125 protein-coding genes and 4 pseudogenes (1 of these 129 running past the window's edge) are annotated in these 108,215 nt (G+C 62.7%); 54 read left to right on the top strand and 75 right to left on the bottom strand.

Annotated features, from left to right (window positions below):
* The 9 genes from HDG39_RS18005 to HDG39_RS17965 all read right to left on the bottom strand — a co-directional run.
* Window positions 1–1,007: the 5' portion of an ISL3 family transposase gene (locus HDG39_RS18005; RefSeq protein WP_184007297.1), read on the bottom strand. 319 nt of this gene lie to the left of the window's left edge; only the first 1,007 of its 1,326 coding nucleotides appear in the window; it begins with the start codon at window positions 1,005–1,007; its stop codon lies off the left edge, out of view.
* Between the two features lie 87 nt (window positions 1,008–1,094).
* A complete protein-coding gene (locus HDG39_RS18000) occupies window positions 1,095–1,484 on the bottom strand; it encodes a hypothetical protein (protein WP_184007295.1) in 390 nt (129 codons plus the stop codon).
* 91 nt (window positions 1,485–1,575) lie between these two features.
* Window positions 1,576–2,091, bottom strand: coding sequence for a hypothetical protein (locus HDG39_RS17995; RefSeq protein ID WP_184007293.1), 516 nt, complete (start codon window positions 2,089–2,091; stop codon window positions 1,576–1,578).
* A gap of 54 nt (window positions 2,092–2,145) precedes the next feature.
* On the bottom strand, window positions 2,146–2,784 hold the full coding sequence (locus tag HDG39_RS17990) for a glycoside hydrolase family 19 protein (protein WP_184007291.1): 639 nt from the start codon (window positions 2,782–2,784) through the stop codon (window positions 2,146–2,148).
* Between the two features lie 2 nt (window positions 2,785–2,786).
* The gene (locus tag HDG39_RS35120; RefSeq protein ID WP_260328038.1) at window positions 2,787–3,137 is read right to left on the bottom strand and encodes a hypothetical protein; all 351 of its coding nucleotides are present in this window, start codon (window positions 3,135–3,137) and stop codon (window positions 2,787–2,789) included.
* Between the two features lie 63 nt (window positions 3,138–3,200).
* The gene (locus tag HDG39_RS17980) at window positions 3,201–3,533 is read right to left on the bottom strand and encodes a hypothetical protein (RefSeq protein ID WP_184007289.1); all 333 of its coding nucleotides are present in this window, start codon (window positions 3,531–3,533) and stop codon (window positions 3,201–3,203) included.
* 2 nt (window positions 3,534–3,535) lie between these two features.
* Entirely contained in the window at window positions 3,536–4,318 is a 783-nt protein-coding gene (locus HDG39_RS17975; RefSeq protein ID WP_184007287.1) for a BRO-N domain-containing protein, read from the bottom strand.
* On the bottom strand, window positions 4,315–5,244 hold the full coding sequence (locus HDG39_RS17970) for an antA/AntB antirepressor family protein (protein WP_184007285.1): 930 nt from the start codon (window positions 5,242–5,244) through the stop codon (window positions 4,315–4,317). The genes HDG39_RS17975 and HDG39_RS17970 overlap by 4 nt, the downstream gene beginning before the upstream one ends.
* A gap of 20 nt (window positions 5,245–5,264) precedes the next feature.
* Window positions 5,265–5,450 carry an Arc family DNA-binding protein gene (locus tag HDG39_RS17965; RefSeq protein ID WP_184007283.1) on the bottom strand — a complete coding sequence of 62 codons (186 nt, stop codon included), beginning with the start codon at window positions 5,448–5,450 and terminating at the stop codon, window positions 5,265–5,267.
* A gap of 92 nt (window positions 5,451–5,542) precedes the next feature.
* Between HDG39_RS17965 and HDG39_RS17960 the strand changes: the two genes are divergently transcribed.
* The 4 genes from HDG39_RS17960 (at window position 5,543) to HDG39_RS17945 (ending at window position 8,297) form a co-directional block, all read left to right on the top strand.
* The gene (locus tag HDG39_RS17960) at window positions 5,543–5,947 is read left to right on the top strand and encodes an Arc family DNA-binding protein (protein WP_184007281.1); all 405 of its coding nucleotides are present in this window, start codon (window positions 5,543–5,545) and stop codon (window positions 5,945–5,947) included.
* Window positions 5,948–6,075: 128 nt separating this feature from the next.
* Window positions 6,076–6,387, top strand: coding sequence for an XRE family transcriptional regulator (locus HDG39_RS17955; RefSeq protein ID WP_184007279.1), 312 nt, complete (start codon window positions 6,076–6,078; stop codon window positions 6,385–6,387).
* 2 nt (window positions 6,388–6,389) lie between these two features.
* Window positions 6,390–7,049, top strand: coding sequence for a hypothetical protein (locus tag HDG39_RS17950; RefSeq protein WP_184007277.1), 660 nt, complete (start codon window positions 6,390–6,392; stop codon window positions 7,047–7,049).
* A 75-nt stretch (window positions 7,050–7,124) separates the two neighbouring features.
* Window positions 7,125–8,297, top strand: coding sequence for an acyltransferase family protein (locus HDG39_RS17945; protein ID WP_184007275.1), 1,173 nt, complete (start codon window positions 7,125–7,127; stop codon window positions 8,295–8,297).
* Window positions 8,298–8,318: 21 nt separating this feature from the next.
* Here HDG39_RS17945 and HDG39_RS17940 read toward each other — a convergent pair whose 3' ends face one another.
* From HDG39_RS17940 to HDG39_RS17750, 40 genes are all read right to left on the bottom strand, one after another.
* The gene (locus HDG39_RS17940; protein ID WP_184007273.1) at window positions 8,319–8,873 is read right to left on the bottom strand and encodes a DUF4376 domain-containing protein; all 555 of its coding nucleotides are present in this window, start codon (window positions 8,871–8,873) and stop codon (window positions 8,319–8,321) included.
* 3 nt (window positions 8,874–8,876) lie between these two features.
* Window positions 8,877–9,623, bottom strand: coding sequence for a gp53-like domain-containing protein (locus HDG39_RS17935; protein ID WP_260328055.1), 747 nt, complete (start codon window positions 9,621–9,623; stop codon window positions 8,877–8,879).
* Window positions 9,624–9,766: 143 nt separating this feature from the next.
* A complete protein-coding gene (locus HDG39_RS17930; RefSeq protein ID WP_184007269.1) occupies window positions 9,767–10,363 on the bottom strand; it encodes a YmfQ family protein in 597 nt (198 codons plus the stop codon).
* Window positions 10,364–10,369: 6 nt separating this feature from the next.
* Window positions 10,370–11,533, bottom strand: coding sequence for a baseplate J/gp47 family protein (locus HDG39_RS17925; RefSeq protein WP_184007267.1), 1,164 nt, complete (start codon window positions 11,531–11,533; stop codon window positions 10,370–10,372).
* A gap of 1 nt (window position 11,534) precedes the next feature.
* Complete coding sequence (locus HDG39_RS17920; RefSeq protein ID WP_184007265.1) at window positions 11,535–11,981, bottom strand: phage GP46 family protein; 447 nt, start codon at window positions 11,979–11,981, stop codon at window positions 11,535–11,537.
* A gap of 3 nt (window positions 11,982–11,984) precedes the next feature.
* Window positions 11,985–12,548 (bottom strand): phage baseplate assembly protein V, encoded by a 564-nt coding sequence (locus HDG39_RS17915; protein ID WP_311666629.1) that lies wholly within the window; start codon window positions 12,546–12,548, stop codon window positions 11,985–11,987.
* A complete protein-coding gene (locus HDG39_RS17910) occupies window positions 12,548–13,699 on the bottom strand; it encodes a phage baseplate assembly protein (RefSeq protein WP_184007263.1) in 1,152 nt (383 codons plus the stop codon). The genes HDG39_RS17915 and HDG39_RS17910 overlap by 1 nt, the downstream gene beginning before the upstream one ends.
* Entirely contained in the window at window positions 13,699–15,171 is a 1,473-nt protein-coding gene (locus HDG39_RS17905; RefSeq protein WP_260328037.1) for a phage tail tip lysozyme, read from the bottom strand. Before HDG39_RS17905 ends, HDG39_RS17910 begins: the two co-directional genes overlap by 1 nt.
* 100 nt (window positions 15,172–15,271) lie before the next feature.
* Window positions 15,272–16,696: a DNA circularization protein gene (locus HDG39_RS17900; protein WP_184007259.1), complete on the bottom strand. Its 1,425-nt coding sequence runs from the start codon at window positions 16,694–16,696 to the stop codon at window positions 15,272–15,274.
* Window positions 16,697–16,859: 163 nt separating this feature from the next.
* Window positions 16,860–17,399 (bottom strand): phage tail assembly protein, encoded by a 540-nt coding sequence (locus HDG39_RS17895; protein WP_311666626.1) that lies wholly within the window; start codon window positions 17,397–17,399, stop codon window positions 16,860–16,862.
* 24 nt (window positions 17,400–17,423) lie between these two features.
* Window positions 17,424–17,798, bottom strand: a complete 375-nt coding sequence (locus tag HDG39_RS17890) for a phage tail tube protein (protein ID WP_184007256.1) — start codon at window positions 17,796–17,798, stop codon at window positions 17,424–17,426.
* A gap of 63 nt (window positions 17,799–17,861) precedes the next feature.
* Window positions 17,862–19,352 carry a phage tail sheath subtilisin-like domain-containing protein gene (locus HDG39_RS17885; protein WP_184007254.1) on the bottom strand — a complete coding sequence of 497 codons (1,491 nt, stop codon included), beginning with the start codon at window positions 19,350–19,352 and terminating at the stop codon, window positions 17,862–17,864.
* Window positions 19,349–19,537, bottom strand: coding sequence for a DUF2635 domain-containing protein (locus HDG39_RS17880; RefSeq protein WP_184007252.1), 189 nt, complete (start codon window positions 19,535–19,537; stop codon window positions 19,349–19,351). The genes HDG39_RS17885 and HDG39_RS17880 overlap by 4 nt, the downstream gene beginning before the upstream one ends.
* Before the next feature lie 11 nt (window positions 19,538–19,548).
* The gene (locus tag HDG39_RS17875) at window positions 19,549–20,052 is read right to left on the bottom strand and encodes a hypothetical protein (protein ID WP_184007250.1); all 504 of its coding nucleotides are present in this window, start codon (window positions 20,050–20,052) and stop codon (window positions 19,549–19,551) included.
* A 91-nt stretch (window positions 20,053–20,143) separates the two neighbouring features.
* Window positions 20,144–20,482, bottom strand: coding sequence for a head-tail joining protein (locus tag HDG39_RS17870; RefSeq protein ID WP_184007248.1), 339 nt, complete (start codon window positions 20,480–20,482; stop codon window positions 20,144–20,146).
* Window positions 20,482–21,546, bottom strand: coding sequence for a major capsid protein (locus tag HDG39_RS17865; RefSeq protein WP_184007246.1), 1,065 nt, complete (start codon window positions 21,544–21,546; stop codon window positions 20,482–20,484). Before HDG39_RS17865 ends, HDG39_RS17870 begins: the two co-directional genes overlap by 1 nt.
* A 91-nt stretch (window positions 21,547–21,637) precedes the next feature.
* The gene (locus HDG39_RS17860) at window positions 21,638–22,570 is read right to left on the bottom strand and encodes a head decoration protein (RefSeq protein ID WP_184007244.1); all 933 of its coding nucleotides are present in this window, start codon (window positions 22,568–22,570) and stop codon (window positions 21,638–21,640) included.
* Between the two features lie 32 nt (window positions 22,571–22,602).
* A complete protein-coding gene (locus HDG39_RS17855; RefSeq protein ID WP_184007242.1) occupies window positions 22,603–23,145 on the bottom strand; it encodes a hypothetical protein in 543 nt (180 codons plus the stop codon).
* A gap of 91 nt (window positions 23,146–23,236) precedes the next feature.
* Window positions 23,237–24,040 carry a S49 family peptidase gene (locus HDG39_RS17850; RefSeq protein WP_184007240.1) on the bottom strand — a complete coding sequence of 268 codons (804 nt, stop codon included), beginning with the start codon at window positions 24,038–24,040 and terminating at the stop codon, window positions 23,237–23,239.
* A complete protein-coding gene (locus tag HDG39_RS17845) occupies window positions 24,009–24,875 on the bottom strand; it encodes a GIY-YIG nuclease family protein (protein ID WP_184007238.1) in 867 nt (288 codons plus the stop codon). Before HDG39_RS17845 ends, HDG39_RS17850 begins: the two co-directional genes overlap by 32 nt.
* 64 nt (window positions 24,876–24,939) lie before the next feature.
* A complete protein-coding gene (locus HDG39_RS17840; RefSeq protein ID WP_184007236.1) occupies window positions 24,940–26,616 on the bottom strand; it encodes a phage portal protein in 1,677 nt (558 codons plus the stop codon).
* On the bottom strand, window positions 26,616–26,765 hold the full coding sequence (locus tag HDG39_RS35115; protein ID WP_260328036.1) for a hypothetical protein: 150 nt from the start codon (window positions 26,763–26,765) through the stop codon (window positions 26,616–26,618). Before HDG39_RS35115 ends, HDG39_RS17840 begins: the two co-directional genes overlap by 1 nt.
* Before the next feature lie 103 nt (window positions 26,766–26,868).
* Window positions 26,869–28,941: a phage terminase large subunit family protein gene (locus tag HDG39_RS17835; RefSeq protein WP_311666619.1), complete on the bottom strand. Its 2,073-nt coding sequence runs from the start codon at window positions 28,939–28,941 to the stop codon at window positions 26,869–26,871.
* A gap of 16 nt (window positions 28,942–28,957) precedes the next feature.
* Window positions 28,958–29,551: a hypothetical protein gene (locus HDG39_RS17830; protein ID WP_184007233.1), complete on the bottom strand. Its 594-nt coding sequence runs from the start codon at window positions 29,549–29,551 to the stop codon at window positions 28,958–28,960.
* A 124-nt stretch (window positions 29,552–29,675) separates the two neighbouring features.
* A complete protein-coding gene (locus tag HDG39_RS17825; protein ID WP_311666617.1) occupies window positions 29,676–30,353 on the bottom strand; it encodes a hypothetical protein in 678 nt (225 codons plus the stop codon).
* A gap of 7 nt (window positions 30,354–30,360) precedes the next feature.
* Complete coding sequence (locus HDG39_RS17820; RefSeq protein WP_311666615.1) at window positions 30,361–30,594, bottom strand: hypothetical protein; 234 nt, start codon at window positions 30,592–30,594, stop codon at window positions 30,361–30,363.
* Between the two features lie 572 nt (window positions 30,595–31,166).
* Window positions 31,167–31,598, bottom strand: a complete 432-nt coding sequence (locus HDG39_RS17815; RefSeq protein WP_184007230.1) for a hypothetical protein — start codon at window positions 31,596–31,598, stop codon at window positions 31,167–31,169.
* Between the two features lie 190 nt (window positions 31,599–31,788).
* Window positions 31,789–32,055, bottom strand: a complete 267-nt coding sequence (locus HDG39_RS17810) for a hypothetical protein (RefSeq protein WP_184007228.1) — start codon at window positions 32,053–32,055, stop codon at window positions 31,789–31,791.
* A complete protein-coding gene (locus HDG39_RS17805) occupies window positions 32,052–32,306 on the bottom strand; it encodes a phage portal protein (protein WP_184007226.1) in 255 nt (84 codons plus the stop codon). The genes HDG39_RS17810 and HDG39_RS17805 overlap by 4 nt, the downstream gene beginning before the upstream one ends.
* Entirely contained in the window at window positions 32,303–32,632 is a 330-nt protein-coding gene (locus tag HDG39_RS17800) for a hypothetical protein (RefSeq protein ID WP_184007224.1), read from the bottom strand. The genes HDG39_RS17805 and HDG39_RS17800 overlap by 4 nt, the downstream gene beginning before the upstream one ends.
* Window positions 32,629–32,949, bottom strand: coding sequence for a hypothetical protein (locus HDG39_RS17795; protein ID WP_184007222.1), 321 nt, complete (start codon window positions 32,947–32,949; stop codon window positions 32,629–32,631). The genes HDG39_RS17800 and HDG39_RS17795 overlap by 4 nt, the downstream gene beginning before the upstream one ends.
* Window positions 32,949–33,392: a hypothetical protein gene (locus tag HDG39_RS17790; protein WP_184007220.1), complete on the bottom strand. Its 444-nt coding sequence runs from the start codon at window positions 33,390–33,392 to the stop codon at window positions 32,949–32,951. The genes HDG39_RS17795 and HDG39_RS17790 overlap by 1 nt, the downstream gene beginning before the upstream one ends.
* On the bottom strand, window positions 33,389–33,856 hold the full coding sequence (locus HDG39_RS17785) for a hypothetical protein (protein WP_184007218.1): 468 nt from the start codon (window positions 33,854–33,856) through the stop codon (window positions 33,389–33,391). Before HDG39_RS17785 ends, HDG39_RS17790 begins: the two co-directional genes overlap by 4 nt.
* Window positions 33,853–34,479, bottom strand: a complete 627-nt coding sequence (locus HDG39_RS17780; protein ID WP_184007216.1) for a hypothetical protein — start codon at window positions 34,477–34,479, stop codon at window positions 33,853–33,855. Before HDG39_RS17780 ends, HDG39_RS17785 begins: the two co-directional genes overlap by 4 nt.
* Window positions 34,479–35,006 carry a DUF1064 domain-containing protein gene (locus HDG39_RS17775; RefSeq protein ID WP_184007214.1) on the bottom strand — a complete coding sequence of 176 codons (528 nt, stop codon included), beginning with the start codon at window positions 35,004–35,006 and terminating at the stop codon, window positions 34,479–34,481. Before HDG39_RS17775 ends, HDG39_RS17780 begins: the two co-directional genes overlap by 1 nt.
* Window positions 35,003–36,175 carry a replication protein gene (locus HDG39_RS17770; RefSeq protein WP_184007212.1) on the bottom strand — a complete coding sequence of 391 codons (1,173 nt, stop codon included), beginning with the start codon at window positions 36,173–36,175 and terminating at the stop codon, window positions 35,003–35,005. The genes HDG39_RS17775 and HDG39_RS17770 overlap by 4 nt, the downstream gene beginning before the upstream one ends.
* 1 nt (window position 36,176) lies before the next feature.
* Window positions 36,177–36,434: a winged helix-turn-helix domain-containing protein gene (locus HDG39_RS17765; RefSeq protein ID WP_184007210.1), complete on the bottom strand. Its 258-nt coding sequence runs from the start codon at window positions 36,432–36,434 to the stop codon at window positions 36,177–36,179.
* Window positions 36,431–36,742, bottom strand: a complete 312-nt coding sequence (locus tag HDG39_RS17760; RefSeq protein WP_184007208.1) for a hypothetical protein — start codon at window positions 36,740–36,742, stop codon at window positions 36,431–36,433. Before HDG39_RS17760 ends, HDG39_RS17765 begins: the two co-directional genes overlap by 4 nt.
* Window positions 36,743–36,758: 16 nt before the next feature.
* Window positions 36,759–36,950, bottom strand: a complete 192-nt coding sequence (locus HDG39_RS17755; protein ID WP_184007206.1) for a hypothetical protein — start codon at window positions 36,948–36,950, stop codon at window positions 36,759–36,761.
* A 743-nt stretch (window positions 36,951–37,693) separates the two neighbouring features.
* The gene (locus HDG39_RS17750; RefSeq protein ID WP_184007204.1) at window positions 37,694–38,020 is read right to left on the bottom strand and encodes a transcriptional regulator; all 327 of its coding nucleotides are present in this window, start codon (window positions 38,018–38,020) and stop codon (window positions 37,694–37,696) included.
* A gap of 149 nt (window positions 38,021–38,169) precedes the next feature.
* Here HDG39_RS17750 and HDG39_RS17745 point away from each other — a divergent pair, with 149 nt between their 5' ends.
* The 25 genes from HDG39_RS17745 (at window position 38,170) to flhC (ending at window position 52,738) form a co-directional block, all read left to right on the top strand.
* A complete protein-coding gene (locus HDG39_RS17745; protein ID WP_184007202.1) occupies window positions 38,170–38,997 on the top strand; it encodes a S24 family peptidase in 828 nt (275 codons plus the stop codon).
* Between the two features lie 10 nt (window positions 38,998–39,007).
* The gene (locus HDG39_RS17740; RefSeq protein ID WP_184007200.1) at window positions 39,008–39,790 is read left to right on the top strand and encodes a hypothetical protein; all 783 of its coding nucleotides are present in this window, start codon (window positions 39,008–39,010) and stop codon (window positions 39,788–39,790) included.
* A 200-nt stretch (window positions 39,791–39,990) separates the two neighbouring features.
* Window positions 39,991–40,167, top strand: coding sequence for a hypothetical protein (locus tag HDG39_RS17735; protein WP_184007198.1), 177 nt, complete (start codon window positions 39,991–39,993; stop codon window positions 40,165–40,167).
* Between the two features lie 16 nt (window positions 40,168–40,183).
* Window positions 40,184–40,366, top strand: a complete 183-nt coding sequence (locus tag HDG39_RS17730; RefSeq protein WP_184007196.1) for a hypothetical protein — start codon at window positions 40,184–40,186, stop codon at window positions 40,364–40,366.
* A 25-nt stretch (window positions 40,367–40,391) separates the two neighbouring features.
* Entirely contained in the window at window positions 40,392–40,601 is a 210-nt protein-coding gene (locus HDG39_RS17725; RefSeq protein ID WP_184007194.1) for a hypothetical protein, read from the top strand.
* Window positions 40,601–40,729, top strand: coding sequence for a hypothetical protein (locus tag HDG39_RS35110; protein ID WP_260328031.1), 129 nt, complete (start codon window positions 40,601–40,603; stop codon window positions 40,727–40,729). The genes HDG39_RS17725 and HDG39_RS35110 overlap by 1 nt, the downstream gene beginning before the upstream one ends.
* 18 nt (window positions 40,730–40,747) lie before the next feature.
* Complete coding sequence (locus HDG39_RS17720; protein WP_184007193.1) at window positions 40,748–40,909, top strand: hypothetical protein; 162 nt, start codon at window positions 40,748–40,750, stop codon at window positions 40,907–40,909.
* Between the two features lie 73 nt (window positions 40,910–40,982).
* Entirely contained in the window at window positions 40,983–42,047 is a 1,065-nt protein-coding gene (locus HDG39_RS17715) for a UvrB/UvrC motif-containing protein (RefSeq protein WP_184007192.1), read from the top strand.
* 28 nt (window positions 42,048–42,075) lie between these two features.
* Entirely contained in the window at window positions 42,076–42,357 is a 282-nt protein-coding gene (locus tag HDG39_RS17710) for a hypothetical protein (RefSeq protein ID WP_184007191.1), read from the top strand.
* Window positions 42,358–42,463: 106 nt separating this feature from the next.
* Window positions 42,464–43,390 (top strand): hypothetical protein, encoded by a 927-nt coding sequence (locus tag HDG39_RS17705; RefSeq protein ID WP_311666606.1) that lies wholly within the window; start codon window positions 42,464–42,466, stop codon window positions 43,388–43,390.
* A 78-nt stretch (window positions 43,391–43,468) separates the two neighbouring features.
* Window positions 43,469–44,191: an HNH endonuclease gene (locus tag HDG39_RS17700; protein ID WP_184007189.1), complete on the top strand. Its 723-nt coding sequence runs from the start codon at window positions 43,469–43,471 to the stop codon at window positions 44,189–44,191.
* Window positions 44,188–44,475, top strand: coding sequence for a hypothetical protein (locus HDG39_RS17695; RefSeq protein ID WP_184007188.1), 288 nt, complete (start codon window positions 44,188–44,190; stop codon window positions 44,473–44,475). Before HDG39_RS17700 ends, HDG39_RS17695 begins: the two co-directional genes overlap by 4 nt.
* A gap of 8 nt (window positions 44,476–44,483) precedes the next feature.
* Window positions 44,484–45,341 (top strand): hypothetical protein, encoded by an 858-nt coding sequence (locus tag HDG39_RS17690; protein WP_184007187.1) that lies wholly within the window; start codon window positions 44,484–44,486, stop codon window positions 45,339–45,341.
* On the top strand, window positions 45,338–45,613 hold the full coding sequence (locus HDG39_RS17685) for a hypothetical protein (protein WP_184007186.1): 276 nt from the start codon (window positions 45,338–45,340) through the stop codon (window positions 45,611–45,613). Before HDG39_RS17690 ends, HDG39_RS17685 begins: the two co-directional genes overlap by 4 nt.
* Window positions 45,610–45,945, top strand: coding sequence for a hypothetical protein (locus tag HDG39_RS17680; protein ID WP_184007185.1), 336 nt, complete (start codon window positions 45,610–45,612; stop codon window positions 45,943–45,945). Before HDG39_RS17685 ends, HDG39_RS17680 begins: the two co-directional genes overlap by 4 nt.
* Complete coding sequence (locus tag HDG39_RS17675; protein WP_184007184.1) at window positions 45,929–46,981, top strand: hypothetical protein; 1,053 nt, start codon at window positions 45,929–45,931, stop codon at window positions 46,979–46,981. Before HDG39_RS17680 ends, HDG39_RS17675 begins: the two co-directional genes overlap by 17 nt.
* A complete protein-coding gene (locus HDG39_RS17670) occupies window positions 46,981–47,286 on the top strand; it encodes a hypothetical protein (RefSeq protein WP_184007183.1) in 306 nt (101 codons plus the stop codon). The genes HDG39_RS17675 and HDG39_RS17670 overlap by 1 nt, the downstream gene beginning before the upstream one ends.
* A 52-nt stretch (window positions 47,287–47,338) precedes the next feature.
* Window positions 47,339–47,560: an excisionase gene (locus HDG39_RS17665; RefSeq protein WP_260328029.1), complete on the top strand. Its 222-nt coding sequence runs from the start codon at window positions 47,339–47,341 to the stop codon at window positions 47,558–47,560.
* Window positions 47,550–48,665 carry a tyrosine-type recombinase/integrase gene (locus tag HDG39_RS17660; protein ID WP_184007182.1) on the top strand — a complete coding sequence of 372 codons (1,116 nt, stop codon included), beginning with the start codon at window positions 47,550–47,552 and terminating at the stop codon, window positions 48,663–48,665. The genes HDG39_RS17665 and HDG39_RS17660 overlap by 11 nt, the downstream gene beginning before the upstream one ends.
* Window positions 48,666–48,885: 220 nt before the next feature.
* Entirely contained in the window at window positions 48,886–49,275 is a 390-nt protein-coding gene (locus HDG39_RS17655) for a type II toxin-antitoxin system RelE/ParE family toxin (protein WP_221305780.1), read from the top strand.
* The gene (locus HDG39_RS17650) at window positions 49,272–49,574 is read left to right on the top strand and encodes an addiction module antidote protein (protein WP_018423436.1); all 303 of its coding nucleotides are present in this window, start codon (window positions 49,272–49,274) and stop codon (window positions 49,572–49,574) included. The genes HDG39_RS17655 and HDG39_RS17650 overlap by 4 nt, the downstream gene beginning before the upstream one ends.
* An 88-nt stretch (window positions 49,575–49,662) precedes the next feature.
* A complete protein-coding gene (locus HDG39_RS17645; protein WP_184007181.1) occupies window positions 49,663–50,511 on the top strand; it encodes a helix-turn-helix domain-containing protein in 849 nt (282 codons plus the stop codon).
* 41 nt (window positions 50,512–50,552) lie between these two features.
* Complete coding sequence (locus tag HDG39_RS17640) at window positions 50,553–51,089, top strand: GNAT family N-acetyltransferase (protein WP_184007180.1); 537 nt, start codon at window positions 50,553–50,555, stop codon at window positions 51,087–51,089.
* A gap of 744 nt (window positions 51,090–51,833) precedes the next feature.
* The gene (flhD, locus tag HDG39_RS17635) at window positions 51,834–52,154 is read left to right on the top strand and encodes a flagellar transcriptional regulator FlhD (RefSeq protein ID WP_184007179.1); all 321 of its coding nucleotides are present in this window, start codon (window positions 51,834–51,836) and stop codon (window positions 52,152–52,154) included.
* A gap of 14 nt (window positions 52,155–52,168) precedes the next feature.
* Window positions 52,169–52,738 carry a flagellar transcriptional regulator FlhC gene (gene flhC, locus HDG39_RS17630; protein WP_018423439.1) on the top strand — a complete coding sequence of 190 codons (570 nt, stop codon included), beginning with the start codon at window positions 52,169–52,171 and terminating at the stop codon, window positions 52,736–52,738.
* 127 nt (window positions 52,739–52,865) lie between these two features.
* Here flhC and HDG39_RS17625 read toward each other — a convergent pair.
* From HDG39_RS17625 to HDG39_RS17605, 5 genes and pseudogenes are all read right to left on the bottom strand, one after another.
* Window positions 52,866–53,374 (bottom strand): annotated as a pseudogene (locus HDG39_RS17625) (divalent metal cation transporter); the annotation flags it as partial.
* A gap of 8 nt (window positions 53,375–53,382) precedes the next feature.
* Window positions 53,383–55,050 (bottom strand): efflux transporter outer membrane subunit, encoded by a 1,668-nt coding sequence (locus tag HDG39_RS17620; RefSeq protein ID WP_184007178.1) that lies wholly within the window; start codon window positions 55,048–55,050, stop codon window positions 53,383–53,385.
* Window positions 55,051–55,063: 13 nt separating this feature from the next.
* Window positions 55,064–58,249 carry an efflux RND transporter permease subunit gene (locus tag HDG39_RS17615; RefSeq protein WP_184007177.1) on the bottom strand — a complete coding sequence of 1,062 codons (3,186 nt, stop codon included), beginning with the start codon at window positions 58,247–58,249 and terminating at the stop codon, window positions 55,064–55,066.
* A gap of 43 nt (window positions 58,250–58,292) precedes the next feature.
* A complete protein-coding gene (locus HDG39_RS17610) occupies window positions 58,293–59,513 on the bottom strand; it encodes an efflux RND transporter periplasmic adaptor subunit (RefSeq protein ID WP_026226339.1) in 1,221 nt (406 codons plus the stop codon).
* Window positions 59,514–59,547: 34 nt separating this feature from the next.
* Complete coding sequence (locus tag HDG39_RS17605) at window positions 59,548–60,414, bottom strand: alpha/beta hydrolase (RefSeq protein ID WP_018423443.1); 867 nt, start codon at window positions 60,412–60,414, stop codon at window positions 59,548–59,550.
* A 175-nt stretch (window positions 60,415–60,589) separates the two neighbouring features.
* On the opposite strand from HDG39_RS17605, the gene HDG39_RS17600 reads away from it, so the two are divergent.
* From HDG39_RS17600 to HDG39_RS17590, 3 genes are all read left to right on the top strand, one after another.
* The gene (locus HDG39_RS17600) at window positions 60,590–61,594 is read left to right on the top strand and encodes a LysR family transcriptional regulator (protein ID WP_018423444.1); all 1,005 of its coding nucleotides are present in this window, start codon (window positions 60,590–60,592) and stop codon (window positions 61,592–61,594) included.
* A 211-nt stretch (window positions 61,595–61,805) separates the two neighbouring features.
* Window positions 61,806–62,111, top strand: a complete 306-nt coding sequence (locus HDG39_RS17595) for a DUF4148 domain-containing protein (RefSeq protein WP_184007176.1) — start codon at window positions 61,806–61,808, stop codon at window positions 62,109–62,111.
* Window positions 62,112–62,444: 333 nt separating this feature from the next.
* Window positions 62,445–63,425 (top strand): aldo/keto reductase, encoded by a 981-nt coding sequence (locus HDG39_RS17590; RefSeq protein ID WP_184007175.1) that lies wholly within the window; start codon window positions 62,445–62,447, stop codon window positions 63,423–63,425.
* A 139-nt stretch (window positions 63,426–63,564) separates the two neighbouring features.
* On the opposite strand, the gene HDG39_RS17585 is transcribed toward HDG39_RS17590, so the two are convergent.
* From HDG39_RS17585 to HDG39_RS17570, 4 genes are all read right to left on the bottom strand, one after another.
* Complete coding sequence (locus tag HDG39_RS17585) at window positions 63,565–64,470, bottom strand: cation diffusion facilitator family transporter (protein WP_018423449.1); 906 nt, start codon at window positions 64,468–64,470, stop codon at window positions 63,565–63,567.
* Window positions 64,471–64,642: 172 nt separating this feature from the next.
* Entirely contained in the window at window positions 64,643–69,481 is a 4,839-nt protein-coding gene (locus HDG39_RS17580) for an NAD-glutamate dehydrogenase (protein ID WP_184007174.1), read from the bottom strand.
* Window positions 69,482–69,667: 186 nt separating this feature from the next.
* Window positions 69,668–70,528: an alpha/beta fold hydrolase gene (locus tag HDG39_RS17575; protein WP_184007173.1), complete on the bottom strand. Its 861-nt coding sequence runs from the start codon at window positions 70,526–70,528 to the stop codon at window positions 69,668–69,670.
* Entirely contained in the window at window positions 70,525–71,562 is a 1,038-nt protein-coding gene (locus HDG39_RS17570) for a M14 family zinc carboxypeptidase (RefSeq protein ID WP_184007172.1), read from the bottom strand. Before HDG39_RS17570 ends, HDG39_RS17575 begins: the two co-directional genes overlap by 4 nt.
* Window positions 71,563–71,874: 312 nt before the next feature.
* Here HDG39_RS17570 and phnC point away from each other — a divergent pair, with 312 nt between their 5' ends.
* The 4 genes and pseudogenes from phnC to HDG39_RS17550 form a co-directional block, all read left to right on the top strand.
* Window positions 71,875–72,792 carry a phosphonate ABC transporter ATP-binding protein gene (gene phnC / locus HDG39_RS17565; protein ID WP_184007171.1) on the top strand — a complete coding sequence of 306 codons (918 nt, stop codon included), beginning with the start codon at window positions 71,875–71,877 and terminating at the stop codon, window positions 72,790–72,792.
* A 59-nt stretch (window positions 72,793–72,851) separates the two neighbouring features.
* Complete coding sequence (phnD, locus tag HDG39_RS17560; protein ID WP_184007170.1) at window positions 72,852–73,829, top strand: phosphonate ABC transporter substrate-binding protein; 978 nt, start codon at window positions 72,852–72,854, stop codon at window positions 73,827–73,829.
* Window positions 73,826–74,656 (top strand): phosphonate ABC transporter, permease protein PhnE, encoded by an 831-nt coding sequence (phnE, locus tag HDG39_RS17555; protein WP_184007169.1) that lies wholly within the window; start codon window positions 73,826–73,828, stop codon window positions 74,654–74,656. The genes phnD and phnE overlap by 4 nt, the downstream gene beginning before the upstream one ends.
* A gap of 62 nt (window positions 74,657–74,718) precedes the next feature.
* A pseudogene (locus tag HDG39_RS17550) lies at window positions 74,719–74,973 on the top strand (EamA family transporter); the annotation flags it as partial.
* 199 nt (window positions 74,974–75,172) lie between these two features.
* On the opposite strand, the gene HDG39_RS17545 reads toward HDG39_RS17550, so the two are convergent.
* Window positions 75,173–75,517 (bottom strand): DUF4148 domain-containing protein, encoded by a 345-nt coding sequence (locus HDG39_RS17545; RefSeq protein ID WP_018423457.1) that lies wholly within the window; start codon window positions 75,515–75,517, stop codon window positions 75,173–75,175.
* A 255-nt stretch (window positions 75,518–75,772) separates the two neighbouring features.
* Between HDG39_RS17545 and HDG39_RS17540 the strand changes: the two genes are divergently transcribed.
* Both HDG39_RS17540 and HDG39_RS17535 read left to right on the top strand, forming a co-directional pair.
* Window positions 75,773–76,300 (top strand): thioesterase family protein, encoded by a 528-nt coding sequence (locus tag HDG39_RS17540; RefSeq protein WP_184007168.1) that lies wholly within the window; start codon window positions 75,773–75,775, stop codon window positions 76,298–76,300.
* A gap of 2 nt (window positions 76,301–76,302) precedes the next feature.
* On the top strand, window positions 76,303–77,319 hold the full coding sequence (locus HDG39_RS17535; protein WP_184007167.1) for an alpha/beta hydrolase: 1,017 nt from the start codon (window positions 76,303–76,305) through the stop codon (window positions 77,317–77,319).
* A 41-nt stretch (window positions 77,320–77,360) separates the two neighbouring features.
* On the opposite strand, the gene HDG39_RS17530 is transcribed toward HDG39_RS17535, so the two are convergent.
* A complete protein-coding gene (locus HDG39_RS17530; protein ID WP_184007166.1) occupies window positions 77,361–78,323 on the bottom strand; it encodes a response regulator in 963 nt (320 codons plus the stop codon).
* A 607-nt stretch (window positions 78,324–78,930) separates the two neighbouring features.
* On the opposite strand from HDG39_RS17530, the gene HDG39_RS17525 reads away from it, so the two are divergent.
* Window positions 78,931–79,725 (top strand): hypothetical protein, encoded by a 795-nt coding sequence (locus tag HDG39_RS17525; protein WP_184007165.1) that lies wholly within the window; start codon window positions 78,931–78,933, stop codon window positions 79,723–79,725.
* Window positions 79,726–79,737: 12 nt separating this feature from the next.
* Here the strand turns inward: HDG39_RS17525 and HDG39_RS17520 are convergent, their stop codons facing one another.
* A complete protein-coding gene (locus HDG39_RS17520; RefSeq protein ID WP_184007164.1) occupies window positions 79,738–80,412 on the bottom strand; it encodes an HAD family hydrolase in 675 nt (224 codons plus the stop codon).
* A gap of 108 nt (window positions 80,413–80,520) precedes the next feature.
* Between HDG39_RS17520 and HDG39_RS17515 the strand changes: the two are divergent.
* A pseudogene (locus HDG39_RS17515) lies at window positions 80,521–80,667 on the top strand (porin); the annotation flags it as partial.
* 25 nt (window positions 80,668–80,692) lie between these two features.
* On the opposite strand, the gene HDG39_RS17510 reads toward HDG39_RS17515, so the two are convergent.
* Window positions 80,693–81,397 carry a LysR substrate-binding domain-containing protein gene (locus tag HDG39_RS17510; protein WP_184007163.1) on the bottom strand — a complete coding sequence of 235 codons (705 nt, stop codon included), beginning with the start codon at window positions 81,395–81,397 and terminating at the stop codon, window positions 80,693–80,695.
* A 120-nt stretch (window positions 81,398–81,517) separates the two neighbouring features.
* Between HDG39_RS17510 and HDG39_RS17505 the strand changes: the two genes are divergently transcribed.
* Window positions 81,518–82,270 carry a TerC family protein gene (locus HDG39_RS17505; RefSeq protein WP_184007162.1) on the top strand — a complete coding sequence of 251 codons (753 nt, stop codon included), beginning with the start codon at window positions 81,518–81,520 and terminating at the stop codon, window positions 82,268–82,270.
* 7 nt (window positions 82,271–82,277) lie between these two features.
* Entirely contained in the window at window positions 82,278–82,538 is a 261-nt protein-coding gene (locus HDG39_RS17500) for a TFIIB-type zinc ribbon-containing protein (protein WP_184007161.1), read from the top strand.
* A gap of 47 nt (window positions 82,539–82,585) precedes the next feature.
* On the opposite strand, the gene HDG39_RS17495 is transcribed toward HDG39_RS17500, so the two are convergent.
* The 4 genes from HDG39_RS17495 to HDG39_RS17480 are packed head-to-tail and all read right to left on the bottom strand — an operon-like array spanning window position 82,586 to window position 87,131.
* Entirely contained in the window at window positions 82,586–83,218 is a 633-nt protein-coding gene (locus tag HDG39_RS17495) for a DUF2894 domain-containing protein (RefSeq protein WP_184007160.1), read from the bottom strand.
* Complete coding sequence (locus HDG39_RS17490; protein WP_090807091.1) at window positions 83,211–83,864, bottom strand: OmpA family protein; 654 nt, start codon at window positions 83,862–83,864, stop codon at window positions 83,211–83,213. The genes HDG39_RS17495 and HDG39_RS17490 overlap by 8 nt, the downstream gene beginning before the upstream one ends.
* Window positions 83,861–86,218 (bottom strand): DUF802 domain-containing protein, encoded by a 2,358-nt coding sequence (locus HDG39_RS17485; RefSeq protein ID WP_184007159.1) that lies wholly within the window; start codon window positions 86,216–86,218, stop codon window positions 83,861–83,863. Before HDG39_RS17485 ends, HDG39_RS17490 begins: the two co-directional genes overlap by 4 nt.
* A gap of 10 nt (window positions 86,219–86,228) precedes the next feature.
* Window positions 86,229–87,131 (bottom strand): DUF3348 domain-containing protein, encoded by a 903-nt coding sequence (locus HDG39_RS17480; protein ID WP_184007158.1) that lies wholly within the window; start codon window positions 87,129–87,131, stop codon window positions 86,229–86,231.
* 254 nt (window positions 87,132–87,385) lie between these two features.
* Between HDG39_RS17480 and HDG39_RS17475 the strand changes: the two genes are divergently transcribed.
* Entirely contained in the window at window positions 87,386–88,618 is a 1,233-nt protein-coding gene (locus tag HDG39_RS17475; protein ID WP_184007157.1) for an NAD(P)/FAD-dependent oxidoreductase, read from the top strand.
* A 174-nt stretch (window positions 88,619–88,792) separates the two neighbouring features.
* On the opposite strand, the gene mctP is transcribed toward HDG39_RS17475, so the two are convergent.
* Together mctP and HDG39_RS17465 are read right to left on the bottom strand one after the other, a co-directional pair.
* Window positions 88,793–90,274 carry a monocarboxylate uptake permease MctP gene (gene mctP, locus HDG39_RS17470; protein ID WP_184007156.1) on the bottom strand — a complete coding sequence of 494 codons (1,482 nt, stop codon included), beginning with the start codon at window positions 90,272–90,274 and terminating at the stop codon, window positions 88,793–88,795.
* On the bottom strand, window positions 90,271–90,468 hold the full coding sequence (locus HDG39_RS17465) for a DUF3311 domain-containing protein (protein ID WP_090807102.1): 198 nt from the start codon (window positions 90,466–90,468) through the stop codon (window positions 90,271–90,273). The genes mctP and HDG39_RS17465 overlap by 4 nt, the downstream gene beginning before the upstream one ends.
* Window positions 90,469–90,708: 240 nt before the next feature.
* Here HDG39_RS17465 and HDG39_RS17460 point away from each other — a divergent pair, with 240 nt between their 5' ends.
* The 7 genes from HDG39_RS17460 (at window position 90,709) to HDG39_RS17430 (ending at window position 98,327) form a co-directional block, all read left to right on the top strand.
* Window positions 90,709–92,124 carry a cache domain-containing protein gene (locus HDG39_RS17460; protein WP_184007155.1) on the top strand — a complete coding sequence of 472 codons (1,416 nt, stop codon included), beginning with the start codon at window positions 90,709–90,711 and terminating at the stop codon, window positions 92,122–92,124.
* Window positions 92,121–92,774, top strand: coding sequence for a response regulator (locus tag HDG39_RS17455; protein WP_184007154.1), 654 nt, complete (start codon window positions 92,121–92,123; stop codon window positions 92,772–92,774). The genes HDG39_RS17460 and HDG39_RS17455 overlap by 4 nt, the downstream gene beginning before the upstream one ends.
* A gap of 50 nt (window positions 92,775–92,824) precedes the next feature.
* Window positions 92,825–93,367 carry a hypothetical protein gene (locus HDG39_RS17450; RefSeq protein WP_184007153.1) on the top strand — a complete coding sequence of 181 codons (543 nt, stop codon included), beginning with the start codon at window positions 92,825–92,827 and terminating at the stop codon, window positions 93,365–93,367.
* Between the two features lie 143 nt (window positions 93,368–93,510).
* A complete protein-coding gene (locus HDG39_RS17445; protein ID WP_184007152.1) occupies window positions 93,511–95,493 on the top strand; it encodes an arylsulfatase in 1,983 nt (660 codons plus the stop codon).
* A 7-nt stretch (window positions 95,494–95,500) separates the two neighbouring features.
* Window positions 95,501–96,589, top strand: a complete 1,089-nt coding sequence (locus HDG39_RS17440; RefSeq protein WP_184007151.1) for a formylglycine-generating enzyme family protein — start codon at window positions 95,501–95,503, stop codon at window positions 96,587–96,589.
* On the top strand, window positions 96,586–97,380 hold the full coding sequence (locus HDG39_RS17435) for a MetQ/NlpA family lipoprotein (RefSeq protein WP_184007150.1): 795 nt from the start codon (window positions 96,586–96,588) through the stop codon (window positions 97,378–97,380). The genes HDG39_RS17440 and HDG39_RS17435 overlap by 4 nt, the downstream gene beginning before the upstream one ends.
* Window positions 97,374–98,327, top strand: coding sequence for a hypothetical protein (locus tag HDG39_RS17430; RefSeq protein ID WP_409259180.1), 954 nt, complete (start codon window positions 97,374–97,376; stop codon window positions 98,325–98,327). Before HDG39_RS17435 ends, HDG39_RS17430 begins: the two co-directional genes overlap by 7 nt.
* Before the next feature lie 33 nt (window positions 98,328–98,360).
* Here the strand turns inward: HDG39_RS17430 and cls are convergent, their stop codons facing one another.
* The 4 genes from cls to HDG39_RS17410 all read right to left on the bottom strand — a co-directional run bounded on the left by cls (window position 98,361) and on the right by HDG39_RS17410 (window position 101,697).
* On the bottom strand, window positions 98,361–99,635 hold the full coding sequence (gene cls, locus HDG39_RS17425) for a cardiolipin synthase (RefSeq protein WP_184007148.1): 1,275 nt from the start codon (window positions 99,633–99,635) through the stop codon (window positions 98,361–98,363).
* 152 nt (window positions 99,636–99,787) lie between these two features.
* The gene (locus HDG39_RS17420) at window positions 99,788–100,294 is read right to left on the bottom strand and encodes a hypothetical protein (RefSeq protein WP_184007147.1); all 507 of its coding nucleotides are present in this window, start codon (window positions 100,292–100,294) and stop codon (window positions 99,788–99,790) included.
* Window positions 100,295–100,316: 22 nt separating this feature from the next.
* Window positions 100,317–101,150, bottom strand: coding sequence for an H-NS family nucleoid-associated regulatory protein (locus HDG39_RS17415; RefSeq protein WP_184007146.1), 834 nt, complete (start codon window positions 101,148–101,150; stop codon window positions 100,317–100,319).
* Window positions 101,151–101,358: 208 nt separating this feature from the next.
* The gene (locus HDG39_RS17410) at window positions 101,359–101,697 is read right to left on the bottom strand and encodes a hypothetical protein (protein ID WP_184007470.1); all 339 of its coding nucleotides are present in this window, start codon (window positions 101,695–101,697) and stop codon (window positions 101,359–101,361) included.
* 413 nt (window positions 101,698–102,110) lie between these two features.
* Between HDG39_RS17410 and HDG39_RS17405 the strand changes: the two genes are divergently transcribed.
* Window positions 102,111–102,362 carry a hypothetical protein gene (locus HDG39_RS17405; RefSeq protein WP_184007145.1) on the top strand — a complete coding sequence of 84 codons (252 nt, stop codon included), beginning with the start codon at window positions 102,111–102,113 and terminating at the stop codon, window positions 102,360–102,362.
* Window positions 102,363–102,458: 96 nt separating this feature from the next.
* On the opposite strand, the gene HDG39_RS17400 is transcribed toward HDG39_RS17405, so the two are convergent.
* The 3 genes from HDG39_RS17400 to HDG39_RS17390 all read right to left on the bottom strand — a co-directional run bounded on the left by HDG39_RS17400 (window position 102,459) and on the right by HDG39_RS17390 (window position 104,723).
* Complete coding sequence (locus HDG39_RS17400) at window positions 102,459–103,532, bottom strand: DUF6765 family protein (protein ID WP_184007144.1); 1,074 nt, start codon at window positions 103,530–103,532, stop codon at window positions 102,459–102,461.
* Window positions 103,533–103,807: 275 nt separating this feature from the next.
* Window positions 103,808–104,269 (bottom strand): DUF488 domain-containing protein, encoded by a 462-nt coding sequence (locus HDG39_RS17395; protein WP_184007143.1) that lies wholly within the window; start codon window positions 104,267–104,269, stop codon window positions 103,808–103,810.
* A 103-nt stretch (window positions 104,270–104,372) separates the two neighbouring features.
* Window positions 104,373–104,723: an FKBP-type peptidyl-prolyl cis-trans isomerase gene (locus HDG39_RS17390; RefSeq protein WP_409259183.1), complete on the bottom strand. Its 351-nt coding sequence runs from the start codon at window positions 104,721–104,723 to the stop codon at window positions 104,373–104,375.
* Between the two features lie 190 nt (window positions 104,724–104,913).
* On the opposite strand from HDG39_RS17390, the pseudogene HDG39_RS17385 reads away from it, so the two are divergent.
* The 3 genes and pseudogenes from HDG39_RS17385 to HDG39_RS17375 all read left to right on the top strand — a co-directional run.
* Window positions 104,914–106,999, top strand: a pseudogene (locus tag HDG39_RS17385) (DEAD/DEAH box helicase); the annotation flags it as partial.
* A gap of 4 nt (window positions 107,000–107,003) precedes the next feature.
* The gene (gene pdeM / locus HDG39_RS17380; protein WP_184007141.1) at window positions 107,004–107,666 is read left to right on the top strand and encodes a ligase-associated DNA damage response endonuclease PdeM; all 663 of its coding nucleotides are present in this window, start codon (window positions 107,004–107,006) and stop codon (window positions 107,664–107,666) included.
* A 213-nt stretch (window positions 107,667–107,879) separates the two neighbouring features.
* The coding region (locus tag HDG39_RS17375; RefSeq protein ID WP_409259179.1) for a hypothetical protein at window positions 107,880–108,215 on the top strand (336 nt) is incomplete at its 3' end.

The following is a 108,215-nucleotide window of genomic DNA, read 5'->3' as shown; positions in this document are numbered from 1 at the left end:
GACTCGGTGAAGGCGTTCGTGTACTTGTGGTCGAAGACAGCCAGAATCTCGCTGCGCCAGTTCCGCATAGCCGTCAGCAACGGCTTGAACTCCGGTTTGACGGACGACTCGACCGAGGCAGCAAAGCCGTCGAAGGCCCGGATGGCTTCGTCCTTCGGCAGGTCGAACAGGCCGTAGAACGCTTCCTTGGCGCGATAGGCCGCCGCAATCTCGGGCTCGTTGTCCAGCCATATTTCCAGATTGAAGCGCTGCTTCTCGGTCAGGTTGTGCGGGCGCTTGTTGAGCATCACCTTGGAGCGGACCCAGTGCCGGCGCACTTCCGGCTGTTTGACCTTGGCCAGCCGAATGCGCACGCGGTCCATCGCCTCGCCAGCCATCCGCATGATGTGGAACTTGTCCACGACCACAACAGCGTTGGGCAGCAGCTCGGCGGCCAGCCGCTGATACGGGCGCCACATGTCGATTGTCACGACCTTGACGGCGTTGCGGTCCTTGAACTGCCACAACCATGCAGCCAGGGTGCCCTTGTCTCGAGCCGGAAGCATGTCCAGCAGACGACGGCCTTCCACGTCCGTGAGAACAAGCCGCAACTCGCCGGCAATCTTCGTCTCGTCGATGCCAAGTACCCTTGGAAGCCGTGGGCTGTGCTTGGCCTCCAACTCGCCCATGCGCTCTGCGGCCACCGCTCGAACCGTCTTCTCGTCGATGCCGACCTCGCGGGCCACATGGACGAAGGTGTGCTTCAGTGCCTGCCTGGCAATGAACTCTGCGCAGCGCACCGTCATGCGGCGCTCGTCCAGAACGCCGCCCAGAGGTTGCAGGAACGTCTCGCCGCAGTCCCGGCACCGGTAGCGGCGCACCGTCGCCTCCAGCTTGGCTGCAAAGCCTCGCAGAGGCGCATCCGCGTACGTCGTCTTCTTGGTGCCGTGCCGGTACAGCTTGAGGCCCCCGCACTTGGTGCAGGCGATAGGCTCGTGCACGTATTCCGCCGAGAAGGTCTCTACCAAACCCTCGGTCCTTTTGTCGGTCAGTGTCCAACCGTCCATATCCAGAATGTCTCTCATCCCCGGATTTTAGTGTGGAAATCCGTTTTGTCAGTCGGATTCCTTCTTTTCGACGAGCGTGTACTCGTCTGGCGGCCTGAATCCAAGGATGTCGGTCACAGCATCATCAAAGCGCCGACACCAATCTGCGGAATGAATCACACGCCCACCGGGGTATGCGCAGATGCGCCATGCGGCATCGATGTTTTCTTTCTGCTCTTTGGTCACTTCGAGGCGATGCACCCGCCGGCCATGGAACTGTCGGAAGCGTTCCGCACCTTCCTTCTCGTACAGCGCCTGCGCTTCAGGAGAAAGTTCCATGCCATCAGGGAGCGTCTTGGCATAGGCAAGCTCCGCTGCCGCATCAGCGGGGAACAACTCAAGATTGGTAGATTCAAGGCGAGCGTTCATGGTTTCCTTCCACACGAAATTCCGTTCCATGAGTATACTTCAGCATCATGGTTTCCACACGTTATTCCGATTACCCGTTAGGCCCGCGAGGTGTTGACGCACCAAGTGGGCCTCGCGCATCTTACTCCGAACGCTTTGTACCGCGCAGTCTATTGTCTTCGTTCTTAGCGTGCGCAATTGCTTTGGTGATCTCTACGCCCGGTTTCACAGATTTCAGCGCTAGCCATGTAGGCATCGTCAAATCGTGCACTCCAAGATCGACGCCACGGTGATGCCCTCCAGGCACCGGGACGCCACCGATTTCATGATGGCCGCATAGCACGAGCAGATTTCGGATGTCGTCCGGTGATTCGATCGGTTGTTCGCCCATTTTGTGGGTGTAGCCATATGGGTCGAACACATGAAGGGTATCCAGAACCTTCTCCGGATCGAGTGCCGGCCAGAGGCTCCATTCGTGTAAGTGGTGAACTTCCCGAGCGTCGCGCGACCCGCAAATCCAGCACGGCAGATCGAGTTGCTTCACGAGGATTCGCTTATTTTTGCGAAACTCGCTCGACTCGGTACGGGCTTCGTGACCGGGGAATTCCACGATCTCATGAAACGTGTGGGGCTCTTCGTGAACTTGTTCGATGGACATAACGTGGACGCAAAAAAGCCGCCCGAAGGCGGCTATTGGTGAGAGGGTTCGGGATCAGGCAATGCCGAGAGCCTTTTTCGCTGCTCCATAGAGCGCCAGACGTTGCGAGTAGCTTCCCGGCACGCCCGGCGCGCCCGCACTGCCGAGATTGATCGTCTTGCAGACCTGCAGGAACAGACCACCATCGGCGTACGTGTTGAGCTTGCGTGATGCCCAATACCACCCGGCCGCAAGCGCGGCATTGGCGGGTTCCTCCAGCAGTTCCGGGTGATTCACCAGATCGAGGCCGATGCCGAGCCCGCAGAGCTGATAGTTGCGGCGCCCGCTGACCTGCAGCAGCCCGCGACCCCGGAACGTCCAGCCATCGCCGCTCGCCTCGCCGCCGTTGCCATTTCGGTCTGCGTACGCGCGATTTGCTATGCGCGGCGGTTGATGCGCATAGGCCTGTGCTTCCGCCTCCGTGAAGTGACTTGGAAACGTCGCGAGCAATCCATCGGCGCTGTAGTTCAGGTTTTCCGCGACCGTGATCAAACGAGCCGACTCGACGCCGACGTTGGCGAAAAAAGCCGCTGCGCGCATGCCTGTATCAAGGGTGAATCGATCGCATGCAGCCTGAAGCGGCGTGACCCATTGCGAGGCGCGAAGGACGGTTGCACCGCAGCCGGCCGCGATGATCTGTGCGTTCAGGTTCATGGTCAGTCCAGAGTCGGCCACTTGCCGTGAGCAAGGGCCCAAAGAATTCCGCCAATAGTCAGAAACGGACCGAGATAGATCGCCGCGCTGCGAAGCAAACGCGCCATCCGCGCGAAGAACGTCGCGCTCTGCCCTGCCCGGTTGAATATCTCGACGAGTGCCTGCGTGTTCGTCTCGATGCGCCGTGACCTCTCGTCGGCCGCCTTCGTCAGCTCCGTGTTCTCGCTGATTGATTCGTGGACGCCAGCGAATCGCCGGTCGATCTGGGCCTGCATATCGATGAACTGCTGGTCGACCATGGCGAACCTTTCGTCGTTGGTGAGCTGTTGCTCTTCCTGAGTTGGATGGTTCAAATTGGCCCCGGAAATAAAAAAGCCGCCCGAAGGCGGCTTTGTTGGTCAAATCGTTTAGTGCTTCTAGGGTGCTACATAGACGCGAATCGTTCCGTCATCGACATCCGTATCTTCGAAGTCGAAGATGTATCGGCCACCGTTGGCTTCGGCAATGACACGCATCTCGGCAGAGTCCGCCAACCAGACCTCGCGAACTTTCCATGCCGCGCCTTCCCTCTTGAACTGAAAAACCCGGTCAACCGCGGGGAATTGATAGATGAACTCGTTCGGGCTTTCCCACGCGGCCGAAGAAATGTCGAACATGTCGTCCGGGGTCTTGAAGTGTCGGGCAACGTCTTCGAACCGAGCCGAGAGCAAATCGAATACGTTTCTCTTATCGGATTCCGTGAAGGTCATCGTCATTCTCCGTCGCGCCCGAGAGCGGGCAACACTTCTGCTGACCATTTGACCTGCTGGACCGGCACACCGCTGCCGTGACGCTTGCCGGTGTCATAGATCCGGGCGAAGTCCTTGCCGGCGTCAGTCACTTCCCAGTGCTCTCCTCGCTTCATTTGGAACCCGGCCTCGGCGAGTAAAAGATTCGTGCCGCGCGCAGATGTGTTGATCATCTTTCCAAGTTCAGTCGGCGTGTAGAACTTCGACTCCTGATTGTCGGCCTCTACATGAGTCTGCCCGAGGAGCGCAAGCAAGTTTTGCCCTGATACCTCTCTCACCGCTTGGTTCGCGCTGATCGCGGCCGCCTGCTTGTCGCACCCCATAAGTCGTGCGATTTTGAAGAATGGCGGAAACAGCTTTGCGGCTTGCATGGTGGCTTGCGCCGCCGACCTGTCATGCGCCGCGGCAATTGGCGCGACGTACGCACCGGTCTTCCGAATGCTCGGCAACACGTCGTGCGTGACCCAACGCTTGAACCGTTTTGCTTCTTCCTTCGTGCTTCCGAGAATCAGGGCGTATAGGCCCGACTCGTTGATATGGTTCGCGAGCTGCGTGCGACCAAGGCTGTCGATGACGTCCAATTTCTGGACGTCATCCTCGTCCACGTGTGACTCAACCGCTTGGCGCGGATTGCCAAAGCCCAGAACTTGGCAAATCGCGTTGGCCGGGAACCATGCATTGCCTTGCTCGTCGGTAACGACGCGCAGTTCGTGGCTCTCGAAATGAAACGGGACGATGTTGTTCATGCTCGCGCCTCCAATTGGGCTGTGAGGCCGCGGTATTCGCGGGGGATAGCGACAGCGAGCGCGGCGCGCGCAAGCAATTTCTTCGCGTTCCGCAAACTGACCCTACCAGGGCGATCTGTTGCAGCCACCAGACCAAACTGGAGCTTCGCCTCAGCAATTGACGTCATGGTGTGAACCAAAAGCTTCCGGGCGACCTCGACCTCGGTCCGCGACGGAACGCGGCCGCCGAGATACCAGTCGTGCATCATGTCTTCGAAGTGATCGAGTGTGTACATAGCCCGGTCGGTGTCGATGACTTGCCATTCGTCGCGGCGATCCGCGAGCCAGTCTCGCGCAACGTCGAGCTGGTCGACGGCAATCTCCGCGCAGGTCGCAACACCGAGTTTCTCGTGCAGCCCCTTGTAGAGCGAGTGGCATGCGCTACGATGCGTGCGCCCTTTCACCAGGCGCGCAATTTCGTGTATGTCGCGGCGCAGGTCGCCGAACTGCGAGCGGCTGATCACCTCCCGCATTGCCGCCGCCGGCTCGGCCGGGGCAATCTTCATGAGACGGCGCTCACATGCGATGAAGTAGCGGCGAGCGATCCTGCCCTGCTCCGTCCGCTCGACCATCGACAGTTCTTTGGCCATACCCAAGGTGAGGCTGTATTCCTTGCTGGGACGGCCTCCCAAGGGTTTTTCCCCGTTTTTGGAAAAACCTCCGGCAGGGGTTTTGCCCGAATTTGGGCAAAACCCCTTCTCACCTCGATTTTGCGCAACGAAGTAGTCTTCTCCCTCCACGAAGCCGTATTCGGCGATACGGCTAGTCACCCACGGCGCAAAATGCCGCCCGACTCCGAGAAAGGACCATAGCGCCCGCGCGTCGACGTACGCAGCGGTGCTCGACTCCCCTGTAAAAACAGGAATTGACGTGCTAATATGACTCATGATCTTCCTTTCCTAGTGGATCACTGCTGTACGAACGCCTGACCGGTTGCCGCCGGTTGGGCGTTTTCTTTTGCCTGAAGCATTTCAAGCCTCAGGACGATTTCCGCATTGATGCTGCGGCGGTTGCGGGCCGCATTATTCGTCAGCCAATCTTTTAGGGCCGGCGGAACTCGAATCTTCATCTGCGGCATTTCTCTTGCCAGCATGCTGCCTCCTCTTGGATCACCGTGATCCATACAAAAGATAAACCACGGTGGTCCCATTGTCAACACCACCGTGATCCATCATGATCCCGTCCATGAGCCGTGACGACCACCAAATGAAGATTAGGCTGCCTGCCGAGCTGAAAGACTCAATCGAAGGCGCAGCCGCAGCAAACAAGCGTTCGCTGAATGCCGAGATAGTCGCGCGCCTCGAGCAATCGTTCAGCGATCTACTGACCCATCTGTCAAATCGCCATCTCCAGCAGATCGAGCAGTACGCCACTGCGCGCAAAGTCACGTTTGACGATGCCCTTCACATGCTCATCAATGCCGGGCTGCATCCGGATGCCCCGCTCGTAGTCGCCCTCCATCTGGAGAATGGTACCGAGGTCAGCAAGCTTCACGAGGCCCTCGATGCAGTTATGGGTCGAGTGCCAAAGAAAGCAATCGTGAGCGTCGAGATGCCATCCAAGCGGAAGACCAAGAAAGATACCCCTTGACCACTAGGACCGATGGTCCTATTCTGATCGTACTGGCACCTCGCTTCCCGCGCGGTCCGACATCCCGATAGGAACGATCATGAAAGTCTGCTTTCGTGCGCCTTTTCGCGCACTTGGAATTCCCCGACATGCATTACAAGCCCCCTCGTCCAGAGGACATCGAGCACCTGAAGAAGGCTCTCGGTTTGAACGGCAATCAGATGGCAGAATTGTTTGGCGTCGCCGGAGACCGGGCGTTTCGCCGATACACGTCCAAATCCGTTGGCACCAAGAATGCGCGCGAGCTCGGCGCACACATGCTCTTCTTTGCCATGGCTCGGCTGGCCCTCAAGCCCAAGGACATCGAAGCCGTCCTCGCCAAGATGCGCGAAGCAGGAGCAGAAATCGACCTGAACGCGCCGTCAGACTTCCCGGCGCCCGATGGAGAGCCGCAGCCGTAGCGATGTCTCTCGGCTGCACTGCGGCAGCCGCGCACGCCGAGCAAAGTTGGTTCGCCTTCGAGGCCGGCATTGGCGGCTCGGCCTATGCCCAGGCAGCGGACGGACTCTGGTTGCAGGAAGGATTCCCCCATACCGTGAAACTCACCGCGCCAGCCATCGAGGCAGGCATCACGGGCGACCTGTATCAGACGTCGCACTGGGGCATTGCATACCACGTCGACTATGCATGGCTCGGCGCGATCCACAGCGATGGACACGCGACCAGCGATGCGAATTACAACCTGGCGACGAAGACAGAGCGCGTAGCGATGCCACTCGCGAACTTTTCCGGTTCAGGGCACGACATGGGCTTTCTGGCGACAATCGAACCGCATTACGACTATGCCGGATGGCGATTCGGTATCGAGGGTGGGCCGTACTTCCACAAGCCGACGTGGACCGTCGATGCCACGAATCAGGTCAACTACATCGGGCAGGCGCCCTACCACACCCACTTTGTCGATGATGAAGGCTGGCACTTGGGTTATGTACTCGGCGCCAGTGTTGCATACAAGCGGTTCAGTCTGCGCTATCAGTATTTCGCCAACGGGTCAAAGACCGGGAATCCGATACCGGTTATTTGGACTCACACGCACGTGGTCACTGCGAACTATGCGTTCTGAATAGCCTCCCGGAGAAGGGCGCATGCCACTGCGGTATCATTGCGCCCACAACAAACTCCAATAAGCCGGGCCGCCATGCAAACCAAAAACGATAACCGGATCCTCTTCCTGGACTACCTACGCGCGGTCGCGTGTTTGCTGGTGGTGTTCGGCCACATCTACATCATCGGTTTCAACTATTACGAAGGCATTCAGCCATGGGTGCCGAGCGTCAAGGGGCTGATATTCGGGCCCGACGCGTACCTGCGAAACATCTTCACGTGGCCGGTCATGAACTTCGCGGTGCTGACCGGCATCAATGTCGGCGCGCTGGGCGTCGGCATCTTCTTCCTGATCAGCGGCTTCGTGATCCTGCGCGCAGTCGAGCGCGAGTCGACACTCAGGTTCGTTGTGAGCCGCATCTTCAGGATCTATCCCGTCAGCCTCACCTGCGTGTTCATTGCGGGCGCCCTCACCGCAATCTACTGTGCGCATACTGGCACGACGTCACCGAATACGCTAACGAGCATATTGGCATCGGGCTTCATTCTGAACGGATTCCTCCATCACTTCGAGGCGACGCCAGTGCTATGGTCGCTCGAGGTGGAACTGATGTTCTATGCACTTATGGCCGCCATGTCGGCACGCGGGCATCTGTCAGAACGGTCGATCCTGACGGCGGCGGTGATCTGCGCCGGGTACACCTACGTCTCGCGGTCACCTTTCGCCGCCGCAGTGCTGCCGCATTCCCTGTTCATGATCGCCGTGCACCTGAGCTTCGATTCAGCGCACGTCGCTTTCCTGTTGGTCGGGTCGATGATCTATCGGACGGCGACCGCACGCGCCTGGAGTCGCCTCGCTTGGTGCGCGCTGGCGGTCGCAGTATCGTGCGTCGCGCGATGGGCATTCGAAGCTGAGAAGGTGTACGGATTGGGTGGCGTCGACTACGTCAATGGCTTTGCAGGCATTGGCATTTTCGCCGCGGCCATGTGGTCAGGCATGAACTGGAAGTGGATTATGCCGCTCAAGTGGGTGGCCGACATCAGCTACCCCCTGTACCTCGTGCACGTGCCGCTTGGGTGGATATGCCTTGCATGGCTCGCCTCTCTTGGATTGGGGATGCTCTCGGCGGGAGTTATCACCGGCGCTCTGATCCTATTGTCCGCATGGGCAGTTCATGTGCTTGTCGAGGAACCAGCCAGAATGCTTGGCAAGGGTCTTTCGTCGGCCCGAAACGCCGCGGCTACCGGCTCTGTCGCGAAGAGCTGACCGTGCGCCAAGGTCTCCCAGCTACCAGGTGATCGCCTGAACAGCAGCAACAGTCGTCGCAGCGGCGATCTCCGCTTTGAGCGTTGAGCGCTTCTGGAACGCTGCCCACCCTTGCGCAAGGATCGCCAGGTACAACCCCTGAAGGTCGGCTAGGGTGAACGGGACTTCCGTATTGTCTGCGGCCTTCCAGAAGAAACCTGGAGGGGTTGCGCCCGCGATCTGGTAGCCCTGCGTCGTCTGCATGACCAGAGTTTGACTGGCTGCGTCTGCCTCGAATGTTTCAGTGGCGCCTCCAGCCGTCTTGAAGCCCACGCTCTGCTGGATCGCGTTGTAGTAGGCACTATCGACCAGCGCGGACTGGCTAGCCTGTGCTGCGGCGAGCAATTGCGCGGGAGTCGGCGCGGCGGGCGGGACCAGCACGCCGTTGGCTACGGTATAGCCGCCGCCAATCGCCGCCTGCCATTGCGCCTCGCAGATCTCGATCGCGGTGACGCCGTCTGGAACCGGGCTGTCAACGGAATCGTAATAGCCGGTGATCGCGCCTTGCGCATTGTAGGTTGCGTATTTTTGACCCATGTTTTAGTACCCGATTGCGACGATGTAGAAGCCAAGGGCTGACGTGATGGCGCCCGACGAAGCTAGGTAGGTTGTGAGCGATGCGGCCGTCTTTGACAGGCCGTTGACCGACGCAATAGTGTTGCCGCCGGAGGTGATCGCTGCGGCGCCCAGACATGCGTTCGGGAATGCCAGCGGGAACGTGATCGTTAGATTTGGCGAGCCGGTGCCTGACGAGACCCCGCTCGACCATTGGAAGATCATGCCGTTTGGAAGTTTCGTGTAGCCTGAGGATCCAATCGAAGACCCGAATTGGCCGAGGTTCACCGCATGGTTGGACTGGGTGCCCGCGGTGACCTGCTGCGCACCGCCTGCGCATTCCATCAGCACACAAATCGGATTGCCACTGTTCACGCCGGCAATCGTCGCGTGCATCAGCACTGCTGTACCGCCGACGACGAGTTCGCCGCCCTGCAGAGGCTGAAGTCCGAGTCCGTAGATCGGAATAGCCGTCAGACCGTCAGGCGCATATGTTGATGCACCAGTGTTCGCATGCGCGATCTTCACCTGCTGCACGACGCCGTCGAGCCATGTCCCGGCGACGAGCGGCGTTGCATTGACAGCGCTGTATGCGTTCGCAGCGCCGGTGTCCGCGAGCACGACGGTGTTCTGCCCGAGACGCTTGATCGCCGACAACACCTGGGTGTACGTCGTCTTGCTTGGCGTGATGCCAGCCGCCACAACGATCGCGCGCAGCTCTTCCTGAATCATGTTCAACCACGATCCACGAACGTTCGTCGCGGGCGTGCCTGCCGTCGGATTGCCTTCGGTGAAGTAGCCTTCTGCGCCGGCCGCCTCAGGCGTGGGCAGCGCCGTTGCGGCGGTCGAGTCATCGATACGGAACATGTGGCCTCTTATGCGTATGCAAAAATTGGGATCGTGTGAGCGGGCATCGCTGCCTTGAATTCACACTCAAGAACGTCGTTTCCCCACGCTGCTAGCGGGTCGCCTGCAGCCATTGCGCCCGCCACAGCGCGCACGATCGTGCTCAGTGGGGCCGTGACCTTCCAGGCGAAATTCCAGTCATACCCGCAGCACGGGTCGCCAGCCCGCAGCATCCCGGCACGAGCCTGCGTGAACTGCGTGATCGTGACGTTGTAGCCGAGGTTTGCTGCGAAAGCCGTCAGGCTTGCGATCGACGGGCCGCCCACCCCAACAAATCGAGCAACAACCTGCGCCTGCCGTTGCGCGATGGTCGGCGCCGCGCCGGCGCAAGGATCAGGAAGGCCGAGCGTCGACTCCCACTCGGGAAGCAGCTCGTAGGTCGTCGCAGGGAATGAATCGACGAGCAGATAGTTTGCCCGGGCCGTCGCACGCTCATAGCTTGGCGCGAGGCCGGCGAGAACCTGCGTCTGGACCGCGTCCGCCGCGCGCGGCCAGATGCGGCCGCGCGGCATGAGACCCTGCATCGCCCTCAGAAAATCAGCAGCGACTAAACTCGGTGCGCGCATGGGACCTCAGACATAGTCCACCGCTGCGAGCACAGGCAACTGCCCGAACCCGCTGGTGATATTCCCCGGATATGTCGTCGTGGTCGTGCCGACGACGCCTTGAATAAGCGTGATCAGAAAGCCGCTCGTGCCGGATACAGATCGAATCGCCGCCGAAATGTCGTCGCGGTTGATCGTGCCCGCGCGCGGATCACCGTTACGGAACAGCACGTCGGCGATCGCTGACGAGATCACAGCCCGAGTCGCCGTCGTCGTCGAAGTCAGGCCGGACAGCGTGACCGTCAGATTGTTCTCGACCGGCGAGCACGAATAGACTAGCGCGGTAACCGGCTGCTTCGCGACGATGTAGTCGGCGACGACCAGTTGATCGCCGGTGGCGACGGTCGCGCGCGGCAGGCCGCCCGGACCTTTGTCATTCTGCGAGATGCCGTTGGTCCCCTGCGGAAAACCGCCGTGCGTCGATTCGGCGTTGTCCCACATCGTGTAGACAACGACTGTCCCAGCGCCAAAATTGTTGGGCGCACACCATGCGCGCGTGACCCCCGCCACTTCGAGCGCCCACTCGACGTAATCGTCGGTGTCCCCGCCCTGCGGCGTGCCCTGATAGGCATCGAGCATCCGGGTCCGCAGATCGTCATCGACTTCTATGTCCGCACCGGATTGCACGGTCGCCGCGACCGCACCGCCTTGCTGGATGCCATCGACTGCAACGCTCAGCGAAACAGCCGTTCCAGCATCGGCATTGCCCGCAGATCCCGCGACGTCGGCCACAATCGTGACGGACACGTTCCCGCTTCCGTCGACGGTACCCGTTGTCGACGTCGTGTATGTGACGCCGTCGCCGCGCGCGATGGCCGTGCCGGCGCTGAGCACCTTCCCCGTCGTTCCGGGGAACTGTGCCGTCAGTTGCGCCTGCGTCGCCGCCTTCCGGTAGACGTCCTTCAGCGCTGACCAACCCTCAAGATACTCGTCCTCCGCGGTGAACGGGACGGCCATTCGGGCAATCCAGTCCAGATAACCGAACTGGAGGTTGCACATTGCAGCCTGCACCTTGCCAATGATTTTGAGCACGGCAAAGCGCAACAGCGCATCAGCGCCCTGAAGCGCGGACGAAATGTCGGCCGCCACCTCAGCGAGCAAGATGGAGAGCGTCTTTCTTTGAAATGGCATGTCAGGAGAGCTGTTGCCAGGCCCACGCGTACGTCATCGAAATCTGCGAGCCCGTCGGTTGATAGAGCGTAATCTGCACGCCGAGGAATGTGTCGCGCACCCACTGCGTTTGCACATCGATACTCGCGACGACGCCATCATCCGCGAGCCACTGAAGCGCCTCGTTGATGTAGTCGCGCGCGTGGTTCAACACTTCCTGCGTTTGCTTCGATCGGTCGAGCAGCCAGAGCCGCGAACCGATCGATTTGTCTTCGCCGATGTCGCCCCACCAGCCGCGCGGATCACCCGTTCCATCCGGAATCGCGTCGTCGAGATTCGCCGCTCGGTCGGTGAAGATGCTGACAAGCACTGCGGTCTGGAGATCGTTTCCAGTGACGAGCACCGGTGCGATGAACTCCCAGTCGCCGCGGCTGTTGTCGACGTCCCAGATGACGGAGATGTCGGACATGCGTTACTCCTGTTGCGTCGGCGGCTGTGTATTGATCGTGCTGCTGCCCGTTTGGACGTTGTTGATCGGGTGCACGTGAGAATTCGCGACCTGGCGCATGCCAGCAACCGTCCGCGAGTTCGTCTCGTAGTTGTCCAGGATGTCGCCCTTGCACTTCAGTAGCGGCGTATCCGCGATGACTTCCGGCGCATTCGTGATCGTGACCGGGTTGCCGCCGCCATTGACGATTATTCCCGACGCCGAGAGATAGACCGATTGCCCGTTGTTGTCGTGAATCGCGACCTCGCCGGAGGCTAGCGCCGTCATTCGGTATTTCGCGTTCGACGTGGCAATCACGAAGCCGTCGTTGCGGTCGCCGTTCTTGAAGGCGATCAGCGCCTGCGATCCGGCCGGCGGATTCGACGTGAAACCGTATTCCGCGTAGCGCGGCACGTCGGGGATCAGCTCTAGCGGGTTCAGCCTAACCTGCAATGTCTGGACGCCCTTCGAGTCGTCGACAAGCGCGATCGTGCCGCGCGCCATCAATAACAGAATCCGGCGCGCAAGCCTGTTCAGTTGGTCAAGCACTATTGCTCCGCAGGTGTTTGCGTTGATTCGTCCATCGGCAGCACATCGAGTGCGATCGGCTCCGGCAGGAAGCCTTGACGCGGCCCGAAGACAAGCTCGGCGTGCGTGCCCTTCTCGCTCAGGATGAACGTCACCTCAGCAAGCAGAAGAATCGTGTTGTCCGGGACACCAGCCAAGGCGGCCGAGACCGGATAGTTGACGTTGACAAGCCAGGGCGAGCCGCTTGCGTCGCGCCAGTTATCCACCAGCGCGCGCACGCGCCGCGCGCGGCCGTATGCCCGCGAAGCCATCCAGTTGACGCGCTTCTCGATGAAACGCCGGTCTGTCGCGCTCTGTTCAGAGACGAAATATGTCGGCCGGGTTCGCCCTGAGTTGGCGGCTGTGCCCGTTGCCGCGACCGTAACGACCGGCAGGTTAGCTATGCTCTCATCGTCCGCGCCCATGCTATAGGCGCTCAGTACCGCGTTGTACGTGCTGAACGTTCCGAGCGTGCTCTTCGTACAGACGATCGCCTCGATGTTGCCGCCGAGCGCGACGCCCGATCCGCCAAGCTCGGTACCGGCCTGCGAAAGGGTCAGTTCGCCCTCTTCGCTCTCGTAGACCAGCAGCCCGCAGTACCGCGCGTATCTCTCGATGACTTCCCACGCTGTCTCGGTGATGCTGACAATCTGTCGAGGTAGCGCAGGCAATGCGTCGAGAACCGCCTGCGTACCATTCGGTGGCACGAAGACATCGATCGAATACGGGGTCGCGACGCTCGTGCACAGCGCCTTCAGTCCCGTGTTCGCGTTGATGCGATCTATCCGGCAGGAGCAGTCAACGAGGTCGGCGAGCTTGCCGCGGCCCGAAATCGTGATGTCGTGCGAGGTCGGCGTCAGGATCGTCTCGATGGTCTCGACATATCCAGCGAGCACGACGTCGCTGCCGATCGAAATCGTCACCGGCGCACCCTCGCGCGACACCAGCTTGAGTGTGTTCGCGTCAGCCGAGCACGTCAGCAGAAACGAAGATGTCGCGAACTCGATCGAGCGCGTGATCCGGACCGCCTTCCAGCCTGTCAGGAGCAATCCGTCCTGCGTCAGCAGCACGCGCACTTCATCGGCGCCGGGCGCAGCGCCAACAGCGTCGACAATGCGATCTGCATTCGGCATCAGAAATTACCAGGCGAGTAGGCGTATTGATCGCCAAGCGGGGCTTGCTGGCGGTCCGTTTTCAATTGCGTGTCGACGTTCGGAGACGACGTGACGTTCGTGCTCGTGCCCGGCGGCGGATTCTTGTGGACGATTTCCACCCGAACCTTCCCGGGCTCGCCCGTCGCCTGCCCGAGCTCCTCGTCCAATTGCCGTGCGATGCCGGCCCGGATGTTTGCCTCGCCAGGGTCTTTCGGCCGTTCATAAAGCGATGAAATCCGCGCGGCCGCCTCGTCCGAGCGGTTGGTATCGAACAATGCGCGCCCGGCCGCAGCCTCGTTGTTCTGGAGCTCCCAAAGCGAGTAGCCGAGTTGCTCTTCGTGGCTAGCAGATGCCAGCGGCCGTCCGAAGGTGCGCTGGTACAGGGCCTGCCTGTCCGGATGCCATTGAAAAAGCCCTACCGCATTCCCGTTGTCTCCGACGGCGCGCTCGTCAAGGTGACTCTCGCGGCTCGCGTTGGCCACCATGCCGATCGCACGCTCGCGCGAGAGGCCGTGGTTCACGTACCACTCAACATCGGACCGGGCCCGCTCGAGCTGCAGACCATTGCCGACAGACGTTTTCTGATTCAGTTGAGCCATCGTCGCGGGCCCGTTGCCGCGCAAGAGGTTCCCGAACTGCTCGAACCCGTCCCAGATCCTTTGTTCGGTGCTGTTCGCACCGTTCGGCTGTGGCTTCGGCCTGCCGCGGTTACTCGCCGCGTCGAAGAAGAACTGGATCCCACTCAACAACGAGTTCATCGCCGGCTCGACGCCAGTAAGGACCGACGTTTTCAGGCCGTCATACGTGATGCCCAGCTTCGCTGACGCATCGGCGTATTCCTTCGCACGCTGGATGTCCTGCTCGTCCGGGACGTACGCCTTCGCGTTTGCGAGATCGGCGGCAACCTGAGCCGAGCCTCGATCCAGAAAGTCGACCAGCGATCCCGCGCCTGCAGCGTTCAGGAAGTTCTGTGCACCGCCATACTTGCCTTGGCCGCGCAGCGTCTCCGCGTATGCCGCCAGCTTCGTCAGCACCGATTCGATCGACTCAAGCCGGTTCGGGTCAGTCGAGATGCCCGCCGCCTGAAAGCGCTTGAGCGCCTCGGGGTTGCGGTTGTTGATTGCGTCGCTGTACGTCTGCCTTACCTGCTCGATGCCAGCGTTTGCCTGCTCGGGCGCTAGCCCTGCGAGGCGCCCGGCGTACTGCACGCCGAATGCCGTCGTTGTCGCGAGGCCGCTACGCACCGCCAGATTGCTCATCGAGCGCACCGACGACGCCCACTGCGATTCGAGCTGGGCAATCTTGAACGTCAGCGCCGTGACGCCGCCAATGATCCCCGCCTTGCCGACGAAGCTCGCAATCTCAGAGATCGCGCCGCTGCTCGAGCTGAACCCTGCGGTGATCGAACGACCCAGGCCGCTCAATTTCCCGCTGCTCGCCTGCGCCTGCAACTTCGTCAGGCTGTTCGTCACCTGTGCGATCGGGCCTGACGCCTGATTCTTTGCGGTGATCGCGATGGAGATTTTGCTTGCCATTGAAGCCGCTCAAGGATCAGGTCGCCAACGCCTTGAAGGTCGTCGGCATGAATGCTGGATGCACAGGATTCGCTTGCGCGACGAGCTCGTCAGCGCGCGTCGGATCGCGATACAGCCGCGTCGCCAACGCAAGCGAGGGAAGCGTCGACGGCAGTGTGAACGTCTTGATCGCCGACAGTCCCGCGCCGCGTTTGTTCAGGTCGGCGACAACCGCTTCCCGCAGCGTCGAGAGCGCTTCATAGGTCTCGTCTTCACCCTGGTCGCCCGCGACCGTCATCTCGGTATCGATCAGGCCTGTCACGAGGTCGCGCACGCGCGCCGCGTCATCGCTCGACGTCGGCTGATACGTCGACGATGCCTGCGCGACGGAACCGATTGCAGTGCGCCTGAACAGATCGCCGCAGGCCGACTGCATATTGCCCATCGCCGTGCCGATGACTGACGTCGTCGTGCCGGCGTCGGCCACGAACGTCGAAAGCGTCGACAGCAGCCGGATCGAATCATCGGGATCGTTCGTCGCCGCCAGAACCGCTGACGCGACACCCTGCACTGACGACGTGAACGCATCGACCGATGAGGCATCGAACGACGCGGCGGCCGATGCCATCGTGGCGGCAGCAGTGCTTACCGATGCGCGCGCGGCCGTCGCGGCTTCGATCATCGATTCAGTCGTCTGGCTCGACTGCACCGACGAGCTGGGATACTTGCTGAAGGTCGGCACCGTCGCGCTGCCCGAGAACCGGCCGAAGTCGCCCGGCAGGTTGAACAGCAGCTGGAACAGGTTCCGCGCGTCGCCAACGATGTTCTTCGCGTAGGTGTACCAGCCGAGCGCCGTATTGACGACCGTGCCGAGCACGGCCGCGCCATACGAGATGGCGGTCAGTGCGGTCTTCGCGAAGTTCAGCGCGGCGGCAGCGTTCAGGCCTGTCACCGCGTTTAGGACCGACTGCGTCGTTGCGGTTTCAGCAGTCGGGTACGTGCGCTGGCCGGCTTCGATGAACTCGAACTGAAATTCGAAGTACCGACCGTGCTGCCAGTGCTCGATGCTGCGGAATCCGTCGAGATTGACGGACAACCGGCCGAGCGTCGGGTGGATCAACTCCCCATCGCCCGCTGTTTCGACCGCCGCAATCATCACGTCGCGCTGCGCGATGACGTCGTCGCCAATGACGAAGCCATGCATGCGAACCCGCCGCGCGCCGCGCCCCAGATCCTCGATCCACGGCGTGTCACGCTGCGGATACTGATGCATCTGGTTGCGCCGGCCGAATGCGGCCTCGCTGCCGAGCGAGACGAACGGCACGCCGCGGTACGACGCCGGCCGCAGCTGATCGAAATACGACTGCGCGGAACCGCCAAGCCGCGCGGCCAGTGAGCTGGCCAGATTTGCGATGCCTGAGGCGGTGCTGAGCACGGCGCCTGCGCCGCCACCGATGTTCATGCGCCAACTCCAATGCGTTTGCCCAGGCGACGTGCTCTTTCGAGCCAGCGCAGGGTCTCGGATTCTGTCATCTGCTCGACCACATCCGGAGTCCAACGCATCATGTGCGTCAGCTCGGCGAGACGGTCATCCCACCACTCCGGAATCGAGATCCGCGCGGCGATCAGTCGTCCGAGTCCGGTGATCGCCGAACCTGAAAACCGTTGAAATACGCCGCTGCAGCGAGGAAGTCGCGCGCGCACATCGCCCGCACCGAGCTTTTCGGCACTTTACCAATCAGGCTGATCAGCGCCACCATGCGCGCGAACGGGCCGCCCGCCGCTTCGGCTTTGCGCTTCTGCTGGTTGGTCGGCTCGCACAGCGTCAGCGACGCCAGATTTAGCGCGCTGTCTTCCTTCGTGAGTTGGACGGGAGTCATCAACTCAATGACGGTCTCGTCGGCGCTCCGCTCCGGATTTCTTGCGGCGTCGAGGCCGAACGAAGCAATGAACTCCTCCGCCTCGTCGATCTGGCTTCCGTACATCTGGTCGATGACGTCGATCGGCACTGCGCTGAGCAGCGCAATCAGTGCGATGGACGTGCCATACACGCCGGCCGACTGCTCGGCCTTCTCATAGTCGCCGGCGAGTGGCTCGCGGAGCGTGATTTCTGCGACCGTCTTCGCCGTATCGCCATTACCATGCGTCAACGGCTTGCGCAGCACGATCGTTTTTGTGTCGCTCATCGCTTATTGCTCCGTGACTGCGTTTTGCAGGCCTTCCCAGCGACAGGTGAATTTCGCTTCGGTCGTGTCGACCTCCTGCGCTTCCACCGTCCACATATTGCGGCCGATCACCGTTTTTCCGTTCGCCAGCTCGAGCACGAGTGTCACGTTGCTCATCGCGTTGAACGCGGCGAGACTCAAACCGCCCGAGTCGCGGATCGACGCGCTGATGTACGGCGCCTTCGGCATCTCGCTGAAGCCGTGCACGGTATCCTGCCCCGACTTCGTCTCGCGCGTCACGCTGCCGACGTCGTATTTCAGCTCACCCTCAAGCTGGTAGTTAACCCCGTCGGCGGTCAGGTACGCGGTACCGGCGATGAGGCCTGTGTTGTTCGCCATTTACGGCTCCCAGAAATGACAACGCCGCCCCGATCAGGGCGGCGCTATGCGTTGACGGACAGATCAGGACTGCGTGGTCGACAGACGGAACTGCGCCAGCAGCGCGAAGATGCGCAGCTGATTGATCAACGTGCCAGGCCATAGCACGTCCACGCGGTTCGGATTCGAGGCGTTCTGCTCGACCACGATCGACTGCGCGAAGATGTCGCTGCCTTGAACGTAGCCCTCGTACTCCATCGCGCGATATTCCGCGATCTGGTCGGCCTTGATGATCTTCGGCGTGACGATGCCCGAGCCCGGCGCGAAGCGCGTACCGTCGGCCGCGAGCTTCACGCGCGCGTACTTCGTCGTCACCATCGTGCGCAGCCGGCGCAGCACGTATGTCAGCAGGAACATCGTCTCGATTTCGAGATAGCTGTTGTCCGGCTGACCCGACGCGTTCGTCTGGTACGTCGTGATCAGGTTCTCGATCGCGACGGTGCCATCGTCCGCGACGGTGAACGTCGAGATGCCGTCGTACAGCAGCGTGTTGCGCTGGCTGAGGTTGAAGCGCGACTGCAGCGGCGGCGCCAGCACACCGGTCAGCGCGACCGTCTGCATCGGGATGCCCGGATCGGCGCGCACGCTCACCGCGGTGACAGCCGCGACCGACGCGGCCCACTGCCACGGTGGCGTCGGCGAGTCGTTGAAGCCCATCACCGTTTCGTGCTGGTTGTTCCGAGCGGTGCCGAACGTCGTGAGATTTGCCCACGTCGCGCGGTACGCATAGAACGCGTGACCGAACACTTGCTGCTCCCAACTCCAGCGGCCGGTCGAGTCGTTCAGGAACGCCTTGATCGCGTCCATCGACGTCGTGTCCGTGAACGCGCACGCGATGAAGTCGAACGGCATGTCGAGCAGATTGCCGAGCGCGGTGGTTAGCACCGGGTTCGTCGCGCCACCGGACATCGCCGTGATAGTCGCAGCGAAACCGGTCGGGAACACCTCGCCATTCGCCGCGCCTTGGTAGTTGAAGCGGAGGTCGATGTCGTTGCCGACGAGGCCTTTGTTGTCAGCCGTCAGCGTGACCGTGTTCGTCTCTGCGCTCGCCGTCACCGGCATGCCCGGAATCAGGTTGATAGCCGCAGCGAGAGCCGTGGCGACTTGCGCCGTCGTCTGACCGGAGGCCACCGCGATCGAAACGAGTTGGCCGGCGATATACAGCGCCAACGTGCCGTTCGCCGTCGGCGCCGAGGTGATCGCGATCGAGCCGGTCGCTGCGGTCGCACCGGCAGCGTCCGCCAGCGGCAGGCACCACAGCTCGCCGAACTGGTCGTTCTGGCGGTATGCAGCGGTCATCAGAGCGAGCACCGAGTTCGCGCCGAATTGCGTGTTCGCGTCGCCGGTGCCGGCCGACAGCAGCGGCGTGTTCGCGACCGCCGCGCCAGTCGTCATCGGGCCGATGAGCAGCCCGCGCTGATTCGCAACCGCCGTATTGGCGTGAGAATTGTCGATTTCAGCGAAGAACAGCGGGGTGCGCAGGTTCTGCGGAATTTGTTTGAACGGGACGGTCATTGCGCGTCACCCCCGGCCTTCTTCGTTGCGGTTGCGGACGGCGCGGATTCGATGACGACGTCACCGTCGTTCGCCGCGCGCGTCCAGAAAATGTCGCCTTCCGGCACTTCGATGCCTTCAGGTGGCAGAAACTGCTTCGTGACCGGATGCCGCACTTTGAGGCCCGGTGCAGGTTTGACGATCATTCGTCACTCCTTTAAGTGAATGTGGCCTTGACGAAGCCTTCAGCCCTGCCATCAGGCCCTTCGGTTCGCGGCGCCGGCGTTACTGCGTCAGGGAAAGGCGGATCCGGGTACGTGGTCGTGGGATCAAACACGTTGACGAGGTCCGCAGTCAGATCGATTTCTGTGAGCTGCGCGGTGACATCTGGATAGAACGTCTCGAACATCTGCACGCCGAGCGCGATGAGCATCCCGCCAACGTGCGCTTCGCCGTCGGCGCTCACGTCAGTCTGCGTCCGCATGAACGGGAAATCCTGCGCTAGCGCGCGCAGCGGCACGCTTTTGAAGATCGCCGCCTCAATGTCAGCCTGAAGACCTTCGAGCGCAAGCAGCACGGCAGGGCCGGATCGCTCCGACACTTCGACACGCAACTCAAAGACGCTCACAGTGTCGAAAGAGGTCTGACCGTTGTTGCCGCGCGACCGCTTCTCTTCGCCGCCGTATCGCACCTTGATCGCCGGCAGCTTCGCCGCCGTCACGTTCCAGTCGCCAGGCGAATACAGATTCACGCCCTGCACAGTGCCGAGAACGGACAGCAGCACAGCGCGGAATCCCGCGCGCGCGGTCGGATCAGACATCGGTTTGCCCCGGTACGTTGAGCATCAAGCGAGCGCCGCCCTTGCCATCGGAGTGCACCTCACGCACTTCCCATTGCTCACCCGTTCCGACGATCAGAAGCTGGTCGCCTTGCTGCGGGAGATAGTTCGACGGGAATTGCGACAGCTGCACGCCAAGCGTCGGCTGAGACGTCGAAACCAATGATCCGGTCTCGACGTTGACGGCGAAGAACGCCTTGTCGTAGACGCCGGCAATCTGGAATGGCAGCCCGGTGAGCGGCATGTATGTCACCGGTTCGCCGAAGACACCCATCAGAGGACCGATGACCTCGGCATTCCAGTTGATGGGCATTACGCCTCCGAACGACCGCCGACGAGGACTTCCGGACGCGTGCACATGTACAGCGGGTATGCGTATGTTTCCATCTTCCACCACATGCGACGATCACGATCGATGATCGGCAGCACGTACACAGGCGCGCCCGGCTGATTGACGAATTCTGCCGATTCGCCAGGGGCCATCACTTCCTGGAAGATGCCAGGTGCATCCGTGGGGAAGAACTTGACCTTGTCGTCCGGGATCTTGACGGTCGCGTTGTCGTCCGAGCCGCGGTAGTTGACCCACGTGATTCCAGCGAACTCGAAGAAGTTGAACGCGTCGCCGAACGCATCGTTGCGGATGTCCACAGCCCCTTCCCAGTTCAGGAACGTGCGGATCACATCCGGGTGGTTGCCGAACTGGTCGTAGAACGCGTCGCCGCATAGCGCCATGATCTTCGTCTTGTTCGTGAACGCGCCTTGCGCCTTACGAGCCATGTAACGCTTGATGCCGTTGATGATCGGGCGAAGGGTGTTCGCTGCAGCGGCGGGCAGATTGAATCCGACTTCAGTCGCCTGCGTGATCTGGAATTCGTCGAACCAGTTGTAGAGAACGCTCCCGTCCGCTGGGTTTAGGACCATGCCCTGAACTGCTGCCAGGCGGAGATACTCCTTCGTGTACTCGACGCTCGCCAGAAGACCGGTCGGGCCTGCGAGACGACGCGCGACTTCACGCTCGAGCTGCATCGGCACCGTGACGATTTGACCCGTCGGCCCCTCCGGAAACTCGCGGATGTTCTGGATTTCGTACGTGTAGATCGTGTCGTCGTGCATCAGACGCGGCACGTCGAAGTAGCGCATCTTGCGCTTTTCGGTCGTGCGCTGCGTGCCTTCTGCCCCGCGCTCGCTGAAGCCGATCAGCTTCAGCGTACCCGTGCGCTCTTCGACCGACACGGCCGTCGTGCGGATTGGATTCGGATCGAAAATGTTCAGTTGACCCAGCGCGCTCGGCTGGTAGGGGTTGCGTTGCACACCCTGCGTGAGGGTCAGCGCGCTGAATGCGTCGCCGTTGAAAATGTCGATGATTTCGCCAGCCATGGCTTATTCCTTAAAAGAAAAGCCGCCTTGGTGGCGGCCTCAATGCATTCATGAAAAGCCGCCCGAATGGCGGCGTCTGGTCAGGTGGCGATCAGCGCGGGATGATGGTCAGCGCCTTCAGCTGCGCGAGCGCGGCGGTGATCGCAGCGGCGCTCATGCCCGTCGGCCACACCAGTTCCGATGCGTTGACTTCGACGAGGCGAACGACCACGGCGCACGGCTTGTCCGCGCTCGTGACATCCTTCGTCGCGAACAGAATGGCGCTGGGGACCTGCGAGCCGTCCGTGTTGGCAGGGTCGAAGGGCTTGTACTTGCCCGAGCCGGCCGCCACCGTGACCGCGAAACTGTCGCCCGGCACGAACGCGGTGCCGCCTGCGGTGATCGTGAACGAGAGACCACCGGCCTTGAATGCAACGCCCGTGGTGCCGTGACCCACCTCAGCGCCCGTCGGATCGGAGACGACGAAGTGCGTTGCATCGTCGAATTCGACGGAGTAGACGCCAGCCTTGGCGGCATAACCAGCAGCAGTCAGCGAGCCAAGCGTACCGTTGCCGGTATTGGCGCCACCGGCAGCCGACGTGATACCCGGGTTGCCGGGCGCTGCAGTGGTCGTCACCGTGAACGTATCGCCGGCCACGAATGCGGTACCGCCGGCCGTGATAGTGAGGCCGACACCGAGAGCACTGAATGCGACGCCCGTCGAGCCGGTTGCGGTCTGCCCGTCCGGAGCGGTGACCGTGAAGGCCGTCGCGGAGGTGAACAGAATGTTGTAGACGCCGATCATCGTCGCCGGCGCCGCTTGCGCGGTGATCGCGCCGAACGTGCCGTTACCGGTGTTCGCGCCAAGCGCGGCAGCCGCCGCCGTCAGCGCGGATGTGATGATGCCGAGTACGGTGCCAGCCAGCACCTTGACGCCACCGGTCAGCGTGCCCTGTTCGATCGATTGATGGCCGTTCGCCTGCGAGACGAGAAAGCCACCGTTGTGCCAGTTTTCTTGAAACGGCGTATAGGTCGGGTTACCCATGATGGTTCAGTTCCTTTGGGGCAGAAGGTTGATTAGCGGCGGGAAGGGTTTGCGGCCTTCAAATTCGCGTCCCAGCGTGCCGCCAATGCCTGCTGAGGAGACTGCTTGGCACCAGCATCGACGCCAAGATTCGGATTCCGCGCAGCCCGACTCGCATGCGATGCCGATGACGGAGCGGGCGTGCCTTCCAGCGTCGCGAGCGCCTCCGCACGGCTCATGCGCGTTTTGAACGCGAGGTTCGCGGCAAGCATCGGGTTTCGTCCGGCGGCCGGTGAGGCGAAGATCGCGGCGCAGCGCGCCTGTTCGCGAAGACGTGCACGAGCTGCTGCGCTTTTGCCTCGCATTTCTTCATCGTCATCCTCGGCGTCCGGATCGGTATCGTCCTGCTCGCCGCGAGCGCGAGCTTCTTCCTCTTTTTTCTTCTCCTCTTCCGCTTTGCGCGCTTCTTCCTTTTTCTCTTCCTCGGCCTTGCGCGCCTCTTCGTCCTGCTTGTCTTTCTCTTCCATACGCTTCGCGTAGTCTTCGTCGGACTCGTCTTCGCGCTGCTTTTCTTCATCGTTTTCCGCGCGCGACATGCGCGAGGAGAGCCCGGCGAGATGGGCGAACGAAAGCCCGCGCGCCGCGAGGGAACGGATTGTCATAAAAACCTCTTAGGGTTTGGGTAGTTCAACCCAGCTCGGCGAGCAGGGATCGGAAAGCTTCGTCCGGCGCCATGACGGCATCGGCGAAGCCGATTTCGACGCCTGCGGCGCCGAGAAACGTGGATGCCTGAGTGCCGCGCACGGCCTCAATCGACATGTTGCGATTACGAGCGACCGTTGCGACAAACAATTCACCAAGCTCGTCGACGTCGGCCTGGAATCTATTGAAGGCCTCGTCCGTTAGCGGGATCTCGCTGTGACCGTCCACTTTGCGGTCGCCATAGTGGAAGAACGTCACAGCAATTCCGGCGTTGTCTAGCGCCTTCGATACGTCGACGTGTGCAGCCACAACGCCCACCGAGCCCGTTCCACCGGTTCGGGGAACGGTAATTTGCTCGCACGCACTGGCCAACGCGTATGCGGCTGAGTAGGCGACCTCTCCGCAGATAGCCAAGCTGGGTTTGATGCTTCTTGATTTGTATATGAGATCTGCGAGATCAAACAGTGCGGCGCAATCTCCGCCTCCGCTTTTAATCGAAAGCGCTATCGCCCTGGCTTTCGGGTCGGCAAGGGCAAGAAGGTAGTTAGCTCGGATACCGTCATAACCCGTGACGTCGCCCCAACTGTAGATCGTTCCCAACTCCTGAACCAGCGTGCCCAGGACTGGAATGACAGCAACGCCTTCGATGAGCTCATATCCCCTATCGAAGCTAGCTCCATCGTCAAAATCGCGTGCTTCAATACCCATAGCGGCCGGGAAATAGCCTGGGTGGATGGCGAGAGGCTTGCCGAGCAGATTACCCGCTAGTTTTGTCGGACTGACTATCATTCTTCGCTTTCCTTGCCTTGGCTTCTTTCAGTTGCTGACCTTTCGCAGCCCTTCGTTCCGGCGTCCACCACGCGATTCGTTTCGCCGCCGCCTCCGGAGACTGACAGGCGGTGCGAGCAGAAGCCAACCGATTCTTGGCCTCTTCAGAGGCGCAAATCTGCTTCAGCTTTTCTGAATGTGCAGCGCGACGCTCCGGATCTGCCCATTGGTTTAGAGCCCGTTGACGGCGAGAGTCGGACTCAGCCAGCTTTCGTTCTGGCGTCCATGATTTTTTTGCGGCCTCGCTTTTCTTCCTTCGCATTTCTGGAGTCGAACTGGCTTCCTTTTGAGCAGCGACGCGCATCATCCGCTGGGTCGGGTCGGCCCATAAGGCCCTTTGCTTGGCTGATTGCCGAGCTTTCCAATTCGGGTCCGACAGCGCTATCTTTACGAGATCCCCCGTTCGGCGGCGTTCCTCAACGCTCTCATAGCGGCTCTTGTGAACGACGGACAACTTCAACCGCGTCTCTTCGGATGGGACGAATCCCGGCGCCCCCTCGCCACCGTCCGTGTGGTTCGTTAAATTGTCGGTACCGTCCGCGGATCGATAGAAGGAGATCCAGTGCCGCTCACGCTCCTGCCAATCTTCATGCGCCACCTCAATGAGTTCGACGAGAGGGCGCATATCGATCGCTAGAAGAGAGGCGATCCACCGAGACACCCGTATCTTCTGTCTCCGGCTGTCGGAGATGTGTCCGCGCAAACGCGATTCGATCGACCGAACAGTTTTCCCGACATAGCGCACCTCGCTCGTGCGCGGATCACGCAGCAAGTAGATATTGGTTGGACGTTGCATGCACTTCCGATAGCCGAAATAAAAACGCGCCCCGCAGGGCGCGCTTCCGTTTATCGACAGCCTCTTATTGTGGCTGCGGTGTCTCTTGGGGTCTTGCCGCCTCTGCGGCAGCCACGGCTCCAGCCCACTCGGGCGGGGTGAGGCCTGCCTGCTTGAACGCAGCGACCTCAATCGCACGTTGAGCGATTACCTCCTCCCAATCCAACCCCTGCTCGGCGCACTCTTTCTTAAGAGTGGAAAGGCCACCGTCCATACGCATCACACTTCCAGCCGCCTCTTTCGTTGGATCCACCCATCCGCGCGCTACTCCAAGCCAGTCGCATCGCGAATACGCTGTGGCCGCATCGACGAAATCGGGCGCCCCCTTAGGCAACACGTCGTCGAGATCGCCTCTCTCCACGGCCTCTTGAAGCCATGAGGCATAGACGGGCGTCGCTGTTCCCACCTTGAACTCAGTGTTACGTCGAGTCAGCGTCTTCCAACTCTCCAGAAGCGCGGCGCGAGCGCTCGAGTAATTCGTCTTGCTCCAGTCCTGCGTGATCTGCTCGGCAGATACACCGAGCGCCGACGCAATCGATCGGAGCATTTCGTGGGCGAAGTCTTCGAACCCGACGTGTGGATGAGCGGCGTTGACCTGCTTGATTTCCTCGCCTGGAGCAAGGGTAGGAACGCGGACGCCGTTCAGCATCGCCGGGCGATCCTTGGCCCAATCGGCTCGGAGATCCTGATAAAAGCCCATCTCCTGGTCACCAGTTTCGGTGTCCATGGCCGCTTCGATCATCGCCGGGTCGTACGGGCTCGTCACGTACGTGCCGAAGATCGTCGCGACCGTCGCAGCCTGCAACTCGACACCGTAGTAACGCGCCAGCATCTTCGCGTGAGCCAGGACTGGCGTGAAAACGCCGATGCCACGATTTTGACCGGCGCGATCGCGCTCATAGTCGTGAATCACTCGGCGCCATCCATCGTCGTCTTCTCGCTCGACCCGTTCCCACTCCATCGACTCGACGGCGTTGTACCAGTCGTTTTGATGGGCTCTGCGGATGTGATAAGCGACCGGCACGCCGTCGTCATCGATCTCGACGCCACCACGCAGATACTTGGTGTCGAGCATCTGATATGGGTTCGACAGCCGATCGGGATCGACGAGCAGGAATGCTGTCGCATACTGCGCCGCGCCACGGCCGACGCGCTCGGGCTTCCAGTGCGCAACGAACAGACTGTCACCATCGATCAGCTTGTGACGCAGGGCAAGTCGCAACTGTTGCGACATCGTCAATTGTCGAGAGACGTCGTTGTAATGCCCTAGATCTTCCGAATAGGTGCGCCACAGAGCCTCGACGGCCTTTCGATATTCGTCGGCCCATACCGCATCAAACTTCTTGCCGAACCGCCGCAAGTACTGCCAGTCTGGATTCGCCGACAGGCGCATGTGAGCGCCGACGGTATTGTCGAGAATCCGTGTGATGCCGCCGCTAGCCCAGCCGTCGTTCCGTGCTAGGTCGCGCGACCGCGACACCATGATGTCGCGCGAGACGTTGATTTCCGAATCCGCCGAGCGGATCCACGGATACCAGTCGCCCATTTCCTGCGTCTGATAGCTCGCGGCGTCATACGGAAACAGGCTTGAATTCGACACCCGCGTGTGGCCCGGGACGATCGATCCAGTATCCGCGCGCGCACGACCGCCGGCCGGCAGATCCCCGAAGGGCTTGCCGGAAGAATCGACGAGAAGTGACATCAGAAAAGAACCCTTCGTGCGCGTGGATAGTGGCAGATGATCCCAAGTGCCTTTTGCAGCATCAGGATGCTTCGATAGATCTGCGTTATGTCGCTTTGCTGATACGTGACCGACTTCGTGCCGTCGCCCTGGTTATAGGTAGCCGTCACGATCTTCGAGCCAGACGACAGATCGAACTAAGCCGCTTGAAGCGCGGCCAGCCTCGACTGCAAGTCCGCAGTGCTCATGCCATCCGTGATAGCCATTTCTTTCCTATGCGAGTCGGCTCGTCAGCTTTTTCCTGACGGGTCTGACATCCGTTGTTGAGGGCGTTGGGGCTGGCGATTGCTCGGGTGCCGACTGTGGCACCCACGCCTGTTGTGACGCGTCGTAGTCGAGCGGCTGCGCAACGAGATCCGCACGGCGGTTCAGCTTCAATCCGAGGTGCGTCAATCCGCACAGCGCGGCATACGCGTACACGCGACAGTCGAGCGCTTCATTCGCGCGCCCTGGCGGCAGTTCCCACACCCGATATTTCTGGCCGCCCGACACCTTCACAACGGAGCGTTCCGACGTGAGCTGCTCGAAATAGCCTATGTCGCGATCGTTCGGGAAGTGCATATACCCCGGTCCCGGTCCTTCGACGTGCAGGCGGTTCCGAATGGTGTCTTTCGCCGCATTAACGCCGAGAATCACTGGCCGGAAAGATGCTTTCGTCTTTCGCGTCGGCCTCTTGATCGGCCAGACTGGATTACGCTTGCCGCTGACTGCCGACTCGCCCTTGATCGCCCAGACCTTCCGACCGAGACGCGCTTTCGAGAAGTCGTAGACCTTCTGCGTGTGGTGACCACCCGAGTCGATACAGACCGCCATAGCTTCGAACGGTCGCCCATCAGCGCGATGCCAGATGCGATTTAGCAGCGCATCAAGCCTCTCCCACGGCTCGGGCGTTTCCATATCGCCTTCGATCACCTCGTAGGCGATCGACCAGCTTTCTTCGTTGCGGCCCCAACCAACGACTTCGACTTCGAAGCGATAATCCTGCGTGTCGACGCCGATCGTGATCACAGCGACACCGTCCGGCACTTCCGCCGCCCAGCGTTCGCCGCGCGCGAGGAGCGCCTCGAGCCGCAGCACCTTGCCGGAGTTCGGCCGGTACGGCATGCCCGCCTGCGTGTTCCACCAGGTCTGCTTCTTCTCTTCGTCGCCCTCGGCCTTCAGCCACTTCGCGGCGATGTCGGACGGCTTATCCTTCTGCCATGGGCTGTAGAGCTTGCTCGCCTGGAAGCCAGCATGCTCGTTGTCGACCTTCCATTCGCCGCACTCGGGGCACTTGGCGCGATACACCGCGTGGCGATCGCTTTCCCACCAGTCCCACACGACATCGATCGCCGCGGCGGTCGTCGCCTCGCGTGAGTCTTCCGGCCCGCGCCACGCGGCCTCGTATGAATCCAGGGGGACGTGCCGTGCACCGCAGCACTCAAACGGGCGCGTCTGGTGCCACCGTGCGGTTTGCAGCGCACGCAGCCGATCGCCTTCCGACCAAATTTGGCCGCAGGCCTCGCACGAGATGCGAGCCGTCTTCGGGAAATGCTCAACAACGTTGCCGCTTTCGTCGCGACGCTTGTCCCAGTCGACATGCTTGAAGAAGTCCGGGAACATGCGATGCCCGCAGTGCGGGCACGCGATTGAAGCGCGGCGTTGATCCGATTCCTTGTAGCTGGCCTCGATCCGGCTCTCGTCCTCGACCGTCGGCGAGCACGCGCGAATCGACAGCCAGTTGACGCCGAACGTCGCGGTCCGCTCTTCGGCCAGCGCTATCGGCTCGCCTTCGCGGGTGACCGGATACTTATCGACCTCGTCCGCGAGAATCACGCGCACCGGGCGCCGCGCGAGGTTGTCAGGGCTACCCGCGCCGGCCAGCGCCAGGAAGCCGCCGGGGAACGCCTTGAACAGCAGCGTCTCGTCAGCGTTCCGGGTCTTGCTCGTGCCGACGATCTCGCGCAGCACCGGCGTCACACGGATCAGTGGGCTGATCCGTTCTTTACTGAACTGCTCGGCAGCGTCCTCTTTCGGTTGCAGCAGCAGGATCGGGCAAGGATCCAGGTGCGCGAAGTACCCGAAGACGTTCTCAAGCAGCGCGGTCTTCAGCAGCTGTGTGCTCACCATCGTGGTGACGACGTGCACGCCGGGCTCGGTCACCGCGAGCATCGGCCCGCGCGCGACCTCGACAGTCGAGGTTTCCCAGTTGCCCGAGGTGCTGCCGGCTTCCTTCGCAAGCTTGCGGAAGGTGTCGGCCCACGCCGGCACGCTGATGCGCGGCGGGGGGGTCCATGCACGGCGCACCGACGCACGGAGCTTGTCAGCCTTCTCGTTCCGAGAAATTGGCTTCCGGCTCGCCGAGTTGGGCAATCTGCTTGTGGACATGCGCGGTTAGGGTCTCGACAACTCGGTCGGCCTCGACGCCCAGGTCGGCTGCCAAGATCGGACCTACTCTGGTCGGCCAGTTAAGCCACGCATCGCGCTGCGCCCGGAACTCCTCGAAGAGGATTGCTGTTGCGGTATCCAGCTCGACGAGCGACCCGGACTTGCGTTCGTACTCGAGCTGAGCCATCAGCCCCAGGTAGTTCTCTTTGAGGCGACGCGCTTCGTCGAAACTGAGCAATTCAACGTTGCCCGACAGGATTCGACTGGCCACCTCGCCGGCACTCTCGCCGTGCTCGAGCGTTACCCCTTTCGCGGCCTGGGTAACAGACTGCCGCTTGTTACCTCGCGACGCTTTCGAGGCCGGTTCGGTAACAGCCGGAACGCCATCGCGCCGGTAGCGCTTCAGCAGTTTGTTCGACTCTTCGACGTTGACCTCATCGCCGGCAAACACAAGCCAGCCGCGTTCCTTCCACTTCGTGACCGTCTTGCGACTGACGCCGTGGAGTGCTGCGAACTCGCTCTGATTCATTGCGCGATCTGTTACCTGTTACCCAAATTTGAAAATTCAGCGCTGGTGAAAAACCGCGGTGCGCAGTGCCCACGCGTTCGGAAGGGCGCCGGAAGGACCCAACCGACCCCAAAACCGCAGGATTTCACAGTTTCGCGGTGGCGATCGCTTGGTTCAGCGCCGCTTCGAACTCTCGCTCGAAGGTTTCGTTGACGACCTCGAACGCCCTCTCCCCAAATTCGAGATGCTGGCGCACTGGGCGCGCGTCGCCGAACCGGACGAGCAATTTGAGATGCCCTCGCGGGCTTCCTTGCACGACTGAACCACGCTTGCCTCTTACCTTCCTCACGCGAGCCGATGGTGGACGGCGCCAAACGCCGCCGATCGTCTCGCCTGATGATGTCTTGATGCTGCCGATAAAGATGTCTGGACGAGCCTGCAATCGCTTAAGCGCCGTCTTGCCGAAGTTGCCGTACTGATTGAGCAGCGTCCCGTCTTTCGGATTAAGCCACGTCCTGCCCGCGCCGAGCAGTTTGTGATTGCCGCCGAACTCGAACGGCTCTAGATACGCCGCCGCGATGTCCTTGACGAACACTCGCGCCTCGAGATTGCTCTTGAGCGCCCCTTTCACGCCGATCGAATTAACGGTGAAAGGCGTCGGCCGGTCGAACACTTCCGGCATTGCGGCTTTCTCGGCAGCCTGTGCATTCTTTGCCACGGCAGTCAGCGCTTTGGCTGTCGCGAATGGAAGTTGCTGCTTCTCCAGACTGCTCAGCGACTTCGTCAGCCTTTTCAGGTCGTCCGAGACAGAGATCTGGAACACGCGAACCTCATCGTTTCAGCCATGCGGCTGGAAGCACATCGCCGTCAGGCGGACCGTCATATAGCGGAACATCGCGCATCAGACGCGATGGTGCACCAACGGGAAATGCAGTCATCGACACAAGCGCGATCACCTTCTCAGGCAACAGCGCTTGATCGGTTGTTGCGTCGGTGATGATCACAGCCACCGCCTTCTTGCCGTTCTGCCAGATGGCCGAGCGCATCAACGCGAGTTCGCCCACGAGGGCGTCAGCGTCGATTTTCTTGGGTGGACGTGCCATTCATGCACCGGAAATAAAAAAGCCCGGCAAGCGCCAGGCGAATCCATCGACGGGGGTCGCTGGAGGAGACAAATAGAGAGCATGCGCCCTCAGATTGACGTCGCCAGGCTGTGCACTGCGTAGCCGACCTACGCGTTGCGGCGCCAATCTGAAAGCACTTTGAGACCCGCTCGCGGCTCATTACCCTCTGGATCGCATGTAGCGCCAGACGCCGTTGGCCTTGAGCGGTCCCGACATATACGCGCCGTGTGCGCTGGAATTCAATCCAGTCCCAAACACCGATAGGCGTCGCTGTGGCTCACACAGAGCCGTATTCATGAAATCGTTCGAGGTGCGTGCCGTGCTCGCGATTGAGCGTTTAAGTGGCGGTCGTCTCGCTTATCGCTTCATGGCTCACCCCGTCTTCAAATCGCGCGCTGAAATGAAAAAAGCCCGCTGGCGTTCGCTCAGCAGGCTTTTTCTACCGACGCCTATGCCTCCCATCAGGGAAGCAAAAGCTCACGCGCAAGGCGGATTCGGTCATCGAGACCCGACTATAAAACAGATTTCTCGGGTTTACAACCATCTGTACGAACAATTTTTATGATTTCTTTCGCCGACAGCACGGCGATGCGCTTCGATATGGCCGCGTGCGCCTCGGCGAGCACGAGATCAAAGCTGCGGCCGCGTAGTACCGCACGGTGCGTCTTGCGCATTCTCGTCTGCACCTGCTCAGGCGACATGCGCAAAACGTACGTGTACTTCAACACCCACTTCGAAACGTGGTCGGGCATCGACGACCAAGCCGCCTCGATCAGCCACCCGTCCTTCTCAACCGGCGTGACAGCCGACGGTGCACCAGCGCCGTCGCGCAGCGCGACGCACAGCCGCGCCCATTGCGCACACACGCCGTCATGGAACTTCGGGGAGCGCACGGTAAATCCCCAGTTGTCCAGCCGTTCCTCAATGCTCTGAAAATCTCTCATCTATCCCCCGTGCGGTATTTGCTGCATCTCACCATCATGAATACGTCTCGCTGCGCTTTCTGCCGCCCCTTGCGACACATGAATTTGCGGAAGCCGGGTGTGTAGTCTCGGTCCAGATCCCGGCATCCTGCGCATGTCTGTTCTTGCCGCTCCTGCACGATGACCATGGGATCGCGCTGCTCGGCCAATCTCATACACAGCCCACCGATGCACGGTACTTCGCGTAGGGCTTGCGGATGTGCTGGTCGAACTTGGCGCGCGCCGCAGCGTTGTGGTCGAGATCCGCACGGCTCGCGACGCCACACACCGCACGGATGAACGCAGCCGCGTCGCTTGCGCCGTGGCACGGATTTTCCTGAATCAGTTCCACCCAGTCCCAGAAAGCCCGCTCGTTTGACCACATGCCGGCCAGCTTGGCGAGTTCGCCGCCCTTCGGTCGTTGCGTGGTCGCGCTCATGACATCACCGCCGCGAAGCTGATGCCGTGGTGCATCAGCCAAGCCACCAGGCTGTTACGCAGCTCGTCAGCGCGCGGGAACGGGAATTCGATCTGGATGCGGTTGTCGCTCAGCACCTCGATCTGGCCGGTGAGCGGGCAGCCGTCAAACGCGATCAGCTTGGCCAATGTGACACTGTCGACGCGCTGGCTGCTCGAGTCGATCAGCGGCTGCGGCACGTCGGCGTACTGGATGTATGCGTGTGCGCTCACGCTACCTCGCCTTTGCGCGGGCAGTCGGCGCAAGGCTTGCCGGCTCGGATGAGGTTGCAGCAGATGCGAGGCTTCACCGAGTCATCCGCCGCTCGCGGCATCTTCTCGTAATCGACGGTCACCGTGACGATTGCCTCGTATTCGGAACCGTAGTTGCCCATGCGGCTCGACAGTTGAACATTCACGCGCGTACTGTCAGCATGCATTGGCACATCGGCCGCAGCGCAGACTTCCCGCGCGAGGATCTGCTTGATTTCGTCGACGCCAAGAACGGCACGATGCGTCTGCGTGTTCGTGCGCGCTGAATTGAACTTGATCTCGCTCATGCCGTTTGCTCCCTCACGTCCCATTCAAGATCACCACTGGCCAGAAACGCCGCCAGCGTCTTTCGATGCGTGTTCACCCATATCTGCACCCGTAGCGTTCCGTCCGGGTTGTAGCCGCCGTTCGACAGATTCGGCCTCAGGTCGTCGGCGATCTCGATGTCGGCCCAGATATAGTTCCGGCCGAGGCCGCGGTAGTACTCCGTGTGCTCCGGTCCGTAGAGCCGCACAACGTTGAACCAGCCGCTGTGATACGTCGATTGCGCATTGCCGCGCACGCGGCGCAGCGATTTCAGCGGCAAATTCACAAACACCTGCATTACGCTGCCTCCTGCATCGCGATTCCCGTCTTGCGTGCGCGCCGCGGCTCCCACCGAGCCAGCGCATCGTCAAAAGCAGCGCACTTCTCTTCGTATGGCGCGCCGCTGCGGTCGAGCCATTCATGGCACTTGGCGCACCCCGGCACCGTGAACCAGTGCTTTGCCCTGAGCCCGCCGGCCTTCCCGTGCTTCGACTGGTTCGAGTGGCAATCCACCACCGTGGGATCTGCCCAATCCGTCCACGGGCACTTCACGTTCAGGTAGCAAGGCTCGTCGCGGCAGGCATCAATGAACTTGCGACCCTCGGCGACCGTCACGCGCTTGCGCTGCGTCTTCATCGCTGCCTTGCGTGCGAGCCTCTGTGTGTTGCGCTCGAGTTGCGCCTTGAACGGCTTGCGCTCCAGCCGCTTTCCCGGCTTCTTGAAGGTCGAGTTCCACGTCATGCGTCGCAACCCTTACCGATCTCACCCGGGTTGTCGGCGGCCGTGAACCGCCGCCAGTGCACCCAACCGATCAGCGGGCAATGAAAACCCCACTCGCGATACCGCGGGCCCGTGACGAACAGCGTCCAGCATTCGCCGTCGGTCAATTCAAGGCGGTGAGCTGCGCTGCCGAACAGCCGAAGCTTGCAGTCGCCGGCGCGGCGTTCCGTCCGCACGTTGATGCCGCCGTGCGCGATCGTGTGCTCGACGTATTTGCCCCGCAGCAGGATCGACAGGTTCGACCATGGATGATCGTGGAGCGCCCGGTCGTCGTCGCTGCGCAGGAAGCGGTGCAGGTAGATGTTGAAGAAGCGATTACGTGGGATGACCCACCACCGGACCAGGTATGGATCTGCGACATCGCCGATGATGAAGTCCGGCCCGCGGCGCGTAAGGCGCGAGATGATTCGATCAGCGATCTTCATGCGGACACCCCCATCTGAACCATTGCGCGCATCGCGTTGCTCACCACCGGATCGGCCTGCGGCCACCAGGAGCATTCGCGCTCCCGATACATCTCGTCGCGCCGACGCTCCTTTTCCTTCTCGCTCATCACCACGTCCAAACCGTGTCGCTCAGCGTGTCGGAGCCTCAGTTCCTTTCGCGTGAGCGGGGGCGGTCTTACTGCGTTCTCGCCCTTTCCAAGCACGAATACAGCGGAGTTGAATCGGCTTCCGTAATCGCGGATATGCACTTGCTCCGCCTTCATCATCTCGGCGATCAGCCGGCGGATCCGCTTCTTATCGATCCCGGTCGACCTGTACAGATCGGCCTGGCACATACCGCCGCTGGTCCCCAACTGCGCCGCCAGAGTGGCTTTGTCGATCTCGACGGCCCGCGCCGCATTGGCTTTGTGCACTGCAACGGCCATCGCCGAGTGGCTCATATTCGCGTGGTGTGCCTTGTGTACCCTCAGCTTTCGCGCCTCTGCGCGAATCCCGATCGCAGTGCGGCCCGGCAACAGATGCACCTGATCCTCGATCGACAGCGTCGACTTGTAGATCTCCCGGACAATTTCGCGCTCTTCGTCTGACCACTTCGCGCCCATTACTTGACCTCCTTGATCGTGATGCCGCGCGCGGCCATCAAATGACGCTTGATGCGGTAACCCTCGGTGACGCGACCCTTCACGTCCTCGACGACGGTCGCGCCGTTCTGCTCATAGACGAAGTCGGCGACGTACCGCAGTGCTGGCCGCTTGCGGCCGGCGATCACAACCGGCTCGGCCAGGATGAATGGCACCTGAAGCTCGAGCTCGGCGATCTCGCCGCGCACCTGCATCTGCACCAGCTCATGCCAGCGCGCCATCTCCCGCTTGCTGTCGAACTTGATGCCGCCCGATTCGCACTTTTGGTTGCGGTACTTCGACTGCTTCTTTGCTGGCGGGGCCGTGATCAGCGACGGGTCGAACGGATCGTCGACGTCGATCGCGGCCGTCTGCGGCGGGACACCGGTCTTTTCGTAAATGCGGCGCTGCGCCGTCGTCATCGGTGCGCGCACAGACTCGCGCACATGCGCCGTGCCGACCTTCGTCGTTCCTTCCGGGTAGCGGAGTGCGTTCGTTCGGCGGGTCATTCCTCGTGCCCCGGCTTTGCGATTGCAGCCCGTACGCGCGCCGCTATGGCCGGTACCGGCTCATCGTCTGTGAACGCGACAGCCATTTCCTTCGCCATTGCCTTGATGCCGCTCGCGGACTTGTCCCAATCGCCCGACGCACGAGTGCCGTCCGGATTGCGCTTAACCGACATACGCCCCTTGACGTCGCCGAATCCCTTCGGGCTGATCAGGTAATCGAAACCCGCATGCGGCGGCAAGTCGACCTTGTCGCGTACGGCCGGGAAGTACCGCGCCCACGCATCCGCATCGCCCTTCAGGTGCGTCATGAACGCCCTGATTGCGCCGGCCCGCGCCTCGACAAAGACCGCCTCATCCACCGCGCCGATACGCTCCCCGAGTGCCTTGTTGAAGGCTCGGATCACGGCAAGTTCGGCGTCGGTGTACGCGGTCTGGATCTCGTCCATCCAGCCGCCGGCGTTCAGCCATGTGCCTGCGTGCGGGATGAATTGCGGGTTTTGCCATTGCGCCGAAGTCTTGGCACGCTCCAGACCTGCCATCAGGTCGTTGAAGAGCTGCTCGTCCGGGTTGCGCTTGGCAAACGCTTTTTCTGCTGTGGTCTTCGATTTCTTACGCGGGTATGCCGCCCAGAAAATCTCAAAGCGTTCGCGAAGCGAGCGCGAAAGGTTTTCTTTTGGAAATGTCTTTTGGTCTTTTCTTTTGGGTTTGTCTTTTGTGGTTCCGGAATCCAGAACCGTGGAGTTCTGACTTTCAGAACCCACCGTTACTGATTCCATAACCTTATGGTTCTGATTTTCAGAACCCCATGACGGCAGAACGACACGAACGTCCTGCGCCCACTTCGAATAGACCTTGTTCAGCGAGAGCACGCGAGCGTGGCGACCCTCGTCTGCGAGCAGCACGCGCATCTCGATCAACTGCGAGACGGCAAGCGACGCCTGCGGCTTCTGCATGCCCGTGCGCGCCATGATCTGGCTAAGCGCGAGCTGGTCAGACTGCTTGTTGAAGCCGTACGTCATCCGCCAAACGGTCAGGATGACCTTGTACTGGTTTTGGCTGAACGGCGCGAGCGTGATCGCCTCGAGCAGTTCGTTGGCAATGCGCGTGTATCCTTCCTCCAACTGCGGAGACCGGTACTCAGGCATGTGGATGACTTCGGCGAGCGCCATTTCAGGCCACCGTCACGCGAATGCGATAGACGCAACTGTTGCGCAGCAACACGGCATCAATCTGGCCGGCGCGATGAAGATTCTTGACGTGGTCGCGCACGCACGAAGTTGAAAGACAGCAGATCTCGGCTAGTTCTGCCATCGTGATCTTCGCCTCGCCAGACGACATGACAGCCTGATGGGCAAGAACGCACAGCACCCATTTGCGGACGCCCGGAATCTTGACCTCCATGGCCTTGTTGACCAGGTGATGGCTCACGCGGCCGCCTTCGGAGCAATGTCCAAAAGCTGCTGCTTCGTGTGGGTCGCCAGATCCTTCCGGGTACCGACAACCACGAGACGGCCGGCGTCGAGCAGCTCGCGCACGCGGCCGCAGACGCTGCTCAGCTTGAGATTGGTGATAGCGGCGATGTCTTCGCGCGTCAGCGGCGGACGGCCGTCGCGGAAAGCGTCGATCACCATCTGCTGCTTGGCGGCAAGGAGCTTCGCCGGCATGGCGTGATACGCGTCGCTCTGCGTTTCGGCGACGCGACGGCCAGAGTGGCCGCTATAGATTTCCGTCTGCATGGCGGATCTCCGGAGGTTAGGCGGCCTGCTTCTGATCCACGAGCGCGGCGTGCGCACGCTTGCTGAGCTGCTGCATCGTCGGAGCCGAACGCTTCGCGCCGCTCGGGTGCGTGTCGACCATGTACGAGCGCTGGGCGCGCGCCTGCTCCTTGGCACCGATGTGCGGCATGTATTTGCTGCGGCTGTACGGCGTCTTCTTTGACACCATCTGCCGCGCGCGTTTCGTGCCTGCGGCAACACGATGAACGCCGCGCGCCGCGCCAGCAACTGTGTTGCCAACGCCATTCAACATGGCGGCAGCGATCGCAGCCGCAGATGCGCCAAATACGGAAACTCGTTGCATGTGATCCTCCAATGGGTCTGACCACATCGTGGTCAGTAGTACTAAATCCAGACATAAGACGCCTGCCGCACAAGAGGCTTATGTGTCGATTCATCCCATTTGAGGCGCCGGCCGGTCCCCGGCTTGCTGCACTGCCCTACTTCGTCCCCTCGTGTCCCTTCTTGGGACGCGCTTCAAATGCCAATACCAGCGGGTGTGAGTACCCGTATGCGCTTTTGAGAACGTGATACCCCAGCAATTCGGGTGTCGAGATACCTTCGCGTGCCGCGCGCACCGCCAAATCGGCCGCTTCCGGGGCTGGGAGCTCAACAACGAGGCTGGTGTTGCTCTGCGTCATGCAGCTACCCGCGTCCCAGAGTGGGCCGAGTTGGCACTGCGGGCGATCAAGTTCGATGGCAAATTTCCAACCGTGCCAAACAACAACAGGTCTGCCATGCGGGACAACGCTGCCGAATCACTCTCGATGCCATGCAAAGCTTTGAAGGCCTGCATGCCGTCATATGTGCGATCCGAAAGCCGGGTCTTAACCTCGTTGCGAAACTCTGTGCGCCGAGACATAGGAACCTCCTCTGCAGTTACGTACTACGGGTTGAAAAAACGTTGGGCGCTCACGCCAACTTGCTATGCTTGGTAAACCCTCCTACCGGCGGTTGTACATCGTCGATCGCAGCAATGACTTCACCGTCCACTATTTGAGTCGGAGGAATGCCGTCTAGGGGGTTTGGATAGAAATCTGGGCACAGCTGATGCGGGGTTTTCTGCCATCCAGTTTTCTCTGCCAGCCAAAGGGTTCGATTCGGCGGAAAACGCTTGCGCCACTTGCTGATCGCCCATGGGCGCACGCCCAGCAGGTCTGCAACGGCGCTATCCCCACCAAGCAGATCGATAGCCTCGCCGACGGCGGGAGTAGAGGATGGGGCGGTGGTGTTTTCCATACCACCAGATTACTACTTAAAGTAGCTTTTGACAACAACAAAAAGTAGAAATGACGATGTCTTACTCGACTGGTAATCTTCTACCTATGGTAGAAAAAACGAATCTTCCGATCCGGTACCCTGATTTCTCGGCACGCCTGCAGCAGGCAATGGCAGACAAGCCCATCAAGATCGAGGGTGTCGTGTCCTATTTCAAAGAGCGCGGCGTCTCGATCACATACGAAATGGTCCGGCGGTACACGCTCGGCCAGGCAATGCCTCGACAGGAAAAGCTGCGCCTACTTTCTGACGCTGTCGGTGCGCGGCCCGAAGCCCTCGTGTACGGCCCATCAATTAACGAGAACTTCGGGATCGGCCTGAACGAAGGCAAGGAAAATGTCAAATCTCCGAGTAAAGGGGGAAAAAGCGGTCTAATTGATGCACCGGCGACACTACAAGCCGGTAAAGATGACGAAATAAAGACGTCGGGAGAGCCGCCATTAAGGGACGGCCGCTTGTCGGTAAGCGCTAGACCAATCTTGGCCTGGGACGACGCCTCAGAACTTGGCGAAGAGTACGTCTTGATACCGCGATTAGAAGTGAAGGCGTCGGCGGGGAATGGCCGCATCGCCTGGCATGTGGACGAGAAAGGGCAAAAGCAGGCGTTCCGGAAAGCGTGGTGCTCGCGACTTGGCATCCGGCCCGAGCAGGCCGCAACGATCGTTGCCGAAGGGTCGAGCATGGAGCCGCGCGTTCGCGATGGGGACTCGCTCGTGGTGGACTATCGGGCGACCGAACTCATGTCCGGCAAGGTGTATGTGCTGTCCTTTCAGAACGAAGTCTTCGTCAAGCGAGTCTTCAAAAAGCCGAGCGGCGGCCTGACGATCCATTCCGATAACCCCGACAAGGGAACGTATCCGGACATGGAGATCGACCCTTCCGATGTCGAGCATATCGAGATAATCGCGCTCGTCGTTGCTGTCAGCGGCGCAATCTAACGGGGGCCCCATGCTGCCATTGGCACTTCGCGCGACCGTAGCGGCCGCCGCGTTCGCTAGCGCGAGCTGCGCGTTCGCTGACGATCCGTTCGTAGTGGCTCTGCTGTCCACTCCGCAGCAAATGGATGTCGCCTGCCGGAATCTCGATCAAATTGGGATTCACTGCGTCGACGGCGCCGACGGCGCGACGCGAGACAAGTTGGGCCCGGGCGGTCTTCCCCTATCCAAATCAGAGTACTCACTTTTCGATCAGACAGACCGCCCTACGGTCCGCGGATTCCTGATCCGAGAGCGGCTGGTCGACAACGCTGGCAACCCGTACTACCGCGCGACAGCGACCATCTACAAAACTGGTTTCGCTGGCGTCGGCGTCACCCCAACATCCCTCTATAACAAGCCGTTCTGGGCCTTCGTCAGCGAAGAAATCCCGCTCGCCTTTCCGGGGTCCACGGAGGAAAGCGACTTTCTGGCGAGAATGGATGCCCAGATCGCAGCAGAAAAGGCTGCGGCCGACAGAAAGGCCACGATCGCCGCCGAACATGAACAGCAGCGCATGGCGGCGGCTGCGCAAGCCGCATCCGAAGCGGCGTATCGCGCGACGCCGCAATATGCACGCGATCAGGCGCGTCAGGCAGTCGCAAACTGCCGAGCCGATATAGCGCGCGCTCGAGCTGCCATCGCCAAAGACGATCGCATCGCACAGATCTCCGGCTATCAGAACGCCATCTTGCGCCGGCAGGCGGCAGCAATCATCGTAAATTGCGAAGATACGATCGCTCGCAGTGGCGACTGAACATTACGTCTAAATCCCCGCCAAACGAAAAACAACTTTTCTACTTTTAGTTGTTGACATTCACTCTACTTAAAGTAGAATTCATCTCAAGCGCTGGATGACAGCGCCGACGTGCGGAGCGCCCTAAGCTCAAAGCATTGCATGCCAGTGCTTTGTACTTAGAGCGCATCTCACACACCACCAGATCACCGGAGTGAGAGATGAACGTCAGAAAAGCCATGCACCGTGCAGCAACCAAAAGCCTCGACGGCCATTGCCGTTTCGTCGCGCAACTCGGTCGCACAGTCGTTGTTCTCTCCCTCTCTGATCTGGCCCACTGCCCAAAGGCGCGCATCCAGGTGGCTTACGCCGCCGGCAAGATGGTCGCGCCGAGATAACCGAAGAGAGACCAACATGTCGTTCAAATTCCAGATTGGCGCAAACGTGCAGATCGATGCAAGCGGCGAGGCCGGCGAAATCATCGGTCGTGCCGAATATTCCACCGGCGAAAACACCTACCTCATGCGCTACAAGTCGGCGGACGGCCGTGCCGTTGAATCGTGGTGGGGCGAAAGCGCTATCAGCCTGTTTGCTTGAGATCTGAGCTGGGGAGGATCCTGACATGAGCACTTTGCATGTACCAGCGCCGAAATTCACCGAAGAAACGCGCGCTCGCAATGAGATCGACTACTTCGTCGACGGCGGCATGACCGATGCCGAGCTCGAGCAGTACGCTCGCCGCACCACGAAGCGCCCGCTTCTCTGCTTCGCAGTCCTCGCTGCCGCGCCGTTCATCGTCGAAGGTATCTGCCGTCTGTTGGGAGCATGGTAATGCGCGACGTGAAGTTCTGCCTGCGCATGTGCGCTGCCTTCGCTGCGATCGTTCTCATCCTGGGCATCGCTCAGAAGTGGGACGACGTGCAGACCGAGCAAGTCCGCGTCTCCATGCGTAATACCTGATCCCGTAAAGGCTCACCGATGGAAACACTCTTGATGCCGACGTTAGTAGTCCTCTGTGCTTTCACGGTGGGTCTGTGCCTGGGGTTGATCCTTGGTGGCATGAACCGCGATACCGGAGCTCACGACGAAGCCTTTGGCGAACACGAATGCGATGCGCACTATCCGCGCGTCGGTGAATAACTCTCGGTCCGGCGGCTCCCAAGGCCGCGTCTTTGTGGGCGCTGTACTGGCCCCCTCTTTTTGGATACCTGACATGACTCTTACCAAAGGGCGCATCAACAGAACCGGCCGCGTGGTGTTCCATGACGCGAGCCTTCATGTGTGGGAAGAAAGTCTCATGGACGCGCGCGATGCTGGCGGTTGGAATGCGGCTCAAGAATGGGAGCGCCAGTTCAAGCATGACGTATTCAAGCGAATCGTTCAGTTACTTCGCCGCCTAGGTTGGACCGTCGAGCCGAACACGTACATCTTCACCGGCAACAACAATCGATTTGCCCGCAAAGGCGCCCTCAAGGCAGACCTGAAGCTCTGCGGCCGGCATATCGAGTTCGACATGTTCCAGAACGTGAACGCCCCGACTCGTCCAGATCACGGCGGCCGATACGAATTCAATCAGGAAGCGCTCATGCCGTACCTGATGCGCATTGAAATGGAACGCACGCGGCGCCGAATTCGCGATTACCTTTGCAACGTCTTTACGGGCTATGTCTTCGAACAGCCGAAGCGAGACAAGCGCGGGCCGAATGGCGTAACGGCGCTTGAATGGGTGCAGCAGTCCTATGCGGAGTCATCGCACTTCAAGGGCGACCTGACGAAGTACGAGATCAGCGGATACAACAACAAATCGGGCGACGGCGGCGTCATCGAGCACGGATCGCGCGTTTGGTTCGCCGACTACCACGGCCGCATCGTGACCGGCACGGCCTACTACAACATCAACAACATGTGGTGGGTCGTCACCGGCAAATACGACGTGCGCAATGAGGCCTCGTTCCACCTGTTCACGAAGTGTCCGCAGAACTTGCGGGTAAAGCGCAACGCTGATCGCCGCCGCAAGAAACTGGAGAAGCTGCTCTCGGCGGCCGTCGAGAAGATGGATTTCGAGCGTGCGGCCGTACTGCGCGATGTGCTTTTCCCGGGCAACCCCGAATTGTTCAACGTCTGGCATGACGACCACCAGATGTATCACTGCGCTGGCTTCTGCGGATACACCCGCGATCAGTCGAAGGCCGGCAAATTCACTGCCAACGAGCTGCGCGGCTGGGATGCCAAGCCGAATCGCATTGTCGCGATCTGCGCCGAAGCCAAAGCAGCCTAACAACCGAACGCCATAGCTAGGAGCCGACATGCCCCGCACCCCGATGACCGATGAAGAACGTGCAGCAAAGAAGCAGGCCCGCGCAGAAGCTGCAAAAGCGAAGCGCGAAACGCGCAAGGCTGAGCTGCGCGTCGAGATTGAAAAGCTCGCAAGCAAGCTCCCGCCTCACATCGTTCAGGGGGGGGTACAAACGGTTCGCGCGTGGAAAGACTCGCTCGACGCGGCTACCGCGAAAACGACTCTCTCGCGGGTTTCTGTCGACCGGCTGTCGGATGCGCTAGACAACCTTCGGCTTCATGTTGAGGCGTAGCGCGTGACCGGCAACGAATGGTTCGCTCTCGCCATAGTCGGCGCTGCAGCGGTGGGAATCGTGATGGCAGTAATCCAGGAACGAAAGAAGAAATAACGCCATGCCAATGAGAACTCAACCGGCATTACTCGCAGTCTCGGCGACCGCTACTGCCGCGTGTCTGTCGGTCATGGCCGGCTGGCAGCGAGGTGGACTGTTCGCGGAACGCGTTCTGTGGATCGCCGTCGGAGTCGTGCTGGTTGTCGCAGCGCATCTCCTGCCGGCTCTGATCCGTTCGCATGGTTGGCGCATTCGGATCGTCGGCGCCGTGCTTTGGATTGGCTGCATGGCGGCTACCTGCTACGGGCATGCAGTCTTCTTTTTGATGGCGCAGAAGCATGCAGGAGAGCTGCGCGCCGCGGCAGTACAGGCAGTCGTTACGGCTGGGCGCGACCTGACGGCGATCGCCGCCGACCGCGCCGGCGTAGTAGCGCGACTGGCTCGCGTGACCGAGAAGCGCTGTAGTAACCAGTGCGCCGGCATCCGGATCGAACGCACGGGCCTCACTGCTCGACTCGACGCGCTCGACATCGAGATCGCCGAAGCGAAGCGGGCAGAGGCTGCTCGCGACCGCGCCGACGCGGCACGCGACGCAGCGCTCGCGGATCCGGTAACCGGTGCGCTGACGGCGTTCGGCCTATCCGCCCCGCGCGCCGACCTGATTGCAGGCCTCGCCTTCGCGGCCGTGCTTGAGGCTGTCGCCTGCTTCGCCTGGCTGCTCGCCTTGGTCCCGGCCGCCGTTACTGAAATTGCGGTAACGCCCGTCCAGCAGGCCAGTAACGCCGAGCCAGTCACGGTAGTAACAACAGTCAGTAACGCGAGTGCGCCGCTTGAGTTGGTCGCGGGCGACCCGGCAGACGACGTTACCCGCGTCGCGACTGCCATCGCCGGCGGGACGCTTCGCGCAACCGTCGCCGAGATCCGCAAGTTTCTTGGTTGCTCCCAGGCTACGGCTATGACCATCCGGAAGCGGGTAATGCAGGCCGACCCGTAACCGCGCCGGGATATTTGCCACACGAATAAATGGCGGTTATTCGCCACCCAGATAAACCGACCCTTCGAGATAGCAGAGATGACGAAGCGCAAGGTGGGATCCACGACGCCGCAGCGCCGCTTCTGGACGGCCGCGGAGGTCGAGAAGATGAATCGCGAGTATCCGGAAAGGACGACCGCTGATCTGGCAGCCGAATTCGGCTGCTCTGAAGCTCGGGTCTACGCAAAGGCTGCTGAGTTGGGTCTGCACAAGTCAGCCGCCTTCATGGAATCAGACCGGTCCGGACGTATTCAGCGCGGGCGCGGTGACCCACGCATGGCGGCGACCCAGTTCACGGCCGGTCACGTGACGTGGAACAAGGGTACCAAGGGCATCAGCGGGAAGCATCCGAACACGGTGCGGACGCAGTTCAAGAAAGGCGAGATGCGCGGCGCCGCCCAGCACAACTATCAGCCGATCGGCACGTTGCGGCTGAGCAAGGACGGCTATCTCGAGCGGAAGGTGACAGACGACCACCCGGTGCCGGCGCGCCGTTGGGTCGGCGTGCATCGCCTGGTATGGGAAGCGGCCAACGGCCCGGTGCCGCGCGGCTTCGTCGTCTGCTTCCTTCCCGGGCGCCGATCAGCCGAACTCGAAAAGATCACGCTCGACGCAATCGAGCTCGTAAGCCGCGGCGAACTGGCGCAGCGGAATCATCCCCGGTCGCGTGACCCGGAACTGGCGAGGCTGGTTCAGTTGAAAGGCGCGATCACCCGACAGGTCAACCGTATTACCCGCGAGGCACAGGAGCAACAGTCATGAGCACGATCACCGATATGCGCGAACACCTTATGGAAACCCTCGCGGCTCTGCGCAACCGCGATAACCCGATGGATGTCGACCGTGCGCGCGCCGTTGCCCAGGTGGCCGGCGTGCTGGTCGACAGCGCAAAGGTCGAAGTCGATTACATCAAGGCGACCGGCGCGGACAGCGATTCGCTGTTCATCTCGCCGCTGAACAACGATCCGAGCCGCCTGCTCAAGGCTGAGAGCAAAGGCGCCATCCAGCCGACCACGACCGGCTTCGTCCATCGCATCAAAGGCTGACCCCTGACATGACAACCAACCAACCCGAAGCGGGTGGTCTCCCGCAAATGCCGTCGAACGTGTCGCATGTGATGCGTCGAATCCGTCGCTGCGAAAACGAATCCGCCGCGCAAGTGGTTCTGGAGCACTTCGCTATGGAATACGCGCGCGCCGCTCTCGCCACCGCCGCCCCTCTCCCTCGCTCTGCCGCGACTGTGCCGGAAGGGTGGACGCTCGTGCCTGACCACGCGAACGCAGACACTATCGTGACGAGCCTGTATCGCCGGTTTAAGGATTGGAGCAAGCGCGGATTCGGCCCTGATGATGTTACGTGGTGCGAGGTGAAGGCCGACGTACTCGCGATGATCGCTGCTGCCCCTCGCTCTGCCGCGACTGTTAGCGACGAGCGGGAGGCGTTTGAAGCGTTGCGTAGTCAGATGGCCTATATCGCCGCCTACTGCCCGGATGAGTCGGACGGTATGAGCAAGGACCGACTTGCAGACCGTCTGCGGGCAATCATTGAGCGAGCCCACAGAGCCATGAGCGATACCTGCGCCGTATCCACGCAAGCCACGGCGACGGGCGGGGGTTACGCCCCGCTGACCGAGGAAGAAGTTGAGCGGCGCAAGCAAACTGTTCGTGACTGGGCCAAGCGAACAGGCCACACGGCAGCACCGCAAGCAGGGCTGACGTGGCGATCGGCTATGGCCGGCCTTCTCGAAGTAGTCGAGGCACGCAACTCGCAAGGTGGAGGATTGCGCTTGAATGAGGAAGGACAACGCATAGTTAGCGCTGCCCGCACCCTTCTCGCCGAGCAATCCGCCGCTCCACAGGCCAGCTCCGAAAAGCGCGATGCTATCGACGCCCGCGCAAAGGAGCGCTCATGAGCGGCAAACCACTCGCTGGGAAGCGCGCATTTGAGGCTATGGGGCGTCGCGCTGCATCGATGGGCATGCCATTGCTTCACAAGCGCTTGGAGCGTCTTGGCTGGCCGATGTGGGCACGCAGCGCATATGCCCGAGGCTGGATTCAACAACCTTCGAAGCGCCAACAGACCGAACGTGTCGTGCAAGGTTTCATCGACCGTTCCATCCGCGATGGTGTTTCGCTCTGCGTGACGGTCGATCGCTTTGTCGCAGAAATAAAGGAGCGCTCATGAACACAACCCCATCCCAAAGCGCGCAAGCGATGAGCGACGAACGCGCGGCGTGCGAAGCTACGTTCCCCCACTTGAGCCATGCCACCGCCCTTGACGAAGGGCTCGCAGCGTACCGTGACACGAAGATGCAGGGTGTATGGGAAGGCTGGCAAGCCCGCGCCGCTGCAAGCGCTCAGGCGACTGTGCATCCGACCCCGATCTCGATCAGCACCGAGAAGATTTGCGAGGTGGCGAAAAAGTACAACCTCGGCAATCCACGTCTCGACGCGCTGCGCGGCTTTGTCAATGAAATCATCCTGGTCAATGGGGCCGAATATGCAAAATCAGAATGAGTCGCTAACTGCTGAGCAGCGTAAGCAAATCGCGCGGATCGTTCACGCCGACTGCACTCTAATTCCCGGCGCGACCTTCTACAACGCAGCAGAAATGGCGATCGAGGCGACGCTGGCGCAAGTCGCCACTCCCCCATCCCCCGACGCGCGCGAAGCCGTAGGCGGGGTGACGGCAGCAGAGAATCCGACCGGCATCGGATATGACACCGACGACGCAACACTCGAAGCGATTCTGTCCGATGACCCCACCCCAACACCGTCTGAGGCTGTGCAGGCGGTTGCGTACTGTCGGCGCGACACCGTTTTCGGTTGGCAAGGTCAGTTGATGAACGCGGCCATGATGTTTCCGTCTCCGGCTGGCCTGAAAGACCCGATCGCTCTCTACGCCACCCCACCCCTGGATGGAGCACAGGTCAGGATCACTTGCGAGATTGCAGACAGGATCGAACAGATGGAAATCATCGATGTGAAACTGGTAGATGGACTGCTTCACATAGCAGGACGTCTAGAGGATGGAGCGCAGATCAGGGATGCGTGGCAACCGATTGGGACGGCGCCGAAGGAGACGGCAGTGCTTGTGTACACAGGCTGCTCATATGAGATCGCCCACTTCAATACGCTGCTCGACAAGTGGGTAGCCTGCTATGACCATCGGCACCTATCCGGGCCGATGCACATGCACTGGATGCCACTGCCTAAAGCACCAGGCGCCGATGCTCAGCCGGCTGACCCCGACGAATCCGACCTTTTCACGCTGCTATGTGAGATCCGCGCGGCTTGCGGAGATAACGGAGAGCGCGAGAGGGATGAGCTTGTGCGGTATATCGCAGGGCTTCGAGATAACGCCCTGGAGGAAGCCGCGAAGGTGTGCGGCGAGATAGCTGGTGATTGCTGGATCCTCTACAAGGGACGAGCGCCCTACACAGGCCGGGAAGCGGGACGTGCTGACCCGCAGGTGCAGGGCGAATCGGACGGTGCGGACAAATGCGCGGCTGCTATCCGCGCCCTGTCTCAACAACCGACCCAGGAGGGGTGATGAAAATCACTTTTGACCAGACCGGCGAGTTCGAAGCAACTCGCGCCGCAGAGGAATGGTGCGATGCGCGAGGCATTGCAGTCGGCACCACGCAAAGAGGTTCGCCGCGAGGCCTGCTCGTCGGCTACTACCGGATTGCCAAGTGGCGGAACCTGAACGACTCGGAGCGTCGAGAACTTGCCGGCACGATGACTGGCGACGGGCGACACGGGCCGATCACCATCAACCTGAAAGGTGATGCCAACGATTACCCGCTGCTGACGCCGGAACAGCTTGAGCACTTTGCGGGGTCGTCGTCGGAATGACCGAAGCAGCACAACGAATGATCGAAACCACGCGCAAACACTGGGGTGTGAAATGAAGGTGATCGAATTGCCGAAATTGATGACGCTGGAAGCGTGGGCAGAGCGCATGTTTGGTGACGCCAAGCCTCACCGAAACACGCTGCTCAACTGGCGACGCAATGGCCGCATCGTCCCGCAACCTATCAAGTGCGGTGGCCGTTATTTCGTCGAGCCGAACGCTGTCTACTGTGATGACGCCGGCGAGATGTCGCGGAGGCTCGGCAATGGCGGCTAGGAGGCGCGAGGCAAAGCGGCGCAACTGGCCGAACCATCTGAACCAGAACGGCGCCGGGTACTTTTACTGGCGCGACCCCGACACAAAGCAGGACTATGGTCTCGGCCACGACCAGGCGCGCGCGTTTGCCGAGGCGCGCGCCGCAAACCTCGCGGTTGAGAAGCGTCGCGGGAACATGTCGCTCGCGCAGAAGATATTGGAGCCTGCAGGCAGAACGCTAGACGTGTGGGCCACTGAATACGAGCAGATCTACATCGACACACGCAAGGGAACGCCGGCGACGATCAAAACGGTGAAAGCGGGCATTCGGGCAGTGCGCACCGCGCCGTTCGCCGGCAAGCACCTCCGAGAGATCAAGACAGAAGAGGTATCCGATTTCATCCGGGGCGCCATCACAACCCGTGGCGCCTCAATGGCCGCGCTGATTCGAAAGACGCTCGCGGACATGATGCGCGAGGCAGAGACGCGCGGCCTGATTGAAACCGGGAAGAACCCTGTCACCGTTACTCGCGCTCCAGACCTCGAGGTCGAGCGCTCCCGCCTGACGCTGGATCAGTTCCGGGAAATCTACGCCGTCGCACTTGAGGACGTCCCCTGGGCAGCCCGCAGCATGGAACTCGCGTTGCTGACCGCGCAGCGCCGCGAGGATGTCGCCCCAATGCTGTTTTCGGACGTGAAAGACGGGTTCCTGTTTGTGACCCAGAGGAAGACCGGGGTCAAGCTACGCATTCCCGTCGGCGTCCGCATCGACGCGCTCGGACTATCGCTCGAGGATGTGATCAAGCGGTGCCGCGACGCCGTCATATCGAAGTCCATGCTCCATCACGTGAGGCGACACGGACACCGCAAGCCCGGCGACGCGCTAGAGGTCAACTCGCTGACTCGGGCGTTCGCGCGTGCTCGAGACGCGGCCGAAATTGCGTGGGAGGAAGGCAAGATGCCGGCCACCTTCCACGAGCTGCGCAGTCTCGCCGCGCGACTCTATACCGAGCAATACGGTCCCGATTTCGCGCAGGCGATCCTCGGACACAAGAGCGCCAGCATGACCGCGATGTACCGAGACGTGCGGGGCGCCGAATGGGTCGAGGTGAAGCTGGCCGGCTAAAAATTCCAGACGAATTCCAGACGAATTCCAGACGCTCTAGCTGGGGCGGGCGTTTCCGGCCCACTCGATTACGTGAGAGGTAATCAAGCGGATGCAGCCTTCGCCAAATAGGTCATTCGGCCGAGTCGTCAAAAGACCTTCGCACCGCTAACCTCAAGTGACTCATCGAAGCCCGCCGACGACATCGCGAGGCGGGCAATGCAATGAACAGGAGGATCACTTGGACCGCTTTGTCGAGACGCTTTTCTCGCTTGCACGACCGTATCCTAAGAGATACAATCATCCGCAGATCGAAACACCGCGCGTGTACACGATCAACTGCACCGAAGAGTTCGACCGTTGGCTTCACGGCCTCACCGACCTCAAGGCGAAGGCGCAAATTCTCGTGCGGATCCGCCGCGCGGAACGCGGGCTTTTCGGCGACGCGAAGTTGCTGGAAAGCGGCGTGTTCGAGATGCGCATCGATTGCGGGCCGGGTTACCGGGTCTACTACGCGCGCGAGGAACGCATGATGTATCTGCTGCTCTGCGGGGGTAACAAGTCCACGCAGCAGGCGGATATCAGGCATGCCGGAGCAATGTGGACAACCATCAGAAAGGAACGGTCATGAGCAAGATCAAAACGGCACGCTTCGATGCATCGAAGTACCTCGACAACGACGAAATGGTCGCGGCCTATCTGAACGCCGCCCTCGACGAAGGCGACTCCGATCTGCTGCTCGCCGCCATCGCGGATATCGCCAAGGCGCGCGGCATCACGAAGATCGCCGCGGCAGCGGGCCTGGGCCGCGAAAGCCTCTACAAGACACTCGCGCCCGGCTCCAAGCCACGCATGGACACGGTCCTGAAACTGGCCAGTGCGATCGGCGTCAAATTCACCGCCGTGCCGTTGCGCCTGGCTGCCGCCTGAGCCGGGCACGCATCTCGTTGACAGAAATTGGCGGGGCCTTACCTCTCAGGTAATCGATTGTTTGCATGCTTTGACTATGATCGGTGGCATGAACACACTTTCTATTGCACAAGGGGCTCCTTCATCCGCGCCGATCGGCACTCGGGCGGTCGGCGAACTTCTCCGCGAATGGCGGCAGCGGCGGCGCATGAGTCAGTTGCTGCTCGCCACGGAGGCTGACATTTCGACCCGCCATCTGAGCTTTGTCGAATCGGGGCGCGCGCTACCGAGCCGGGAAATGGTCATGCATCTCGCCGAGCGCCTCGACGTGCCGTTGCGCGCGCGCAATGCTCTGCTCGTCGCGGCCGGTTACGCGCCGCTGTTTCGCGAACGTCCCCTCTCCGACCCGCAGCTCGCCGCCGCGCGCGAAGCCGTCGAACTGGTGCTCAAAGGACATGAGCCCTACCCGGCCCTCGCGATCGACCGGCACTGGACCATCGTCGCGACCAACAATGCGATTGCGCCGTTGCTGAGCGGCGCGAGTCCCGAACTGTTGAAGCCACCGGTCAACGCATTGCGCCTGAGTCTGCATCCACAAGGCATTGCGGCGTCGATCGTCAACTGGCATGCGTGGCGCGAGCATGTGCTGGCCCGCCTGCAACGGCAGATCGACGTCAGCGGCGACGACACGCTGAGCGCACTGCGCGACGAACTGGCCGGCTACCCCGCGCCGCCGGATGCAGACGCCTCGACGCTGGACAATGCAGTCCTCAACCAGATCGCCGTGCCATTGCGGCTGCGTACGCCGCTTGGCGTGCTGTCGTTTTTCAGCACCACCACGGTGTTCGGCACGCCCGTGGACGTTACGCTGTCGGAACTCGCCATCGAGGCGTTCTTTCCAGCGGATCGGCAAACCGCGTCGGCGCTGCGCGAATTTGCCGAACACCAGCGCGGCTAGCCGCTCGCGTACCTCCACTCTACTCACCACGAATAAGTGAGATGTCCATCAACGCCGACACCCTGCTGATCCGCCAACTCGGACCCGCCGACCGGGACGCCTATTTCCAGCTTCGTCTGCGCGGGCTGAAGGCGCACCCCGCTTCGTTCGGACAAAGCCACGACGAAGCGCTGGCGAAAGGCGCCGGGCAGCACGACGCGACACTGCAGGGCTCGGAGACGGAAGGCACGTTTCTGCTTGGCGCGTATGCGTCGGCCGACGCTCCGCTGATCGGCGTCGTCGGTCTGCTGCGCAATAAAGCCCACAAGGAGCGGCACAAGGCGAACGTGGTCGGCATGTATGTCGCACAGGAAGCGGCTGGTCGTGGGGTCGGGCGCGCGCTGCTCGGCGAGTTGCTGACGCGCGCGGCGCGCGTCGACGGTTTGCGACAGGTGCAGCTAACCGTGGGTAGCCGCAACTACGCGGCGCGCAGGCTGTATGAATCGCTCGGCTTTCGCAAATATGGGTGCGAAGTCGGCGCCTTGAACGTCGACGGGGTGTTCCATGACGAGGATCTGATGGCGCGATTCCTCGCGTAGCTCCCCGGGAATTATTGACAACGCCTCCTTGCGGCCATTTCCTGCGCCTCGTCAACGTTGTAATGTCGTCGCCTATTGCACCGACATCGTGTCAGACAGCCTGCACGGCACTGGCTTCTCGCAGCCTCCGTCCGCAACCTGATCGGTACGCGTCTGCGACCGCTGTTCGGTCTCGCGGTCGAACGAGTGCGCCAGACCGGCTGCCCGTCCTCATCGAGCCGTTACAAATCCGGCCCTGTTTGCGAAGTTTGTAACGGGGGACGCTTCATACCGTTACAGGCTCCATCCGTCCCTCATGCGCCGCCGAACATGAGTATTTATTACCGTCAATTCCATCGCTTTCTGTTTCCTTCCTAATCCAAAACAAATTTACCGAGCGCCGCGCGGTGCGGACGCGCGCCTCTGACAATTGCGCAGGATGCCCAACCAGTAATGGTTTTCATGGATTAGAGGCCAGTCTCGAAACGCTATAAATTCACCTGGCATCATTCATTACAATGGCGTGAAAAACTTACCGAAAAATGATGTAGTTTTTTGAGATATTTTTTTGAGAAAGGATTGATTTCTGGTTTTAGCCTTCATACAATTCGTCCCGAGCTGTTACGAAATGTAACGTCTTGTATCAAATGTTCGCTGTCTGTAGCGGGCAGCAACATGTAGCCGGCGGCCACGTTACCGGCGAGGCAGAAAAGACATAACGGCACAAAGCCGACATAGTAATTCGGGGCTTCGGAAACAGAGAAAATGGACCGTAGCAGCGAGACGCTGGATTCAATCCGCGAGATCAACTTGTCTTACATCATGCTCGCGCAACGCATGTTGCGCGAGGACAAACCGGTCGGAATGTTCCGCCTGGGACTGTCGTCGGAACTGGCTGACTTGCTTGCCGGGCTGTCGCTCGCGCAAATCGTCAAGCTGGCCGCTTCCGACCAGCTTTTGTGCTTCTTCCGCTTCAACGACCATGCGATGCTGTCGGCGTTGACGCAAACGACGAAGCACACCGCAGTTGCACCGACTCACACGGCGATCCTGCTTGCAGGCCAGCCCGCCGAGCAATTTGCCTGATCGAGGTGACTGCAATGCTCAAGCGAAGCCTGACCGAAGATGCACAGGAAGTATTTCGCGCGATCGCACTGATCGAGCTCGGCGCCCGCATGCAGGTGCTCGAGAGCGAGTTGACGCTGTCGCGCGACCGTATGATCCGCCTGTATCGCGAGGTCAAGGGCGTATCGCCGCCCAAGGGCATGCTGCCGTTCTCGGCAGACTGGTACATGACGTGGCTCGCGAACATTCACGCGTCGCTGTTCTACAACACGTACCTGTTCCTCAAGAACGAAGCGCGCTGCTCGCATCTGGATGCGCTGACCAAGGGCTATCGGCTGTATCTCGAACACTGTCAGCACAGCGAAACCGAGCCGGTGCTCGATCTGACGCGCGCGTGGACGCTCGTGCGTTTCTTCGACGCCGACATCCTGCAGTTGACCAGATGCTGCCGCTGTACCGGCAAGTTCGTCGCGCACAAGCACGACCTGCAGCACAACGTCGTGTGCGGCGCCTGCCAGCCGCCGTCGCGTGCCGGCAAGACGAAGAAGGCAGCAGCCGCGCGCCGCGAAGCGCTCGATGCGGCGCAGGTTGCGCAGGCCGCTTGACCGATCGATTCGCCGTCGCGAGACGCGCTCGACCCGATTCAAACCGAAGCTCACATGATTCCGCGCAGTGATTGAACTGCGCGGATTTTTTTTCGCCTTCGCGCCGGGCAAACCGGCGTGCCGAATACCCAACCGCGCCATTGCCGAGCATCCGCACACCGATCAGCGCCGGGATCAGCGCGAGCGCTCGCGTGATGAAGCGCCGCTGCCAGCACGGAATCTTCATTTTCAGGAAGCCTTCCATGATGACCTGCCTCGCCACCGCGCCGGTGAATGTCGAGCTTTGTCCCGACGCGAGCAGCGTGATCGCGAACAGGAAGGCGGCGAAGCCGGTGCCGACGATCGGCGCTAGCAGCCGGTAGGCGTCCTCGATCTGCGTGACCTGGTCGTGGCCCGTCGCGTAAAACGCGGCGGCCGCGAGAATCAGGATCGCCATGTCGATCAGGGCCGCGATCACGAGCGATGCGATCGTGTCGATGCGTGACATGCCGATCGCCGAGCGGATGCTGGCCGGATCGCGCTTCACCGCGCGGGTCCGGACGATCGACGAGTGCAGATACAGGTTATGCGGCATCACCGTCGCGCCGATAATGCCAAGCGTCGTTGACGAGGTTGATGAAGCGCTTGCCAACAGGGTCAGGAATTCAGCGCTTCGCCACCTGCTGCTGCGCTGAAACCGATGCGGATCCGGCCGCGGAGCCGGAAGCCGCAGCCAGCGAAGCCGCCGCGCCGCCGGAAGCACCAACCGGCACCGGCGCCGCCCCGACCGCCGTATCTCCCGCCGTCACATCGCCCCACCCGCCACCGAGCGCGCGAATCAGATTCACGGTCGCGACCGCCTGCGTGCCCGCCAGATGGCTCGCCTGCAATTGCGACTGCAGCACCTGCCGCTCGCCATCGATCACGTCGAGATAGCTGACCGCGCCCTCCGTGTACTGCGTGCGCGACAGATGCGCGGCGCGCTGCGACGCATCGACCGCGTCGTTCTGCTCGCGCATCTGATCGTCGAGCAAGCGCAGATCGGCAAGATTGTCCTCGACTTCACGGAACGCCACGAGCACCTGCTGGCGATATTGCGCGACGTCCTCGTCGTACTTCGAACGCGCCTGCGCGAGATTGGCCTTGCGGCGGCCCCCGTCGAAGATCGGCACCGTCAGCGCGGTACCCGCGAGCGGACCGAGGATGAACGCCCGGCTCGACCACATGAACAGATCGCCGAGCGTCGCCGATTCAAAGCCGAACGCGCCCGTGATGTCGAGCTTCGGGAAGAACGCCGACTTCGCGAGCCCGACGCGCGCATTCGCTGCCTGCATCGCGCGTTCGGCTGCCGCGATGTCCGGCCTGCGTTCGAGCAGCGCCGACGGCAAACCCGGCGGCACGCGCACCGCCACCGGCGCGAGCGGTTCTTCCGCGAACGAGAAATCCGCGGGCGGCTTGCCGAGCAGAATCGCGAGGCTATGCTCCGAGGCCGCCCGTTGCCGCGCGACGCCGACCGCATCGGCACGCGCGCTCGCGAGCTCGTTACGCGAGCGCGACAGATCCAGCTCGCTGATATCGCCTTCCTTGAAGCGCCGCTCGACGAGCTTCAGCGTGTCCTCGCGCAACGCGACGGTGCGGCGATACAGATCCTGGTCGGTGTCGAGCTCGCGCAACTGGAAGTAGTTCTGCGCGACGTCGGCCTGCAACGACAGCTGCACCGAGCGAAACAGCGCTTCGCTCTGCTGCTCGTCCGAGCGCGACGCGTTCACGTTCGAGCTGACCCGCCCGAACAGATCCGCCTCATACGACGCGCCGACCTGCGCACGCCAGATCGTGCCGGTCGTGCCGCCCGCGCTGTCCGGCAGGAACTGCGACGCCGCCGACGCACGCTCCCGGGTCGGGCCGAAGCCCGCGTCGAGCTTCGGGAACCAATCGGACTTCGCCGCCTGCGTGACCGCGCGCGCCTGCTGCACGCGCGCGGCTGCGGCCTTCAGGTCCTGGTTCGCGGCGGCGGCCTGCTCTTCGAGCGCGTTGAGCTGCGGGTCGCCGAACACCTTCCACCATTCGCCACGCAGGGCGTCGTCGGCGGGCTGGGCCGGCTTCCACGTGCCGGTGTTTTGCGCCGACGCGGCCGAACCGGCCGCCACGCCCGACGCCGCCGCAGCCGACGTCGCCATCGCGGGCGCTTCCTTGAACGCCGCCGGCGTATCGACGTCGGGCCGCTTGTACGTGGGCTCGACCGAACAAGCGGCCAGCAGCGCGATCAGCAAACCGCTCGCGGCCGCGCGGCCCCATCCGCGCAAAGAGTCAAAGCGAGATTCAAAGCGTTTCATTGTTGTTTTCTCCTCAGGCGTCCGTAACGGGCGCGCCGTAGCGCGGCGCATCCTTCTGCGCCACGTGAATCGTCCCGCCCGCGAGCGAACGCAGCACCACATAGAACACCGGCGTCAGCATCAGGCCGAACAGCGTGACGCCGAGCATGCCGAAGAACACCGCGACGCCCATCGCGTGACGCATCTCCGAACCCGCGCCGCTCGACAACACCAGCGGCACCACGCCCATGATGAAGGCGATCGACGTCATCAGAATCGGCCGTAGACGCAGACGGCTCGCTTCGATCGCGGCCTGCAGCGGACTGCGTCCGTCGTGTTCGAGCTCACGCGCAAACTCGACGATCAGGATCGCGTTCTTCGCGGACAAGCCCACCAGTACCATCAAACCGATCTGCGTGAAGATGTTGTTGTCGCCACCGGTGAGCCACACGCCGGTCAGCGCGGACAGCACGCTCATCGGCACGATCAGGATCACGGCGAGCGGCAGCGTCAGGCTTTCGTACAGCGCGGCGAGCACGAGGAACACGAGCAGCACGCTGATCGGGAACACCCACATGCCCGCATTGCCGGCGAGGATCTGCTGATACGTGAGGTCGGTCCACTCGAGCTTCACGCCGCGCGGCAGCACCTCGGCGGCCACGCGTTCGGCCGCGGCCTGCGCCTGTCCCGACGAAAAGCCGGGCGCCGGGCCGCCGTTGATGTCGGCCGCCGTGTAGCCGTTGTAGCGCACCACCATCTCCGGCCCGTACGTCGGCGTCACCGTGACGAGCGACGACAACGGCACCATCTCGCCCGCTGCGTTGCGCGTCTTCAGTTGCAGGATGTCGTCGGCGCGTTGACGGAACGGCGCATCCGCCTGCACGCGCACCTGATACACACGGCCGAAGCGATTGAAGTCGTTCACGTACAGCGAGCCCAGATAGATCTGCATCGTGTCGAACACGTCCGTGACCGGCACGCCGAGCTGCTTCGCCTTCACGCGATCGAGATCGACGTTCAGCTGCGGCACGTTGATCTGATAGCTGGAGAAGGTCGGCCCAAGTTCGGGCGTTTGCGCCGCGCGCTTCACGAATGCTTCGGCAGCCTTGTTGAGTTCCGCGTAACCGACCGCGCCGTGATCCTCGAGTTGCATCTTGAAGCCGCCGAGTGTGCCGAGCCCGAGCACCGGCGGCGGCGGGAACACCGCGACGAACGAGTCCTTGATCGCACCGTACTGCTGGTTCAGCGCACCGGCGATGGCGCCTGCCGACAGCTTCTTGTCGCCGCGCTCCTTGAACGGCTTCAGCGTGACGAACACGATGCCCGCGCTCGAACTATTCGTGAATCCATTCACCGACAGACCAGGGAAGGCCACCGCGCTTTCGACGCCCGGCTGCTTCAGCGCGATCGCGCTCATATCGCGGATCACCTTTTCCGTGCGATCGAGCGACGCACCGTTCGGCAACTGCGCGAACGCGATCAGATACTCCTTGTCCTGCGCGGGCACGAAGCCGCCCGGCACGATCCGCGCCACCAATACGGTTGCACCGATGAGGATCGCGTACACCGCGAGCATCGCGCCCTTGCGACGCAGCACGCCGGTCACACCACGGCCGTAGGCTTCCGAACCGCGATGAAAGACCTTGTTGAAACGCTTGAAGAAGCCGCCGAGCACACGGTTCATCACACGCGTCAGCCAGTCTTCCTTCTCGCCGTGGCTGCGCAGCAGTAGCGCGGACAACGCCGGCGACAGCGTCAGCGAATTGAACGCCGAGATCACCGTCGAGATCGCGATGGTCATCGCGAACTGCTTGTAGAACTGGCCCGTGAGACCCGTCATGAACGCGAGCGGCACGAACACGGCGACGAGCGTCAGCGCAATCGCGATGATCGGCCCGCTCACTTCGCGCATCGCCTTGTAGGTCGCCTCGCGCGCACTGAGCCCGCTTTCGATGTTGCGCTCGACGTTCTCCACCACGACGATCGCATCGTCGACCACGATACCGATCGCGAGCACCATGCCGAACAGCGACAACGCGTTGATCGAGAAGCCGAACGCAAGCAGCAGCGAGAACGTACCGACGATCGACACCGGCACCGCGATCAACGGAATGATCGACGCGCGCCACGTCTGCAGGAACACGATCACGACGATCACGACCAGCGCGATCGCTTCGAGCAGTGTATGGATCACCGCCTCGATACTCGAACGCACGAACTGCGTCGGGTCGTAGACGATCCGGTATTCGACGCCGGCCGGCATGTCTTCGGCGAGTTCCTTCATCGCCGCGCGCACCTGCTCTGAAATCGCGAGCGAGTTCGCACCCGGCGCCTGATTGATCGCAAGCGCAACCGCGGGCTTGTTGTCGAGCAGCGAACGCAGGCCATATTCCGACGCCGCGAGCTCGATGCGAGCGATATCGCGCAGATAGGTCACGCCGCCGTCGGGCGCGGTCTTCACGATGATGTCGCCGAATTCGCCCTCGGTCTTCAAACGGCCGCGCGCATTCACCGACAACTGCAATTGCGTGCCCGGCACCGACGGCGACGCACCGATCACACCGGCCGCGACCTGGATGTTCTGCTCGCGGATCGCGTTGACGACTTCGGTCGCCGTGAGACCGCGTTGCGCGACTTTCTGCGGATCGAGCCAGATACGCATTGCGTAATCGCCCGAACCCCACAGCTGCACTTCGCCGACGCCCTGAATCCGCGCGAGCCGATCCTTCACGTTGAGCAGCGCGTAATTGCGCAGATACGTCATGTCGTAGCGATCGTTCGGCGAGATCAGGTGCACGACCATCGTCAGCGTCGGCGAACTCTTGATCGTCGTCACGCCGAGCCGCTGCACGTCATCCGGCAGACGCGGCAGCGCCTGATTGACGCGGTTCTGCACGAGCTGCGTCGCGAGGTCGGGATTGGTGCCGAGCTTGAACGTGACGGTCAGCGTCAGATTGCCGTCGCTATTCGCCTGCGACTGCATGTACAACATGTTCTCGACACCATTGATCTGCTCTTCGAGCGGCGCGGCGACCGCTTCGGCGATCACCTTCGGATTCGCGCCCGGATACTGCGCGTGCACCACCACCGAAGGCGGCACCACTTCCGGATACTCGGAAATGGGCAGCTTGAACAGCGAGATGATACCCCCGAGCAGGATCAATACCGATAGCACGCCTGCGAAGATCGGGCGATCGATGAAGAATTTGGATATGTTCATTGGAAGCTCTTAACGTTGGAGCATGCGCGTTGGAGCATGCGGCTCACGAATTGCCTTTCGCGCCGGCCTCGGCCTTGGCACGCGACTGCGCGAGCGCTGCGCTGTTCGGGTCGTCGTCGGTCGTCATCGGCACCATGTGCGCGCGGACCGTATCGCCGGGACGCACACGCTGAACGCCGTTGACGACGATCCGATCGCCCGGCTTCAAGCCGTCCTTGACGACGCGCAGATTGCCTTGCATCGAACCCGTCGTGATCCCGCGATAAACGACGTGGTTGCCCTGATCGACGACCAGCACGAACTTCTTGTCCTGGTCGGTGCCGACCGCGGCATCGTCGATCAACAGCGCCGGATGCGGTGCGCTGCCCCCCACCTTGACGCGCGCGTAGAGGCCCGGAATCAGCGCGCCGTCCGCGTTGTCGAACTTCGCGCGCACGCGGATAGTGCCCGACGACGTGTCGAGCCGGTTGTCGACCGACTCGATCGTGCCGCTGCGCGAGTAGCCGGATTCATCGGCGAGACCGAGTTCGACCGGCACCTTGCTGCCGTCCTTCGCGCGGCTCAGGTATTGCAGGTAGGTCTGCTCGTCCGCGTCGAACGACGCGTAGATCGGCGACACCGACACGAGCGTCGTCAGCGGCACCGAACTGGCGCCCGCCGACACCACGTTGCCGACCGTGATCTCCGCGCGCGACACGCGGCCCGACACCGGCGCGACGATCTTCGTGTAGCCAAGATTGATGCGCGCGGTTTCCAGCGCGGCTTGCGCGGCCTTCAGGTTCGCGCTCGCCTCGCGCGCGGCGTTCTGCTTCTCGTCGTAGTCGCGTTTGGCGATCGCGTTGTCGACGATCAGCCGTTGCGCGCGTTCCCAGTCGCTTTGCGTGTAGCCGGTGCGTGCCTGCGCGGCCGCGAGCTGCGCTTGCGCGCGATCGACTTCGGCCGCGTACGGACGCGGATCGATCACGAACAGCGTGTCGCCCTGCTTCACGAGCGCGCCGTCCTTGAAGTTCACTGACACGATCGTGCCCGGCACCTGCGAACGCACGTCCACTTTCTGCACGGCTTCGAGACGTCCCGAATAGGACTGCCAGTCGGTGATCGTCTTCTGCACGACGGTCGCCACGTCCACTTCCGGCACGATGGTGGGTGCGGCCGGCGAGCTCGCATCGACACGAATCGCGCCGAAGGTGCCAAGCCCGGCAAGGACGACGACGACCACGGCGGCTAACGCCACGCGGCGGCGGGAAAGAGGAAGGATAGTCATGTGTAGCTCCCGGTATCGTTGATTGAATTTCTGTTTATCGATGAGCGCGCGCGTCGAAGCGCCACTGGAAAAAGCGCACCGCTTCCTGCAAAGCGGGCGGATGATCGGCGAGCGCCGCGTGCGACACGCTCGGAAAGCGCACCACCTGGGTCTGCACGCCCGCGTCGATCAGATTGCTTGCATACTTCTCGGCCTCGACGTGCAGCACGTCGTTCTGCGCGGTCGCGATCAGCGTCGCCGGCAAGCCGGCGAGCCGCGACGATTCAAGCGGCGCCGCATACGGATGCATGCGCTGAGACGCTTGCGGCAGATACGCGCGATAACACGCGGCGCACTCGCGCGCGGTGATGTCCGAACCGAGTCGCTGCTCGTCGCCGAGCCGCGTCAGGCTCGGATCCAGCATCGGGCCGAACAGCGCCTGCGCGCTGATCGGCACGTCGTTACGATCGCGCGCGATGAACGCGAGACAATTGGCGAGTTGGCCGCCCGCGTCGTGGCCCGCCACGCCGATCTTTCTGCTATTGCCACCAAATGCCCGTGCCCGCGTCTGCACCCAAAGCGCCGCGCGATGCGCGTCTTCCGGCGCGGCCGGAAACGGAAACCGCGGCGCGAGCGAATAGCCGACCGACACCACGAGCGCCGGTAAGTGTTCTGCGAAATATCGCGCGGCGAAGTCCGCACACTCGATCGAACCCTTCGTAAAACCGCCGCCGTGAAAATAAAGCAGCACTGGCAATGCGGTTTTTTTCGTCAGCCGATACAGGCGCAACGTAATGGGTTGAGCGTACCCATCGATACCCACGTCGGTGACTTCAAGCGTTGCGTCATTGGCCTCGGCGCCAGTGTCTTCGGCGGAAACGCCGGTGGAAAAAGGCGGGTACGGCGATTTGAATGCATCCATGTCGAGCCGCGCAAATGCGCATAGAACTTCAATGGTCCGAATTGTGGGTTCGGCAGACTCGCAAATAAATGCCTATAATCCGGCAACACAATTCGGTGCCTTTGAACAATCCCGTTGTGATTGTTTTCGCGGACTCCATTCCCGCCTGTGCACCAGCCCCTTCTGGAGGTTTGCAATGGACCGGCTTCAGGCCATGCAAGTGTTCACGCGCGTCGTCGACACCAACAGCTTTACCCGCGCAGCGGAAACGCTCGACCTGCCGCGCGCATCGGTTACTACGATTATTCAGAACCTCGAAGCGTTTCTCGGCACGCGGCTGATGCACCGGACCACCCGCCGTCTCTCGCTGACGCCCGATGGCGCCGCGTACTACGAGCGCTGCGTGCGCATCCTCGCGGACGTCGAAGAGACCGAGGCGAGTTTCCAGAGCGGCAACAAGAAGCCGCACGGCAAGCTACGCATCGACATGCCGGGCTCGATTGGCCGTCTGCTCGTCATTCCGTCGCTGTGCGAATTCCACACGCGCTATCCGGACATCGATCTGCAACTGGGCCTGACCGACCGGCCCGTCGATCTGCTGCAAGAAGGTGTCGATTGCGTGGTGCGTGTCGGCGCGTTGCAGGATTCGTCGCTGGTCGCGCGCCGCATCGGTCTGTTCGAGGGCGTGACCTGCGCGTCGCCCGACTACATCAAGCGCGCGGGCGTGCCCGCTTCGCTCGAAGATCTCGACAATCACAAAGCCGTCAACTACTTCTCGAGCCGCACGGGACGCACGCTCGACTGGGCGTTCCTGGTGAACGGCAACGAAGTGGAAGTGAAGATGAAAAGCATCGTGTCGGTCAACGACGCGGATGCCTACGTGACCTGCGGACTCGAAGGCTTCGGCCTGATTCAGCCGGCGCGCTTCATGGTGCTGCCGCATCTGGGCTCGGGTCAGCTCGTCGAAGTACTGCCGGACTTGAAACCCTTGCCGATGCCGATTTCGGCAGTCTATCCGCACAGTCGTCATCTGTCGCCGAAAGTCCGCGTTTTCGTAGACTGGATCGCGGAGCTGTTCGATCGTTGCCCATTGCTGAGCGGACGCGGCACTCTCGACGCCACCTGCACGAAGCGCACATTCGAGCAGCGCGAGTCCGCGCCGGCACTCGACACGCCGGTGATGACCGAATGGGTCGCATGAAGTACGGGAAGTGAAACAGTGAATTCCAGCCGCGGCTCCAATGCCGCGGCAACTGTGCAATGGCACGGCCTCGGCGAAGCCTCGCTTGCGATTGTTCCTGAATCGCGACAATTCATTTCGCAAAACCGCGATTTATCCGCACCGCGTCGACGTCTACATTTCACTCTGTCGCAGCGCCATCGCGCTGCCAATGAATGGACAGGAGTGAATCATGAAGCGCAATCTGTTGGCAGGCCTCGCTCTGTCACTGCTCGTCAGCGTTCCGGCATTTGCGCAAGGCGGCGGCGGTATCGGCCGCGCGGGAACGTATGACACGCAACCGGCGCCCACCGCGAGCACGAAGACACGCGCCGAGGTCAAGGCCGAACTGGTCGCCGCGTATCGCGACGGCTCGCTGCCCTCACTGAATCGCACCTCGTATCCGGACAAAGGCCTGATCGGCCAGACGCAAGCCGCGCGCATCGCGTTGCAGGAAGGAACGAACGGCGAAGTGACGCGAGTTGCGAAGGGCCAGTAACGAGTTAGAAGCAGTTGATTCAGAACCCGGCGCGCTTGCGGAGCAAAACTGCGCGCCTCTTCATCGAGGAGCACATCATGACACCATCGGAACTCGACAACTGGAATACCGACACGCCCGTGTGGACGCCGTATCGCCCGGTACAGCATTGAGCGTTGGCTGTCGTTCACGGCACTCGTCGTCATGCGCCCGCGATGTGACTTCGCGGGCGCATTTGCATTGAAGCGATCGAAAGCGGGTGCGGCCCGTGACGACGCGCTTGCCGTCGTTTCCCTATAATCGAACGTCCTTCCCTCGCAGCGGGTTTGTGCGCTTCACTATAGGAGCAACATGATGGATTATGTGAAACTCGGCCGCACCGGCCTCGATGTATCGCGTCTCTGTCTCGGCTGTATGAGTTATGGCGTACCCTCGCGCGGCACGCACCCCTGGTCGCTCGACGACGAAGCCGCGCGGCCTTTCATCAAGCAGGCGCTCGATCACGGCATCAACTTCTTCGACACCGCCAACGTCTATTCGGACGGCACCAGCGAGGAAATCGTCGGCCGTGCGCTGAGCGACTTTGCGAAGCGCGATGAGATCGTCCTCGCCACCAAGGTCAATAGCCGCATGCATCCGGGCCCGAACGGCGCGGGATTGTCGCGCAAGGCGATCATGGCGGAGATCGACCACAGCCTGCGGCGGCTTGGTACCGACTATGTCGACCTGTATCAGATCCATCGCTGGGACTACGGCACGCCGATCGAAGAAACGATGGAAGCGCTGCACGATGTCGTGAAAGCCGGCAAGGCGCGCTATCTCGGCGCGTCGTCGATGTACGCATGGCAGTTTGCCAAGGCGCTGCAGGTGGCCGAGCGCAATGGCTGGACGCGCTTCGTGACGATGCAGAACTACGTGAATCTGCTGTACCGCGAGGAAGAGCGCGAAATGCTACCGCTGTGCGAAAGCGAAGGCATCGGCGTGATTCCGTGGAGTCCGCTTGCACGCGGACGTTTGACGCGCGACTGGGACACCGAAAGCGCGCGCTCGGAAACCGATGAATTCGGCCGCACGCTGTACGCGCACACGCAGGAAGCGGATCGGCGTGTCGTCGAGCGGGTCAGCGAGATCGCGAAAGAGCGCGGCGTGCCGCGCGCGCAGGTTGCGCTGGCGTGGGTGCTGCAGAAGAAGCCGATTACCGCGCCGATTGTCGGTGCTACCAAACTGCATCATTTCGACGACGCGGTCGCGGCGCTCTCGTTGAAGCTCAGTGACGACGAAGTTCGTCGGCTCGAAGAACTGTATGTGCCGCATGCGGTGGCGGGGTTCAAATAAACGCTGTGAAGCGTACTGGCATCCTGTCGGGACGGCGGAATGACCCGCGACTGCAGCGCACGTCGCTTCGCCTCCGCTCGCCTCCTCTCGTCCGCGGGGTTCATGGACCCCGATTCATGCCCGAGTGGAGAAGTCTTCTTTAATTGCGCGGCACATCCGGTTCGAAGAACACCCAGCGCACCTGAGGAAACGTGGCCTGCAGATCGGCCTCGATGACGTTGATCGCATCGACCATCGCGCGGCCGCTCGCGTAGTCGATCATTTCCGCCTGCACCGCCACCACCACGTGGCGCCCCCACTGCAGCGTGATCAAGTTGATGATGCCGCGAATCTCGGGACGCGCGCGCAGATGCGCGTCGATGGCGCTGCGCACTTCCGGGCTCGCCGATTCGCCGACGAGCATCGACTTCACTTCACGCGCGACGAGCCACGCGATCGTCATCAGCAGAAGACCGACCCCCACCGAGCCGAGCGCGTCATACACGGGGCTGCCGGTCACCATCGTCGATAGCACCGCGACGAAGGCGATCGCGAGACCGAATAGCGCGGCGATATCTTCGCCGGCAACGACCAGCAGATCCGATTCGCGCGTCTCGCGAAACCAGTGCCACAGATTTTTATCGGGATGCGTCTTGCGAATCTCCTTGACCGCGCCCCACAACGATAGCGATTCGAGCACCACCGACACACCGAGCACCGCCAACGCGACGAACGCATATTGCAACGGCTCGCGCGCAATCAGTCGATGCACGCCCTCATACACCGAAAACGCACCGCCGACGAAAAACAGCAGCAACGCAACCAGCAGCGAATAGAAGTTGATTTCGCGGCCGCTACCCATCGGATGCAAAGGGCTCACCGGCTTGCGCGCTTCGCGCAGTCCGAATAGCAGCAGCAGTTGATTGCCGCAGTCGGCGGTGGAGTGAATCGCTTCGGCGAACATCGATCCGGAGCCGGTGAACGCCGCCGCGGCGAACTTGCAGACGGCGATGCCGAAGTTGGCCGCGAGTGCGTAGAAAATGGCTTTCGGCGATTCTTCTTTCATCTGCTGGCGGCGGTCCGTGAGTGGGCTGGGTATTTTTGGGTATTGCACGAGCGAAGTGATCGGCAAGTACTCGATATTATGGATGACAACGACACACCCGCTCGCAGGAATCGGACCTGATGTGCCGTCGTGCCGCCAATTCCCCAGGCGTCCTTTGCACCATTCGTGCGGCTCACGCCCTCTCGAGCGCCGCCATCTCCCGTACGACAACCAGCAACACCGAAAGACTCGCGCCGCCCGTCGCGCGCAGATCGGTCAGCAGACGCGTATAACGCTCGAGCTGTGCCGCGCGTTTGTCGCGCCACGCTTGCACCAGCGAATCGGGCGTCGATGCATCGGTCGCGCCGGCCAATGCGCTTGTGGTCAGCGCGCGCTTGAGCCGTGCGAGTTCGGCGAGCGCCGATGCGCGCGCGAGCATGTCCCAATGCGTCGGCGCCGGCAATGAGGCGGCGCGCTCGCTAATCCAGCCGTAGTTCAGCAGCGTGCCGAGCGCGAAGTAGACGCCCGCGACCTGTTCGAGATTGCGCCCGCACGTCGACGCGACTTCGGCGATATCGAGCAGCGCAGCGGACACCTCGCCGCTCGCGATCCGCACCGCGAGATCGCTATCGACACCCGCATCGACGAACACCCGTTGCCGCTCCGACAACGCTTCGAGGTCCGCGCCAGGCAACAGCGCCGGCCATTGTGGCGCGAGACGCTGCGCGGCGTCGCGGCAGCGCGCGAGCAGGCCGGTCACGTCGTCGCCGGCCGCGCCCGTTTGCAGATGCCGCAGGAACCACAGCGCCGAACGTTCGACGAGCCGCGCGACCTCCGCGAACATGCGTGCCTGCACGTCGTCGGGAACGCGGTTGTCGAGCGCGTCGATGCTGCGCCAGATCTGATCGAGATCGAACACGTCGCGCGCCATGATGCACGCGCGCACGATGTCGCCGGGCTGTGCATCGGTTTCCTCCATCAGCCGATGCACGAACTCGCAGCCAACGCGATTCACGAGCGCATTGGTCAGATGCGTCGCGAGGATTTCACGGCGCAGCGGATGGCGCTGCATCGGTTCGCGGAAACGCTGCCGCAGAGGTTTCGGAAAGTACTCGATCAACATGTCGCTGACGAGCGGGTCTTCCGGCATCGACGATTCGAGCAGCGCGTCATAGAGCCACATCTTGCTGTAAGCGAGCAGCACCGCGCGCTCGGGTGTCGTCAGTCCCTGCTTCGCGGCCGCGCGCTCGGCGATATCGTCGTCGGTGGGCAGAAACTCGATCACACGATTGAGCCGCCCCGCCTTCTCCAGATAGCGCATCAGGCGCGCTTCGGCATCGAGCAGCTCCACGCCAAAACGGCCCGCGATCGACAAAGCCTGGGTCTGATAGTAGTTGTCCGTCAGCACGAGCAGACCGACTTCATCGGTCATTTCGGCAAGCAACGCGTTGCGCTGCTTCTCCGTCATCTCGCCGTCGGCGACGACGAGGCCCAGCAGAATCTTGATGTTGACCTCGTGATCCGAGCAATCGACACCGGCCGAATTATCGATCGCATCGGTATTGATGCGGCCACCGCACTGCGCGAACTCGATGCGCCCGAGTTGCGTCAAGCCGAGATTGCCGCCCTCGGCCACGACCTTGCAGCGCAGATCCGCGCCGTTCACGCGGATCGCGTCGTTCGCGCGATCGCCCGCCTGCTGATTGGTCTCGCGGCTCGCCTTCGCATAGGTGCCGATGCCGCCGTTGTAAAGCAGATCGACCGGCGCCTGCAGAATCACGCGCATCAACTCGGCCGGCGAGAGCGCCGCCGCGCTGATCCCGAGCGCCGCCTGCACCGCCGTCGACAGCGGAATCGTCTTCGCGCCGCGCGGGAACACGCCGCCGCCGGCCGAGATCAGCGACGGATCGTAATCGGCCCAGCTCGAACGGTCGAGCATGAAGAGCCGCGCGCGCTCCGCCATGCTCGCCGCGGGATCGGGATTCGGATCGAGAAAGATATGGCGGTGATCGAACGCGGCGAGCAGCTTGATATGCGGCGACAGCAGCATGCCGTTGCCGAACACGTCGCCCGACATGTCGCCGACACCGACCACCGTGAAGTCCTCGCTCTGCGTGTCGACGCCCATTTCGCGGAAGTGCCGCTTGACCGATTCCCACGCGCCGCGCGCGGTGATGCCCATCTTCTTGTGGTCATAGCCGACCGAGCCGCCCGACGCGAACGCGTCGTCTAGCCAGAAACCGTATTCCTGCGAGATCGCATTCGCGTAGTCGGAAAACGTGGCCGTGCCCTTGTCGGCGGCGACGACCAGGTACGGGTCGTCGGGATCGTGGCGCACCACGTCAGGCGGTGGCACGACTTCGGTGCTCGCCAGATTGTCGGTCACGTCGAGCAAGCCGCGCAGGAAGGTCTGATAGCACGCGACGCCTTCGCGCATCCACGCATCGCGCTCGCTCTGCGGCGGCGGATTCTTGACGACGAAGCCGCCCTTCGAGCCGACCGGCACGATCACCACGTTCTTCACCATCTGCGCCTTCATCAGGCCGAGCACTTCCGTGCGGAAATCCTCGCGCCGATCAGACCAGCGCAGGCCGCCACGCGCGACGCGCCCGCCTCGTAGATGGACGCCCTCGACGCGCGGCGAATAGACCCAGATCTCGAACATCGGTTTCGGCTCGGGCAAACCGGGCACCTGGGCGGGATCGAACTTGAACGACAGATACGGCTTCGGTTGGCCCAGAGCGTCATGGCGGTAGTAGTTGGTGCGCTTGGTCGCCTTGATCACGCCGAGGAACTGCCGCAGGATGCGGTCTTCGTCGAGATTGGGCACCTGGTCGAGCGCGCTGTCGATCGTCTCCAGACAAGCGTTGACGCGGGCCTCGCGTACCGCGCCGAGCGCCGGATCGAAGCGCGCGATGAACAGGTCGACGAGCATGCGCGCAATCGCCGGATTGCCGGTCACCGCGCGTTCGATATACGCGTCGCTGAACGTCGAACCGACCTGTCGCAAGTACTTCGCGTACGCGCGCAGAATCGTCACCTCGCGTGAATTGAGCTGCGCACGCAGCACGAGGCGGTTGAAGTCGTCGCTTTCGATCGTGCCGGTCCACACCTGCTCGAACGCCTGTTCGAACAGATCCTTGACCCGCTCGATGTCGAACTCGGTATCGTCAGCGAGTTCGAGGCCGAAGTCGTGGATCCACGCGGGCATCGCACCGGGCGCCTCGATCAGATAAGGCCGCTCTTCGTCGACGCGCACGCCCAGATGTTCGAGCATCGGCAAGCTGCGCGACAGTGCGATCGGCAGGCCCGCGCGATACACCTTGAAACGGAACGCGCGCGGTCCCGATTCGATCGGCCTGTATAGGTTCATCGCGAGCCGCTCGCTGCCCTGCACGCGCTCGATCAGTTCGATATCGCGCACGGCCGTGCGCGCCGGATAGTCGTCGCGATAGCCGGCCGGGAACGAATCGGCGTAGTGCTGCAGCAAACGGTTGCCCTGCTCTTCTCCGTACGCGTCGAGCAATGCGTCGGCCAGATCGTCCTGCCAGCGTCGCGCGACCTGCACGAGGCGCGCTTCGAGCTCGCGCGTGTCGACGCTTGGCATGCCGCCCGCCTTGGCATGGACGACGAAATGAATTCGCGCGAGCGTCGACTCCGACAGCAGCGGCGTGAATTCGACGTTCTCACCATTGAATGCGTCGGCGAGCAGGTTCGCGATGCGCTGCCGCAGATCGGTGTTGTACTTGTCGCGCGACACGAACACGAGGCACGATACGAAGCGATCGAAGCGATCGCGCCGCACGAACAGCCGCGTGCGCTGATGCTCCTGCAAACGCAGCACGCCGAGGGCGGTGTCGTACAGCTGGTCCTCGTCGGCCTGGAACAATTCGTCGCGCGGATAGGTCTCGAGCACCGTCACCAGCGATTTCGCCAGATGACCTTTCGGCAGGAATGCGGCGCGTCTGACGATATTTGCGCATTTGCGCCTCACAATCGGAATCTCCGCGGACGACACGAAATAAGCGGTGGACGTATACAGGCCGATGAAGCGCCGCTCGCCCGTCACCTTGCCATCGGCGCCGCTCAGCTTGATGCCGACATAGTCGAGATAGCCGGGCCGGTGCACCGTGGCGCGCGAATTGGCCTTAGTCAGAAAGATCGGCGACGACCCGGAGATGATCTCGGCGGCCGCCGGCGGCAACGGCGTGACTTCCGCCGCGCCGCCCGGCTGCCGCGCATCGCGCAGAATGCCGAGACCGGAGCCCGCGACCGCCCGCAAACCGTAGCCGCCGTCGTGCTGCACCAGTTCGTAATCACGGTGGCCGAGGAACGTGAAATGATCGGCGACCATCCATTCGACGAACGCGCGCGCTTCGACGCCCTCGGGACCGCTTTCGCGCGCCTTCATATCTTGAATGGTCTGCTTCGCGCGTTCGATGATCTTCGGCCAATCCTCGACCGCCGCGCGCACGTCGCCGAGCACGCGCGCGATGTCGTCGCGCAACGCGTCGAGTTTTGCGGCATCGCCACAACGATCGACCTCGAAATGGATGCACGAGGTCAGATGCGAGCGCGTATCGCCGGCTTCTTCGGCACCTTGGCTCACGCGCGCAATGCTGCCGTCCGGCGCGCGCCAGATCCGAAATACCGGATGGACGACCGAATGCAGCGCGAGCCGATGCCGGTTGACCGTCATCGAGACCGAATCGACGAGGAACGGCATGTCGTCGTTGACGATTTCGATCACCGTGTGATCGGAATGCCAGCCATGCTGTTCGAGGATCGGGTTATACACGCGCAGCCGCTGCTCGCCCGGCACGAAGCGCTGCGCGGTCTGCCAGTGGGCCAGCGCCGCGCCGTACAGATCGGCGATCGAGCGGCTTTGCAGATCGCCCGCGTCGACGAAATCGTAGTAATGCCGCAGGAAGAGTTCGACGATATTGAAGGTCGGCTCCGGCAACCGCCCCCGCGCAAATTCGACTACATCGTTCAGCAGGTGTGTGACGGCCTCTTCGTTCTTTGCTTGCATGATCGACTCCCCTGGCTGGCGGCAATGGTGAGTATCGCGTGATTCGCAGGCAACGTCTGACTTGGAATTATGCGCCTGCCGTACGCGATACGGCCGTTTCGCGCCGTCAGGTAATACCCGCTGACCGGTCGTCGAAGAATCGCCGGGCTCTGCCCGCATCGCTGCGGCGCGGCAACGCCGTGCGGCTCAACGCGCGGGCTTTACGGGCGCCGGTGCCGGCGCGGCCGCGCCGCTATCCTCGGCGCGCTGGGTGAGCCACGCGCGAATCTGCGCGGCCGTCCACGCGGGATCGTCATGGGGTAGATCGTGGCCGGCCCACGGATGCTTGCGATGCGGCGCGCCCCACGCCGCCGCGAGCTTCGCCGAACAGACCGGGTTGACGAGCCCATCGGCTTCCGACGACAGAATCAGCAGTGCGCACTCCGGCGCGGCGGGCGCCGCGCTAAAGCATGCGGCCGCCCACAATTGCCGTAGCGCATTCGCGCGGCTCACCGGCGCGCTGCGGCGAATCGCGGTCCAGGCAGTGAGATCCGCGCCCAAGGTGTGGAGGTTATTGCACGTGAGTCGATGGATGCCGCTCTCGGCAGCGGCGGCATCGCTCCAATGCGCCGCGACGCCGAGCAAACCAGGCCACGCCGACGGCCGCAGCCGCTCGTGCATGCGGCTGAATGGCCGCATGCTCGTATTGATCAGCACGAGCCGTTCGATCTCGCCGGGATGACCCTGTGCCCAGTGGGTCGCGACCATGCCGCCGAGCGACATCGCGAGCACGTTGTAGGGGCCCGGCGCGCGCGTTTCGAGCGCCGCCTGCCGCACGAATGCGACCATGCCCGCGACGCTCGCGGGCGCGCGCCGCCGCACGTATTCACCGTTGCCAGGCAGATCGAGCAGCAGCAAACGCAAGCCGCTCGTGCTCGTTGCGGCTGGGGTTGCATCGCGCAAGCTATCGCCCGAAATTTGACCCAGGGTTTCGCGCAACGCCGCCGGCAAGCGCCCCCAATGCCGCGTTTCCCGCGTCAGTCCGCGCAGCAGAATCCATGTGCTCATACGCGATCCGGCCCGTACCAGTGATCCAGCGCGCTTCGCAGCAACTGCTCGCGACGATTGCCTTGCGGCAGCCAGCGCTGCGCCGAAAACGCCGCGCGCGCGAGGAAGTCGAACAGGTTCGCATGGCGCCGCAGCACGCGCGCGGTGCGATGCTCCATGACCGGATTGAACATGCCCTGCCGCGAAAACAACTGCCGCGGATTTTTCTTGATCCACAGCCACGAGCCGAGTTCGAGCGTCATCGGCAGAAAGACGTTCGGCGCCGGCGTGCGGTCATACGCGTAGTCCCACAGATCGCCGTGCACCAGATACTGATGGCTTTGCGGCTCGAACGTGTAGCCGTGATGCGGATGCGCGTGTTCGAACATGCTCTTCAACACGTACATTTCGGGCAGATGCGGCATCTGCCGGCGGGTTCGGGCGTACGGAAACCAGATGCTGTCGCTCCAGCCGTAGCCGGAATGGCAATCGAGCGCGATGCTCAGCGGCCGCGCGGCGAGTTGCGTTTCGACTACTTGCAGCAGCGCGGCCGCCTCGACCTCCATCGGCTCGCCCGCGCGGCCGCGATACCAGGGCAACCACGCGCCGACGCGCTGACCGCCCGCCAGCAGCGGCACGCGCGCGTCGGCGTCTTGCGGTGCGTTGCGCATCAGGTCGACGCCGCGCGGATTCGCGCGCGTCGCTGCCCACATGCCGCCGGGATTCGCGATCGGTAAAAAGATCAGCCGGATGGACTGCAATTGCCGCACCAGCAATTCGTCCCATTCGAGCCGAGCGAGCAGCGCGCGCATATGGTCGAGGACGAGTTGCGAGCCGATTCGCTCGAGCCCGTGAATCCCGCCGAAAAAGCCAATGGCTGGCGCGAGCGGATCGGATGAACCGATGCTCGCGGTGTAGATGGAAAAGCGCCGGCCGCGTACCTCGGTCTCGCAGACCGCGCGGATTTCGAAGCTCGCCCTGCCTTGGTCGAGTATCGACTTGAGATCTTCATATTCGGCAAAACTGTCCGGAAGAAAGCTCAAAGGAGTCGGCATGACGGCGTGACCGGAGTGTCGGGATTATTAAGGACGGCCGGAAAACCCGCACTATAGCCTGGCTGTGTGTCAGCACGCGCGAGCGCGCACGTGTGTACGCGAATCGTGTCATCCGTATGTCACTTTCCGTTCGAATCATTGACTTCGCTCTGACTTCGTTTTGCCATCCTGACGACACATGACACAGCGGAAAACGCGACGCACAAAGATGTAATCGTCTAGACGTTGCGATGCCTTCACTCAACCGTCACAGTCGCTTCCTAGAATGGGCCCACACATGCCGGCAGTGGCCGGATGCAAGAGGGAATACAGATGGAAGCGATCCGTGAAGCTATTCGAATCGAGCGTTTGAGCAAGACGTTCGGTAACGGCCGCAAAGCGCTCGACGAAATCGATCTGCGCGTCGCGCCCGGTGAAATGGTCGCCCTGATCGGCGCGTCGGGCTCGGGAAAATCGACGTTGCTGCGGCATATCGCGGGCTTTACCGCGTCGGACGCGCAGCCGTCGCAAATCGAGATTCTCGGCCGGCCGATCCAGCAGAACGGCCGCATCGTACGCGAGGTGCGCAGCATTCGCCGCGACATCGGCTTCGTGTTCCAGCAGTTCAATCTGGTGAACCGGCTGTCGGTCGAAACCAACGTGCTGATCGGCGCGCTCGCGCGCCTGCCGTGGTGGCGGCGTCTCTCCGGCCGCTTCCCGCGCGAGGAACACGCGCTGTCGCGGGCCGCGCTGCACGAGGTCGGGATCGGCGAACATGCGCGCGAGCGGGCCGCGAACCTGTCGGGCGGTCAACAGCAACGTGCCGCGCTCGCACGGGCGCTCGTGCAACGTGCGCAAATCGTGCTCGCCGACGAGCCGATCGCCTCGCTCGATCCCGAGTCGTCGCGCCGCGTGATGGAAATGCTGCAAGCGCTGAACGTCGAGCACCGGATCACGGTGCTGGTGTCGCTGCATCAGGTCGACGTCGCGATGCAGTACTGCCCGCGCACGGTCGCGCTGCGTCACGGCAAGGTGGTCTACGACGGCCCTTCCAGTGCGCTGACACCGGCGCTGCTAAAGAAACTCTACGGCGGCGATGCGCGCGAACTGCTCGACGACGCGACGCACGACCCAGACGAAACTCGCGACGCGCCTGACGCCCCCGACACCGCCGCCGCGCCCACGCGGCCGGACAGCGGCCCCGCCGCCGCGCGCTACGCGTTCGCGTTGAACGCCGCACCGTCGAACTGAACCGCGCACGCTGTCGTGCGCTTTTTATTCTCTCCGTCCACTCAACCGGATCTCAACCGATGAAATTCCTGCGCTCCCTGATCACGCTCGCGGCCGGCGCTGCCGCTTTCGCCTGCGTCGCCGCGGCCCACGCCGAGGACATCAACCTCGGGATCATCTCGACCGATTCGTCGGCGGTGCTCAAGCAACGCTGGGAACCGCTGATCGATGACATGAAGAAACAGACCGGCCTGAACGTGAAGGCATTCTTCGCGACCGATTACGCGGGCATCATCGAAGGCATGCGCTTCAACAAGGTGCAGGTCGGCTATTTCGGCAACGCGTCGGCAATCGCAGCCGTCGATCGTTCGGGTGGCGAAGTATTCGCGAAAGCGCAGCACGCGAACGGCGACAGCGGCTACTACTCGCTGCTGATCACCAACGTGAACAGCCGCTTCAAGACGCTCGACGACGTGTTCAAGGACACGAAGAGCGTGACGCTCGGCTTCGGCGATCCGAACTCGACGTCGGGCACGCTGGTGCCTGGCTACTACCTGTTCGCGAAGCACAACGCGCCGGTCAACACGTCGTTCAAGAGCGTACTGCCGTCGAGCCACGAAGCGAATCTGCTGGCAGTCGTCAACAACAAGATCGACATCGCGACCAACAACAGCATGATGATGGAAACGCTGAAGCGCGAGCATCCGGACAAGTTCGCGCAGGTGCGCGTGCTGTGGACCTCGCCGCTGATTCCTTCGGACCCGCTCGTGTGGCGCAAGGATCTGCCGGAAGCGACGAAGGACAAGCTGCGCAAGTTCTTCCTGAACTACGCGAAAACCGATTTGCACGAGAAAGCGGTGATGGCCGGCATCACCGAGTACAGCGGCTTCGAGGCATCGTCGGATCAGCAACTGCTGCCGATTCGCGAGATCGTGCTGTTCCAGCAGAAGCAGAAGATCGAGAACGATGCACATCTGTCCGATAGCGACCGCAAGACGCAATTGGCCGCCCTCGACGCGAAGCTGAGCGCGCTCAGCAACGCACAGTCGAAGCAATGAACACGGCCGATCTGATCACGTCGCCGGCGCGCGCTAGCGAAGCGCAGGCGGCGCAGGCGAAAGATCGTGCCGGCAAGCGAAGCTGGTGGTCGTTGCTCGGCTGGATCGCGGTGCTCGCCGTGCTCGGCGGCGCGTGGCACGGCGCCGACATGCGTCCGCTCGATCTGCTCAGCGACTCCGCCAACATGGGCCAGTTCGCGGCGGACTTCTTCCCGCCCGACTTCACTGAGTGGCGCAACTACGTGCAGGAGATGTACGTGACATTGGCGGTCGCAATCTGGGGTACCGCGCTCTCGCTCGTCTGCGCGGTTCCATTTGGTCTGATGTCAGCGAACAATCTCGCGCCGCAGTGGGTCGTGCAGCCGATGCGCCGCCTGATGGACGCGTGCCGCGCGATCAACGAAATGGTTTTCGCGATGCTGTTCATCGTCGCGGTCGGCCTCGGGCCGTTCGCCGGCGTGCTCGCGCTGTGGGTGCATACGACGGGCGTGCTCGCCAAACTGTTCGCAGAAGCGGTCGAGGCGATCGATCCGCGCCCGGCCGAAGGCGTGCGCGCAACCGGCGCGACGCGCCTCGACGAAATCGTCTATGCGGTGCTGCCGCAAGTGCTGCCGCTGTGGATCTCGTACGCGCTGTATCGCTTCGAGTCGAACGTGCGCTCGGCGATGGTGGTCGGCATGGTCGGCGCGGGCGGCATCGGCGTCGTGCTGTACGAAGCGATCCGCTCGTTCAACTATGCGCAGACGGCCGCGGTGATGATCATGGTGATCGTCGTCGTGACGGTGATCGATCTCGGCTCGGCGTGGCTGCGTGAACGGGTGATCTGAGGACGGCGCGCGTCGCGCGCGGGGCACTGAGCGGCCGGATTCAAAACGCCATTCCGGCCTGGTTGCTGCCGCTGCCGGCGCTGGCCGCGTGGCCGTATATCGTTGCGTCGGCAGTGCTCGAATGGGCCTATCTGCTCGCGCTGATTCGCGCGTACAGAAGCGGCGATTTCGGTCAGGTCTATCCGATTGCGCGCGGTCTTTCGCCGATGCTCGTGTTCGTCGGCGCACTCGTGTTCGCGGGCGAGGTGCTGAAGCCGCTCGCCGCGCCCGGCATCGCGCTCGTGTCGTGCGGCATCGACTCGCTCGCCTTTCGGCGCTGACGAGCAGGTTGACGAAGCCGAAATCATAGGTCGCGCCCGCACCGAGGATGCGCTGCTGGTCTGTGCCCGCGCCCGTCGGGCTCACGACGAACGGTGAACTGAAGCCTCAGCCCGTGCTGTCGACCGCGCCGCTCGTCAGATTCGACGGCATCGCGTTGCTGCACTTAGGGAGTGACGTTAGTTGTACACGCTGCAATCAACGCGTGTAATTCACCACCGGCACGGAATACGAAGTCGGCGCGAAATCGGTGCGGCCACTGCGCTGCGACGAACCATTCGCCGGCGCACCGTAGCCGCTGTTCTGCGCAGCCTGGTTTTGCGCCGCGACCTTTGCTTCGGCTGCCTGAATATTGGCCGGATAGTCGATCACGTTCGCGTTGGACGGATCGTAACCGGCCTTTTCGAGCTGGCTCAGTTCGGCGCGCACCTGCGCGCGCGAGATCGGCTGATTGGCCTGGTTCGACTGGGCAAACGCCGCGAGCGGAGCGGCAATGAGAGCGGCGATAACCCCTGCTTCGATCAGCGACCTGATGGACTTCATGATTTCCAGCCTCCAGAAATGGCTTCATGCGATTGCCGCGGAGCCTTTTGTGACCGATAAGCCATCCGCAGCGTTGAGGCCAGTTTAGGAGCCGGTCAGGCCACGTAGTAAGCCCTGAACCATGAATTCACTGTTGCTGTAACGATCACAATTCGTGGCGACCACGTTCCGGCGCAGCCTCATCGCGATGAACTACACTGATGACGCCCAACGACGCGCCGCAGCCATCGCATTCGATCGAGGAGATAGACGCTCATGTCGCATCCCGTTACCCTGCCGTCTTACCGCGACAGCGTGCGCGCCGAATGGGTCGACTACAACGGCCACATGCGCGACGCGTTCTACCTGCTGATCTTCAGTCTCGCGGCCGACGGGCTGATCGATCTGATCGGCCTGCCCGATGCTGTGCGCAAAGAGCGGCATCGATCGATCTACACGCTCGAAGCGCATCTCAACTATCTGCATGAAATCAAACAAGGCACGCAGGTGCGTGTCGACATGCGCGTGCTCGGCTGCGACGCGAAACGTATTCATGTGTACTTCGAAATGTTTGCGCTGGACACGACGCAAAGCCAACGCACCGGCCCCGTCGCCGCGGCCGAGCAGATGCTGCTGCACGTCGATACCAGCGGACCGCGCGGCGTTGCTTTCGATCCGGACGTCGAAGCGCGCGTACACGAACTCGCGCAAGCCCATGCGGCATTGCCGCCGGCGCGTTTCGCGGGACGTGTGATCGCTTTGCGAGGCGCAGCGCAAACGGGAAACACTACTCAAACGGAGTGACCATGCTCGAGCCGGAAATCGCCGCCTTTATCGAACGAGCGAGCGCGCTCTATCCATCGCATCACGCGGCGATGACGCCGCGCGAGCAGCGCGAGCTGTATGACCGCTACGCCGCGACGTTGACGCCGCCCCTGCCCAGCGAACTCACCACACGGGACGCAAGCTTTCGCACCGACGCGGGCCATGCGATCCCGCTACGGCTCTACCGGCATCCAGCGAAGGCAAGCGAACCCGGCACGATCCGCGGCACGGTGCTGTATTTTCATGGCGGCGGCTTCGTGCTCGGCTCGCTGAACAGTCATCAGATGGTGACGGCGCGCCTCGCCGCCGACACCGGCCTCGACGTGATCGCGGTCGACTACCGGCTCGCGCCTGAGCATCGCGCGCCGGCCGCGCACGACGACTGCCTCGAGATCACGCGTGCCGCGTTGAACCACCGCCTGCCGTTCGACCTCCCAGAGCGCGCCGCATTGCAACTCGCGGGCGATAGCGCCGGCGGCACGCTCGCGGCAAGCGTCGCGCTACGCCTGCGTGACGAATGTGCGAGCGGGGTGCGCGGCATCGCGCTCGTCTATCCGATGCTCGGCACCGAGCCCGAACTACCCGCGCGCGACACCGAGTCCAATGCGCCGATGCTAACCCTCGCGGACGTGCATAAGTTTCGCAACGCGTACTGGGGAACAAGCAGGGGAACAAGCGGAGGAAACAGCGGGGAAAAGACTGGGGAAAGAGGCGAAGAAAACGACGACCCCACGCCCGGCCCCGCATGGACGATCCCGCTCGCCGCAACCCGCTTCGACGGATTGCCGCCGACGCTGGCCATCGGCGCCGAGCACGACCCCCTACGCGACGACGCGCGCGTGTTCGTCGAGCGGATTCGCGAAGCTGGTGGAGATGCCCGGCTGCTGATCGGCACGGGGCTCGTGCATGGATGCTGGCGCGCGCTTGAAACGAGCCCCGGCGTGCAGGCCATGCACAGGGCTGTATGCGAATTTCTCCGCGAACACGCATGCCATTAGCGCGGCCATACGCACCGCCGCGCCCGGCGCGTTATCGCGGCTCAGCGATTGCGGTCGCCGCGCCACTGCGCGAACGTGACGAGATCGAGGCCGACCTCGGCCGGCTCTATGCGGGTCCAGCCGAAGAACGCGTCGTCCCAGCCAGGAATGCTTTGGGGCGTCAGCGACCGGAACTTCATGCCGGAACGATACGCGAGGTCCGGCCAGAACAGCGGCATCACCTCGCGCGTGGCGAGCTGGCGCAGCAGGTCGGACGGGCCACCCTCGTCGGCGACGATCTCGCCCTGCGAGATCCAGTCGTTCTCGGCCCACGCGACGAACACGCTCGGATTGCCGGCGGCGTCGAACATCAGGATCACGTTCTGCTCGGGCCGCCAGTAATACTCGACGATGCCCCGAGCGGCCACCACTTCGTCGATCACCTTGCGCGTGCGCGGATCGCAGTAGGTCATGCCGTTTTCGCCGAGCGCGAGCCAGCCCGACTCCGCGCAATGGCGGCTTTTGGCGTCCTTCAGGAAGTGCGTGAGGCGATTGGCCGAATCCGCGTCGGTCTTGCGCAGGTACAGGTCGACAATGCCGGCGTTGAACGCCTTCACCGCGACGGTTTCATCGGCGACGCCGGTGAGCAAAACCTTCGCGCAACGCAGGTGCGAGATCGACGACAGAAACTCGACGCCGCCGATGCCCGGCATGTCGTAGTCGACGACGACCGCCGCCACTTCCTCGAAGCGCGACGGCTGCGCGACGATGTCGCGCTCCGCCGAGGTCTCGACGAAGCGCTCGACTCCCGGTTCGCTCAGACACGCCGACGCCGCCGCGAATTCGAGCGAATTCTCGCGTGCGTGCTGGCGAATATAGCTGAGGGCCGCTTGCGGACGCGTGAAAAACAGGTTCGTGTAGGTGCCCGGGAAGAAACGGCGGAGCGCGTCGAGGTAGCTGTCGTTGTCGTCGACGAAAACCACTGTGGACGGGTAAAAAACGGGAGGTCGAATAAAGTTGTTCATATCTTCACGTGTTTCTCACGCCGCCGCGAATGCCCCCGACCGACCGGTCGGTCGATCTGGCGTTTCGCCAAGCGACTGCCCAAAGAATGCCGGGCGATGCCTCGCCCGCGGGTCCGCATGATCAATGGGTTCTTGTCGCTACTACCGGTCACCGCCTGCCGTCGCTGTTCGCGCCGCTATCGACGCTGTTCGCGCGTCTCGGGTGGCACAGCCTGGCGCGGGCCTGCCGGCATGTGCGCTGCGAGCCAGTCGCTGCAAGTCGCTTTCACACGCCGGATAATCGAACCGTGGCTGCCGGTCGTCTGCAATGGTTCGTATAGTACAGGCTCCGCGCGTTGGTGGCACAAGTTAAATCGCATTCCTGCAGGCGCCGGCCGCGCAAATGCGGGGGACTAATTGGTCGAAAAAGAAAATCGCGGCACGCGGAAAAATGTTCGCTTCCGTCGTGCCGGCGAATCGCTTTAGCGGCAAGCGCGCGCCGTTCGTGCCAGGTCCGTTCGGACATCAATCATCATGACGCGCCGCAATATGCCAACAAGAAGCGTCGATGGCGAAATGGTCGTTTATCATCAGTCAATCGCAGTTGTTTAATGGTTGTTGCTTAGATATGACGAATACCGGCAAGATGATGATAGTCGGGCTGCTCGTGGTCGACGCGGGCGTCGCCGGTTATCTGCTTTACCCCAGGGACGATCAGGCGCCGGCCGTGACCGGCGCGGTGACCCGCAGCGTCACCGGCGCGGTGGAATCGGAACCGCAGACCGATGCGACGCGTGCCGCTGGCGCCAGCGTGAGGCCTGCGCAACCGGTGAGCCCGCCCGCGCCGCAATCGGCGCTGCCGCAGATGGAGTCGGCCACTCCGGCTCCGGGAGCCGCTCAGGCGCCTGCTGCGGCACCTGCTGCGGCGCCCGCCCCCGCCCCGTCCCTGCCCGCCACAGCGGCGGCGCCCGTGCCGAGCGTCACGCCCCAGTCGAGTCAGACCGCGAGTGGCCGCATCGATAACGCAGCGCCGCCCGCGGCCAATCCGGCCGCAGTCGCGCACGCCCCGTCGAAGTCGCAGTCGTACGCCCAGCAAAAAGCTCAACCGAGGCCGCAGTACGGGCCGCGCATCGACCAGACCCAGGCCCGCCGGCGCGACGACACGCATCCGAATGGCGCCAACCCCGTCGCCGCGATGCTGACGGACCAACTGGTCAAGGAATCGGCGAAACCCGACCCGTCGCTGCCGATGCCGTCCGGCGTCACCGTGCCGTTGCAGTCTGCCAATCCCCCGGGGGCTGGCGCGGGTAGCGGCCGCGGCACGAATCCGGTCGCGTCGGCGATGACCGATCGGCTGGTCCGCGAATCGTCGAAGGTGGGACCGACGCAGCCCGCCGCTGAGCCGCCGATCATCAAACCCTGAGCGACGCGGGGCTCACGGCCGCGACGCCACCTCGTCGAGGTGCGCGAGCAGATCGGCCGGATCGTCGTAGACGCGCAACGCCCCCGCGCGCTCCAGTTCCTCGGTGCCATAGCCACCCGACAGCAGGCCGACACCGAGCGAGCGGCAGCGGCGGGCCGCAAGCATGTCCCAGATGCTGTCGCCGACCACGACCGTGTGCTCGATCGACACGCCGAGCCGCTCGGCCGCGGCGAGGAACAGATCGGGATCGGGCTTCGCGTATTTGACGTCGTCGCGCGTGACGACGACCGCCTTTGACGGATCGACGCCGAGCGCCGCCAGATTCAGCGCGGCGGTTTCCATCCGCCCGCTCGTCGCGACGGCCCACGGCGTGCCGGCCTGTGTCAGCGCGTCGAGCAGTTCGCGCGCGCCCGGCAGCGGACAGACCTGGGCGCGCATCCGCTGATAGGCGGCCGCATGCGCGTGCCGCAGCCGTTCGGCGCGTTCGACGCTGATCTCGCCGTGTGTCTCACGCAGCAACTGGTCCGTGAACAGCCCACCGCTCATGCCGATCTTGCGATGGATACGCCAGACGGACAGCGGGATACCTTCGCTGTCGAGCGCCTCTTTCCACGCCAACACGTGCTGATAGACGCTATCGACGAGCGTGCCGTCGAGGTCGAAAAGAAAGGATGTCTGGATACGCATGCCGGCCTCCGGTGATGATGGGTTCAGTCACTATGCCATGTGTCGATGAAACGGCCAGGGCGGCTCGTCGCCCCTGACGACGCTCACGGCCTCTACACGATGTGCGCAAGCGTCTGCGGCGCGTACACCTTCACGCATGGCGCCTATAACGGCTCGTCACCGGCATGGAACAGCGCGATGCTGCAAACCGACTACACGCTCAGCAAGCGCACCGACTTCCACCTCGAAGGCGTGTACCAGAACGCGCACGGCGCGGGCGTGGCGCGACAGTGCGATGCCCTCACGACTGCGCCGCCGCGATCACCTGCGACGTGAGCGCATGATGCTGGCCGCGTCGCGAGCGGATTGCGTGAATCTCCTCGATCACGCCGTCCGCGCGGCCGAGCCAGCGCAAGCCCTTCAATAACGTGAGATCTTCGGCGCCGAGCTCGGCGAGCGGAAACACGCCGAGCCCGCGCGCCGCGAACACCGCCATCAACGCGCTGTCCTCGAATTCGCCGACGACGCGCGGCCTGATTCCCTGAGACTCGAACCACCGGTCGAGCCGCGCGCGCAGCGCGCCGTGACGGGTCGTCAGCAGCACGGGCAGGTCAGCGAGACAGAGCGGAAAGCCGTCGCGCGCCGACTTGCGCACGACCTGCGCGGGCCCGTACCAGTCGACCGGCGAGCCCGCGACGCGCTGGCTCAGCACGCGCAGATCCGCGCCGTGCGGCGCCGGCTGACAGGCGAGCACCGGCGCGAGCAACGCATGCGCGGCGAGCTTCGAAATCCCATCCGACAGTCCGACCGCGAGCCGCACCGAGTCCGCGCCGCTCGCTTCGCGCATCTCGTCGAGCAACGCCTCGCCCAGCTGGAAGATCTGCTCCGCGCGATCGAACGCCTGCTCGCCGGCCTCGGTCATCACGACGCCGCGCCCGGCCGCGCGCGCAAAGCCGCCCTCCTTCACGACGATCCAGAAGTAGTACAGGTGACGATAGTTGAGCATGCTGATCCGATACTTCGAAAAAACCGAAACGTCGTTCAGGTTATCACTGGTTCATTCGAACCGCGAATAGGCCCATGATGGCTGTTCCGCCGCTCGCGGCGCACTCGATTCCGCCACCTCATGGACTCCCTGTTCGCACTCGTTGCCGATCCCGCCGCGTGGGCCGCGCTCGTCACGCTGATCGTGATGGAGATCGTGCTCGGCATCGATAACCTGATCTTCATTTCGATCCTCAGCAACCGCTTGCCGGAAGCGCAACGCGCGCGCGCGCAGCGCATCGGGCTGCTGCTCGCGCTGGTGATGCGGCTGCTTCTGCTCAGCACCATCGCGTGGATCACGAAGCTGACCGCGGTCGCGTTCACGCTGTTCAATCATGGCTTTTCGTGGCGCGACCTGATCCTCGTCGGCGGCGGCCTGTTCCTCGTGTGGAAGGCGACCACCGAAATCCGTCAGCACATGATCCCCGATGACGAACTCGCCGCGAAAACCAGCTCGACTGTGCAGTTGACCGTGGCGGCGGCGATCGGCCAGATCATCCTGCTCGACCTCGTGTTTTCCGTCGACAGCATCATCACCGCGGTCGGCATGACCGAGCACCTGCCGATCATGTTCGTCGCGGTGATCGTGTCGATCATGGTGATGCTGTTCGCGGCGCAGCCGCTCGCGCGCTTCATCGATCGCAATCCGACCATCGTGATGCTGGCGCTGAGCTTCCTGCTCGTGATCGGCATGACACTGATCGCCGATGGTTTCGGCTCGCACGTTCCGAAGGCGTATATCTATGCGGCGATGGCGTTTTCCGCGTTCGTCGAGGCGATGAACATGCTCGCTCGGCGCGCGAAAACGAAACGTCTGGCAAGCAGCGAGGAGTGATGCTGCGATGAAATGCCCTGTCTGCAAGACGACCGATCTACTGATGACCGAGCGCCGCTCGCTCGCAATCGATTACTGTCCGGACTGCCGAGGCGTATGGCTCGATCGCGGCGAACTGGACAAGTTGATTGCGCAGGATGACGGCGACGGCTCGCGGCGCGGCGAGCGTGCCCTGGAGAGCGAGCGGCAGCGTTACGAGGAGCGTCGCGATGAACATCGCGGGTATCAAAAGAAGCGCTCGATTTTCGATGTGTTCGACTTCGACTGAACGCTTCGGCGGCTTGGCGCACGCAAATTCCAACCGCCGTTAGCGCATCAGCGCGCCTTCTTGCGAACGCCCTTGCCGGTCGTCGCGGCGCGCGGCGCTTCCTTCTCGACCGGTGCGCCGCCGTTCATCTGCTCGAGCCACGACAGCGTATCGACATACGACAGAAACTGCTTCAGATATTCCGGCGACAGCTCGCGCATCAACGACAGCGCGCGATGCACGAGGCTGCTCGAATTGAGCGGTCCCGCGTTGCCTGGCACCTGCGCGAGCGACTGGCGCAACTGCTTTTCGGTACGGACTCTGGACCAGACTTCGCGGAAGTAGTCGACTTCGGGCAGATCGGGATAGGCGGCGGCGTGCGGAGCATCGGCGCGCGCGTGGTGGCGGGCGAGGCGTTCGATCAACGCCGCGAGCGTGGCGTCGTTGGCCGCGTTGGCTTCGCCGGACGTGGCTTGCGACGCGCTCTCGTCCGCAGCGGCGCGCTCGACCTCGGCCGTATATTCGGCCAGCAGTCCTGCCAATCGTTGCTCGAGCACTCGTCGCGGCTCGCCGCTGTGCTGTGCCGCGCGCCGCGTAAGCGCGTCGAGCAGATGAAAGCGCACCGGATCGAGCCGAGCCGCGCCGCTCGCGCGCCATGCATCGAGCCTCGCGCGAGCCGCGTGGATCGCGTCGTCAAGCACCGGACTTCTCCGCTGCCGCCGCACTCGACGGTCGCGGCACCGGCGCGATTTCGACGCGGCGGTTTTTCGCGCGGCCGGGTTCGTCGGCATTCGAACTGACCGGCTGCTCCGAGCCGAACGCCGCCGCAAACACCGACGACGCCGACACGCCCTCGTCGATCAGCGTGCGCGTGACCGTCAAGGCGCGCTGCGCCGACAGCTCCCAGTTATCGGCGAAGCGTCGATTGCCTTCGCGCAGGCGTTGATCGTCGGTGAAGCCGCTGACCATCAGGATCTGATCGCTCGCGCGCAGATACGCGGACAGCGGCCCGGCGAGACTCTTCAGCAGCGCGCGACCCTCAGGCTGCAGCTGGGCGGAGTTCAGCGCGAACAGCACGTTGCCGCTAATGCCGATGCGCCCATTGACGAGCGTCACGCGCCCCGCCGCGAGCGGTCCCGCGAGTGCCTGTTCGAGCGTCTTGCGGCGCTGCGTTTCGGCCTGGCGCTGCTTGACCTCCTGCTCGAGCTTGCTCGACAGTTCGAGCTGCACGCCGATCACGCTGACCAGAATCAGCACGAACGCGCCGACCAGCACCGACATCAGATCGCCGAACGCGGCCCAGATCGGCGCGGAGGTTTCCACGCCGCCGTCGATGTCCTCGCTCATACCGCGTCGGCTCCGGCGGTCGCGCGCTGCGCGGCCAGCAACTGCAGGTCTTCGACGATCTGCTTCTGCGACATCACGCTGAGGTCGACCACGTCACGCGCCTGCGCGACGTAGTAGGCGAGCTGTTCGTCGCTGCGCGCGAGCGATTTGTCGAGCGCTGCTTCGATGCGTTCGAGATGTGCGACGAGCTTGTCGTTCGCTTCGCCAAACGTGTGCACGGCCGCGCCGAATGCTTCGCCGAGGCTCGCGACTTCGACCGCGCTGCCGGTGACCTGCGCGGCGACCGTACCGAGCTTGCCGGTCTCGTGCTCGATGTGTTCGGTGAAGCGATTGCCGACGCGTTCGAGCAGACCCGCCGACGTCGAGACCAAGGCATCGACGGCCGTGCGTTGCTCGGTCGACGCGTGGTTGACTGCGTCGAGCAGCGTCTCCAGCGTGGCGAGCAGACGACTGCGCTCTTCGAGCATCGCGGTGTCGCGGACCATGCTGTCGGAGAGCTTCTGGCGCAGCTCCGCGACGACTTCGGCAGCGGCCTTCGGCGCTTCCGACGCCGCTTGCACGAGGCGCTCGATTTCGGCGATCGTCGCGCTGGCATGCGTTTGCGTCTGCGCGGAGATATCGCGTGCGGTTTGCGCGAGTGCGTCGCAGATTTGCTGCTGACGGGTCGCGGTTTGCGAACCCGTTTGCTGCCATTGTTCGTCGAGCTTTGCGGTCATCGCACCGAGCGCTTCGGTCCATGCGGCGAAGCGCTGTTCGTCGCGCGCGGCGAGTTCGGCTTGCAGGTTTGTTGCCGCCTTCGGTGCTTCAGCCGCGGCTTGAACCAGTCGATCGATTTCCGCGATCGTCGCGCTGGCATGCGTTTGCGTCTGCGTGGAGATATCGCGTGCCGTTTGCGCAAGCGCGTCGCAGATCTGCTGCTGATGGCTGGCGGCTTGCGCACCGCTCTGCTGCCATTGTTCGCTGAGCTTCGCACCCATCGCGTCGAGCGCCTCGGCCCACGCGGCCAAACGCTGCTCGTCGCGCGCGCTCAGTTCGGTCTGCAAGTTCGCATGCGAGCTACCGACCGCGCTCAGCAACGCCGCGGCATGCTGCTCGAACGTCGCGGCGGCGCGCGCCAACGCCTGTTCGTTGTTGGCGGCGAGTTTGTCGCCCGCGCTTTGCTGCTGAGCCAACGCGTCGCTCCAGGCCTGCGACATGCCGCTCGCCGTCGCTTCGAGCCGCGCGGACACGCCGTCGAGCAGCGCGACCGAGCGCTGTTCGAACGCTTCGGCAACGCGTTCGACCGAAGCGCGCTGTTGCGCGGCCAACTCGTCGCTCGCCTGCCGATGTCCGGCGAGCGCGCTGTGGCAAATCTCGGCGACGTTCGCGCTGGTCGCCGCGAAGCCGCTCGACATACCGTCGAGCTGGCGCTGCACGGCCTGGGTGATCGCGTCGTGCAACGCGGCGGTTTCGCGCGAGAGGCCGGCCATCGTCGCTTCGACGACCGGCTGCAGAGCCTTGCCGGTGGCCTGCGCGCTGCCGGCCACGCTGTCCTTCAGCGACTGCTCGATCACACCGGCGAGACGCAGATAGGCGGCTTCGGTGCGGCCGTAAAACGCGTCGAGGCTCGCGATCTGCCGCTCGTTCGACGCGGCGCTCTGCTGTTCGAGCGCGCTCATCATCGTCTGCAGACGTTCGACCAGCAGCGGCGTCGCTTCGGCCTGGCGTTGCAGCAGCCGGAAGGTTTCTTCGCGCTGATGGCTCTGCGAGTAGACGCGCAAAGTCGTCGCGATCTTCGCGTCGAGCTGTTGCGCCGCTTCGAGCCGCTCGCGGCGGGACAGCGCGGACAGCAGCCCGAGCATCGCGGACGTCGCGACACCGGCGATCGACGTGCCGAACGCGAAGCCCAGCCCCTTGACCGGCGCGGCCAGCGATGCGCGGATCGCCTGCAGGTCGCTCGCGCTCTCCAGCGCAAGGCCGGTGCCGCGCAGCGTCATCACCATGCCGAGCAGCGTGCCGAGCATGCCGAGCAGCACCAGCAGACCGACCAGATACGGCGTCAGCGCGGGTCCCGGCAACGCGACGCGCTCGCCTTCGACGCGCAGCCGCACGCTATTGCGCAGACTCGGATGGACAGCGTCGAGAAACGCGGCGAGGCTCGGCGGTGGTCCGGACAACGCGGCGAGCGCGCCCGTCAGCGTGGCGGTCGCCTGACTATAGCGGCGCAATTCGAGCGCGCCTAGCACGTAGAAGACGCCGATCAGCAGCGTGACGGCGAACGCGAGCGGATTGGAAGCGGCATAACCGACGGCGATCCAGCACGCCGCGGAGAGCCCCGCGAGAAATACAACAAGTTCGATACGATATCTGGACATGGGGTCCCAGTTAGCAGGCGCGAAGAGCCGCGAGCAGCCCTTCGACCGGTTGAAAACGAACCTCCAGCTCGGCCAGCAAAACGCTCTGCATGTCCTTGCGGAAGACGTCGAGCCACGCCTCGGACGCGAGCGGCACGGCAGCGTTGCCGCCATCGGTCGACTTGGCGAGCCGCGTGGCTGCGGTGCTTGCTTTGACGTGAGCCAAGGCTGCTTCCAGCTGCATCGCTGCAGCGCCGGCTTCGACTTCGGCCGACTGCTGCCGCGTGGGATCGGCATCGGCGGCAACTTCGGCCGCTGCTTCCGCCTCCGCCAACCTCCGCTTCTCGCCCTCGCGCAAGCGCTCGAAGTGCCCGCCGAGCAACCCGGGCACCGCGCCGAGCAAAGTCCGCTCGCGCTCGCCGAGCGCACGCTCCATCACCGCATCGACGACCGCGAGCCGCGCGAGCGACGGCGCCTGCGTCGCCAGCAGCGCGCGCAGCCGGCCACGCAACGTGCCGATCGCCGTTTCCATCGACTGCTGAAGCGCGAGATAGCGCTGTCGGAACACCGCGTAGTCGGCCTGCGTGTCGACCGCCACGCGCGGCGCCGACATCCGGGCGGACGACGGCGACGGGCCACGCCGCCGTGAGCCGGCGAGCACGCTATCGCTGGCGATTGCGCTCACCAGCGAGCGGCGCACGCGCGTGCACTCTTCCTCTTCCGCACGGCCGAACGCCCGTGCGCCACCAGCGACGGACGGCGGCTTGCCATCCAGCGCCGACGACAACGCGATCGCGTCGGTCCAGCCGAGCCACTGGCTCAGCCGATCCGCCAGCGATTGTCGCGATTCGGCGACGTCGGCCTCGGCGAGACGGGCCAGTAAGCGAACGAGCGCAGGCCCAGTGAGGGCGCTGCGCTGAGGGGCTTGCAACATACCACCGGACGCAAAAAAGTCAGCAGTTTACACGCTGCCGCCAGCGAGTCCGAATTCGCCCGCTCGATCGTGCGTCGAAAGACACGCTTTTGCCCGATCGAAGCTGGTATTCGCGCGTTTTTCCCGAGCGCGGTTTTTTGCCAATAGCGAAGCGGACCTATCCCTGTATAAGATGAAAGCTGGCGCCTCGCTGCGCACTGGAACACGGCGGAGCGTCGACAACACACAGAACACAAGCAAGGCGGACAGGGAGCATGAAATTCGATACCGTGGTGCTCGGCGCCGGCATTGTCGGGGTGTGCGTCGCCGTGCATCTGCAGAAACGCGGCCGCGCGGTCGCGCTGATCGACCGTAAGCAGCCGGGCAACGAGACGTCGTTCGGCAACGCCGGGCTGATCCAGCGCGAAGGCGTCTATCCGTACGCGTTTCCGCGCGGGCTCGGCACCCTGCTGCGCTACGCGCGCAACCAGTCGCCCGACGTGCGCTATCACGCCGACGCGATGCTGCAGGTCGCGCCGTTCCTGTGGCGCTACTGGCGCAACTCGCATCCGGCGAAGCACGCGGAAATCGCGAAGTCGTACGCGACGCTGATCGAGCATTGTGTCAGCGAACATCGCGCGCTTGCCGCGGACGCCGGCGCCAGCCCGCTGCTGCGGCCGATCGGCTGGATCAAGGTGTTTCGCCATGCCGCCGCGCGCGACGCCGAAACCACCCTCGCCGAACAGTGGCATCGCGAGTACGGCGTCGAGTTCGAAACGCTCGACGCGCCGCGCCTGCAACAGCTCGAACCCGATCTGGACAAGCGTCTGCAAGGCGGGCTGCACTATCCGCAATCCGATTCGGTCAGCGATCCGAACGCGCTCGTCACCGCATACGCGCGGTACTTCGAAGCGCTCGGCGGACGGTTCTTCATCGGCGATGCCGATACGCTGCGTGAAGGCTGGCAGGTCGAGACGCGGGACGGGGCGATCACGGCCGCGTCGGCGGTGATCGCGCTCGGACCGTGGTCGGATCGCGCGAGCACGCGACTCGGGTATCGGCTGCCGCTCGCAGTCAAGCGCGGCTATCACATGCACTACGCGCCGCGTCGGAGCGCGCGGCTCAACCATCCGATTCTCGACGCCGAACACGGCTATGTGCTCGCGCCGATGGCGCGCGGCATCCGTTTGACCACGGGCGCCGAAATCGCGCGACCCGAGGCGGCCAAGACGCCGGTGCAGCTCGACGCGGTCGAGCCGATCGCGCGCACGCTGTTTCCGCTCGGCGAACGTCTGGATGCCGAACCGTGGATGGGACGCCGCCCATGCACACCGGACATGACGCCGATCATCGGGCCCGCGACGAAACATCAGGGACTGTGGTTCGCGTTCGGCCATGCGCATCATGGTCTGACGCTCGGACCGGTGACGGGGCGGCTGATCGCCGAGATGATGACCGGCGAGCAGACGCTGATCGATCCGCGGCCGTTTCGAGTCGAGCGGTTTTAGCCGGATGGTCTGAGGCCTGCTCGAAATCTCCGCCTTCATCGCGCAATTATCGCCATCTCACGCTAAAGCCACCCTCACGGCACACCTCCAACCAAGCCGCCAGCCGTCGAAGCAATAAAAAACGCCGCGGGCCAACAGCCCGCGGCGTTCTTCATCGAGCCGGACAACCGTCGATCAGGCCGTCACGGCAGCCCGTCGCGGCGACACTGCCGACACCGCGAAGCTCACGACGATATTCGCGACGAGCGCGATCAGGCCGATATACAGCGGATAGTTCTCGTGGCCGAAATGCAGGCCATACACCGGCTTGAGCCCTTGCGAAATCGCGAGGCCCGTGCCGAGCACGATACCGACGAGCCAGCCGACGAACAGACCCGGCGTGTTCAGACGGCGCGTGTACAGCGTGAACACGATGGCCGGGAAAATTTGCAGAATCCACACACCGCCGAGCAGTTGCAAATCGATCGCATACTGCGTCGGCAGGAACACGATGAACAGCAGCGCCCCGAACTTGACGACGAGCGAAACGATCTTCGCATTGGCTGCCTCGGCCGCGGGCGAGATGTTCGGCGACACCAGCGGACGCCACAGATTACGCGTGAACAGATTCGCCGCGCCGATCGACATGATCGCGGCCGGCACCAGCGCGCTGATCGCAATCGCGGCGGCCGCGAAACCGACGAACCACGACGGGAACAGCGTGCCGAACAGGGTCGGCACCACGTCGCTTGCCGACTTCACGTTCACGCCAGCGGCGATCGCCATATAGCCGAGCAGCGCGATCAGGCCGAGCAGCACCGTGTAGGCAGGCAGGAAGATCGCGTTCTTGCGCACCGTCTTCGCCGACGCCGACGACAGCACCGCCGTCATCGTATGCGGATACATGAACGCGGCGAGCGCCGAGCCGAGCGCGAGCGATGCGAACGCCGTGTACTGATTCGGCTTCAGCAGGATACCGGTCGCGCCGCCCTTCGCCTGGAAGTGCGCATCGGCCAGTGCGAACACGTGCCCATAGCCGCCGAGCTTCACCGGAATCAGCCATACCGCCGCGATCACGACGATATAGATCATGATGTCCTTGACGAACGCGATCATCGCCGGCGCGCGCAGGCCGCTTGCATACGTATAGAGCGCGAGGATCACGAACGCGACGATCAACGGCAATTCGCCACTGACGCCGAGCCCCTTGATCACGACCTGCATGCCCACCAGCTGCAGCGCGATATACGGCATCGTCGCGACGATGCCGGTCAGCGCGATGGCCGCCGGGAACCACTTGCCGCCGTACTCGCCGTGCACGTAGTCGGCCGCGGTGATGTGGTTCTTCGCGTGCGCAACCTTCCACAGCTTCGGCATCACCGCGAACACGAACGGATAAACGATGATCGTGTACGGCAGCGCGAAGAAGCCATACGCGCCCACCGAATAAACAAGCGCGGGCACCGCGATCACCGTATAGGCGGTATAGAAATCGCCGCCGACGAGGAACCACGAAATGACCGTGCCGAACTGCCGTCCGCCGAGACCCCACTCGTGCAGTTGAGTCAGATCGCCGCGTTTCCAGCGCGCCGCGAAAAAGCCGATCACCGTGACGAGCACGAAGAACGCGATGAAGACCGTCATCGCAACCGGGTTCACAGGATTCAGATCGCTCATTTGAGACCTCGATACACGATGTAAATCAGCAGCGAGGTCAACGGCACCCACAGAAACTGATACCAGTAGAAGAACGGAAAGCCCGCGAGCGGCGGATGCGTGTCGTTATAGAACGGCAGCCACAGCAGCGCGATATAAGGGATCAGCAAAATGAGCCAGAGCCATGAACGGCCGGCCGAGGGGGAGGTCTCCACGAACGTCTCCTGAGTATTATCGACAGCGCGCGCGATGGCTCGTGGCCCGACGCGCAAATGCCCGGTTGCCTGAGGTCAGGCGGAAAATCGGGGAACGTCGCACACTCGAGCGCCAGGCCTCGCGCGGCGCGGTATGCGACGGGCATGTAGTATTCGCCTTCGCGCGCCTGCTTTCAAGCGCGCAACTACGTAAGCCGTCTACGTAATATTACGTAGCCCGTTGACTGGCTTTTTTCAACGATGAAACTCAAAGCAAAGATAGTGCTGCTCGCGATCGTGCCCTTTCTGGCGGCGATCGCCAGCATCGAGACGGGCGTGCGCCGCGAAGCGACGGCGCTCGCCGAGCGGCAGCACGCGACCACGCAAGCCGCGTACATGGCGAGTAAGGAGATCGAGCTCAAGCACTACGTCGAACTCGCGACGACTGCGATCGCGCCGCTCTACGAGGCCGGCGGCGACAACGCACGCGACGACGCGCTGCTGCGCACGCGTGCACTCGCGGTGCTCGAAAAGATGAATTTCGGCGAGGACGGCTACTTCTTCGTGTACGACCTGCACGGCCGCACGCTGATGCATCCGCGCGAGCCGGATCTGGTGGGTCGGGATCTGTGGTCGTTGCGCGATAGCCATGGCACGCCGACGATCCAGCAGCTACTCGCCGCCGCCGCGCGCGGCGGCGGCTATGTGCGCTATCTGTGGCATCGGCCGTCGACCGGCAAGGAGGAGTCGAAACTCGGCTACGTGGTGCCGCTCGAACGCTGGGGCTGGATGCTCGGCACCGGCATCTATCTCGACGACGTCGACACGACGCTCGCGCACATCGACGCCCAGGCCGCGGCCAATATCGATCGCACGATGAAGTGGATCGACGCGATCGCGGTGGCTGGCCTCGCGGTCATTGCGCTGTGCGCACTCGTGCTGAACGTGACCGAATATCGAAGTGCCGACGCGAAGCTGAAGCGGCTCGCGCAGCAGGTCGTCGAGTCGCAGGAAAACGAGCGAGCGCGCCTGTCGCGCGAATTGCACGACGGCATCAGCCAGATGATGGTGTCCGTGAAGCTGCTGCTCGAATCGGCGCTCGCGCGGCTCGAACGCGGTGACGCGCGCGTGCCCGCCGCCGAGGCCGCCCTGTCCACCGGACTCACGCGGCTCGGCGATACGCTGCGCGAAGTCCGGCGCATTTCTCATGCGCTGCGTCCGTCGATGCTCGACGATCTCGGTGTCGCGGCCGCCCTCGAACAACTGACGCGCGAACTCGGCGACGAGTCCGGCATCGCGATCGGCTTCACGCAGATCGCGCATACGCATGCCGCCACGTTGCCCGACACGGTCAACACCGTGCTGTTTCGCATCGCCCAGGAAGCGCTGACGAACATCGTGCGGCATGCGCAGGCGTCGAGCGCGGCGCTTGCGCTCGAGGTTTCGCGCGATGCGGTCACGCTGACGATCTCCGACAACGGCCGCGGCTTCGACGTGACCGAAGCATTCGTCGGCGGGCGCGAAGGTGTCGGCCTGCGCAACATGCGCGAACGGCTCGAAGCGCTCGGCGGCACGCTGTCGCTGAACTCGCAGCCGGGGCACACCGTCATCGCCGCGCGCGTGCCGCTGCCCACGACGCATGCAACGGTGCCGTCCCTGCAGGAACTCTCATCATGAACGACACGACCTCTCCTTCCATCGCGCGTCTGCTGCTCGTCGACGATCATCCGCTCGTGCGCGACGGTCTGCGCGCACGGCTCGAAGCAGTGCGCCACTTCGAAGTGGTCGGCGAAGCGGGCGACGCGCAGCAAGCGCTCGCGCTGGCCGAACGACAGGCGCCGCATCTGGCGCTGATGGATGTCGGCATGAAAAGCGGCATGAACGGCATTGCGTTGGCGGGCCTCTTTCACGAGCGCTTTCCGGCGATTCGTGTGCTGATGCTGTCGATGCACGACAACCTCGAATACGTGACGCAGGCGGTGCGCGCGGGCGCGAGCGGCTACGTTCTGAAGGATTCGCCGGCGCTCGAAATCATTCAGGCGATCGGCGCGGTACTCGACGGCAAGACGTTCTTTAGCGCGGAGATCAGCGCTCGACTGATCCGGGCGTCGGCGACGCAATCGCCGGTCGAACGCTTGACGCCGCGCGAGCGCGACATTCTCGATGCGCTTGCCGAGGGACTGTCGAGCAAGCAGATCGCGCAGCGCAACGATCTGTCGGTGCGAACCGTGGAGACGCATCGGCTCAATCTGAAGCGCAAGCTCGATATCGAAGGACAGGCCGAGTTGATCAAGTTCGCCGTCGAGAACCGGCGCAACAAGCGTTGAGGTTCGCGGGCGCGCGATAATGAGCGGTCCACACCTGGAGCGACCACGACATGAAGCGCGTGTTCGAACTGAGTCTTGCCGGTCTGATGATTTGCGTGGCCACGGCTCGCGTTCATGGTGAATCGGCGCGCGTCAATCGCGGCCACGATCCATTCCTGCAGATCTCCAAAGCGATCGCCGATTGCCCGATACCGCTTGGCCCATTCGAAACCGAAAAGGAATGGCTCGACGATAGCCATTACAGAATAGAACGCGGCAATAGCTGCTGGATCGAAGGCCGTTGCCGGTTGCCGAATGCGTATCTGTACGACGCGGAAATCGCCGAGAGCGTGCAACGGCGTCTCGCGAACCTGAACGTCGCGACGCACTGGCGCGAGCAATCGACGCTATGGCTCACGCTGCAACGCCGCTTTATCTACGTCGAAGGCTGCGTCGCGCCGGGCTTCGACAAGAAGACTTTCCTCACCGAACTCGCCAAAACGGCGGACGTCGAGCGCGTGATCGACAACACGATCACCGATCCTCACGCCGCGCAGTTGCCTTACCGCACCCAGGCGGACCCGGACAAGCCCGTGCTCAATCCGGGCAATTAGCGCGGTAAATGGCGATGTCTTTGCCTCTGCCGTCTACTGCCGGCTATATCGACAAACATCGATAGCAACGCAGAAATCGTTCGTTTGGCCTTTATGACGTCATTGCTAACATCAGCGGCCCTACCTGACGGTCCGCAATAACAATGACAACACTTCGATTTCGCCGTACCAACTTTCGCCCTACTTTGCGTCTCGGCGTGATCGGCGCCGCCGTCGCGAGCCTCGTCACGCTCGCCTCGTGCGGCGAAGACAACCTGCCGAGCGCGTCCGCCGCGTCGAGCGCCGCGCCCGCGTCCACGCCGGTCGTCGCGCAGAAGCGGCCGAACATCCTCTACATCATGGCCGATGATCTCGGCTACTCCGACATCCACGCGTTCGGGGGCGAAATCAACACGCCCAATCTCGATGCGCTGGTGCAAAGCGGCCGCATCCTGACGAATCACCATACGGGCACCGTCTGCGCGATCACGCGTTCGATGCTGATCTCGGGCACCGATCACCATCTGGTCGGCGAGGGCACGATGGGCGTGCCGACCGACGAGCGCAAAGGACTGCCGGGATACGAAGGCTATCTGAACGATCGCGCGCTATCGGTTGCGCAGTTGCTGAAAGACGGCGGCTATCACACGTACATGGCCGGCAAGTGGCACATCGGCTCGGGCATCGTGGGCAGCGCGACGGGCAGCGGGCAGACGCCGGACCAATGGGGCTTCGAGCACAGCTACGCGCTGCTCGGCGGCGCCGCGACCAATCACTTCGCGCACGAACTGGCCGGATCGAAGAACTACACCGAAGACGGCAAGTACGTGCAACCCGGCCAGCCGGGACAACCCGGCGGCGTGGGCGGCAGCCCGGAGGTGTTCTATTCGACCGACTTCTACACGCAGCGCCTGATCTCCTACATCGATTCGAACAAGGGCGACGGCAAACCGTTCTTCGCGTATGCGGCCTATACGTCCCCGCACTGGCCGCTGCAGGTACCCGATCCTTATCTGCACAACTACGTCGGCAAATACGATGCCGGTTATGACGCGATCCGCGACGCGCGTATCGCCCGGCAGAAAGCGCTCGGCATCATTGCGCAAGACTTCGTGCCGTTCGGCGGCGCGTCGGAGACGCTGGCCGCGAGCCCAGCCACCGCGAACAACGGCACCGCGAACGCGAAATACGTGAGCGCCGTGCACAGCGTCGTGCAAGGCTACACCGATTACGGCCCCGGCTATGTGGACAAGAAATGGGACAGCCTGTCGCCGGCCGAGAAGAAAGCGCAGGCCCGCTACATGGAAATCTACGCGGGCATGGTGGAGAACCTCGATCACAACATTGGCCTGCTGATCCAGCATCTGAAGGACATCGGCGAATACGACAACACGTTCATCGTGTTCCAGTCGGATAACGGCGCCGAGGGCTGGCCGATCGATTCCGGCGCGGACCCGACCGCCACCGACACGGCGAACGCGGCCGATCCGACCTACTCCCAGCTCGGCACCGACAACGGCAAGCAGAACGCGCAACGTCTGCAATACGGTTTGCGTTGGGCCGAAGTCAGCGCGACGCCGTTCCGCTTGACCAAGGGTTATTCGGGCGAAGGCGGCGTGTCCACACCGTTGATCGTGCATCTGCCGGGCCAGACTTCGCAGAAGCCGACGCTGCGTGAATTCACGCACGTGACGGACAACACCGCGACGTTCCTCGCGGTCGCGCACATCGCACCGCCGACCACGCCCGCACCCGCGCTGATCAACACGCTGACCGGCGTCGATCAGAACAAGGGCAAGGTGGTCTACAACAACCGCTACGTGTATCCGATCACCGGACAATCGCTGCTGCCGCAGCTCGAAGATCAGAGCACGGCGCCGGTGCATGGCGCGTCGTTCGGCGACGAAGCCTATGGCCGCGGTTATCTGCGCAGCGCCGACGGCCGCTGGAAAGCCCTGTGGACCGAACCGCCGCTCGGCCCCGTCGACGGTCACTGGCAGTTGTACGACATGAGCGCCGATCGCGGCGAAACGCAGGACGTGTCGGCGCAGAACCAGTCGATCATCGATGGTCTCGTGCAGCAGTGGAACGACTACATGACCAGCGTCGGCGGCGTCGAACCGTTGCGTCCGCGCGGCTACTACTGAGCACACGATGGCGTTTTCATTCAAGCTCAAAGGCGGCGTGGCGCTGTATGGCGCATACGTCGCGATCGCGGCGATCGCATTCGCCGCCGCGTTTGCCGCGCCTTCCATCAGTGCGGCGAGCGCGGCGGTATTCGGCGGTCGCCCGTCCAGCGCATTCGACAGCCTGAACCGCTCGCGTCCGCTCGCCGCGCTCGGCTCCGAACAGCAATGCGAGCGTTACTCGGGCCTGCCCGCGCGCTGGCGCGACGACCCGCAAGCCGGCATGGTGCATCTGCATGGTGGCGACTTCGTGTTCGGCAGCAAGCTCGGCTACGAAGACGAGCGCCCCGGCGACGGCAAGACGCACGTTGCCGGCTTCTGGATCGACCAGACCGACGTCACGAATGCGCAGTTCGCCGCGTTCGTGCGGGCGACCGGCTACGTGAGCGATGCGGAGCGTCAGGGCGGCGCGGTCGTTTTTCACACGCCGACGCGCGAAGAAATGAACGCGCGCGATCTCGCGTGGTGGAGTTGGGTCAAAGGCGCCGCATGGAATCATCCGACCGGTCCCGGCAGCACGCTCGACGGCCGGATGAACCAACCGGTGACGATGGTCACGCAGGCCGATGCGCTCGCGTACGCACACTGGCTCGGCCGCGATCTGCCGACCGAAGCCGAATGGGAGTACGCGGGCAAAGCCGGCCATGAAGGCGCGGACCTCGACACCGCGCCGCGCGACGCGCACGGCAAGCCAGGCGCGAACTACTGGCAAGGCGTGTTTCCGGTGCTCGACACCGGCGAGGACGGCCATGTCGGCCTTTCACCGGTCGGCTGCTATGCGGCGAACGACTTCAGGCTTTACGACATGATCGGCAATGCGTGGGAGTGGACCAAGGACGTGTACAGCGGTCCGCACCAGTCGCATACGAACGGCGATACTGCCGCCGTGGCGCCAATCAGCCGCCGCCACGATACGCCGATGGTCATCAAAGGCGGCTCGTTCCTGTGCTCGCGCGACTACTGCGTCAGATATCGCGCGGCGTCGCGCGAGCAGCAGGAAGCCGATTTGCCGGCTTCGCATATCGGCTTTCGCACGGTGTCGAGGGATGCGTCATGAAGCGATATGCGATTGCCGCGCTTGCGCTCTCGGTGTTGCCTGCTTTACTGCCCGTACCCTCGCACGCTGCCTCGCAGACGATCAGAGTCGGCGTGAGTTCGGGCGCCCAAGCCGAGATCATGAACGAAGTGCGCCGGATCGCCGCGACCGAGGGTCTCGCGCTCGACGTCGTGGTGTTCGATCAGCCGTCGCGAATCGACGCAGCGCTCGCCGCGAAACAGATCGACGTCGCGAGCTTCGAAGACGAACCCGCACTCGACGCACAGCGCAAACTGCATGGCTACGCACTGACGAGTGTGGCCACGACCGTCACGTTTCCGGTCGCGCTGTACTCGCGCAAGCTGACGAACCTCGCGCAATTGCAGCGCGGCGCGACGATCGCGATTCCCGACGACCCCGCCGGCACGGCTCGCGCGCTGATCCTTCTGCAAAACGAAACGCTACTGACGTTCCGCGACAGCGCGGGCCTGCACGCGACGCTCGCCGACATCACGAGCAACCGCCTCCATCTGAAGATTCGCCGGGTACCGCGCGCGCGTCTGTACGGCACGTTGAACAGCGTGGCGTTCGCGGTGATCGATAGCGACACAGCGGCGCGCTCAGGTCTTCGTCCCGCTCGCGATGCTCTCAGTCTCGAAGACGCGCGCTCGCCGTATGCGAACGTGCTGACCGTACGCGACAGCGATCGCCACAACGCATGGGTCGCGCAACTGGTCTCCGCCTATCATTCGAACGACGTCGCGCATTTCATCCTCACGCGTTATCAGGACTCGGTGCGTCGGCCGTGGTGAACACGTTTTCGTTTTCCTGCTCCGCGTGCGGTCGATGCTGCAACAGTCCCCCGTCGATGACGCTGGCGGAGTTGTTTCGCCATCGCAACCGGTTTATCGGCTGCCTCGCGATTGGACGCGTGGCGCGCAGGCGGCCCGGCGAAAGGCTGCGTGTCGGCCGACATGAAGCGGTGCTCGACGAAGCCGATTGCGCGGAGTTCGAGGCGCTGGCCGATACGCTGCTGTATCACGCGGGCGACACCTTCAGCATCGTTGCGCAGGGCTTCGACTATCCGTCGCTCGCGCGCTGCCCGGCGCTGGCGGACGACGGGCGCTGCGCGATTCATCTGCAAGGCAAGCCGCTGACGTGCGAGGTGGTACCGCTCGACCCGCTCGTGCCGGACAGTCTGCAACACCTGGTATTGGCGGAACGCGGCGACAGCGCCGTCTATGTCGGAAGTGCATGCATTCAGGAAGGCAAACGCGACGACGCGGCGTTGCTGGTCGACGAGGGCCGCCTTGCCGATCCGCATGCTGAAGATGCACTCGCGCGACGGCGTCGCGCGCTCGAACAGGAGCGCGCGATCTGGACGCAAGCCGTGTTCGACGCATTGCGCGCCGACCTGTTCGATTCACCCGCCGCCCTCGCACGCATTCCCGCGGGCGGTTTTCTGACGATCTCGCTCGTGCCCGCCCTGCTGAGTGTCGCGGCAGCATCCTCGCGCTGCCGCGAGCGGTGCATCGACTATATCGACAGCCAGTTGGCGTTGATCGAACGCAGCATCGCGCAAGCTCTCACACGACGCCGGCTCGACGATCGTCCGGTCACGCAGCAACTGCGCGGCTTTGCCAATGCGTATCAACACGCGAAAGCGCGCCTCATCGATGCGGCTGCCGTTGAACACGACAACGGCAAGCGAGCCGCGCGGCCCGACATCGAAGCGTATCTGAGCAGCGCCGTTCATTGATCCGTCGGCGCCTCGACACGTTGCTATCGGTATTCAAAGCTGTGTATCCAGTAGCCGTACGAACTTTTCGACGACCTTCTCGGTGAACGAACGCCGCGTCCATGCTTCGAGCGTGACGCGCTTCGACTTCGCGATGTCGTCATCGAACGCGGCGGTCTGCTGCCTGGCGAAATCGCGGTCGTAGATGTTCAGGTTCGCTTCGTCGTTCAGCTTGAACGAGCGGCTATCGAAGTTCGTCGAGCCGACCGACACCATGTACTCGTCGACTACCAGCAACTTGCAATGGAACATGGTCGGTTGGTACTCGTAGATCTCGACGCCCGCTTTCAGTAGATCGCCCCAACATGCACGCGACGCTTCGCGCACCGTGTGCGTGTCGATGCGTTTGCCAGGCGTGACGATCTGTACTTTCACGCCGCGTTTCGCGGCTTCGACGATCGCGTTGATGGTGAGCTTGTCGGGCACGAAGTACGCGCTCGCAAGCTGCAAACTGCGCGTGGCGGCGGTGATGGCCAGCAGATACATCAACTGCATGTCGTCGCTGCCGCCCGACGGCGAACTGCTGAACATATGCGCGAGACCCTGGCCCGCTCCTTTCGGCTCGGCATCGATGTGCGGAAAATACTCGGGACCGTGCAATACGCTGCTGGTCGCTTTGATCCAGTTGTCCATGAACACGGCCTGCATATGGCCGACCACTGGACCCGTCACACGAAAATGCGTATCGCGCCAATGCTTTTCGTCCTGCGCATTGCCGGTCCACTCCGGCGCTATGCCGACCCCGCCCGTAAAACCGATCCGGCCGTCGATCACCAATAATTTGCGGTGCGTACGGTCGTTCATGCGGCCGAGTCCGGTCCAATGCGGCTTGTGATACTTGACCACTTCGGCGCCGGCCTCCCGCAGCAATTGCAGATAGCGCCGATCCATTTTCGACGAACCGACCCAGTCGAGCAGTACATGCACGGCGACACCTTCGCGCGCCTTATCGGCAAGCGCACGCGCAATCTGTCCGCCGATCTCGCCAGACCAGTAAATGAACGTTTCAAATGTGATGGTTTCGCGCGCCGACCGAATGCCCTCGAGCATCGACGGAAAGATCTGGTCGCCGTTGAGCAGCATCTCGAAGCGATTACCCGGCACCACGGGCGGACCGAGCAATAAACCCATCGAACGAAGGAATTGCGGATCTTCGCTCTTATAAAGCCGCTCGATTCTGTGTTCTATTTTCTTCTCGCCGCTCGACAGATTGGCGATCAGGAGAACGATCACGAGCGTGACGAACGCGGTAATAGAAATGGTCAGCATGCGTGGGGCTCGATGGCAGGCGGCGGGTCACGGCATACGAGTCCCGCATCCGCCGGGAGAATGCCGCACTCGTGCCTGGCTTTCACTATCAGCACGTCATGCACGGCGCGTGCCCGGATCAGGACCGCGCCTTGCTTTCCGGTTCCAACGCTTTATCTGACCAATGCAAACGCCTCGCGGCTTGCGATTTCGCCCGCGCCGAATACGCCGATGACCGTATAGTCCGACGCCACGCATTCGAACGTCGATGCCTGAAACGTAATGACGAAATGCCGTCGCGCCGGTGCCTCGGGAGCAATGGCGACGGAGTCTATCGCCATGGCGGCAATCTCGGCGCACAACGACGAATTGACGACTTCATGCACCGCGCAGCCGGCGAGACCTTGCGCTGCGAGCGGATGAATGGCGAGATCGTCATCGCCCGGCGGCCCGAGACGATGAAAGATGGCGTCGGAGAACAACACCGCGCAAAAAGGATCGTCGTCGGGATCGAATGGCCCGAACCTTTCAAAGTCCGACTCCGCGATCGGATAAGTGAGGACCACGCGGCGATCGCTGGCGACGATGAATGGTTCGGCGGCATCGGCTGCCGGATGAGGAGTGGAGTCCAGCAGGAAGACCTGATCTTCCTGCCGGGGTGCGTCGAAGGTGCTAACCATCTGGCTCACGACTCCACGGCTATTACGCGCTTGCTTGCGTCTCTGGCGTTTGGGGAGCCGCCGCGACGGGCGCGGCCGTACTCTTTGCAGCAGCCTTGCGGGCCGGTGCTTTTCTTGCGGTCTTCACAGCGCTTTTACGGCCGACGGTCTTCTTCACCGCGGCTTTCCGGCTTGCCGGAGTTGCCTTTTTGGCTGCGGTCTTTTTCACGGCCGTCTTGCGCGTTGCTTTTTTCGTCGCGGTCTTCTTGCCTACCGCACTCGCGGTCGCTTTCGCCTGGCTGCTCTTTGCCGCCGTTTTCGCCGCTTTCGGAGCGGCAGCCGTGCTCGCGCCATCGATCAGGAATTTGCTGCGGTCCTTGACGGCCGCGAGCCACGCCGGCGCCGGACCGCGGCCGCTCCAGGTCGCGCCGGTCTTCGGATTCAGGTACTTCGGCGGCTGGGCGCCTTTCGGCTGCCCTTTGCCGCCCTTCACGGCGGGAGTAGCCGCGGGCTTGCTTGCGCTCGCAGCGTCGATCAGAAACGCCGTGCGGTCCTTCACGCCGGCGATCCAGCCAGGCGCGCGGCCGTGCCCCGTCCAGGTCGCGCCGGTTTTGTGGTCGCGATACTTCGCCGGGGTTGCCGACCTGGCTGCTTTGCTCGCGCCCGCAGGTCTTCCGCGACCCGCCGTATTGCCATTCAGACCTCGCCCGGCACGTCGTGCCTTCGCCTGTGCTTCGATATCGGCAGTCGTGAGACCGTGCTTGAGCATCAATTCGCGAATCTGGTCGACCGCGGCTTGTGCTTTTCTGGCAATGAGAACGTCAGCTTGCTCCTGGAGCTTCTTAAGCTTTGCTTGGATTTGCTCTAACGAAGGCATTTGATTGCTCCTTATGTGGTAATCGTCGAACTATGCCATGAATGACGGAAGAAAGGCAGTGTATTGACCTATCCCGAGCTTCAATACATCGATACGAGCGCCGATGCGGCGTTCAAATAACAAAGCTTTCAGGTTTTCTACCGGGTCATCGAGGCTTTCTTCCTTTTCCTTCCCTCCTGATTCTTCTTTTTCATTTCGGTTCCATCACTCAGATAGGTGTAAAAACGACGACCTGGCGATCGGCAATGTACCTCACACTCCGTATGAAGCGGTAGTGTTGACCGTCCGCCGTTATCCGGTTCAGGCCCAGGCGGGTCAGTACCAGCATTTCATCTGCCTGGAAAGCGTCGACGACGCCGGAATCCGTTAAATCCTCCAATGCACCGGATGGATTTCCGACGTAAACGCTGCGCGCCTGCTTGCCGATCCGCATCACGACCACGCTTTTTCCCTCGTCGAGCGCCAATTCGAGAAAGCTCGCGAGCGTGCGCAACGACTCCGGCGTGCAAGTCCTGGTCTGATAGATCGCTGCATTCGATCGCGTCATTTGTGTTTCCCCGTCATCCGCATCGGCGACAGAAAGGGGCGCCGCCGTGCTTTCTGGCATTAGTCGCTTCTACTATAGCCAGGCCTTTGGATATTCAAAGGAGAGTAGTCCACTTTTTATTTGAAAACGGTCTTTTTTCGTGGCCCGGTATAGCGAACGGATTCAAGCATGCGCGAAACGCCACTGACGATGCGTGCAAAGACACCGCCCCGGCTCCGGTAACGTGCCGTTACCGATCTTGCAGCACCTGTTGCCCCTGTACCGGCCAAGTCCATTTACACTTCGTATCCGTGCCCAGCGGCGGACGTATAGCCAATAGAGAGTCCTTTGTCAGCCGCCATGCTTGCGGCGGCTATTGAAATGGACGCCGGGCCACCCTAATTCCTATCCACTCAAACACGATGGTACTTGCAATGGAAGCTGGTTTTATTCGGACCGCCCTCGGGGCAATGGCGGTCTCGTTGGCAATGGCCGGCACCGCGAACGCGGCTGGTTGCCTGAAAGGAGCGGTAGTGGGCGGCGTCGCCGGGCACTACGCGGGACATCATGCGGTGGTCGGCGCGGTCGGCGGCTGTATCGTCGGACGGCATATGGCCAAAAAGCACGCCGAAGAACAGCAGGCGGCGGCTCAGGCCGCGCCGCATCAGCAAGCCCGAATGCAGTAACTGGAGAATGCGGGCGCCACCGCAAACGTTCGCACGGGCAACGCGTCAATGATGATCGGATCTCCGTTCGCGGCGACGCGCCCTGCTCCGAATCACTTAGGCAATGCGTAATCCGCGCGCGGGCAAGATCTCCTGAGTGGTCACGAAACGGTGTTGCTTGACCGCGTCGTGAAAGAGCCGGTAGTCGCTCTTCTCGAAGGCGGTCGTCCACTCCGGTCTGTCCCCGGTGTCGTCATCGCACAACAAACCGGTGGCCTGGTACTTCCACGACCCTTGTCCTTTGGCGATATAGCCGGGCACGGGTTCTTTCAAACCTGGAATACGGCCTGCATTCACCCATTCGCAAACGGTTCTCAGACGCAGGTTGTCGTCGGGTTCGCGGTTCGTATCGAGCAGCCGGGTCAGTGCGTCTTTTACGTCGTCCGGCATGCCGGGCTGGTTTTCGAAATCTTCGCGTCCGGCCAGATAAGCTCGCACGACACGACAACTCATGTCCGCCGCTTGCACGAAATCCGGCAAATTATGTCGTGAGATGAAGTGATTGCGGCCGTCGATGTAATGCCAGCGCGCCCAGGGCTGGTCGGGATAATGCAACGCGGCGCCATGGCCAACCGGCAACGCGATCGTCAGAACGTCCTCCTCGACATGCTCGATCAGATGCGCGACCGCCAGTTCGAGGCTCGCGAGCCAGCCTTTGCGGGTGCAATCCTGCGCTTCGAGAAGATGCACGCGATTCCACGGGCTTTCGATGCCCGCGAATCCCTGGTGCGCCCAGGTATCGACATAGGTATGAAGCGTCACGCCGAGTCGATGCAACGCGGTCTCCGAATCGCGCTGCCGGATCGCGCGCCGGACGACTTCGCGCGCGACGTCACTATCGGGCCGGCAAACCGCCTTTTCCTCCAGACTTTCGCCAACCCCAGCCGGCAGAAAATGGAACGGCGTCCACACGAGCCGATTCTGGTCGTCCTCGGTATTGACGTAATCGAATAACTTGTGCGCGGTCGCGAATCGCTCGAAGGTCTCGCCGCCTTTGAACCGCAGTATTCCGCTCGTGGTTGCGTCGTCGACATATTGGCAGGCATGTGCGACGGTTTGCGCATCGCCGACCGTCATGCCGCCGACGCGCGTGGCAATGTAGACCACGCCGTAATGGAAGTCGATATTCATGGCATGCGCTCCTGGCGCGCGTAAGCATGGCCGGTTTGTGGCCGGCGATAGGGCGAGACGAATACAGGGAGGTGCGCGTGAGTAGATAGTAGACGAGCGAGCGGCACGCGCCTTGAAAAAACATGCGCTCTGTACGCGATTTTCCTCGTTTCGCGCCACTCAACCATTCGGGCTACTGAAGGAAACGCGGGCGGATCCGGCGAGATTCAACCCTCCGGCACGGAGAGCCGCCGGGCGATGAGGCGGAAAAAGCTAACCGGCCTGAGCGGCGCCGGTCAGGCCAAATGTGTAACGGACAGACGACTATTCCAGTGCTGGTTCAGATACTCGAGCGCGAACTTCCGGTGGCAATGATGTGGTAAATGTTCACTGCAAAGCAGGCAACCCGATTCGAATAGCGATATATCCAGATTACTTTCCACGCGGCGGCGCGCGATGAGGTCGAAATATTCCTCCCGAAAGTTCTCCCAGCTCAATTGCTTGCCCTGGTAGCGTTTGAGCAGGTCCGGCTCGGGAGCCAGCTCCGGTATTTCCACGTACGCCGCATTGCACAACTGCTCGAGAAAGAAAGGCAGATCCTGCTTTTTCGCAAAACCCGCCAGTTGCGACGTGTTGTTGAGGCGAATGTCGAGCACGGTGCGCACGTGGGCGTCCTTCAGCAAACTGAAGAATTTATGGGCGCTCTTGCCGGTAAAACCAATGCTGGCCACCTGCACGCTACTTTTGTCACGTTTCATGGTGAATCCCCTGGCGGGCCATTCGGCGCCCATAAAAAAGCCTCGCTGCGATTGGCGCAGCGAGGCTGGGGTGTCGGTGCATCTTTAGCGCCGCTCGCCTGCTTTACCTGACGATGTCGACCAGTTCGACTTCGAAGGTCAGATCGGTATTCGGCGGAATCGGGCCGGCGCCACGATCGCCGTATGCGGTCGCCGCCGGGCACGTGAGTCGCGCCTTGCCGCCGACTTTCATCTTCTGCACGCCTTGCGTCCAGCACGGAATCACGCGATTGAGCGGAAACGTGGCCGGCCCGCCATGCTTGGCCGAACTGTCGAATTCGGTGCCGTTAGGCAGCGTGCCGCGATAGTTGACCTTTACCACGTCGGTCGCGGACGGTTGCGGCCCCGTGCCTTGCGTCAGATGTTCGACGATGACGCCGGACGGCAGCTTTTCCGTGGTCGGCGCGGCAGCCATCGCGGTCGAGGACAGAACGGCTGCGGCCAGCAAAGCAACGAGTGATTTCAAAGCGAATCTCCTGTGGGGTAGTCCGTTTGATTGTAACGGATCGGGTGTCGGCCGAGGCTCCCACTTATTGCCCGATGCCGAGGGTCGTTGCGTGCCCATCAGGGACCTCGCTGAACCGTCGCGCGACCCCGCGGTCCACATGAACATCCGGCGCGAGTCGCCGGCAAGCGAATCCGCCACACCCGATGAGAGCGCGTTCGCGCGCCAAGGCCACGCCGGATTCCACTCAGCCGCGCAACAGGCACGGCAAGATGCGCGCGAACCCGCGTTCGAACCGCTACCGTTCCCCTCGTATTCACCTGACGACGCGCGCCGCCCGTTCGCCGACAAACTCGACGCATGGGTTCGCCGCGCGTTGTTGGCAACCGTTCGAGTTTCAGCGCGAAGTGTGGCGCGACATCGCCGCCGGCACGAGCGGCATGTCGCACGCAAGCACCGGGGCCGGCAAGAGCTGGGCCGTGTGGTTCGGCACGCTCGCCGCGTTCGCAAGTGCGGCGTCGACGCCGCGCAAGTGTCCCGAACCGCTGACGGTACTGTGAATCACGGCGATGCGCGCGCTCGCGGCCGACACCGCGCGCGCGTTGCAAAGCTCCGCGACCGACCTCGCCGTACCATGGAGCGTAGTCTGCGCACTGGCGATACGTCGGCCGCCGAACGCGAGCGGCAGAACCGGCGCATGCCGTCCGCGCTCGTCACGACGCCCGAGAGTCTGACGTTGATTCTTACGCGCGCCGACGCGCGCGAAGTACTGGCTCAGGTTCGGCTCGTGATCGTCGACGAATGGCATGAATTGCTCGGCAACAAACGCGGCACGCAGACCCAACTCGCGCTCGCGAGTCTCACCCATTGGCGGCTCGACTTGCAGGTGTGGGGGCTGTCGGCGACGCTCGGCAATCTGTCGTTCGCGACCGAGGTACTGCTCGCGCCGGTGGCGACGCCGCGCGTCAGCGTGCACGGTGCGCTGCCGAAAGCACTGATCGTCGACACGATCATTCCCGACACGATCGAGCGCTTTCCGTGGGACGGTCACATGGGCATGCGGCAGGTCGATGCGGTCGCGCGCGTGATCGATGAAGCACGCACGTCGCTCGTCTTCACGAACACGCGCTCGCAATGCGAGTGTGGTACCAGGCGCTACTCGAGGCGCGCCCCGAGTGGGCCGGAGTGATCGCGGTGCATCACGGCTCGCTCGATCGGCAGGTATGCGAGTGGGTCGAACGTGGGTTGAAGAACGGTTGCGCTCGAATTGATCGAAGCGGCGGCTGCGCGTGAAGCCGTCGACAAGCGGCAGATCGAAAGCCGCGATACGCCGCAAAAGCCGTTCGACGTGCTAGTGCAGCACCTCGTCACCGTTGCGATCGGCGGTGGCTTCGACGCGCGTGAGCTGTACGATGAACTTCTGCATACCTATGCATATCGCGATCTGACGCAGCAGGAGTTCGACTGGACGCTGGGTTTCGTCGAAGGCGGCGGCGCGACGCTGCGCGCATATCCCGACTACCATCGCGTCGCGCGCGATAGCGACGGTCTGTACCGCGTCCCGCGCAACGATCTCGCGCGCCCGCATCGCAACACCATCGGTGCGATCGTCGCGAATGGCACGTTGAACGTTGCGTATCTATCGGGCGGGCGCATTGGTTCAATCGAGGAATCGTTCATTTCGCGGCTCAAGCCCGTCGATGTGTTCACGTTCGGCGGCGGTGCGGCCGCTGCTCGAATTGCAGCAGAAGTGGTCGGCGTTGCCCGAGCCGGGCGTACTCGTCGTCGAGCTGCTCAAATCGCGCGAGGGTCACCACTTCTACTGCTATCCGTTCGCGGGGCGCACCGCGCATATCGGACCTGGCGCTCTGCTCGCGTGGCGAGTCGCCCGCGACAGGCCCGGCACGTTTTCGATTTCGATGAGCGACTACGGTTTCGAATTGCTGTGCGCGCAGGCTTTCTATCGGGCCGCGCAATTCCAAACTGGCCTGCTTCCACCTGACGAACTCGATCACGACATTCTTGCGAGCCTCAATTCGTCCGAACTCTCCTTGCGACGTTTTCGCGAGATTGCGCGAGTGTCGGGACTCGTGTTTCAGGCGCATCCGGAACAGCAGAAGAGCGCGCGGCAATTGCAAGCATCGAGCGGGCTTTTCTACGAGATCTTTCGTCAGCACGATCGCGGCAATCTGCTGCTGGGCCAGGCCGATACCGAAGTACTGCTGCAGGAACTCGACGCGCGGCGCAACGATGAAGCCGACCTCGCTCGCGATCGACGTCGGCGGACGACCTCTCGTGCCGTCGAGCTTGCGCGCGTGTTTCGATCCGGCGCTGCGCGCGCTCTTTATCGCCGATGCGGATTTCGGCAAGGATGCGGTGTTTCGCGCGCGCGGCATTCCAGTGCCGACTGGTTCGACCGCGGAGAATCTGCTGCGGATCGATCGTCTGATCACCGAGTTCGAGCCGGCGACGCTGGTGTTTCTCGGCGGTCTGCTGCATGCGCGCAAGTCGCTGTCGACGCTCACGCTCGATGCGTTGCATACGTGGCGCGCGCGACATGCGTCGAGGCGCGTGGTGCTCGTCGAGGGCAATCACGATCGGCATGCCGGTGAGTTGCCGCTTACGTTGGATGTCGAGTCCGTGCGCGAGCCGTGGCATATCGGGGCGTGGGCGCTGTGCCATCACCCGCATGCGGTCGATCACGCGTATGTGCTCGCGGGGCATTTGTATCCGGTCTATCGGACTGCGATGCGGACCGATTCAGTGCGCGTGCCGCGCTTTCGCTTCGGGATCGATCGGGGGGTGCTGCCCGCGTTCGGTCGTTTTACCGGAGGCGCGCGTGAGACGGGGCGCGTTCTGGGGGAGAGGGTCTTTCTGGTGGTACAGCAGAGAGTGATCGAGTTGAGGAGTTGAGTGGACGGCGGGGGCCGTCCACTTTGTTGCCTGGTTGATTGGTTGATTTTTTGTTGCGGATTGGTTTGCCGGGAGGTGGCTGGCTCTTTCGCTGCAGACTCCCCGCGGCGCTCGAGAGCGGTCGGTGTGGGGGCCAGGCCGCGCCGGCCTCCATCCTTGGGAGCCCCGCAAGGTTCGCGGGACTCCTGCCACTGGTTAGTGGTTGCCGCCGCCGTGGCCGCCATTGCCGGAGCCACCGCCGCCGTAGCCGCCACCGTGGCCGCCGCTGCCGCCGTTGCCGCCGTTGCCGCCGTTGCCGCCGTTGCCGCCATGGCCACCGTGGCCTCCGTTGCCGGAGCCGCCGTTGCCTTCGCCACCGTTACCGCCATGGCCACCATGGCCACCATTACCGGAACCACCGTTGCCCTGGCCGCCACCGCCTTCACCGCCATGGCCACCGTGGCCGGAACCGCCGTTACCCTGGCCGCCGCCTTCACCACCATGGCCACCGTGGCCGGAGCCGCCGTTGCCCTGGCCGCCACCGCCTTCACCGCCATGGCCACCGTTGCC

Source organism: Paraburkholderia lebeckiae, assembly GCF_014201005.1.
Lineage (GTDB): Bacteria > Pseudomonadota > Gammaproteobacteria > Burkholderiales > Burkholderiaceae > Paraburkholderia > Paraburkholderia tuberum.
The sequence above is the reverse complement of the archived record's forward strand: the minus strand, read 5'-3'. Positions and strand labels throughout refer to the sequence as shown.

Coding starts and splice junctions, on each gene's coding strand:
- HDG39_RS17605 (WP_018423443.1), bottom strand. CDS start 60,414: ATGGATGCATTCAAATCGCCGTACCCGCCTTTTTCCACCGGCGTTTCC.
- HDG39_RS17830 (WP_184007233.1), bottom strand. CDS start 29,551: ATGAATCAGAGCGAGTTCGCAGCACTCCACGGCGTCAGTCGCAAGACG.
- HDG39_RS17845 (WP_184007238.1), bottom strand. CDS start 24,875: ATGCAACGTCCAACCAATATCTACTTGCTGCGTGATCCGCGCACGAGC.
- HDG39_RS17445 (WP_184007152.1), top strand. CDS start 93,511: ATGACAACACTTCGATTTCGCCGTACCAACTTTCGCCCTACTTTGCGT.
- HDG39_RS17440 (WP_184007151.1), top strand. CDS start 95,501: ATGGCGTTTTCATTCAAGCTCAAAGGCGGCGTGGCGCTGTATGGCGCA.
- HDG39_RS17665 (WP_260328029.1), top strand. CDS start 47,339: ATGAAGGTGATCGAATTGCCGAAATTGATGACGCTGGAAGCGTGGGCA.
- HDG39_RS17890 (WP_184007256.1), bottom strand. CDS start 17,798: ATGGCGAACAACACAGGCCTCATCGCCGGTACCGCGTACCTGACCGCC.
- HDG39_RS17720 (WP_184007193.1), top strand. CDS start 40,748: ATGGAAACACTCTTGATGCCGACGTTAGTAGTCCTCTGTGCTTTCACG.
- HDG39_RS17420 (WP_184007147.1), bottom strand. CDS start 100,294: ATGGTTAGCACCTTCGACGCACCCCGGCAGGAAGATCAGGTCTTCCTG.
- HDG39_RS17540 (WP_184007168.1), top strand. CDS start 75,773: ATGTCGCATCCCGTTACCCTGCCGTCTTACCGCGACAGCGTGCGCGCC.
- HDG39_RS17580 (WP_184007174.1), bottom strand. CDS start 69,481: ATGCAAGCAAAGAACGAAGAGGCCGTCACACACCTGCTGAACGATGTA.
- HDG39_RS17590 (WP_184007175.1), top strand. CDS start 62,445: ATGGATTATGTGAAACTCGGCCGCACCGGCCTCGATGTATCGCGTCTC.
- HDG39_RS17735 (WP_184007198.1), top strand. CDS start 39,991: ATGAACGTCAGAAAAGCCATGCACCGTGCAGCAACCAAAAGCCTCGAC.
- HDG39_RS17645 (WP_184007181.1), top strand. CDS start 49,663: ATGAACACACTTTCTATTGCACAAGGGGCTCCTTCATCCGCGCCGATC.
- HDG39_RS17925 (WP_184007267.1), bottom strand. CDS start 11,533: ATGCCATTTCAAAGAAAGACGCTCTCCATCTTGCTCGCTGAGGTGGCG.
- HDG39_RS17725 (WP_184007194.1), top strand. CDS start 40,392: ATGAGCACTTTGCATGTACCAGCGCCGAAATTCACCGAAGAAACGCGC.
- flhC (WP_018423439.1), top strand. CDS start 52,169: ATGCTCAAGCGAAGCCTGACCGAAGATGCACAGGAAGTATTTCGCGCG.
- mctP (WP_184007156.1), bottom strand. CDS start 90,274: ATGAGCGATCTGAATCCTGTGAACCCGGTTGCGATGACGGTCTTCATC.
- HDG39_RS17960 (WP_184007281.1), top strand. CDS start 5,543: ATGAGCCGTGACGACCACCAAATGAAGATTAGGCTGCCTGCCGAGCTG.
- HDG39_RS17680 (WP_184007185.1), top strand. CDS start 45,610: ATGAACACAACCCCATCCCAAAGCGCGCAAGCGATGAGCGACGAACGC.
- HDG39_RS17510 (WP_184007163.1), bottom strand. CDS start 81,397: ATGCTCAACTATCGTCACCTGTACTACTTCTGGATCGTCGTGAAGGAG.
- HDG39_RS17525 (WP_184007165.1), top strand. CDS start 78,931: ATGACGAATACCGGCAAGATGATGATAGTCGGGCTGCTCGTGGTCGAC.
- HDG39_RS17530 (WP_184007166.1), bottom strand. CDS start 78,323: ATGAACAACTTTATTCGACCTCCCGTTTTTTACCCGTCCACAGTGGTT.
- HDG39_RS17780 (WP_184007216.1), bottom strand. CDS start 34,479: ATGGGCGCGAAGTGGTCAGACGAAGAGCGCGAAATTGTCCGGGAGATC.
- HDG39_RS17390 (WP_409259183.1), bottom strand. CDS start 104,723: ATGGCTGCCGCGCCGACCACGGAAAAGCTGCCGTCCGGCGTCATCGTC.
- HDG39_RS17740 (WP_184007200.1), top strand. CDS start 39,008: ATGCTGCCATTGGCACTTCGCGCGACCGTAGCGGCCGCCGCGTTCGCT.
- HDG39_RS17775 (WP_184007214.1), bottom strand. CDS start 35,006: ATGACCCGCCGAACGAACGCACTCCGCTACCCGGAAGGAACGACGAAG.
- phnD (WP_184007170.1), top strand. CDS start 72,852: ATGAAATTCCTGCGCTCCCTGATCACGCTCGCGGCCGGCGCTGCCGCT.
- HDG39_RS17800 (WP_184007224.1), bottom strand. CDS start 32,632: ATGAGCGAGATCAAGTTCAATTCAGCGCGCACGAACACGCAGACGCAT.
- HDG39_RS17980 (WP_184007289.1), bottom strand. CDS start 3,533: ATGACCTTCACGGAATCCGATAAGAGAAACGTATTCGATTTGCTCTCG.
- cls (WP_184007148.1), bottom strand. CDS start 99,635: ATGCTGACCATTTCTATTACCGCGTTCGTCACGCTCGTGATCGTTCTC.
- phnE (WP_184007169.1), top strand. CDS start 73,826: ATGAACACGGCCGATCTGATCACGTCGCCGGCGCGCGCTAGCGAAGCG.
- HDG39_RS17745 (WP_184007202.1), top strand. CDS start 38,170: ATGGCAGACAAGCCCATCAAGATCGAGGGTGTCGTGTCCTATTTCAAA.
- HDG39_RS17395 (WP_184007143.1), bottom strand. CDS start 104,269: ATGAAACGTGACAAAAGTAGCGTGCAGGTGGCCAGCATTGGTTTTACC.
- HDG39_RS17860 (WP_184007244.1), bottom strand. CDS start 22,570: ATGGGTAACCCGACCTATACGCCGTTTCAAGAAAACTGGCACAACGGT.
- HDG39_RS17475 (WP_184007157.1), top strand. CDS start 87,386: ATGAAATTCGATACCGTGGTGCTCGGCGCCGGCATTGTCGGGGTGTGC.
- HDG39_RS17950 (WP_184007277.1), top strand. CDS start 6,390: ATGTCTCTCGGCTGCACTGCGGCAGCCGCGCACGCCGAGCAAAGTTGG.
- HDG39_RS17485 (WP_184007159.1), bottom strand. CDS start 86,218: ATGTCCAGATATCGTATCGAACTTGTTGTATTTCTCGCGGGGCTCTCC.
- HDG39_RS17880 (WP_184007252.1), bottom strand. CDS start 19,537: ATGATCGTCAAACCTGCACCGGGCCTCAAAGTGCGGCATCCGGTCACG.
- HDG39_RS17940 (WP_184007273.1), bottom strand. CDS start 8,873: ATGGGTCAAAAATACGCAACCTACAATGCGCAAGGCGCGATCACCGGC.
- HDG39_RS17990 (WP_184007291.1), bottom strand. CDS start 2,784: ATGAACCTGAACGCACAGATCATCGCGGCCGGCTGCGGTGCAACCGTC.
- HDG39_RS17815 (WP_184007230.1), bottom strand. CDS start 31,598: ATGAGAGATTTTCAGAGCATTGAGGAACGGCTGGACAACTGGGGATTT.
- HDG39_RS17690 (WP_184007187.1), top strand. CDS start 44,484: ATGACAACCAACCAACCCGAAGCGGGTGGTCTCCCGCAAATGCCGTCG.
- HDG39_RS17620 (WP_184007178.1), bottom strand. CDS start 55,050: ATGAAACGCTTTGAATCTCGCTTTGACTCTTTGCGCGGATGGGGCCGC.
- HDG39_RS17670 (WP_184007183.1), top strand. CDS start 46,981: ATGAAAATCACTTTTGACCAGACCGGCGAGTTCGAAGCAACTCGCGCC.
- HDG39_RS17865 (WP_184007246.1), bottom strand. CDS start 21,546: ATGGCTGGCGAAATCATCGACATTTTCAACGGCGACGCATTCAGCGCG.
- HDG39_RS17585 (WP_018423449.1), bottom strand. CDS start 64,470: ATGAAAGAAGAATCGCCGAAAGCCATTTTCTACGCACTCGCGGCCAAC.
- HDG39_RS17685 (WP_184007186.1), top strand. CDS start 45,338: ATGAGCGGCAAACCACTCGCTGGGAAGCGCGCATTTGAGGCTATGGGG.
- HDG39_RS17795 (WP_184007222.1), bottom strand. CDS start 32,949: ATGCAGGTGTTTGTGAATTTGCCGCTGAAATCGCTGCGCCGCGTGCGC.
- HDG39_RS18000 (WP_184007295.1), bottom strand. CDS start 1,484: ATGGAACGGAATTTCGTGTGGAAGGAAACCATGAACGCTCGCCTTGAA.
- HDG39_RS17410 (WP_184007470.1), bottom strand. CDS start 101,697: ATGACGCGATCGAATGCAGCGATCTATCAGACCAGGACTTGCACGCCG.
- HDG39_RS17910 (WP_184007263.1), bottom strand. CDS start 13,699: ATGCCGAATGCAGATCGCATTGTCGACGCTGTTGGCGCTGCGCCCGGC.
- HDG39_RS17855 (WP_184007242.1), bottom strand. CDS start 23,145: ATGTCGCGCGCGGAAAACGATGAAGAAAAGCAGCGCGAAGACGAGTCC.
- HDG39_RS17500 (WP_184007161.1), top strand. CDS start 82,278: ATGAAATGCCCTGTCTGCAAGACGACCGATCTACTGATGACCGAGCGC.
- HDG39_RS17755 (WP_184007206.1), bottom strand. CDS start 36,950: ATGGTGTCAAAGAAGACGCCGTACAGCCGCAGCAAATACATGCCGCAC.
- HDG39_RS17705 (WP_311666606.1), top strand. CDS start 42,464: ATGAGAACTCAACCGGCATTACTCGCAGTCTCGGCGACCGCTACTGCC.
- HDG39_RS17535 (WP_184007167.1), top strand. CDS start 76,303: ATGCTCGAGCCGGAAATCGCCGCCTTTATCGAACGAGCGAGCGCGCTC.
- HDG39_RS17700 (WP_184007189.1), top strand. CDS start 43,469: ATGACGAAGCGCAAGGTGGGATCCACGACGCCGCAGCGCCGCTTCTGG.
- HDG39_RS17520 (WP_184007164.1), bottom strand. CDS start 80,412: ATGCGTATCCAGACATCCTTTCTTTTCGACCTCGACGGCACGCTCGTC.
- HDG39_RS17435 (WP_184007150.1), top strand. CDS start 96,586: ATGAAGCGATATGCGATTGCCGCGCTTGCGCTCTCGGTGTTGCCTGCT.
- HDG39_RS17505 (WP_184007162.1), top strand. CDS start 81,518: ATGGACTCCCTGTTCGCACTCGTTGCCGATCCCGCCGCGTGGGCCGCG.
- HDG39_RS17730 (WP_184007196.1), top strand. CDS start 40,184: ATGTCGTTCAAATTCCAGATTGGCGCAAACGTGCAGATCGATGCAAGC.
- pdeM (WP_184007141.1), top strand. CDS start 107,004: ATGAAGCCGACCTCGCTCGCGATCGACGTCGGCGGACGACCTCTCGTG.
- HDG39_RS17930 (WP_184007269.1), bottom strand. CDS start 10,363: ATGCGCGCACCGAGTTTAGTCGCTGCTGATTTTCTGAGGGCGATGCAG.
- HDG39_RS17870 (WP_184007248.1), bottom strand. CDS start 20,482: ATGCCCATCAACTGGAATGCCGAGGTCATCGGTCCTCTGATGGGTGTC.
- HDG39_RS17575 (WP_184007173.1), bottom strand. CDS start 70,528: ATGAGCACATGGATTCTGCTGCGCGGACTGACGCGGGAAACGCGGCAT.
- HDG39_RS17490 (WP_090807091.1), bottom strand. CDS start 83,864: ATGAGCGAGGACATCGACGGCGGCGTGGAAACCTCCGCGCCGATCTGG.
- HDG39_RS17785 (WP_184007218.1), bottom strand. CDS start 33,856: ATGAAGATCGCTGATCGAATCATCTCGCGCCTTACGCGCCGCGGGCCG.
- HDG39_RS17650 (WP_018423436.1), top strand. CDS start 49,272: ATGAGCAAGATCAAAACGGCACGCTTCGATGCATCGAAGTACCTCGAC.
- HDG39_RS17570 (WP_184007172.1), bottom strand. CDS start 71,562: ATGCCGACTCCTTTGAGCTTTCTTCCGGACAGTTTTGCCGAATATGAA.
- HDG39_RS17640 (WP_184007180.1), top strand. CDS start 50,553: ATGTCCATCAACGCCGACACCCTGCTGATCCGCCAACTCGGACCCGCC.
- HDG39_RS17810 (WP_184007228.1), bottom strand. CDS start 32,055: ATGAGCGCGACCACGCAACGACCGAAGGGCGGCGAACTCGCCAAGCTG.
- HDG39_RS17965 (WP_184007283.1), bottom strand. CDS start 5,450: ATGCTGGCAAGAGAAATGCCGCAGATGAAGATTCGAGTTCCGCCGGCC.
- HDG39_RS17710 (WP_184007191.1), top strand. CDS start 42,076: ATGCCCCGCACCCCGATGACCGATGAAGAACGTGCAGCAAAGAAGCAG.
- HDG39_RS17600 (WP_018423444.1), top strand. CDS start 60,590: ATGGACCGGCTTCAGGCCATGCAAGTGTTCACGCGCGTCGTCGACACC.
- HDG39_RS17545 (WP_018423457.1), bottom strand. CDS start 75,517: ATGAAGTCCATCAGGTCGCTGATCGAAGCAGGGGTTATCGCCGCTCTC.
- HDG39_RS35110 (WP_260328031.1), top strand. CDS start 40,601: ATGCGCGACGTGAAGTTCTGCCTGCGCATGTGCGCTGCCTTCGCTGCG.
- HDG39_RS17995 (WP_184007293.1), bottom strand. CDS start 2,091: ATGTCCATCGAACAAGTTCACGAAGAGCCCCACACGTTTCATGAGATC.
- HDG39_RS17850 (WP_184007240.1), bottom strand. CDS start 24,040: ATGATAGTCAGTCCGACAAAACTAGCGGGTAATCTGCTCGGCAAGCCT.
- HDG39_RS17400 (WP_184007144.1), bottom strand. CDS start 103,532: ATGAATATCGACTTCCATTACGGCGTGGTCTACATTGCCACGCGCGTC.
- HDG39_RS17480 (WP_184007158.1), bottom strand. CDS start 87,131: ATGTTGCAAGCCCCTCAGCGCAGCGCCCTCACTGGGCCTGCGCTCGTT.
- HDG39_RS17455 (WP_184007154.1), top strand. CDS start 92,121: ATGAACGACACGACCTCTCCTTCCATCGCGCGTCTGCTGCTCGTCGAC.
- HDG39_RS17760 (WP_184007208.1), bottom strand. CDS start 36,742: ATGCAGACGGAAATCTATAGCGGCCACTCTGGCCGTCGCGTCGCCGAA.
- HDG39_RS17405 (WP_184007145.1), top strand. CDS start 102,111: ATGGAAGCTGGTTTTATTCGGACCGCCCTCGGGGCAATGGCGGTCTCG.
- HDG39_RS17615 (WP_184007177.1), bottom strand. CDS start 58,249: ATGAACATATCCAAATTCTTCATCGATCGCCCGATCTTCGCAGGCGTG.
- HDG39_RS17935 (WP_260328055.1), bottom strand. CDS start 9,623: ATGATTCAGGAAGAGCTGCGCGCGATCGTTGTGGCGGCTGGCATCACG.
- HDG39_RS17955 (WP_184007279.1), top strand. CDS start 6,076: ATGCATTACAAGCCCCCTCGTCCAGAGGACATCGAGCACCTGAAGAAG.
- HDG39_RS17975 (WP_184007287.1), bottom strand. CDS start 4,318: ATGAACAACATCGTCCCGTTTCATTTCGAGAGCCACGAACTGCGCGTC.
- phnC (WP_184007171.1), top strand. CDS start 71,875: ATGGAAGCGATCCGTGAAGCTATTCGAATCGAGCGTTTGAGCAAGACG.
- HDG39_RS17770 (WP_184007212.1), bottom strand. CDS start 36,175: ATGGCGCTCGCCGAAGTCATCCACATGCCTGAGTACCGGTCTCCGCAG.
- HDG39_RS17610 (WP_026226339.1), bottom strand. CDS start 59,513: ATGACTATCCTTCCTCTTTCCCGCCGCCGCGTGGCGTTAGCCGCCGTG.
- HDG39_RS17695 (WP_184007188.1), top strand. CDS start 44,188: ATGAGCACGATCACCGATATGCGCGAACACCTTATGGAAACCCTCGCG.
- HDG39_RS17715 (WP_184007192.1), top strand. CDS start 40,983: ATGACTCTTACCAAAGGGCGCATCAACAGAACCGGCCGCGTGGTGTTC.
- HDG39_RS17840 (WP_184007236.1), bottom strand. CDS start 26,616: ATGTCACTTCTCGTCGATTCTTCCGGCAAGCCCTTCGGGGATCTGCCG.
- HDG39_RS17885 (WP_184007254.1), bottom strand. CDS start 19,352: ATGACCGTCCCGTTCAAACAAATTCCGCAGAACCTGCGCACCCCGCTG.
- flhD (WP_184007179.1), top strand. CDS start 51,834: ATGGACCGTAGCAGCGAGACGCTGGATTCAATCCGCGAGATCAACTTG.
- HDG39_RS17660 (WP_184007182.1), top strand. CDS start 47,550: ATGGCGGCTAGGAGGCGCGAGGCAAAGCGGCGCAACTGGCCGAACCAT.
- HDG39_RS17750 (WP_184007204.1), bottom strand. CDS start 38,020: ATGGAAAACACCACCGCCCCATCCTCTACTCCCGCCGTCGGCGAGGCT.
- HDG39_RS17920 (WP_184007265.1), bottom strand. CDS start 11,981: ATGTCCGACATCTCCGTCATCTGGGACGTCGACAACAGCCGCGGCGAC.
- HDG39_RS17595 (WP_184007176.1), top strand. CDS start 61,806: ATGAAGCGCAATCTGTTGGCAGGCCTCGCTCTGTCACTGCTCGTCAGC.
- HDG39_RS17790 (WP_184007220.1), bottom strand. CDS start 33,392: ATGACGTGGAACTCGACCTTCAAGAAGCCGGGAAAGCGGCTGGAGCGC.
- HDG39_RS17415 (WP_184007146.1), bottom strand. CDS start 101,150: ATGCCTTCGTTAGAGCAAATCCAAGCAAAGCTTAAGAAGCTCCAGGAG.
- HDG39_RS17900 (WP_184007259.1), bottom strand. CDS start 16,696: ATGAACATCGGTGGCGGCGCAGGCGCCGTGCTCAGCACCGCCTCAGGC.
- HDG39_RS17945 (WP_184007275.1), top strand. CDS start 7,125: ATGCAAACCAAAAACGATAACCGGATCCTCTTCCTGGACTACCTACGC.
- HDG39_RS17460 (WP_184007155.1), top strand. CDS start 90,709: ATGAAACTCAAAGCAAAGATAGTGCTGCTCGCGATCGTGCCCTTTCTG.
- HDG39_RS17675 (WP_184007184.1), top strand. CDS start 45,929: ATGCAAAATCAGAATGAGTCGCTAACTGCTGAGCAGCGTAAGCAAATC.
- HDG39_RS17450 (WP_184007153.1), top strand. CDS start 92,825: ATGAAGCGCGTGTTCGAACTGAGTCTTGCCGGTCTGATGATTTGCGTG.
- HDG39_RS17970 (WP_184007285.1), bottom strand. CDS start 5,244: ATGAGTCATATTAGCACGTCAATTCCTGTTTTTACAGGGGAGTCGAGC.